The 112,011-nt window shown below is 73.9% G+C and carries 105 protein-coding genes and 1 pseudogene (1 of these 106 only partly in view); 62 read left to right on the forward strand and 44 right to left on the reverse strand.

Annotation, left to right across the window (positions count from 1 at the left end):
• A partial coding sequence (locus tag ACFYPD_RS30165) for a helix-turn-helix domain-containing protein (protein ID WP_387120840.1) occupies positions 1-275 on the reverse strand: 275 nt, incomplete at its 3' end.
• A complete protein-coding gene (locus tag ACFYPD_RS30170) occupies positions 272-850 on the reverse strand; it encodes an IS607 family transposase (RefSeq protein ID WP_387120843.1) in 579 nt (192 codons plus the stop codon). The genes ACFYPD_RS30165 and ACFYPD_RS30170, both read right to left, overlap by 4 nt.
• A gap of 22 nt (positions 851-872) precedes the next feature.
• Between ACFYPD_RS30170 and ACFYPD_RS30175 the strand changes: the two genes are divergently transcribed.
• The 5 genes from ACFYPD_RS30175 (at position 873) to ACFYPD_RS30195 (ending at position 4,789) form a co-directional block, all read left to right on the forward strand.
• The gene (locus tag ACFYPD_RS30175) at positions 873-2,183 is read left to right on the forward strand and encodes a PP2C family protein-serine/threonine phosphatase (protein ID WP_387120846.1); all 1,311 of its coding nucleotides are present in this window, start codon (positions 873-875) and stop codon (positions 2,181-2,183) included.
• The gene (locus tag ACFYPD_RS30180) at positions 2,180-3,229 is read left to right on the forward strand and encodes a B12-binding domain-containing protein (RefSeq protein ID WP_387120849.1); all 1,050 of its coding nucleotides are present in this window, start codon (positions 2,180-2,182) and stop codon (positions 3,227-3,229) included. Before ACFYPD_RS30175 ends, ACFYPD_RS30180 begins: the two co-directional genes overlap by 4 nt.
• 87 nt (positions 3,230-3,316) lie before the next feature.
• Positions 3,317-3,664: an STAS domain-containing protein gene (locus tag ACFYPD_RS30185; protein ID WP_387120851.1), complete on the forward strand. Its 348-nt coding sequence runs from the start codon at positions 3,317-3,319 to the stop codon at positions 3,662-3,664.
• 72 nt (positions 3,665-3,736) lie between these two features.
• On the forward strand, positions 3,737-4,183 hold the full coding sequence (locus ACFYPD_RS30190; protein ID WP_387120853.1) for a response regulator: 447 nt from the start codon (positions 3,737-3,739) through the stop codon (positions 4,181-4,183).
• Positions 4,184-4,300: 117 nt separating this feature from the next.
• Complete coding sequence (locus ACFYPD_RS30195) at positions 4,301-4,789, forward strand: ATPase (RefSeq protein WP_387120856.1); 489 nt, start codon at positions 4,301-4,303, stop codon at positions 4,787-4,789.
• Positions 4,790-4,796: 7 nt separating this feature from the next.
• On the opposite strand, the gene ACFYPD_RS30200 is transcribed toward ACFYPD_RS30195, so the two are convergent.
• Positions 4,797-5,636 carry a hypothetical protein gene (locus ACFYPD_RS30200; protein WP_387120859.1) on the reverse strand — a complete coding sequence of 280 codons (840 nt, stop codon included), beginning with the start codon at positions 5,634-5,636 and terminating at the stop codon, positions 4,797-4,799.
• A gap of 331 nt (positions 5,637-5,967) precedes the next feature.
• Between ACFYPD_RS30200 and ACFYPD_RS30205 the strand changes: the two genes are divergently transcribed.
• On the forward strand, positions 5,968-6,918 hold the full coding sequence (locus ACFYPD_RS30205; protein ID WP_387120862.1) for an endonuclease/exonuclease/phosphatase family protein: 951 nt from the start codon (positions 5,968-5,970) through the stop codon (positions 6,916-6,918).
• 4 nt (positions 6,919-6,922) lie between these two features.
• Here the strand turns inward: ACFYPD_RS30205 and ACFYPD_RS30210 are convergent, their stop codons facing one another.
• Both ACFYPD_RS30210 and ACFYPD_RS30215 read right to left on the reverse strand, forming a co-directional pair.
• A complete protein-coding gene (locus ACFYPD_RS30210) occupies positions 6,923-7,351 on the reverse strand; it encodes an OsmC family protein (protein ID WP_262285231.1) in 429 nt (142 codons plus the stop codon).
• A gap of 75 nt (positions 7,352-7,426) precedes the next feature.
• Positions 7,427-8,374, reverse strand: a complete 948-nt coding sequence (locus tag ACFYPD_RS30215) for a serine/threonine-protein kinase (protein ID WP_387120864.1) — start codon at positions 8,372-8,374, stop codon at positions 7,427-7,429.
• Between the two features lie 152 nt (positions 8,375-8,526).
• Here ACFYPD_RS30215 and ACFYPD_RS30220 point away from each other — a divergent pair, with 152 nt between their 5' ends.
• Positions 8,527-8,751: a hypothetical protein gene (locus tag ACFYPD_RS30220; protein ID WP_387120868.1), complete on the forward strand. Its 225-nt coding sequence runs from the start codon at positions 8,527-8,529 to the stop codon at positions 8,749-8,751.
• Between the two features lie 6 nt (positions 8,752-8,757).
• Here the strand turns inward: ACFYPD_RS30220 and ACFYPD_RS30225 are convergent, their stop codons facing one another.
• On the reverse strand, positions 8,758-9,552 hold the full coding sequence (locus tag ACFYPD_RS30225; RefSeq protein WP_387120871.1) for an alpha/beta fold hydrolase: 795 nt from the start codon (positions 9,550-9,552) through the stop codon (positions 8,758-8,760).
• The gene (locus ACFYPD_RS30230; RefSeq protein ID WP_387120874.1) at positions 9,549-10,442 is read right to left on the reverse strand and encodes an SDR family oxidoreductase; all 894 of its coding nucleotides are present in this window, start codon (positions 10,440-10,442) and stop codon (positions 9,549-9,551) included. Before ACFYPD_RS30230 ends, ACFYPD_RS30225 begins: the two co-directional genes overlap by 4 nt.
• Before the next feature lie 471 nt (positions 10,443-10,913).
• Here ACFYPD_RS30230 and ACFYPD_RS30235 point away from each other — a divergent pair, with 471 nt between their 5' ends.
• The 6 genes and pseudogenes from ACFYPD_RS30235 to ACFYPD_RS30260 all read left to right on the forward strand — a co-directional run bounded on the left by ACFYPD_RS30235 (position 10,914) and on the right by ACFYPD_RS30260 (position 17,702).
• Positions 10,914-11,654, forward strand: coding sequence for a response regulator transcription factor (locus ACFYPD_RS30235; protein WP_387121112.1), 741 nt, complete (start codon positions 10,914-10,916; stop codon positions 11,652-11,654).
• A complete protein-coding gene (locus ACFYPD_RS30240) occupies positions 11,632-13,137 on the forward strand; it encodes an ATP-binding protein (RefSeq protein ID WP_387120877.1) in 1,506 nt (501 codons plus the stop codon). The genes ACFYPD_RS30235 and ACFYPD_RS30240 overlap by 23 nt, the downstream gene beginning before the upstream one ends.
• 45 nt (positions 13,138-13,182) lie before the next feature.
• Positions 13,183-14,495 (forward strand): annotated as a pseudogene (locus ACFYPD_RS30245) (ArnT family glycosyltransferase); the annotation flags it as partial.
• 758 nt (positions 14,496-15,253) lie between these two features.
• On the forward strand, positions 15,254-15,625 hold the full coding sequence (locus ACFYPD_RS30250) for a hypothetical protein (protein WP_387120880.1): 372 nt from the start codon (positions 15,254-15,256) through the stop codon (positions 15,623-15,625).
• A 3-nt stretch (positions 15,626-15,628) separates the two neighbouring features.
• Positions 15,629-16,855 (forward strand): glycosyltransferase, encoded by a 1,227-nt coding sequence (locus ACFYPD_RS30255; protein WP_387120883.1) that lies wholly within the window; start codon positions 15,629-15,631, stop codon positions 16,853-16,855.
• A gap of 73 nt (positions 16,856-16,928) precedes the next feature.
• Entirely contained in the window at positions 16,929-17,702 is a 774-nt protein-coding gene (locus ACFYPD_RS30260) for a helix-turn-helix domain-containing protein (protein ID WP_387120886.1), read from the forward strand.
• A 114-nt stretch (positions 17,703-17,816) separates the two neighbouring features.
• Here the strand turns inward: ACFYPD_RS30260 and ACFYPD_RS30265 are convergent, their stop codons facing one another.
• A complete protein-coding gene (locus ACFYPD_RS30265; protein WP_387120888.1) occupies positions 17,817-18,215 on the reverse strand; it encodes a VOC family protein in 399 nt (132 codons plus the stop codon).
• A 179-nt stretch (positions 18,216-18,394) separates the two neighbouring features.
• Here ACFYPD_RS30265 and ACFYPD_RS30270 point away from each other — a divergent pair, with 179 nt between their 5' ends.
• From ACFYPD_RS30270 to ACFYPD_RS30285, 4 genes are all read left to right on the forward strand, one after another.
• Positions 18,395-18,544, forward strand: coding sequence for a hypothetical protein (locus ACFYPD_RS30270; RefSeq protein ID WP_167364301.1), 150 nt, complete (start codon positions 18,395-18,397; stop codon positions 18,542-18,544).
• A 5-nt stretch (positions 18,545-18,549) separates the two neighbouring features.
• Positions 18,550-19,965 carry a methyltransferase domain-containing protein gene (locus ACFYPD_RS30275; RefSeq protein WP_387120891.1) on the forward strand — a complete coding sequence of 472 codons (1,416 nt, stop codon included), beginning with the start codon at positions 18,550-18,552 and terminating at the stop codon, positions 19,963-19,965.
• On the forward strand, positions 19,958-22,003 hold the full coding sequence (locus ACFYPD_RS30280) for a sulfatase-like hydrolase/transferase (protein ID WP_387120894.1): 2,046 nt from the start codon (positions 19,958-19,960) through the stop codon (positions 22,001-22,003). The genes ACFYPD_RS30275 and ACFYPD_RS30280 overlap by 8 nt, the downstream gene beginning before the upstream one ends.
• A 194-nt stretch (positions 22,004-22,197) precedes the next feature.
• Positions 22,198-23,481 carry a citrate synthase gene (locus tag ACFYPD_RS30285; RefSeq protein WP_387120897.1) on the forward strand — a complete coding sequence of 428 codons (1,284 nt, stop codon included), beginning with the start codon at positions 22,198-22,200 and terminating at the stop codon, positions 23,479-23,481.
• A 72-nt stretch (positions 23,482-23,553) separates the two neighbouring features.
• Here ACFYPD_RS30285 and ACFYPD_RS30290 read toward each other — a convergent pair whose 3' ends face one another.
• The 5 genes from ACFYPD_RS30290 to ACFYPD_RS30310 all read right to left on the reverse strand — a co-directional run bounded on the left by ACFYPD_RS30290 (position 23,554) and on the right by ACFYPD_RS30310 (position 30,723).
• Entirely contained in the window at positions 23,554-26,364 is a 2,811-nt protein-coding gene (locus ACFYPD_RS30290; protein WP_387120900.1) for a M14 family zinc carboxypeptidase, read from the reverse strand.
• 78 nt (positions 26,365-26,442) lie between these two features.
• Positions 26,443-26,958 (reverse strand): fasciclin domain-containing protein, encoded by a 516-nt coding sequence (locus ACFYPD_RS30295; protein WP_387120903.1) that lies wholly within the window; start codon positions 26,956-26,958, stop codon positions 26,443-26,445.
• 262 nt (positions 26,959-27,220) lie between these two features.
• Positions 27,221-29,323, reverse strand: coding sequence for a M14 family zinc carboxypeptidase (locus tag ACFYPD_RS30300; protein ID WP_387120906.1), 2,103 nt, complete (start codon positions 29,321-29,323; stop codon positions 27,221-27,223).
• 108 nt (positions 29,324-29,431) lie between these two features.
• A complete protein-coding gene (locus tag ACFYPD_RS30305; RefSeq protein WP_387120909.1) occupies positions 29,432-30,088 on the reverse strand; it encodes a response regulator transcription factor in 657 nt (218 codons plus the stop codon).
• A gap of 215 nt (positions 30,089-30,303) precedes the next feature.
• On the reverse strand, positions 30,304-30,723 hold the full coding sequence (locus ACFYPD_RS30310) for an NUDIX domain-containing protein (RefSeq protein WP_387120912.1): 420 nt from the start codon (positions 30,721-30,723) through the stop codon (positions 30,304-30,306).
• A 97-nt stretch (positions 30,724-30,820) separates the two neighbouring features.
• Here ACFYPD_RS30310 and ACFYPD_RS30315 point away from each other — a divergent pair, with 97 nt between their 5' ends.
• Complete coding sequence (locus ACFYPD_RS30315) at positions 30,821-31,267, forward strand: alpha/beta hydrolase (RefSeq protein ID WP_387120915.1); 447 nt, start codon at positions 30,821-30,823, stop codon at positions 31,265-31,267.
• 37 nt (positions 31,268-31,304) lie between these two features.
• On the opposite strand, the gene ACFYPD_RS30320 is transcribed toward ACFYPD_RS30315, so the two are convergent.
• From ACFYPD_RS30320 to ACFYPD_RS30330, 3 genes are all read right to left on the reverse strand, one after another.
• The gene (locus ACFYPD_RS30320; RefSeq protein WP_387120918.1) at positions 31,305-31,808 is read right to left on the reverse strand and encodes a GNAT family N-acetyltransferase; all 504 of its coding nucleotides are present in this window, start codon (positions 31,806-31,808) and stop codon (positions 31,305-31,307) included.
• A 59-nt stretch (positions 31,809-31,867) separates the two neighbouring features.
• Positions 31,868-32,062, reverse strand: a complete 195-nt coding sequence (locus ACFYPD_RS30325) for a helix-turn-helix transcriptional regulator (protein WP_387120921.1) — start codon at positions 32,060-32,062, stop codon at positions 31,868-31,870.
• Between the two features lie 343 nt (positions 32,063-32,405).
• The gene (locus tag ACFYPD_RS30330; protein WP_387120923.1) at positions 32,406-33,803 is read right to left on the reverse strand and encodes a glycosyltransferase family 4 protein; all 1,398 of its coding nucleotides are present in this window, start codon (positions 33,801-33,803) and stop codon (positions 32,406-32,408) included.
• A 317-nt stretch (positions 33,804-34,120) separates the two neighbouring features.
• Between ACFYPD_RS30330 and glgX the strand changes: the two genes are divergently transcribed.
• The 3 genes from glgX to treZ are packed head-to-tail and all read left to right on the forward strand — an operon-like array spanning position 34,121 to position 40,310.
• Positions 34,121-36,241: a glycogen debranching protein GlgX gene (gene glgX, locus ACFYPD_RS30335; RefSeq protein WP_387120926.1), complete on the forward strand. Its 2,121-nt coding sequence runs from the start codon at positions 34,121-34,123 to the stop codon at positions 36,239-36,241.
• 2 nt (positions 36,242-36,243) lie between these two features.
• Positions 36,244-38,580, forward strand: coding sequence for a malto-oligosyltrehalose synthase (treY, locus tag ACFYPD_RS30340; RefSeq protein WP_387120929.1), 2,337 nt, complete (start codon positions 36,244-36,246; stop codon positions 38,578-38,580).
• Positions 38,577-40,310 carry a malto-oligosyltrehalose trehalohydrolase gene (treZ, locus tag ACFYPD_RS30345; RefSeq protein ID WP_387120932.1) on the forward strand — a complete coding sequence of 578 codons (1,734 nt, stop codon included), beginning with the start codon at positions 38,577-38,579 and terminating at the stop codon, positions 40,308-40,310. Before treY ends, treZ begins: the two co-directional genes overlap by 4 nt.
• Before the next feature lie 5 nt (positions 40,311-40,315).
• Here treZ and ACFYPD_RS30350 read toward each other — a convergent pair whose 3' ends face one another.
• Both ACFYPD_RS30350 and ACFYPD_RS30355 read right to left on the reverse strand, forming a co-directional pair.
• The gene (locus ACFYPD_RS30350) at positions 40,316-43,156 is read right to left on the reverse strand and encodes a BTAD domain-containing putative transcriptional regulator (protein ID WP_387120935.1); all 2,841 of its coding nucleotides are present in this window, start codon (positions 43,154-43,156) and stop codon (positions 40,316-40,318) included.
• A gap of 120 nt (positions 43,157-43,276) precedes the next feature.
• A complete protein-coding gene (locus ACFYPD_RS30355; RefSeq protein ID WP_387120938.1) occupies positions 43,277-43,912 on the reverse strand; it encodes a calcium-binding protein in 636 nt (211 codons plus the stop codon).
• Between the two features lie 221 nt (positions 43,913-44,133).
• Here ACFYPD_RS30355 and ACFYPD_RS30360 point away from each other — a divergent pair, with 221 nt between their 5' ends.
• From ACFYPD_RS30360 to ACFYPD_RS30375, 4 genes are all read left to right on the forward strand, one after another.
• Positions 44,134-45,318: a helix-turn-helix domain-containing protein gene (locus tag ACFYPD_RS30360; protein WP_387121115.1), complete on the forward strand. Its 1,185-nt coding sequence runs from the start codon at positions 44,134-44,136 to the stop codon at positions 45,316-45,318.
• A 130-nt stretch (positions 45,319-45,448) separates the two neighbouring features.
• Positions 45,449-45,616: a hypothetical protein gene (locus tag ACFYPD_RS30365; RefSeq protein ID WP_387120941.1), complete on the forward strand. Its 168-nt coding sequence runs from the start codon at positions 45,449-45,451 to the stop codon at positions 45,614-45,616.
• Positions 45,606-46,736, forward strand: coding sequence for a helix-turn-helix domain-containing protein (locus ACFYPD_RS30370; protein ID WP_387120944.1), 1,131 nt, complete (start codon positions 45,606-45,608; stop codon positions 46,734-46,736). The genes ACFYPD_RS30365 and ACFYPD_RS30370 overlap by 11 nt, the downstream gene beginning before the upstream one ends.
• A gap of 120 nt (positions 46,737-46,856) precedes the next feature.
• Complete coding sequence (locus tag ACFYPD_RS30375; RefSeq protein ID WP_387120947.1) at positions 46,857-47,432, forward strand: GNAT family N-acetyltransferase; 576 nt, start codon at positions 46,857-46,859, stop codon at positions 47,430-47,432.
• A 10-nt stretch (positions 47,433-47,442) separates the two neighbouring features.
• Here the strand turns inward: ACFYPD_RS30375 and ACFYPD_RS30380 are convergent, their stop codons facing one another.
• On the reverse strand, positions 47,443-48,921 hold the full coding sequence (locus ACFYPD_RS30380) for a glutamate--cysteine ligase (protein WP_387120950.1): 1,479 nt from the start codon (positions 48,919-48,921) through the stop codon (positions 47,443-47,445).
• A gap of 163 nt (positions 48,922-49,084) precedes the next feature.
• Between ACFYPD_RS30380 and ACFYPD_RS30385 the strand changes: the two genes are divergently transcribed.
• The gene (locus ACFYPD_RS30385) at positions 49,085-49,423 is read left to right on the forward strand and encodes a DUF3817 domain-containing protein (RefSeq protein WP_387120953.1); all 339 of its coding nucleotides are present in this window, start codon (positions 49,085-49,087) and stop codon (positions 49,421-49,423) included.
• A 10-nt stretch (positions 49,424-49,433) separates the two neighbouring features.
• On the opposite strand, the gene ACFYPD_RS30390 is transcribed toward ACFYPD_RS30385, so the two are convergent.
• Both ACFYPD_RS30390 and ACFYPD_RS30395 read right to left on the reverse strand, forming a co-directional pair.
• The gene (locus tag ACFYPD_RS30390) at positions 49,434-50,294 is read right to left on the reverse strand and encodes an alpha/beta fold hydrolase (RefSeq protein WP_387120957.1); all 861 of its coding nucleotides are present in this window, start codon (positions 50,292-50,294) and stop codon (positions 49,434-49,436) included.
• A gap of 37 nt (positions 50,295-50,331) precedes the next feature.
• Complete coding sequence (locus tag ACFYPD_RS30395) at positions 50,332-50,871, reverse strand: hypothetical protein (protein ID WP_387120960.1); 540 nt, start codon at positions 50,869-50,871, stop codon at positions 50,332-50,334.
• A gap of 150 nt (positions 50,872-51,021) precedes the next feature.
• Here ACFYPD_RS30395 and ACFYPD_RS30400 point away from each other — a divergent pair, with 150 nt between their 5' ends.
• The 4 genes from ACFYPD_RS30400 to ACFYPD_RS30415 all read left to right on the forward strand — a co-directional run bounded on the left by ACFYPD_RS30400 (position 51,022) and on the right by ACFYPD_RS30415 (position 56,953).
• Positions 51,022-52,149: a Vms1/Ankzf1 family peptidyl-tRNA hydrolase gene (locus tag ACFYPD_RS30400; RefSeq protein ID WP_387120963.1), complete on the forward strand. Its 1,128-nt coding sequence runs from the start codon at positions 51,022-51,024 to the stop codon at positions 52,147-52,149.
• Complete coding sequence (locus tag ACFYPD_RS30405; protein ID WP_387120966.1) at positions 52,142-53,902, forward strand: thiamine pyrophosphate-binding protein; 1,761 nt, start codon at positions 52,142-52,144, stop codon at positions 53,900-53,902. The genes ACFYPD_RS30400 and ACFYPD_RS30405 overlap by 8 nt, the downstream gene beginning before the upstream one ends.
• Positions 53,903-54,179: 277 nt before the next feature.
• The gene (locus ACFYPD_RS30410) at positions 54,180-55,577 is read left to right on the forward strand and encodes a hypothetical protein (protein ID WP_387121118.1); all 1,398 of its coding nucleotides are present in this window, start codon (positions 54,180-54,182) and stop codon (positions 55,575-55,577) included.
• 242 nt (positions 55,578-55,819) lie between these two features.
• Positions 55,820-56,953, forward strand: a complete 1,134-nt coding sequence (locus ACFYPD_RS30415; protein ID WP_387120968.1) for a SigB/SigF/SigG family RNA polymerase sigma factor — start codon at positions 55,820-55,822, stop codon at positions 56,951-56,953.
• 131 nt (positions 56,954-57,084) lie between these two features.
• Here ACFYPD_RS30415 and ctaD read toward each other — a convergent pair whose 3' ends face one another.
• From ctaD to ACFYPD_RS30440, 5 genes are all read right to left on the reverse strand, one after another.
• Positions 57,085-59,085: a cytochrome c oxidase subunit I gene (ctaD, locus tag ACFYPD_RS30420; protein ID WP_387120971.1), complete on the reverse strand. Its 2,001-nt coding sequence runs from the start codon at positions 59,083-59,085 to the stop codon at positions 57,085-57,087.
• A gap of 87 nt (positions 59,086-59,172) precedes the next feature.
• Positions 59,173-59,904, reverse strand: a complete 732-nt coding sequence (locus tag ACFYPD_RS30425; RefSeq protein WP_387120974.1) for an ATP-binding protein — start codon at positions 59,902-59,904, stop codon at positions 59,173-59,175.
• 90 nt (positions 59,905-59,994) lie between these two features.
• Positions 59,995-60,459 (reverse strand): DUF4383 domain-containing protein, encoded by a 465-nt coding sequence (locus ACFYPD_RS30430; RefSeq protein WP_387120977.1) that lies wholly within the window; start codon positions 60,457-60,459, stop codon positions 59,995-59,997.
• Positions 60,460-60,563: 104 nt separating this feature from the next.
• A complete protein-coding gene (locus ACFYPD_RS30435; protein ID WP_387120980.1) occupies positions 60,564-61,718 on the reverse strand; it encodes a glycosyltransferase in 1,155 nt (384 codons plus the stop codon).
• A 36-nt stretch (positions 61,719-61,754) separates the two neighbouring features.
• Positions 61,755-62,735, reverse strand: coding sequence for a glucosyl-3-phosphoglycerate synthase (locus ACFYPD_RS30440; protein ID WP_387121120.1), 981 nt, complete (start codon positions 62,733-62,735; stop codon positions 61,755-61,757).
• A 250-nt stretch (positions 62,736-62,985) separates the two neighbouring features.
• Here ACFYPD_RS30440 and ACFYPD_RS30445 point away from each other — a divergent pair, with 250 nt between their 5' ends.
• The 7 genes from ACFYPD_RS30445 to ACFYPD_RS30475 all read left to right on the forward strand — a co-directional run bounded on the left by ACFYPD_RS30445 (position 62,986) and on the right by ACFYPD_RS30475 (position 71,600).
• Complete coding sequence (locus tag ACFYPD_RS30445; protein ID WP_387120983.1) at positions 62,986-64,026, forward strand: Gfo/Idh/MocA family protein; 1,041 nt, start codon at positions 62,986-62,988, stop codon at positions 64,024-64,026.
• The gene (locus ACFYPD_RS30450; RefSeq protein ID WP_387120986.1) at positions 64,019-65,107 is read left to right on the forward strand and encodes a zinc-binding dehydrogenase; all 1,089 of its coding nucleotides are present in this window, start codon (positions 64,019-64,021) and stop codon (positions 65,105-65,107) included. Before ACFYPD_RS30445 ends, ACFYPD_RS30450 begins: the two co-directional genes overlap by 8 nt.
• A gap of 29 nt (positions 65,108-65,136) precedes the next feature.
• Positions 65,137-66,885 (forward strand): ABC transporter ATP-binding protein, encoded by a 1,749-nt coding sequence (locus tag ACFYPD_RS30455; RefSeq protein WP_387120989.1) that lies wholly within the window; start codon positions 65,137-65,139, stop codon positions 66,883-66,885.
• Between the two features lie 109 nt (positions 66,886-66,994).
• The gene (secA2, locus tag ACFYPD_RS30460) at positions 66,995-69,289 is read left to right on the forward strand and encodes an accessory Sec system translocase SecA2 (protein WP_387120992.1); all 2,295 of its coding nucleotides are present in this window, start codon (positions 66,995-66,997) and stop codon (positions 69,287-69,289) included.
• Positions 69,290-69,501: 212 nt separating this feature from the next.
• Positions 69,502-70,218, forward strand: a complete 717-nt coding sequence (locus tag ACFYPD_RS30465) for a GAF and ANTAR domain-containing protein (RefSeq protein ID WP_387120996.1) — start codon at positions 69,502-69,504, stop codon at positions 70,216-70,218.
• Positions 70,219-70,294: 76 nt separating this feature from the next.
• The gene (locus ACFYPD_RS30470; protein ID WP_387120999.1) at positions 70,295-70,798 is read left to right on the forward strand and encodes a DUF2231 domain-containing protein; all 504 of its coding nucleotides are present in this window, start codon (positions 70,295-70,297) and stop codon (positions 70,796-70,798) included.
• Between the two features lie 43 nt (positions 70,799-70,841).
• A complete protein-coding gene (locus ACFYPD_RS30475; protein ID WP_387121002.1) occupies positions 70,842-71,600 on the forward strand; it encodes a class I SAM-dependent methyltransferase in 759 nt (252 codons plus the stop codon).
• Between the two features lie 11 nt (positions 71,601-71,611).
• Here ACFYPD_RS30475 and ACFYPD_RS30480 read toward each other — a convergent pair whose 3' ends face one another.
• The gene (locus tag ACFYPD_RS30480) at positions 71,612-72,535 is read right to left on the reverse strand and encodes a DUF3500 domain-containing protein (RefSeq protein ID WP_387121123.1); all 924 of its coding nucleotides are present in this window, start codon (positions 72,533-72,535) and stop codon (positions 71,612-71,614) included.
• A 147-nt stretch (positions 72,536-72,682) separates the two neighbouring features.
• Here ACFYPD_RS30480 and ACFYPD_RS30485 point away from each other — a divergent pair, with 147 nt between their 5' ends.
• The 9 genes from ACFYPD_RS30485 to ACFYPD_RS30525 all read left to right on the forward strand — a co-directional run bounded on the left by ACFYPD_RS30485 (position 72,683) and on the right by ACFYPD_RS30525 (position 78,744).
• Positions 72,683-73,060, forward strand: a complete 378-nt coding sequence (locus ACFYPD_RS30485) for a signal peptidase I (RefSeq protein WP_387121005.1) — start codon at positions 72,683-72,685, stop codon at positions 73,058-73,060.
• 117 nt (positions 73,061-73,177) lie between these two features.
• Positions 73,178-73,630, forward strand: a complete 453-nt coding sequence (locus ACFYPD_RS30490) for a cysteine dioxygenase (protein ID WP_387121008.1) — start codon at positions 73,178-73,180, stop codon at positions 73,628-73,630.
• 50 nt (positions 73,631-73,680) lie between these two features.
• Positions 73,681-74,172 (forward strand): rhodanese-like domain-containing protein, encoded by a 492-nt coding sequence (locus tag ACFYPD_RS30495; protein ID WP_387121011.1) that lies wholly within the window; start codon positions 73,681-73,683, stop codon positions 74,170-74,172.
• 55 nt (positions 74,173-74,227) lie between these two features.
• A complete protein-coding gene (locus ACFYPD_RS30500; RefSeq protein ID WP_387121014.1) occupies positions 74,228-74,815 on the forward strand; it encodes a winged helix-turn-helix domain-containing protein in 588 nt (195 codons plus the stop codon).
• A gap of 302 nt (positions 74,816-75,117) precedes the next feature.
• On the forward strand, positions 75,118-75,726 hold the full coding sequence (locus ACFYPD_RS30505) for a winged helix-turn-helix domain-containing protein (RefSeq protein ID WP_387121016.1): 609 nt from the start codon (positions 75,118-75,120) through the stop codon (positions 75,724-75,726).
• Positions 75,727-75,826: 100 nt separating this feature from the next.
• Positions 75,827-76,456, forward strand: coding sequence for a uridine kinase (locus tag ACFYPD_RS30510; protein ID WP_387121019.1), 630 nt, complete (start codon positions 75,827-75,829; stop codon positions 76,454-76,456).
• A gap of 244 nt (positions 76,457-76,700) precedes the next feature.
• On the forward strand, positions 76,701-77,099 hold the full coding sequence (locus tag ACFYPD_RS30515) for a TraR/DksA family transcriptional regulator (protein ID WP_387121022.1): 399 nt from the start codon (positions 76,701-76,703) through the stop codon (positions 77,097-77,099).
• 47 nt (positions 77,100-77,146) lie between these two features.
• Entirely contained in the window at positions 77,147-78,019 is an 873-nt protein-coding gene (locus tag ACFYPD_RS30520; RefSeq protein WP_387121025.1) for a DUF72 domain-containing protein, read from the forward strand.
• Positions 78,020-78,315: 296 nt separating this feature from the next.
• Positions 78,316-78,744 (forward strand): DUF2267 domain-containing protein, encoded by a 429-nt coding sequence (locus ACFYPD_RS30525; RefSeq protein WP_357944909.1) that lies wholly within the window; start codon positions 78,316-78,318, stop codon positions 78,742-78,744.
• Here the strand turns inward: ACFYPD_RS30525 and ACFYPD_RS30530 are convergent.
• Together ACFYPD_RS30530 and ACFYPD_RS30535 are read right to left on the reverse strand one after the other, a co-directional pair.
• Positions 78,729-79,538, reverse strand: a complete 810-nt coding sequence (locus ACFYPD_RS30530) for a DUF72 domain-containing protein (protein WP_387121028.1) — start codon at positions 79,536-79,538, stop codon at positions 78,729-78,731. The genes ACFYPD_RS30525 and ACFYPD_RS30530 overlap by 16 nt on opposite strands.
• 9 nt (positions 79,539-79,547) lie before the next feature.
• A complete protein-coding gene (locus ACFYPD_RS30535; RefSeq protein ID WP_387121031.1) occupies positions 79,548-80,291 on the reverse strand; it encodes a PIG-L deacetylase family protein in 744 nt (247 codons plus the stop codon).
• Positions 80,292-80,493: 202 nt separating this feature from the next.
• Here ACFYPD_RS30535 and ACFYPD_RS30540 point away from each other — a divergent pair, with 202 nt between their 5' ends.
• Together ACFYPD_RS30540 and ACFYPD_RS30545 are read left to right on the forward strand one after the other, a co-directional pair.
• On the forward strand, positions 80,494-80,781 hold the full coding sequence (locus tag ACFYPD_RS30540) for a hypothetical protein (RefSeq protein ID WP_387121035.1): 288 nt from the start codon (positions 80,494-80,496) through the stop codon (positions 80,779-80,781).
• A gap of 3 nt (positions 80,782-80,784) precedes the next feature.
• Positions 80,785-82,062, forward strand: a complete 1,278-nt coding sequence (locus tag ACFYPD_RS30545; RefSeq protein WP_387121038.1) for a cupin domain-containing protein — start codon at positions 80,785-80,787, stop codon at positions 82,060-82,062.
• A 171-nt stretch (positions 82,063-82,233) separates the two neighbouring features.
• Here the strand turns inward: ACFYPD_RS30545 and ACFYPD_RS30550 are convergent, their stop codons facing one another.
• The 5 genes from ACFYPD_RS30550 to ACFYPD_RS30570 all read right to left on the reverse strand — a co-directional run bounded on the left by ACFYPD_RS30550 (position 82,234) and on the right by ACFYPD_RS30570 (position 87,297).
• Positions 82,234-82,905 carry a hypothetical protein gene (locus tag ACFYPD_RS30550; RefSeq protein WP_387121041.1) on the reverse strand — a complete coding sequence of 224 codons (672 nt, stop codon included), beginning with the start codon at positions 82,903-82,905 and terminating at the stop codon, positions 82,234-82,236.
• Positions 82,902-85,574, reverse strand: coding sequence for an FtsK/SpoIIIE domain-containing protein (locus ACFYPD_RS30555; protein WP_387121044.1), 2,673 nt, complete (start codon positions 85,572-85,574; stop codon positions 82,902-82,904). The genes ACFYPD_RS30550 and ACFYPD_RS30555 overlap by 4 nt, the downstream gene beginning before the upstream one ends.
• Positions 85,567-86,448 (reverse strand): hypothetical protein, encoded by an 882-nt coding sequence (locus ACFYPD_RS30560; protein ID WP_387121046.1) that lies wholly within the window; start codon positions 86,446-86,448, stop codon positions 85,567-85,569. Before ACFYPD_RS30560 ends, ACFYPD_RS30555 begins: the two co-directional genes overlap by 8 nt.
• 9 nt (positions 86,449-86,457) lie before the next feature.
• The gene (locus tag ACFYPD_RS30565) at positions 86,458-86,718 is read right to left on the reverse strand and encodes a hypothetical protein (RefSeq protein WP_030504016.1); all 261 of its coding nucleotides are present in this window, start codon (positions 86,716-86,718) and stop codon (positions 86,458-86,460) included.
• 201 nt (positions 86,719-86,919) lie between these two features.
• Complete coding sequence (locus ACFYPD_RS30570) at positions 86,920-87,297, reverse strand: hypothetical protein (protein WP_387121050.1); 378 nt, start codon at positions 87,295-87,297, stop codon at positions 86,920-86,922.
• 115 nt (positions 87,298-87,412) lie between these two features.
• Between ACFYPD_RS30570 and ACFYPD_RS30575 the strand changes: the two genes are divergently transcribed.
• The 3 genes from ACFYPD_RS30575 to ACFYPD_RS30585 are packed head-to-tail and all read left to right on the forward strand — an operon-like array spanning position 87,413 to position 90,524.
• Positions 87,413-89,962: an ATP-dependent Clp protease ATP-binding subunit gene (locus tag ACFYPD_RS30575; protein ID WP_387121053.1), complete on the forward strand. Its 2,550-nt coding sequence runs from the start codon at positions 87,413-87,415 to the stop codon at positions 89,960-89,962.
• A 38-nt stretch (positions 89,963-90,000) separates the two neighbouring features.
• Positions 90,001-90,174, forward strand: coding sequence for a hypothetical protein (locus tag ACFYPD_RS30580; protein ID WP_387121055.1), 174 nt, complete (start codon positions 90,001-90,003; stop codon positions 90,172-90,174).
• Positions 90,174-90,524, forward strand: coding sequence for a DUF3140 domain-containing protein (locus ACFYPD_RS30585; protein WP_387121058.1), 351 nt, complete (start codon positions 90,174-90,176; stop codon positions 90,522-90,524). Before ACFYPD_RS30580 ends, ACFYPD_RS30585 begins: the two co-directional genes overlap by 1 nt.
• A 52-nt stretch (positions 90,525-90,576) precedes the next feature.
• Here the strand turns inward: ACFYPD_RS30585 and ACFYPD_RS30590 are convergent, their stop codons facing one another.
• From ACFYPD_RS30590 to ACFYPD_RS30600, 3 genes are all read right to left on the reverse strand, one after another.
• A complete protein-coding gene (locus ACFYPD_RS30590; RefSeq protein WP_387121061.1) occupies positions 90,577-90,813 on the reverse strand; it encodes a hypothetical protein in 237 nt (78 codons plus the stop codon).
• 19 nt (positions 90,814-90,832) lie between these two features.
• A complete protein-coding gene (locus ACFYPD_RS30595) occupies positions 90,833-91,819 on the reverse strand; it encodes a LysR family transcriptional regulator (protein ID WP_387121064.1) in 987 nt (328 codons plus the stop codon).
• Positions 91,820-91,893: 74 nt separating this feature from the next.
• Positions 91,894-92,511, reverse strand: a complete 618-nt coding sequence (locus ACFYPD_RS30600) for a hemerythrin domain-containing protein (RefSeq protein ID WP_387121067.1) — start codon at positions 92,509-92,511, stop codon at positions 91,894-91,896.
• Between the two features lie 179 nt (positions 92,512-92,690).
• Here ACFYPD_RS30600 and ACFYPD_RS30605 point away from each other — a divergent pair, with 179 nt between their 5' ends.
• Both ACFYPD_RS30605 and ACFYPD_RS30610 read left to right on the forward strand, forming a co-directional pair.
• Positions 92,691-94,019, forward strand: coding sequence for a M20/M25/M40 family metallo-hydrolase (locus ACFYPD_RS30605; protein WP_387121070.1), 1,329 nt, complete (start codon positions 92,691-92,693; stop codon positions 94,017-94,019).
• Between the two features lie 60 nt (positions 94,020-94,079).
• Positions 94,080-94,733 carry a hypothetical protein gene (locus tag ACFYPD_RS30610; protein ID WP_387121073.1) on the forward strand — a complete coding sequence of 218 codons (654 nt, stop codon included), beginning with the start codon at positions 94,080-94,082 and terminating at the stop codon, positions 94,731-94,733.
• A 66-nt stretch (positions 94,734-94,799) separates the two neighbouring features.
• On the opposite strand, the gene ACFYPD_RS30615 is transcribed toward ACFYPD_RS30610, so the two are convergent.
• Complete coding sequence (locus tag ACFYPD_RS30615; protein WP_120682271.1) at positions 94,800-94,991, reverse strand: DUF5703 family protein; 192 nt, start codon at positions 94,989-94,991, stop codon at positions 94,800-94,802.
• 94 nt (positions 94,992-95,085) lie between these two features.
• A complete protein-coding gene (locus ACFYPD_RS30620; RefSeq protein ID WP_387121075.1) occupies positions 95,086-96,057 on the reverse strand; it encodes an aldo/keto reductase in 972 nt (323 codons plus the stop codon).
• A gap of 164 nt (positions 96,058-96,221) precedes the next feature.
• Here ACFYPD_RS30620 and ACFYPD_RS30625 point away from each other — a divergent pair, with 164 nt between their 5' ends.
• Both ACFYPD_RS30625 and ACFYPD_RS30630 read left to right on the forward strand, forming a co-directional pair.
• Positions 96,222-97,274 carry an LLM class F420-dependent oxidoreductase gene (locus tag ACFYPD_RS30625; RefSeq protein ID WP_151464363.1) on the forward strand — a complete coding sequence of 351 codons (1,053 nt, stop codon included), beginning with the start codon at positions 96,222-96,224 and terminating at the stop codon, positions 97,272-97,274.
• Positions 97,271-98,107 (forward strand): undecaprenyl-diphosphate phosphatase, encoded by an 837-nt coding sequence (locus ACFYPD_RS30630; RefSeq protein ID WP_387121078.1) that lies wholly within the window; start codon positions 97,271-97,273, stop codon positions 98,105-98,107. The genes ACFYPD_RS30625 and ACFYPD_RS30630 overlap by 4 nt, the downstream gene beginning before the upstream one ends.
• A 70-nt stretch (positions 98,108-98,177) precedes the next feature.
• On the opposite strand, the gene ACFYPD_RS30635 is transcribed toward ACFYPD_RS30630, so the two are convergent.
• Positions 98,178-98,717 carry a hypothetical protein gene (locus ACFYPD_RS30635; protein WP_387121081.1) on the reverse strand — a complete coding sequence of 180 codons (540 nt, stop codon included), beginning with the start codon at positions 98,715-98,717 and terminating at the stop codon, positions 98,178-98,180.
• Positions 98,718-99,505: 788 nt separating this feature from the next.
• On the opposite strand from ACFYPD_RS30635, the gene ACFYPD_RS30640 reads away from it, so the two are divergent.
• From ACFYPD_RS30640 to mshC, 4 genes are all read left to right on the forward strand, one after another.
• Entirely contained in the window at positions 99,506-100,219 is a 714-nt protein-coding gene (locus ACFYPD_RS30640) for a histidine phosphatase family protein (protein ID WP_387121126.1), read from the forward strand.
• A gap of 112 nt (positions 100,220-100,331) precedes the next feature.
• Positions 100,332-100,910 (forward strand): DUF3090 domain-containing protein, encoded by a 579-nt coding sequence (locus tag ACFYPD_RS30645; RefSeq protein ID WP_387121084.1) that lies wholly within the window; start codon positions 100,332-100,334, stop codon positions 100,908-100,910.
• The gene (locus ACFYPD_RS30650; protein ID WP_387121086.1) at positions 100,907-101,725 is read left to right on the forward strand and encodes an SCO1664 family protein; all 819 of its coding nucleotides are present in this window, start codon (positions 100,907-100,909) and stop codon (positions 101,723-101,725) included. Before ACFYPD_RS30645 ends, ACFYPD_RS30650 begins: the two co-directional genes overlap by 4 nt.
• A gap of 67 nt (positions 101,726-101,792) precedes the next feature.
• On the forward strand, positions 101,793-103,031 hold the full coding sequence (mshC, locus tag ACFYPD_RS30655; RefSeq protein WP_387121089.1) for a cysteine--1-D-myo-inosityl 2-amino-2-deoxy-alpha-D-glucopyranoside ligase: 1,239 nt from the start codon (positions 101,793-101,795) through the stop codon (positions 103,029-103,031).
• A gap of 104 nt (positions 103,032-103,135) precedes the next feature.
• Here the strand turns inward: mshC and ACFYPD_RS30660 are convergent, their stop codons facing one another.
• Together ACFYPD_RS30660 and ACFYPD_RS30665 are read right to left on the reverse strand one after the other, a co-directional pair.
• Positions 103,136-103,927, reverse strand: coding sequence for a GntR family transcriptional regulator (locus ACFYPD_RS30660; protein ID WP_387121091.1), 792 nt, complete (start codon positions 103,925-103,927; stop codon positions 103,136-103,138).
• A gap of 112 nt (positions 103,928-104,039) precedes the next feature.
• Positions 104,040-104,909, reverse strand: a complete 870-nt coding sequence (locus tag ACFYPD_RS30665; protein ID WP_030504102.1) for a PAC2 family protein — start codon at positions 104,907-104,909, stop codon at positions 104,040-104,042.
• Between the two features lie 312 nt (positions 104,910-105,221).
• Between ACFYPD_RS30665 and metH the strand changes: the two genes are divergently transcribed.
• Positions 105,222-108,737: a methionine synthase gene (metH, locus tag ACFYPD_RS30670; RefSeq protein ID WP_387121094.1), complete on the forward strand. Its 3,516-nt coding sequence runs from the start codon at positions 105,222-105,224 to the stop codon at positions 108,735-108,737.
• A 57-nt stretch (positions 108,738-108,794) separates the two neighbouring features.
• Here metH and ACFYPD_RS30675 read toward each other — a convergent pair whose 3' ends face one another.
• Both ACFYPD_RS30675 and ACFYPD_RS30680 read right to left on the reverse strand, forming a co-directional pair.
• A complete protein-coding gene (locus ACFYPD_RS30675; protein WP_387121097.1) occupies positions 108,795-110,018 on the reverse strand; it encodes a tyrosine-type recombinase/integrase in 1,224 nt (407 codons plus the stop codon).
• A gap of 1 nt (position 110,019) precedes the next feature.
• Entirely contained in the window at positions 110,020-110,214 is a 195-nt protein-coding gene (locus ACFYPD_RS30680) for a hypothetical protein (RefSeq protein WP_387121100.1), read from the reverse strand.
• Positions 110,215-110,233: 19 nt separating this feature from the next.
• Between ACFYPD_RS30680 and ACFYPD_RS30685 the strand changes: the two genes are divergently transcribed.
• Together ACFYPD_RS30685 and ACFYPD_RS30690 are read left to right on the forward strand one after the other, a co-directional pair.
• Positions 110,234-111,439: an IS256 family transposase gene (locus tag ACFYPD_RS30685; RefSeq protein WP_387121129.1), complete on the forward strand. Its 1,206-nt coding sequence runs from the start codon at positions 110,234-110,236 to the stop codon at positions 111,437-111,439.
• A gap of 353 nt (positions 111,440-111,792) precedes the next feature.
• Positions 111,793-112,011 carry the 5' portion of a VOC family protein gene (locus tag ACFYPD_RS30690; RefSeq protein ID WP_387121103.1) on the forward strand. 165 nt of this gene lie beyond the right edge of the window, so only the first 219 of its 384 coding nucleotides appear in the window; its start codon is at positions 111,793-111,795; its stop codon lies off the right edge, out of view.

Raw genomic sequence — 112,011 nt, forward strand, 5'->3', positions numbered from 1 at the left:
GCCTCCTTCGAGCACTCGGCCCACCACGGCGCAACGTCTTGCTTGGCGGCGTTCCACGCCTTGCGCAGCGCGGGTAGCGACCACGAGATAGCCGGGGTGAGCTCGCCATCCGGAATACCGTAAGTGCGTTCAGCGGCCCTCTGGTCCATGACGGCTTTGACCCAGGCCAGCGCCCAGTTGTGCGCGACCCGGGCGGCGCCGGCGTGCGCGAGTACGTCGCGTTTCTGCCCGGGGGTGAGGTCGAGGGCGAACCGGTACGCCTGGATCGTCTTCACGCCGGGTCCTCGGTGGCAGCTTCGATGGCGCGGCGGGCGCGGTTCGCGGCGGCGCGGCGGCCGTACAGGCGCGCGCACAGCGAGGTCAGGATCTCGGTCACGTCGCGCACGAGGTCGTCGTCTACCTCCGCGGGGTCGACCACGAGCAGGCGGCGGCCCTGCGCGGCAAGAGCGGCTTCGACGTACTCGGCTCCGAACCGAGCGAACCGGTCGCGGTGCTCGACCACGATCGTGGCCACCGCCGGGTCGCGCAGCAGCGCGAGGAACTCCTTGCGATGCCCGTCGAGCGCCGAGCCGACCTCGGTCACCACCCGATCAACGGCGAGGTGCCGCCCCGTCGCCCACATCGTGACCCGGGCGACCTGCCGGTCCAGGTCCGCCTTCTGGTCGCCCGACGAAACCCGGGCGTACACCACAACCTGCCCGCCGTCCGGGGCCGCACCCGTCACCGGTTCACCGACCATGATCAGCCGGCCGAGCCGATACGTCGGAACGGGCAGCATCCCGGCCGCGTACTGCCGCCGCGCGGTCACGTACGAGATACCAGTTGCCGCCGCCCACTCCTTCAAATTCACGGCAGCAACTATAGATCGCTAGATGTCGCTCACGACCACCGACACGCCAACAGTTGTTAACCCCCTGCATCCCGACCGTGCCGCCGCCGTGGTCCGGCTAGCCGTGCCGACCGTCGCCGACGTCGCCGTGCTGGTGCTGGCCCCGCGCTTCGGCCGGGCCCGCTGGTGGCGGGCCGTGCGTGCGGACGACGAGGCGCCCGCCGTGGACAGCGGCGTGATGCTCGCCGCCGCGGCGCTGCCGTCGGCCATCGAGGAGGGGCTCGTCGGCGCCGAGCCGCACGCCCTGGACTGGCTGGTCGAGCAGGCCGTCTCGGCGGGCTGGCTGCCCGGTTTCGACGCGGCCGGCGCCACCGCGCGTGTCATGCCGTTGCCCGGCAGGGAGAGCCCGGTCGGGGTGCTGCTGGTCGCCCGCCGGGACAGCCGCTGGTGCGACGACGCCGACCTCGACCTGGTCCGTGCCTTCGCGGCCCGGGCCGGCGCCGCGCTCACCACCGCGCTGCTCTACCGCGACCAGGCCGAGGTCGCCGACACCCTCCAGGCGAGCCTCCTGCCCGTCGAGCCGGCGGCGGCCCCCGGCGTGCAGTGGGGCACCGCCTACCGGCCGGCGCAGGCCGGGCTGCGCATCGGCGGCGACTTCTACGGCTCCCACCGGCTCGTCGACGGCGGCTCGGTCTTCTTCCTCGGCGACGTCTCCGGCAAGGGCGTCGAGGCGGCCGTGTTCACCGGCCAGCTCCGCCAGTGCCTGCACGCGCTGCACCGGGTCGAGTCGCAGCCGGGACGGCTGCTGAAGCTGCTCAACGACGCGTTGCTGGAGACCACCCAGGCGCACGGGCAGGGCCGGTTCGCCACCATGGTGCTGGGCGTGGTGCGCCCGCACCGCGAGGGCGGCCTCACCCTGACCATGGCCGGCGGCGGCCACCTCCCGCCACTGGTGCTGCGGGCCTCCGGCGAGGTCGAGGTGGTGCCGCTGAGCGGGATGCTGATCGGTGTGGTGCCGGATTCCCGGATCGGCGAGGTGACCGTGCACCTGGCGCCGGGCGAGACCTGCCTGCTCTACAGCGACGGGGTGACCGAGGCGCGCGGCGGCCGGCGGGGCGACGAGCAGTTCGGCGCCGAGCGGCTGTTGCACGTGGTGACCGGGTGCCACCGGATGCCCGCCCCGGCGCTGGCCGAGCGGGTCGAGCAGGTGACCTGCGACTGGCTCGGCCACGGCGACCACGACGACATCGCGGTGCTCGCGTTGCGGGCGACCGGCCCGGTCCGTCCCGGCCGGCACCTGCACGCGGTGCCCGGCCCGATCGGCGCCGACCGAGTGAGGGAGACCGACGCGTGACCGCGACGACCACGGAGGCCGACCCGGCCCATGCCTTCCCCGGCTACCTGGAGTGCCTGGCGGAGGCCGACGAGCATGCCGCCGTCGAGGTGGCCCTCGGGCTGCTGGAGTCCGGCGTGCCGGCCGAGCGGGTGCTGCTGGACCTGGTCGCCCCAGCGCAGGCCGAGGTGGGGGAGCGGTGGGCGCGCGACGAGTGGAGCGTGGCCCAGGAGCACGCCGCCACCCACATCAGCGAGCGGGTGGTGGCCGCGGTCGCCGCGTACGCCGATCCGCGCCCGACCCGGGGCCGGATCGTGGTCGCCTGCATGGACGGTGAGTGGCACGCCCTGCCGGCCCGGCTGGTGGCCGAGGTGCTGCGGCTGCGCGGCTGGCAGATCACCTTCCTCGGGGCCAGCGTGCCCGCCGCGCACCTGGTGTCCTACCTGCACCGCTACGACGCGCACGCGGTCGCCCTGGCCTGCGCGCTGCCGATGCGGCTGCCGCACGCGCACCGCATGATCGAGGCCTGCCGCCGCTCGGACGTGCCGGTGGTGGTGGGCGGGCGCGGGTTCGGTGGCGACGGCCGCTGGGCCCGGGTGCTCGGCGTGCCCTGGGCGCCGGACGCGCCGACCGCGGCGGACCTGGTCGCCGACGAGCGGGCGCTGCGCGCGGTGCCGCCGGCGCGGCTCGACCACCTCGCCGACGACGAGTACGCGAGCCTGGCCAAGCGGCGCGGTGAGCTGATCGACAGCGCCCTGGCCGACCTGCGGGAGCGGGTGCCCGGGGTGCGCGACTACACGCCGGCGCAGCTCGACTCGACCGTCAGCGACCTCGGCTACATCGTCGATTTCCTCGCCGCCGCCCTCTACGTCGACGACGAGACCCTCTTCACCGAGTTCGTCGAGTGGTTGGTGGCGATCCTGGTCAGCCGCCGGGTCCCGGCGGGCGCGGTCGGGCTGACCCTTGACCACTATGGACAGCGGCTGCGCGACTTCCCCCGGGCCGGTCGGTTCCTCGACCGGGCCCGCGCGCTGGTCAGCGGGCTGTCCGCCGCGCCGGGGCGCTGACCGTCACGGTGCGGGCGCACCGGCGAGACCTGCGTATACTTGCTGAACTGCAAGGGTCAGCCTGCGGTGGGAGCGAGGGGGGCCACGGTGACGTTCACCGTCACGTACGGCCAGCGGGAGGGCGGTGCGGCCTGCCTCCGGCTCGCGGGTGAGCTCGACCTGAGCACCGCGCCGGAACTCAACGCCGCCATCGACCGGCTGGCCGCCGAGGGGCACCGTGAGCTGCTGCTGGACCTCGCCGAGCTGACCTTCTGCGACTCCACCGGCATCGCCGCGTTCGTCCGCGGCGACAACCTCGCCGCCGCCGCCGGCGGCTGGTTGCGGATCACCGGGGCGACCGGGCGGGTGGCCCGGGTGCTCCAGGTGACCGGGCTGGCCGAGGTGCTGAACTACCAGTCGGATGCGGTCGACCCGGCCACGCCGGCCGCCTCCTGATCGGATAGATTTCCCCGCCAGCAGTCGACCTCGCCGTCGGCGTTCCGCCTCCGAGACGAAGCAGGTAGTCCCATGGGTCATGGCACCCCGAGCCCCGTTCGTATCCTGGTGGTGGACGATGACCCGGGTGACGTCCTGATGATCGAGGAGGCACTCGAGGACTCGGACGTCGAGAAGGTCATCGACGTGGTCAACGACGGCCAGGAGGCGATGGAGTTCCTCCGCCGCGAGGGTCGGCACACCGAGGCCCGGCGCCCCGACGTCATCCTGCTCGACCTGAACATGCCCCGGATGGACGGGCGTCAGGTGCTCGGTGAGGTCAAGCGGGACGAGGACCTGCGCACCATCCCGATCGTCGTGCTCACCACCTCCAACGCCGACACCGACATCCTTGGCAGCTACACCCTCCAGGCCAATGCGTACGTGACGAAGCCGATCGACCTGGATGACTTCAACGATGTGGTGCGCCGCATTGACGAGTTCTTCGGCCGCGTGGTCGTGCTCCCCAAGCACTCCTGACCACCTTCGTCCGGGCGTCCGGATGCTGAACAATTTGCGGGAACGGCCGCCGGGGCCGCCCGCCGCCCAGGATCGTCAGGTGGGGAAGTGACACCAGCTGCCTGGGGGGCGACACACATGAGGTTCTCCGTGGTTGAGACCGGTTACGACCAGCGGCAGGTGGACTCCTGCCTGGACGAGCTGGGAATCCGGTTGGTCCGGCTTGCGGCCCGCGCGGAGAGCGCAGCCGGCGCCGGCCGCGAGTGGGACCAGGTCCGCGAGGACGCCACCCACCTCTGCGACTTCCTGCGCCGCCGGACCGCCGCGGTGGACGGCGACGAGGCCGCCGGGACGGCCGCCGAGCGGGAGGCCGCCATGCTGCTGGCCGAGGCCCGAGGCGAGCTGGAGGCCGCCCGGGAGGAGGCCCGTCAGGTACGCGAGCAGGCCTACGCCGAGGCGGTCCGGGCGCGCCGGGACTTCGAGGCGGCGCTGCTGGCCCGCCGCCGGCGGGAGGCCCGCGTCGACGAGATCCTCTCCGGGGTACGCGGTGACACGGTGTCCCCGGACACGCCGACCGCCGCCGCGGGCGTGCCGACCGGCGACGCCGCCGAGCGCAGCGCCGCCTGAGCGCCCGCTAGACCAGCGCGGCCACCACCGTGGTGGCCCGCTGCTCGTGCTTCGCGTACGCGTCGGGGAAGGCGGAGACCTGCACCGCCTGGGCCGCGGCGGTGAGGCTCAGTTCCGTCCAGCCGGGCACCTCCTTCAGTGCGGTGAAGAAGGCGCGGGCCGCGTACGCCGGGCGCATGATCTCCTCGACCGTGCCCCACCCGCTGCTGGGCCGCTGCTGGAACAGGCCGATCGAGTCGTGGTCGGAGCCGCTGCCCTGGTGCGGGTAGTCGAACGACTCGGGGAGCACGTCGCTGGCCAGGTTGTAGAGGTTGCTCTCCTGCATGGCGGTGGCGACGGCCACCACGAGCGCCCGGCGGGGCATCTTCATGGCCCGGCCGGCGTCGACGATCGCCTTGGCATTGTCCATCTGCCGCTGGTCCAGCCCGGCGACGGGCCGGGGGTGCTTGGGCCGGACGGGCTTCTTCGGCGCCTTCCTGGTGGGCGTCGGGCTCGGGGTGGCGGCCGGGATCGGGGTGACCGGCACGGCGACCGGCGCTGCGCCGCGCTCGAAGTCCCGGGAGGCCCGCTGCTCGGCGGCCGCGGCCGCCCGGTCGGCGAGCGCCTCGCGGACGGGCTCGTGCCGCTGCCCGGTCTCCCGCGCGCCGACGACGCCGATCAGACCGAGGCAGCAGGTCACGCCGGTGGCGACGGCGACCCGGGCGGGGGTGGAGCGGACCGGTCCGCTGCGGGCGGGCTCCGGGGCCCGGTGCCGCCCGATTCTCCGTTCGGCTGATGCCGGGTCGATCGTACGGCGAAGGGGTCGCGTCTCGGTCGGCTGCTGCGTATCGGGGTGGTCGGGATGCACCCGCCGAGGCTAGAAAGGTTCCGGGCCCTTGCCATCGGGGTGGTTGGTGGCATGCGTCACAATTTGCCATGGTCCGCCCGCACATTACGCTCGGTACACCACGAATTCGATCATCCTCGCCTTTCGTATTTTCCGTTCATGTCCGGAACTCCGGGACAGACTCCGCGCATGATCCTCTTCTCGGTGGTTCCGGCCGCCCTCCTCCGTTCGGGCGAGGGCTGCGCCCGTCACCTGGGGGTACACGCCTCGGTCGGAGGGCCCACGCGGCCGGCGATCGGGCATGTCCGGATCGCCGCCACCGGAGGTCCCCCCGCTCGATACGATGCGGACGGTGACGGAGCAGATGGTCGATGAGCGGATCGCCGGCGAACCCGCCGGCCGCCAGGGCCGGCGGGGGCTGATCGTCGGCCTGTGCGCCGTCCTGCTCGCCCTGCTCCTCGTCGGCCACCGGGCGGTGCCCAACGTGCACGGCCTGGGCAGCCTGGTGGACAGTGCCACCCCGTTGCTCGGGCTCGGCGTACCCCTGCTCGCGCTCGCGGCGCTGCTGCGCCGGTCCCGCCGGGCCCTGCTCGCGGTCCTGCTTCCGGCGCTGGTCTGGGCGGCGCTCTACGGCGGCGCCTGGTTGCCGCCCGCCTCCGGCGCGGGCACCACCTCGCTGCGGGTGGCCAGCCAGAACCTGCGCGCCGGCAATCCCGATCCGGCCGCCACGCTCGGCGCCCTCACCGACGCCGCTCCGGACCTCATCGGGCTCCAGGAGGTCGACGACGGCGAGGGGGTCGCCGCCGCCCTGGGCGGGGACTACCCGCACCGGGCCGCGGTCTCCACCGTCGCGCTGTGGAGCCGCTGGCCGATCCGCGAGGCGCACGGCGTCGACACCGGCCTCGGTTGGGAGCGCGCGCTGCGGGCCGTGGTCACCACCCCGCAGGGCGACCTGGCGGTGTACGTGGTCCACCTCGGCTCGGCCCGGGCCGGCCACACCGCCACCCGGGACGAGACCCTCGCCGCGCTCGCCGCGACCGTCCGGGCCGACGACGCGCCGCGGCTGGTGGTGCTCGGCGATCTCAACACCGCCACCACCGACCGGGTCTTCGGGCCGCTCACCCGCCTGCTGGGCGACGCACAGGCCGACGCCGGGCAGGGCTTCGGCTTCACCTGGCCGGCGGAACTCCCGGTGACCCGCCCGGACCACGTCCTCTACCGGGGGCTCACCCCCACCGCGGCCGGGGTGCTGCACACCCCGGACAGCGACCACCGCGCGGTGACCGCCGGTTTCCGCTGGTGAGCGGTCAGTGCCGCCCGTTCTCCGCCGGGGTGACGGTCAGCCGGTGCCGGCTGTTGTCGCCGCTGGAGAACGGCCAGAGCCGGTCGGCGTGCGCCACCAGGTCGGCCAACTGCTCCCGGGTGAGACCGGCCGAGGAGATCTCGGCGTGCACGTCGGCCCGGTAGCGGCCGTCGTCGTCGCGGCCCAGCTTCGCCGCCGCGGTCACCTCGACGGTGTGCGCTTCGTCGGTGATCTCGCCGGCCGCCTCCACCGCCGCGTGGTGCAGGCAGGAGGCGAACGCGGCGGCCAGGAGCTGCTCGGGCGTCAGGCCGGTGCAGTGCGGCGCCAGCGGGGACGCCAGGGCGGAGGAGAGACCGCCGTCGTCGGTGCGTACGTGACCGCCCGCGGCGGTCGCCGTGGCCGTCTCGGCCAGCCAGGAACTCGGATCCGGCATCGCGTTCCTCCCGTCACTCACCCGCCCGGCTACCCGGCCCCCGCCCGGCGAAACCGTGCCTGAGCAGGCAGCGCGTCAGCGGGCCTGACCGGTCGGGTGCGCCTCGACGGCGATCGCCTCGGTCGCCTCGGCGGCCGCCCGGTCGGTCCACGCCGACACCGTGGCGCTCCGCTGACGGGGCGCCGACGCGACCATCGGCACGTAGACCCGGGCGTCCACCACCTCGGCGAGCAGCAGCGCGGCCATCAGGCTGGACGGGCGGGCGGTCGGGTCCTCGGCGAGGCAGCCCCGGCACAGGTCGGCCGCCTCGGTCGGCAACCCGTCGATGTCGGGCAGCGGCTCCGGTGGCCGGCGCCGACCCGAGCCGAGCAGTTGGGTGGTGCTGTCGGCCGCGTACGGGAGCCGGCCGGTCAGGCAGTAGTAGAGGAGCACGCCCAGGGCGTACATGTCGGCGGCCGGGGTGGCCGGCTGCCGGTCGAGCTGCTCCGGCGCCAGGTACGCCGGCGTCCCCACCACGATCCCGTCCGGGGTGTGGTCGGGTGCGCCGGCCGGGCTGGCGATCCCGAAGTCGAGCACCTTCACGCCCGCCGGGGTGAGGATCACGTTCGCCGGCTTCACGTCCCGGTGCACGATGCCGTGCGTGTGCGCGGCGGCCAGGGCGGCGCTCACCTCGGCGCAGACCCGCACCGCGATCCGCCAGTCCAGCCGGCCGCGGCGCAGGTGGGCGGCGAGCGTCTCGCCCTCGGCCAGCTCCATCACGATGTACGGCACCGCGCGCCCGTCCGGCAGGGCGGCGGTGCCGAAGTCGTGCACGCTGGCCACGTTCGGGTGCACCAGCCGGGCCGCCGAGCGGGCCTCGCGCCGGATCCGATCGACCGAGGTGGCCTCCCCGTCCAGCCCCGGCGAGATCAGCTTGACCGCGACGGTCCGGTCGAGCACGAGGTCGTGCGCCCGCCACACTTCGGACATTCCGCCGATGCCGACCCGCCGTTCGAGCTCGTACCGCCCGCCCAGCGTCCTCATCGACCACTCCTCGCCTCGTCCGATCCCCTCCGGTTTCGCTACCCGGGCCCGGAGCAGGGCAAACCGCCGGGCATTCCCGCCACCGGGCGGGCCCGGCGCGGGGTAGCTTCGCGAACAGGGGACTGTGTCGACGGCGATACGGAGGGTGACCGGTGGCTCTGGTGCGCGTGCGGTTCGTCGGGGGACCCGCCGACGACCTGGTCCGGGACCTGCCCGCCGACCCGGACGGGGCGCCACCGCCGCGGTGGATCCTGCGCCACCCCGACCGGCCGCCCGGCGGCGAGGCCGACCACCTCTACGAGCGCGACCACCACCACGACGCGGGCGGCTGGACGATGCGGTACGTGCGCACCGACCCGTTCGGCGCCACCGAGTGAGCCCGGTCAGGCCGGCTTCGCGCCGGTGGTGTGGAGGATGACCGAGGCGACCAGCTCCGGGTCGTCGTGCATCGGCACGTGCCCGCAGCCGGTCAGCTCCAGGTGTCGGGCCGCCGGCAGCCGGGTCCGCGCCAGCGCGGCCTGCCGGTAGGGCAGGATCCGGTCCCGGGTGCCCCAGGCAACCGTCACCGGCACGGTCGGCGCGCCGGCGAACGCGTAGCCCCGGCCGGCCCGGGCCACCGCGCGGAAGGCCCGCGCCTCGCGCAGCGCCCGCGCGTCGGCCAGCGCGTCGGCCAGCGCCATCCGGTTCGGACGGGCCAGGATCATGCCCAGCGCGAGGGTGCGCAGCGCCGGGTTGGCGAACAGCGACCGCAGCACCGGCTCGGGCAGCCGCGCGGCGTTGCGGTGCAGGGTGAGCACGGTGAGCGCCCAGCGCAGCTCGCGCGGGGTGCAGAAGCCGGCGGGGGAGAGGGCGGTGGCGGAGGAGACCGCCCCGGCGGCGGCGAGTTCCAGGGCGATGGCCCCGCCGAGGCTGTTGCCCGCCACGTGCGGGCGGTCCAGCCCGAGCGCGGCGAACAGCTCGACGATCCCGGTCACCAGGCCGGGCATGTCGGCCGGTAGGCCGGCGGCGGGCACCGGCGAGCGGCCGAACCCGGGCAGGTCGACGGCGATCACGTCGTGCGCCTCGGCGAGCCGGTCCAGCACCGGCGACCAGGCGGCCCAGTGGTGCCCGATGCCGTGCAGCAGCACCAGCGGCACGCCGGCCCCGCGCCGCTCGAAGACGACCTCCGCCGGGCTCATCGCCGCACCTCCGGCGTGCTCGCCCCGAAGCCCCGCCCCAGTGCCCGAGTCTGCTCCTCGATGAGCGGGACGGTCTCCTTCGCGGTCCGCCCGACCAGCCGGTCGGCGAGCGGGCTGACCAGCAGCGACCGGACCGCCTGCACGCCGCCGACGGCGCGCGGCACGTAGACCCGGCGCCGGCGGCGCTCGATCGCCCGGACGAACGCCGCCGCGCACTCCTGCACGGTGGTGGTCCGCCGCATCGGCCAGGGCAGCTTCGCCAGCGCCGTCTCGAACGCCGGCAGGTCGGCCCGCGCCTCGCGGACCAGGTCGGTGTCCACCCAGGACGGATGTGCCGTGCCCACGGCCACCCCACGGTGCGCCAGCTCCAGCCGGATGGCCGTGCCGAAATGCTCGACGCCGGCCTTGGAGGCGCAGTAGGCGGCCATCCCGGGCAGCGCCGCGAACGCGGCGGCGGAGGAGACGATCAGCAGGTAGCCCCGGCGGGCGAGGAGCGCCGGCACGGTCGCCGCCGCGGTGCGCATCACCCCGATCAGGTTCACCTCGACCGTGCGGACCAGCGCCTCGACGTCGCCGACGGCGATGGTGCCGCGGTTGGCGACGCCGGCGTTCGCCACCACCGCGTCGATGCCGCCCAGCGCCGCGACCGTGCCGTCGACCGCGGCGGCCAGCTCGGCCTGATCGGTGACGTCGGCGGGGAACCAGACGTGGCCGGGACCCAGCTCGGTGGCGAGCGCGGCGAGGCGGTCGGGTTCCAGCCCGACCAGGGCCAGCCGCGCGCCCCGCGCGGCGGCCAGCCGGGCGGTGTGCTCGCCGATGCCCCGGGCCGCCCCGGTCACCAGCACCACCTTGCCGGCGAGCCGGCCGGCCGGACCACCATCGATGGACATGCCGGCAAGTTACCACCGGGTAGCGGGCTGGGGAAGGGCCGTCCGGCGCGTCCGCGGCCAGGCCTGGACGCCCTGGCCAGCCAGCCATTGCGGGCCGTCGGCGCCGCGTGCCAGCGCGGCCACCGCCAGCATCGCGGCGCGCGCGGCGTCGGGCGCGGCCACCGTCACCGCGGCCCACGGCGAGTCCGGCGCGGTGCCCGTGCGCGGGTCGCGTACCCCCGTCGTCCGGCCGCAGCACGTCGGCGGTGACCAACGCGCCGCCGGTCAACGTGGCCGGACGATGCGCGACCCGCTCATGCGGTGAGCCTGCCCGCCGCGGCTGGAGGGGACGTGGGCCGCGCCTGTGGTCCGGCTGTGCGTCCGCCGCGACCGCCCGGCCCGCGCGGATCCCCGCGCCCGACCCGCACAGCTGGTACACAGGATCGGGACAGGCCCGGCACAGCGGGTGCGCCCACGATGGGGAGCATGGTCATGAACGGGCAGGCCGCGCAGGGCCGGATCGAGCTGCGCCGACCGGACGGCGAACCGGTGCGGGTGCTGGTGGTGGACGACGAGCCGACGCTCACCGACCTGCTCTCGATGGCGCTGCGCTACGAGGGCTGGCAGGTGACCACCGCCGGCAACGGGATGGCGGCGATCAGCGCGGCCCGGCAGTTCAACCCCGACGCCGTGGTCCTCGACGTCATGCTCCCGGACCTGGACGGCTTCCAGGTGCTGCGCCGGCTGCGCGAGCAGGCGCCCACCGTGCCGGTGCTCTTCCTGACCGCACGGGACGCGGTCGAGGAGCGGATCGCCGGGCTCACCGTCGGCGGCGACGACTACGTCACCAAGCCGTTCAGCCTCGAAGAGGTGATCGCCCGGCTGCGCGCCCTGCTGCGCCGCTCCGGGTTCGCGGTCGCCGCCCGCGAGGAGGCCGTACTCACCGTCGGCGACCTCAGCCTCGACGAGGACAGCCACGAGGTACGCCGCGGCGGTGACCTGATCAACCTCACCGCCACCGAGTTCGAGCTGCTGCGCTACCTCATGCGCAACCCGCGCCGGGTGCTGAGCAAGGCACAGATCCTCGACCGGGTCTGGAACTACGACTTCGGCGGCCAGGCCAACGTGGTCGAGCTGTACATCTCGTACCTGCGCAAGAAGATCGACGCGGGTCGGGAGCCCATGATTCACACCCTGCGCGGGGCGGGCTATGTCCTCAAGCCCGCCGAGTGACCGGGGCGGGCGGCTGCGGCGGCGGCTGGCGGGCTGGTCGCTGCGCCGGCGTCTGGTGCTCTCCGTGGTGGCGCTGCTGGCCCTGATCAGCATCGGCATCGGCGGCCTGACCACGATCGCCCTGCGGCACTTCCTGGTCGGCCAGGTGGACAACCAGCTCACCATCGCCGACGGGCGCGCCGGCGACGGGCCGCCGTGGCCGCGTCCGCCCGGCGACCCGCGTCGGACGGACCCGTGCGACCTGTCGACACTGGAGCCGCCGCGCGGCTTCCCGACCGGCTCGATCGCCCTGCGCACCGCCTGCGGAGCCACCACCGCCACGACCCGGGCCGAGTCCGGGGAGGCCGAGACGGTTCCGGCCGCCGACATCGCCGCGCTCGCCGCGCTACCGCTCGACGGGCAGCCCCGCACCATTGAGGTCGGCGACCGGGGTGACTATCGCGCGGTGGCCCATCGGTCGTCGAACGGCGAGATGGGGGCCGTCGCCATCCCGCTCGCCGGGGTCCAGGACACCGTCATGTGGGTGCTGGTCGCCCAGGCCGGGCTGGTCACCGCCGGGCTGATCATCGCGGGCGGCCTCGGTGCGCTGATCGTCCGGGCCGCGCTGCGCCCGCTGAACCGGGTCGCCGCCACCGCCACCCGGGTCACCGAGCTGCCGCTGGACCGGGGCGAGGTGGCCCTGTCGGTGCGGGTGCCGGCGGGCGACACCGACCCGCGTACCGAGGTCGGGCAGGTGGGCGGCGCGCTCAACCGGATGCTCGGCCACGTCGCCGCCGCGCTCGCCGCCCGGCAGGCCAGCGAGATGCGGGTACGCCAGTTCGTCGCCGACGCCAGCCACGAGCTGCGCACCCCCCTCGCCGCCATCCGCGGTTACGCCGAGGTGGCCCGGCGCGGCCGGGACGAGGTGCCGCCGGACGTGGCGCACGCCCTGCGCCGGGTGGAGTCGGAGAGCACCCGGATGACCAGCCTCGTCGACGACCTGCTGCTGCTCGCCCGGATCGACTCCGGCCGGCCGCTCGCGGCCGAGCCGGTCGACCTCACCGCCATGGTGGTCAACGCGGTCAGCGACGCGCACGTGGCCGGCCCCGAGCACCGCTGGCAGCTGGACCTGCCCGACGAGCCGGTCGGTGTCACCGGCGACGCCCACCGGCTGCACCAGGTGCTGGCCAACCTGCTCGCCAACGCCCGGGTGCACACCCCGCCCGGCACCACGGTCACCACCCGGCTCGCGCCGGCGGCCGGCGGCGTCGAGCTGAGCGTCACCGACGACGGCCCGGGCATCCCCGCCGAGCTGCAACCGGAGGTGTTCGAGCGGTTCGCCCGCGGCGACAGTTCCCGCTCCCGGGCGCACGGCAGCACCGGCCTCGGCCTGGCCATCGTGGCCGCCGTGGTGGAGGCCCACCACGGCGAGGTCGACGTGGCGAGCCGCCCCGGCCGGACCGTCTTCACGGTGCGGCTGCCGGAATCCACAGCCGACGCATAGGCCGCTCACGGGGCCGGGTCAGCGCTCGACCCGAGGCTTGCCGGCATGGACAGAACAGAGAGCCTGCTGACCGCGTCCACGGCCGGGTCGCCCGCGACCGAACCGGCCCCCGCGCCCGCCCCGGAACCGGTCCGGACCCCGGCGCAGCCGCCGGCCGAGCCGCCCCGTCGCGACCCGCGCTGGACGCGACCGGCCCTGCTCGGCCTGCTGCTGGCCACCGCGCTGCTCTATCTCTGGGGCCTGGGCGCCTCGGGCTGGGGCAACGCGTTCTACTCGGCGGCCGTGCAGGCCGGCTCGGAGAGCGGGAAGGCGTTCTTCTACGGCTCCTCGGACGCGGCCAACTCGATCACCGTCGACAAGACCCCCGCCTCGCTCTGGCTGATGGCCCTCTCGGTCCGCCTCTTCGGGCTGAGCAGCTGGTCGATCCTGGTGCCGCAGGCGCTGCTCGGCGTCGCCTCGGTCGGCGTCCTGCACGCCGCCGTGCGCCGCTGGTACGGGCCGGTCGCCGGCCTGCTGGCCGGCGCGGTGCTCGCGGTCACCCCGGTGGCCACCCTGATGTTCCGGTTCAACAACCCCGACGCCCTGCTGGTGTTCCTGCTGGTCGCCGCCGCGTACGCCACGGTGCGGGCGGTCGAGACGGCGAGCACCCGGTGGATCACGCTGACCGGCGCGATGGTCGGGCTCGGTTTCCTCACCAAGATGCTCCAGGCGTTTCTGGTGATCCCCGTCTTCGCCGGGGTCTACCTGCTGGCCGCGCCGACCGGCTTCTGGCGGCGGATCCGCCAGCTGCTGCTCTCCGGGCTGGCCATGCTGGTCGCCGCCGGCTGGTGGGTGGCCGTCGTGGAGCTGGTCCCCGCGAACGCCCGCCCGTACATCGGCGGCTCGCAGCACAACAGCATCCTGCAGCTGACTCTCGGCTACAACGGCCTCGGCCGGATCACCGGCGACGAGGAGGGCAGCGTCGGCGGCGCCGGCCGGACGGGCGGCGGCGGGGGCCCGTTCTCCGGACAGGCCGGCCTGCTGCGGATGTTCGACACCGAGATCGGCGGCCAGATCTCCTGGCTGCTGCCGGCCGCGCTGATCCTGCTGGTCGCCGGGCTGTGGCTGGCCGGACGGGCGTCGCGTACCGACCGGACCCGGGCCGGCTGCTGCTCTGGGGCGGCTGGCTGCTGGTCACCGGGCTGATCTTCAGCTTCATGTCCGGCATCTTCCACGCGTACTACACGGTGGCCCTGGCCCCGGCGGTCGGCGCGCTGGTGGGCATCGGAGCGACCCTGCTCTGGCGGGCCCGGACCACCCCGGCCATCCCCGTCGCGCCCGCACCCGGGTACGCGCCGTCGGTCGCCGCCGGCACCGTCCCGCCGGCCGCCGCCGTCCCGCCGGCCGCCGCCGTCCCGCCGGCCGCCACCCTTCCGTCGGCCGCAGGCGGCCAGCCCGCCACCCTCGCCCCGGTCGCACCGGCGGGTCGGCCGTTCGCCCCGGACCGGCGGCGCGGGTTCGCCGCGACCGTCATCCTGGCCGGCACCTTGGCCGCGACCGCCTGGTGGTCCTGGCACCTGCTCGGCCGCAGCGCCGACTGGTACCCCTGGCTGCGCCCCGCAGTGCTGGTGGTCGGCCTGGCCGCCGCCGTGCTGCTGGTGCTCGTCGACCGGCTGCCCCGCCGGGCGGCACCGGTGCTGCTGGCTCTGGGAGCGGCGGCCGCGCTCGCCGGCCCCGTGGCGTACTCCCTCCAGACGGCGGCCACCGCGCACACCGGCTCGATCCCGAGCGCCGGCCCGGCCGTGCAGGGCGGTTTCGGCCCCGGTGGCCGCGGCGGCTTCCCGGGCGGCGGCCGGATGCCGGGCGGCATGCAGGCCCCGGGCGGCCAGTTCCCCGGCTTCCCGGCGGCCAGAACGGCGGCAACGGCCAGAACGGCGGCAACGGCCAGAACGGCGGCACCGGCCAGAACGGCCAGTTCCCGGCCTTCCCGGGCGGCGGCAACGGCCAGTTCCCCGGCCTTCCCGGCGGCCAGACGGGCTCCGGCCAGACCGGCACCGGGCAGGACGGGGCGACCGGGCAGAGCGGCGCCACCGGGCAGGTCCCCGGCGGCGACGGCCGGTCGCAGCGCGGCGCTGGCATGGGCGGGCTGCTCGACGCCCGCGAGCCGAGCGCCGAGCTGAGGGCCCTGCTGGAGGCCGACGCGGACGACTACACCTGGGTCGCCGCGACGGTCGGCTCGAACAACGCCTCCGGCTACCAGCTCGCCACCCGCGAGCCGGTGATGCCGATCGGCGGCTTCAACGGCAGCGACCCGTCCCCGACCCTCGCCCAGTTCCAGCGGTACGTCGCCGACGGACAGATCCACTACTTCATCGGTGGCGGCGGGTTCCGGGCCAACGGCGGCAGCAACGCCTCCGCCGAGATCGCCGCCTGGGTGGCCGAGAACTTCACGGCGCAGACCGTCGACGGCGTGACCGTGTACGACCTGGGCAGCGGAGAGCAGGGCTGAGCGATGACCGACACCCGCGAACCCCGGGCCGCCGTGCAGGCCCGGCCCACGGAGCCCACGGCGGTGCTGGACGTGGTGGTGCCCGTCTACAACGAGGAGGCCGACCTCGGCCCCTGCGTCCGGCGGCTGCACGCGCACCTCACCGCGCACTTCCCGTACCCGTTCCGGATCACCGTGGCGGACAACGCCAGCGTGGACGGCACGCTCGCGGTGGCCGAGGCGCTCGCCGCCGAGCTGCCCGGGGTGAGTGTGCTGCACCTGGACGCCAAGGGGCGGGGCCGGGCGCTGCGGGCCGCCTGGTCCGCCTCGCCGGCGCCGGTGCTGGCGTACATGGACGTGGACCTCTCCACCGACCTGGCGGCGCTGCTGCCGCTGGTCGCCCCGCTCATCTCGGGTCACTCGGATCTGGCCATCGGCACCCGGCTGGCGCGGACCAGCCGGGTGGTCCGGGGCGCCAAGCGGGAGGTGATCTCGCGCGGCTACAACCTGCTGCTGCGCGGCACCCTCGCGGTGTGTTTCTCCGACGCGCAGTGCGGGTTCAAGGCGATCCGCGCCGATGTGGCGGCCGGGCTGCTGCCGCTGGTGCAGGACACCGGCTGGTTCTTCGACACCGAGCTGCTGGTGCTGGCCCAGCGGGCCGGCCTGCGGATCCACGAGGTGCCGGTGGACTGGGTGGACGACCCGGACAGCCGGGTGGACATCGTGGCCACCGCCCTGGCCGACCTGCGCGGCATCTGGCGGGTGAGCCGGGGCCTGGTCACCGGGGCGCTGCCCCTGGCGGACCTGCGCGCGCAGCTCGGCCGGGCGCCGCTGCACGCGCCGCCGGCCCAGGTGCCGGTCGGGTTGCCCCGGCAGCTCGCCCGGTTCGCGGTGGTCGGGGTGGCCAGCACGCTCGCGTACCTGGTGCTGTTCGTGCTGGCCCGCGGCCCGCTCGGGGCGCAACCGGCGAACCTGCTGGCGCTGCTGGTCACCGCGGTGGCCAACACGGCGGCCAACCGGCGGCTGACCTTCGGCGTCTCCGGGCGCCGGCACGCCGGCCGGCACCACCTCCAGGGCCTGCTCGCCTTCGCCCTCGGCCTGGCCTTGACCAGCGGTTCCCTGGCGGTCCTGCACGCCACCGCCGGCACTCCGCCCCGCGCCCTGGAGCTGACCGTCCTGATCGCCGCCAACCTCGCGGCGACCGCCCTCCGGTTCATCCTGCTCCGCCTCGCCATGCACCACCGCCCCTGACCGCCCGATCTTGGCGGGTGGGGTCGCCAAGATCCGGAGCGGGAATCGGGCCACGGCGTGGCAGGGTGGAGGGATGTACCGGGAGGGGCCGGCGCCGGGAATCGCTGGGGCCGTGCGGTGGGCCAGCGTCTCGCGCGGCGACGAGCCCGTGCGGGTGCTGCCGGACGGGTGCCTAGACCTGCTCTGGTCCAGCCGGTCGGGGCTGCTGGTCGCCGGGCCGGACCGCACCGCGCACCTGTCGGTGAGCGTGCCCGGCGAGCGGTGGGTCGGGCTGCGGCTGCCGCCGGGCACCGGACCCGCCGTGTTCGGGGTGCCCGCCGACGAGCTGCGGGACCAGCGGGTGCCCCTCGCCGACCTGTGGGGACGGGCCGCCGCCGACCTGGCCGACCGCGTCGCGGCGGAGGATGCGCGAGGCGCCGGGGCGGCCCTCGGCCGGCGGTCCGCCGGGGGCAGCCCCGCCGCGTCGGCGTCCGGCGGGTGGCCGGTCGCCGCCGTGCTGGAGGAGGTCGCGTGGGGCCGGTTGCGGGCCGCCGGTGGCCCTGACCCGCTCGGGGCGCGGGTCGCCGCCCGGCTGGCGGCCGGCGCGACCGTCGCCGCGACCGCCGCCGAGGTCGGCCTGGGCGCGCGGGCCCTGCACCGGCGCAGCCGGCTCCTCTTCGGGTACGGCCCGAAGACCCTCGCCCGCATCCTGCGGATGCGCCGCGCCCTCGACCTGGCCGGCACCGGCACCCCGCTCGCCGAGGTCGCCGCCCTGGCCGGGTACGCCGACCAGGCCCACCTCAGCCGCGAGGTGAAGGAACTGGCCGGCGTCCCTCCGACCCGCCTGCTACCGCCCGCCGGCGTCTGACGCCCGCACGCGCGACGCCTCAGGCCGAGCAGCCCCGCCGGCGGCACGTTCGAGATCTTGGAGATCTGCCGTTTCGCTCGAACGGTAACTGTCCAAGATCGGTGGATGGGTCGCTCAGTCGGACTTGAGCGGGGCGAACAGGTCGACGCCGTTGCCGTCCGGGTCGTGCAGGACCGCGTACCGCTGGCCCCAGAAGGCGTCCCACGGCGGCAGGTGGCCGTGGTGGCCGGCGCCGGTCAGCTCGGCGTACCAGCGGTCCACCTCGGCCGGGTCGGCGCAGCGGAACGCCAGGCTGGCGCGCGGGCCGCCGGTCGCCGGGGCGTGGTCGGGGTCGAAGCTGCGGATCGTCTCGACGGTGTCCCAGGCCAGCCGGACGCCGTTGTCGAGGGTGATCTCCACGTGCGGCTCGCGTTCCGCGCCGGGCGGGACCGGCAGCCCGAGCCGGCGGTAGAAGTCCAGGGTGCGTCCCATGTCGGTGACGACCATCCCGATGAGATCGAACTGCGGTGTCATGCGGCCACGGTAGAGGCCGGCGGGCCCGGCCGTCTTGAACGGATCGGACGGGGGACGAGTCACCGGTGTGGCCCGCACAATCAGGACCAGAAGCGTACGGTGGGGCAAGTCCGGCTCAGAGCAGTAAAGCTCTCATATCGGGCCGGACTCCGATGACTGGCGAGGGGAAGGAAGCAGCCGTGACGCACCTGGCCTACCTGGACGCAGGATCCGGCAGCCTCATCGTGCAGGCGGTGGTCGGCGGGGTGGCCGGCGTGGCGGTGGCCGCCAAGCTCTACTGGAGACGGCTGGTGGCCCGGTTCCGCCGGCAGCCCACCGACCAGGGCTGACCGGCGTGGCGCTCCCCGACACCGGCCTGCGCGCCGAGCCCGGCTCCTTCCGCGACCCCGGCAACCGGGTCTTCCACCGCGCCGGCGAGGTGCTGCGCGGGCTGGACGAGCGGTCCGCGCGCGACTGGCGCGCCCTGGCCGCCAGCGACTTCTTCCGCGACCTGCTCGCCAACCGCCAGGTCTGCGGCACGGAAGAGCTGTTCCCGACCCCGGTCGACGTGCCCTGGGCCGCGGTGCTGCGCCACGAGCGAATTCCGTTCGTCTCGCATCCCTACGAGTGGTCGTACGGGATGCTCCGGGACGCCGCCCTGCTGCACCTGGAGGTGCTGCGCGCCGCGCTGGCCGCCGGTTTCACCACGAAGGACGGCTCGGCCTACAACGTGCAGTGGCGGGGCGCCCGGCCGGTCTTCATCGACGTCGGCTCGTTCGAGGCGGCCCGCGACGGCGAGCCCTGGGCCGGCTACCGGCAGTTCTGTCAGACGCTGCTCTACCCGTTGCTGGTCCAGGCCCACCTCGGGCTGGACTTCCAGCCCTTCCTGCGAGCCCGGATCGACGGCATCGAGCCGGACCAGATGCGCCGGTTCTTCGGTGGGGCCCGGCGCTGGCGGGCCGGGGTGCCCACCCACGTGCACCTGCACGGCGCGATGCAGGACCGCAACGCCGAGGCCAGCACCAGCACCGTACGCGCCCAGCTCCGGTCCGCCGGCTACTCCCGCGAGCTGGCCCTGGCCACCGTGCGCGGGCTGACGAAGCTGGTCCGCCGGCTGGACCACCGGCCGGGGGAGACGCACTGGTCGGACTACCAGCGCACGTGCGCGTACTCGGTGCCGGACCGGCAGGCCAAGGAGCACTTCGTCGACCGGGCGGTGGCCGCGACCGGGCCGGGCCGGGTGCTCGACCTGGGCGCCAACGACGGCCGCTACGCCCGGATCGCCGCCCGGCACGCCGACCACGTGGTCGCCGTCGAGCAGGACCCGGCGGTGGTCGACGCCCTCTACCGCGCGCTGCGCGACGAGGGGGAGGGGCGGATCCTGCCACTCGTGATGGACCTGGCCGACCCGTCGCCCGGCGGTGGCTGGCGGGGGGTCGAGCGGGCCGCCTTCGCCGACCGGGCCCGGGCCGACGTGGTGCTCGCCCTGGCCCTGGTGCACCACCTGGCGATCGGCCGGAACGTGCCGCTGCCCGAGGTGCTGGACCAGCTCGCCGCGCTGACCCTGGCCGGCGGCAGCCTGGTGGTCGAGTTCGTGCACCCCGACGATCCGATGGCGCGGCGGCTGCTGGCGAACAAGCCGGACGGGCTCTTCCCGGACTACCGGCGGGAGGTGTTCGAGTCGCTGCTCGCGACGCGCGGGCGGGTCGTCTGCCGCACCGAGCTGCCGTCGGGCACCCGCACCCTCTACCAGGTGGTGGTAGGTGGCTGAGGGCACGCTCGCGCCGCCGCAGGCCCCGCCGGCGGCCCCGGATCCGCCCCCCGCCAGGGGCCGCTGGCGCGGCGAGGCCGGCCGGCTGCTGGAGGTGGTGGCGCTCGTCGGGCTGGTGGTCACCCAGCCGCTGCTGGACGTGCTCGGCCGCAGCCCCGACTTCTTCCTGTTCCACCGGGCCTCCCGGGCCGACGTGCTGCTCCTGGTGGCCCTCATCGCGATCGCGCCGACCGTGCCGTTCGCCCTGCTCGGGGCGGGCGGACTGCTCGCCGGGCGGCTCGCCCGGACGGCCCTGCACACGCTGGTCGTGGGGCTGCTGCTGGCCGCGCTCGCGGTCCAGGTCGGCCGGCACGTCACGCCGCTTCGGGGCGTACCCCTGCTGCTGGTGGCGGTCGCGGCCGGCGCCGCCGTGGCGGCCGCCCACCGGCGGTGGCGGGCCCTCGCCCGGGTGCTGCGGGTGGCCGCGGTCGGGCCGCTGGCCTTCGTCGGCCTGTTCGTCTTCGCCTCGCCGGCCTCGGCCGTGGTGCTGCCCCGGGGGCACGGCGGTGCCGCCGGGGTGGCCGGCGCGGGGGCCCACCCGCCGGTGGTCATGATCGTCCTGGACGAGCTGCCGCTGGTCTCCCTGCTGGGTCCGGACCGCACAATCGACGCCGTCCGGTATCCGCACTTCGCCGAGCTGGCCGCCGGTTCGACCTGGTACCGCAACGCCACCGGCGTCAGCGGCTGGACCCCCTACGCGCTGCCGGCCATGCTCCGCGGGCGCTACCCGGCCGAGCCGGTGGCCCCGCACTACTCGCGGTACCCGGACAACCTGTTCACCGCCCTCGGCGGCCTGTACGACATCAAGGCCGAGGAGAGCATCACCCGGCTCTGCCCGCCCAGCCGCTGCGAGCAGCCGGCCAGCCCGGAGCAGGGGCTAGGGGTGCTGGTCCGAGAGAGCGGGAAGCTGCTGCGCCAGGTCACCGCCCCGGTCGACAGCCGGATCGACCCGGAGGACTCCTACCGGGAGCAGACCCGCGCCGAGGCGGGGCTGGACGCGGCCGAGCCGGTGCCGGACGACCCGAAGTTCCGCTGGGACACCCTCGACGACAACCAGCCGGCCCGGTTCACCACCTTCCTCGCCGGGCTGCGCCCCGCGAACCGGCCGACGCTGCACTTCCTGCACCTGCTGATGCCGCACTCGCCCTGGGTCTACCTGCCGTCCGGGGCGCACTACGCGGCCCCCGAGGACCTGCCCAGCGACGGGACCGGGTGGGTGGACCTGGCCCGGGCCCGGCACCTCGCCCAGCTCGGCTACACCGACCGGTTGATCGGCGAGACGCTGCGCACCCTGCGCGCCACCGGCCTTTACGACAAGGCGCTCGTGCTGGTCACCGCCGACCACGGGGTGAGCTTCCGCAAGGACTGGCAGGGCCGGGGGCTGGACGCCATCAACCACGCGCCCGACCAGGTCGCCTGGGTGCCGATGTTCCTGAAGGAACCCGGCCAGCGGACCGGCCGGGTCGACGACCGGAACTGGCAGCACGTGGACCTGTTGCCGACGATCGCCGACGAGACCCACATGCGGATCCCCTGGCGGATGGACGGCCGCCCGGCGAGGCAGGCCCCGCGCGACACCTCCGACAAGCGCTTCTACGACACGCCCGGCCAGCCGTTGACGTTCCCGGGCGGGGTCCCGTCCCCGCCCGAGTCACCCGCCCCCGACCCGCTGGTGGGCACCCGGGTCGGGGAGAAACCACCCGGGGGTACGGCGACCGTGGGCAACCTCGCCGCGTTCCGCGACGTCGACCCGGCGCGCGGCGAGCTGCCCGCGCTGGTCTGGGGGTCCGTGCCCGCCTCGGTGCCGGACGGGACGCGGCTGGCCGTGGCGGTGAACGGCACGGTCGGCGCGGTCGTCCCGGTGGTCCCGCCGGACCACGCCGGCCGGCGGTTCGCCGCCCTTCTCCCCGACGACCGGCTCTTCGCCGCCGGGGCCAACCGCCTCGACCTGTACCGGGTGGGCGTCGACGGGGCGCTGAGCCGGCTCACCCTCTCGTGATCATCCGCAGGATCGCCGGGTAGCCTTCCCAGCTCGGGGTGGTCGCGCTTCCACGGGGTTTCCGAGTCGGCAAGTCGGGAATCGGGTGACGCATACCTCACCACCGAACCATGACGAGCGGTGTCCTCCCCACCGTGATTACGGTAAAAGCGAAGGCAACTCAACGAAGATCTTGCCGGCGAAGCGAGGAACAGATGACGGAAGTCAAGCTCGACCACCCTGGTGGGCAGCTGTCGATGCCGGTGCAGCCTGCGGTCGAGGGGCCCGCCGGAATCGGGGTGGGCAAGCTGCTGAAGGAAACCGGGATGACGACGTACGACCCCGGTTTCGTGAACACGGCGTCCTGCTCGTCCGCGATCACCTACATCGACGGGGACGCGGGGATCCTGCGGTACCGCGGCTACCCGATCGAGCAGCTGGCCGAGAAGTCCTCCTTCCTGGAGGTCTCCTACCTGCTGATCTACGGCGAGTTGCCGACCCAGACTCAGCTCACCGAGTTCAGCGAGCGGGTCCGCCGGCACTCGCTGCTGCACGAGGAGATGCGCCGCTTCTTCGACGGCTTCCCGCGCGACGCGCACCCGATGGCCGTGCTCTCCTCGGCCGTGAGCGCGATCTCGACCTTCTACCAGGACAGCCTGGACCCGTTCGACTCCGACCACGTGGAGATGTCCACGGTGCGGCTGATGGCGAAGGTCCCCACCATCGCCTCGTACGCGTACAAGAAGTCGATCGGCCAGCCGCTGCTCTACCCGGACAACTCGCTGGGCTACGTCGAGAACTTCCTGCGGATGACCTTCGGCGTGCCGGCCGAGCCGTACGAGGTCGACCCGGTGGTGGCCCGCGTGCTGGACATGCTCTTCATCCTGCACGCCGACCACGAGCAGAACTGCTCCACCTCGACCGTCCGGCTGGTCGGCTCCAGCAACGCCAACCTGTTCGCCTCGGTCTCGGCCGGCGTGAACGCGCTGTTCGGCCCGCTGCACGGCGGCGCCAACCAGGCCGTGCTGGAGATGCTCCAGAAGATCCACGCCGATGGCGGCGACGTCCGCACCTTCGTGCAGAAGGTGAAGGACAAGCAGGACGGCGTGAAGCTGATGGGCTTCGGCCACCGGGTCTACAAGAACTACGACCCGCGCGCCGCGATCGTGAAGAAGGCCGCCCAGGACGTGCTCGGCCGGATGGCCAAGCCGGACCCGCTGCTGGACCTCGCGATGCAGCTGGAGGAGATCGCCCTCGCCGACGACTTCTTCGTCTCGCGTCGGCTGTACCCGAACGTGGACTTCTACACCGGCCTGATCTACAAGGCCATGGGCTTCCCGACCAAGATGTTCACGGTGCTCTTCGCCCTGGGCCGGCTCCCCGGCTGGATCGCCCAGTGGCGCGAGATGATCAACGACCCGGAGACCAAGATCGGCCGCCCGCGGCAGATCTACACCGGCTACGCCGAGCGGGACTACGTCGCCGCCACGGAGCGCTGAGCCCGGTCCTGACGGCGAAGGCCGCCGACCCCGTGCGGGTCGGCGGCCTTCGTGTCGGTGCGGGACGGTGCGTCAGCCCACCAGGGAACGGAGCGGGATCCGCGCGTCCCGGAGGGCGCCCACCAGGTCACGCAGGAACGGGTGCTCGTCGGCCTGCAGGCCGGCCGGATTCGGGATCACCAGGTAGGCCGACCCGTCCACCACGGAGACCCGGGCCGTGTCGGTGTACCGGGCGACGACCGCTTCGGCGCGTCCGCGGTCGCCGGCCGCCACCTCGACGGTGATCGGGCGCCACTCGCCGCCCAGGTCGTCCGCCACCGGCTGGGCCGCCGCAGCCGCCCGGGCGGGGTCGACACCGGTCGTACGCCGCGCGCTGCCCGCCGCCGCACCCGACGGATAGAGCAGGGCGTTGGCCACCAGGTGCAGCCCGTTCTCGTTGTACGCCCGGAAGAGCGGGTTGAACGCGAACAGCACGGCCCGACCGGCGCCGGTGGGCTCGTCCACCAGCGCGACGGTGCCCTTCAACACGTCGCTGCGCATGGTGTAGCCGTTCGCCCAGAAGGTGTCGTCGGACGGGTAGGTGAGGACGTTGGTGCCGGTGCTGCTCGGGTTCAGAATCGAGTCGCTGTTGTTGAACTCGAAGTCCTCGGCCGGGCGGCCCAGCGCGACCGGGCTGCTGCCGTCGACATCGACCCGCAGGTGCGAACCGATCATCCGGTAGTCCGCCGGCTTCGTCTTCTCGGTGGTGGAGGTGAGGCCGGCGGCCCGGGCCATCCGGGTGCCCTCGTTGCGCAGGCCGAGGTAGGTGTGGCCCTGGGCGATCCAGTTCCGCAGGTTGGCCTGCCCGGCGGCGGTGAGCCCGCCGGTCGGGCTGCTGCCGTCCGGCACGAGCAGCACAGTGCGCCCGGTGAACGCCGCGGTGTTGTCGTTGATGTCGGCGGTGGTCACCGGCGTGAGGTCGAGCCCCCACCGCTTGCCGAGCACGTACCGGGCCTCGCCGTGCGAGCCGGAGGTGGTGGAGATGCCGGTGCCCTGGAACAGCCCGACATCCGGCAGGTCCACCGGGCTCCCGCCGGCCGCCGCGCCGCTCGGGCTCAGGGTCACCCCGAGCGACCGGGCCAGCCCGTCGATCTCCTTCGTCAGGCTCTTCGCGGGGAAGCCCACCGCGCTGGTGTCGAGGTCACGGACGAGCGGCACGCCCCGGCCGAGCAGCCGGAAGGTGAGTTCGGCCGCCGCCGCCGAGTCCAGCGGGTACGTGTACGAGCCCTTCGCCCCGGCCGCCGAGGCCTTGCCGCCGGTGATCTGCCGGACCGGTCGGGCGCGCGGCCGGACGTCGTCGCCGGTGTAGATGGTGTCCACGCCCATGAGCAGCGGATTGCTCCAGGAGGACACGTCGTAGAAGTAGGGGAACGGGACGTACGGGTCCTCGCCCATGACCGCCTGGATCCAGTGCTTCTGCGGCTGGTCCATCGGGATCCAGTACGCGCCGACCGGCACCGTGACGTCGGTCGCGGTGCGCCCGCCGAAGACCCGGGCGGTGGGCACCTTCGTCGGCCTGGTCACCTCGTAGACCTCGACGTCCATCCGGCGCAGCCGCTCGACCAGTTGGCGCACGTCGGCGAGCTGCCGGTCGGGGAGCAGGAAGTACGAGCGGATCTTGATGTCCGGCACCGGGAACTGGACGCTGTTGGTCGGCTGGACCACCTCGTTCGGCTCCAGCGCCCCGGCCCTGCCCTCGCCGAGCGCGTCGGTCCAGATCTTGTAGTAGCTGCTCAGCACCTCATGCTTGTTCGCGGCGGCCCACCCGAGGGTGGACCACTGGGTGTGGAACTGCTGCTGGACCCGGTCGGCCACCGCCGACGCGCTGCCCTTCTCGAAGGTCATGCCGGCGGCGCCGAAGCCGGCGGCCGGAACGGTGTCGCCGTAGCCCATGAAGAACAGGTCGTACGTCGCGTAGTTGAAGTAGCACTCCGTGGTGACGGCGCCGCCGCAGGCGCCGTTGAAGCCGAAGCCGGCCTTGTTGGCCTCGCCGATCCGGTTGATCCAGTCGACGTTCTCGCTGGCGATCTCGTGGTGGATCGGGTCGGCGTTGGGCGGGAAGAAGTACTGCCGGCCGCCCATTTCGTGCGCGTCGACGAAGACCTGCGGCGGGTACTGCCGGAGGAGTTCGATCTTGCCGTCGGTCTCCTGCTGGGTGCGGGCGAACCAGTCCCGGTTCAGGTCGAAGCCGTACTCGTTCTGCCGGCGGCTGGCGTCGCGACCGTCGGGGTTCTGGGTCGGCACGATGACGGTCACCAGGTTGTCGTTGCGCTCCGCGACCGCGCAGGACAGCCCGGATGCCAGCTCGTACAGGGTCTTGAGCGCGGCGTCCGTGCCGCTCTTCTCCCCGCCGTGCACGTTCGCGGCCACCCAGACGATCGCCGGGCGGTCGGCCGCGGTCTCGGCGGCCTTCTTCGCCCCGGTCCCGCGCGGGTCCCGCAGATCGCGGATGTCGTCGGCGATCTGTTTCAGCGCGCCCGGCCGGACGTGCCGCTCGTTGGAGACGATGGCGTACGGCAGCGGCTGGCCGAGCACGCTCGTGGACATGACGCCGGTGACCACGCGGTCGGAGGCGGCGTCGACGGCCGTCAGGTAGCTACGGACCTCGTCGTTGGTGACGACCCGCTCCTGGCCCGTGCCGAGCGGGAAGCCCAGCGCGGACTCGGGGCTGGGCACGGTAGACAGCCGGGCGGCAGGGTCGTTGCTGCAGCTGGGGGCCGTGGGGGCGGCGCCGGCCGGCGCGCCTCCGAGCAACGGCGTCAGACCGGCCAGCAGGAGCAGCGCGGCGACGCCGGCCGTTCTTCTCGTGTGGACCGCCCGGTGTGGACGCTTCGACAGGCGCATCGGGATGCCTCGTTTCACTCGGGGGTAGATCGAGCGAGCTGGATCGAACGTATGAGCTGCGGTTTCCTGGAGCAAGAGTCAGTGGGCGCGGTGCCCGCCCTCGCCGCCGGTGGTGGGCAGGCTGCCGAGCACGTGGTTGATGATGTGGATCCGCGCGCCGGCGACCTGGTAGTCGGCGCACACGGTGTCCGCCTGGTCGGCCAGGCGGGCGGAACCCCCGCCCCCGGTGACCGTCAGCGTGGTGCCGGCGAGCGTGGTGACCGTGCCGGCGGCCACCAGGTCGGACAGCGACAGCGACCCGGCGACGAGGTGTTCGCGGAGCAGGCGGCGGAGCCCGTCCCGGTCGGCCAGCAACAGGTGGTCCAGGTCGTCCTCGGAGAACTTGGCCGCGAACGCGTCGTCGGTCGGGGCCAGGATGGTCACCCCCGAGCCGCCGTGCAGGTCGGCGGACATGCCGGACGCCCGCACCGCCGCCTCGAACGTGGTGAGGACGGGCAGCCACTGCAGGGCCGCCTCGGCCGGCTGACCGACCAGCGCCGCCGGGTTGCCCGGGTCGCTGCCGGAGGGCAGCAGGTCGCACAGCGGGCCGCTCACGAGGGGCGCTGCCTTCGGTGCGGCGCCGCCGGCCGCGGCCGGCGAAGCGGTGCCGGTGCCGGAGCAACCCGTGCCGGTGAGCACCAGGGACAACGCGACGGCGGCGAGCGCAGGGGTCCGTCGCCGGCGGACCGGCCACCGGAGCCGGGGGAGAGGTCGGGATCGCGGGGGGATGACGGGCCGTTCCACGGCGTTCTCCGGTCGGGTCGGGTCGTACCGGCAGGCCCGGGAGGCCGGACCTGCCGGTACGACGGTCAGCGGGTCAGAGGCTCGCGCACTGGCCCGTCTTCGGGCCGGTCGCCGAGTTGCCCAGCTCCAGGTCAACCGGTGCCGCGCTGTTGCCGTCACAGTGCAGCGGGCCGGTGACCGTGTTGGCGGCCAGCAGCGGAGCGTCGCCCCGGTTGCCGGACACGTCCACCGGACCCTCGACCGTGGTGTCGACGACCACCACGGACCCGGTGCCCTGCGCGATCCGGACCGGGCCGGTGACCCTGGTGTCGGTCAGGAACACGCCGGCGGCGCCGGCGGCGTCCACCGGGCCGGTGATCGACGAGCCGGTGGCGACCAGCGTGCCGCCGGCCCGGACCCGGACCGGGCCGGTCACCGTGGCGTCCCGCAGGCAGGTGAAGCCGGAGACCACCAGCGGACCGCTACGCGGGCCGGTCACCGTCGGGTACACCCGCTCGGCGTCGACCAGCTTCTCCACCGCCTGCCCGTCCAGCAGCAGCGGGATCAGCCCCCGCTCGGGCTGGGCGAGCGGCACCACGTACCCGTCGGCGACCTTGACCACCTTCCAGCCGTGCGCGGCGAGCCGCTGCGCCACGGTGGTCCGCTGGCCGGCCGGGCCGTCGGTGCGCTCGCCGTGGTACTGCTCCTCGGTGAGCTGGTAGGCGCACGGCACGTCGGTGAGGATCTGGTCGGCGCGCGGGGCGTCCAGCGGCGGCGGGGCCTCGCCCGGGTGCGGCGACGGGTACGCGGCGATCGGCCGGGAGCCGCGGAAGACGATCCGGCCGGTGTTCGACACCTGGAAGGTGATCCCGTCGGCCCGCGCCGAGGTGATCTCCTTGAGGTTCGCCCGGTGGTAGTCGAGGAACTGCTGGAACGTCCAGAGCGCCGAGTACGCCTTGCGCCGCCGGTTGTTCGCCGTGTTGCCCTCGTCCGGCCGGGTCGCGCCGCCGGCGCTGCGCAGCTCCAGCAGGGAGTTCACCACGTTCTTGAGCCCCAGCGTGTTGCGCAGGATGGTCTCCTCGCTCAGCCCCACGTTGCCGCCGCCGTTGCACCCGTACGGGCAGGGCCACCAGCCGTCCTTCGCGCCCTGCGTGTACATGTGACCCTCGATCATGTGCTGCGACTCGTCGAAGATCGGCTGGGCGACGTTCTGGTGCCGCGGCGGCAGCATCGGCAGGTCGCCGGCGCTGGAGTTGCCGAACTCGTGCCCGTCGTAGCCGGCCACCGGGCGGTAGTCGCGCAGCATCCGCACCAGCGCGAAGGTCTCCGGCTGGCGGATCAGCGAGTAGTCCCGGTTGAGGTCTTGGCCGGTGGAGTTGCCCCGGGTGTTGGCCGCCCGGCCGTCGCCGTTGATGGTGGGCACGATCAGCACCGTGGTGTGTGACAGCAGGTCCAGCGTCCGCGGGTCGTTGCTGAAGGCCAGCTGCCGCGCCATGATCAGGCAGGCCTCCCGGTCACCGGGCTCGTTGCCGTGCACGTTGCAGTTGACCATCAGCGGCGAGGTCGCGGCCACCGCCGCCGGGGTGGCCGGCGGGGTGGGGTAGCCGATGACGAACATGTTGATCGGTCGGCCCAGCGCGGTCCGGCCGATCTCGGTCACCCGCACCCGGTCGCTCAGCTCGTCGACCGCCGCCGTGTAGGCGTACTCGTTGACGTCGCTGGTGTACTGCGCCGCGAGCGTGGTCTCCCACTGCGTGCGGAGGTTCTCACCCGGCACGGCAGGATCGCCCCAGGGGGCCCGGGTGGTGCCGGCCACCGGCGCGGAGTACGGCTCGGCGGTGGTGCCGAAGCGGGCACGGACCCGCCACTGGAACCGGGCGCCCGGGTTGAAGCCCGCGTCGGCGAAGGTGGGGGAGGAGTTGTTGATCTGGCGGTTCGGCCGCCAGACGCCGGTGATCACCGCGGGTCCGGCCGCCGTGTCGTCGGCGGCGACCGGGGTGCGCTCGATCTGGTAGTCGGTGGCGCCGTCGACCGGCGTCCAGGCGAGGGTGGCGTAGCCGTCGCCCTGCACGACCGTCAGGCCCTGGACCTGGTTCGGCTCGGCCGGGTCGGCCTGTGCGGGCACGGGCCCCGCGAACGCCGCCATGGTCGCGGCGAGCAGGGCGGAGAGGAGTGCCGTCGTCCGTCTGTCTCTCATGGAAGCTCCAGAACAGGTGGGATGACTCGGTCCGGACAGCACACGCGAGTCCGCGCGTCCATGGTCGACATCGAGCGATTTCTTGAGGTTGATCTGAGGATCGGCGGCTCAGGCCGGCCGGAGCCGGTAGCCCACCCCGCGGACGGTCTCCACCCGGCCGGCGTCGTCGAGCTTGCCCCGCAGGGCCGCGACGTGGACGTCGAGGGTGTGGCCGGCGCCCCAGGTGGTCTGCCAGACGTCCATGAGCAGCCGCTCCCGGGGCACCACGCTCCCGGCCTGTCGGGCCAGCGCCATCAGCAGCGCGAACTCCTTGCGGGTCAGGATCACCTCCCGGTTGCCCAGCCAGACCCGCCGGGCGTTGAGGTCCAGCCGCAGGTCGCCGACCTCCAGCGTCGCCTCGGCCCGGGAGGCGCGGGCCGTCCGGCGCATCACCGCCTCGATCCGGGCCTGCAACTCCGCCATCGAGAACGGCTTCACCACGTAGTCGTCGGCGCCGGCCCGCAGCCCCGCCACCCGGTCCCGCTCGTCGCCGCGGGCGGTTACCGCGATGATCGCGACGTCCTCGTTGTGCCGGCGGAGCTCCCGGCACAACGACAGGCCGTCCCGGTCCGGGAGGTTGAGGTCAAGCAGCATGAGGTCCACCGGCCCGGCCTCGACCGCCTCCGACGCGGTGGTGGCCGTGATGACCGAGTTGCCCCGGCGGCGCAGCGCGGCGGCGAGCGCGGACGCGACTCGCAGGTCGTCCTCCACCAGAAGCACCCGCACCGCGTCTCCTCGAACCTCGTCGCGCCCGGTGCCCGCGAGTCTGTCCGATCCGCCCGTGCGGCGACCAGCCCGAACAAGAGATCACGACCGGACGATCATGAAGGTCGAACCGTCGGACGGATTCCGCGAAGCGACGACCCGAGATCTTGGAGAGTTGCCGTTCGTTGCGAACGCCATCTTGCCAAGATTCGCGCGGATCCTCGTGCCGGGCCCGCTCAGGAGTCCCTCGATGCCTTGAGGTGTCGCGGTAGGACGAACGCGGTGGAGACCGCCAGGTCCCGGTCGAGCACCTCGTCGCGGGGGACGAAGACCATGGCTCGGCCCTCGCCGAGCACCACGTCCTCCTGGGTCGCGTCGGTGGTGCCGTGATAGACGTGGACCGTGACCGTGTGCGGGAAGCCCTCCTCGTAGGGGCGCGGGCCGGTCCAGAGGGGGCGCAGTTCGCCGGCGGTCAGGCCGGTCTCCTCCAGCAGTTCCCGGCGGGCGGCCTCCTCCGGCGTCTCGCCGGGCTCGATGTGGCCGCCGGGCAGTCCCCACTGGTTCGGCGAGACGGGCGCGTGCTCGTCGCGATGCTGCAGAAGAACGGCGCCGGAGGGGTCGACGAGCAGGACAAGCGCTATGTCATAGCTGGCCATCGCGGAATCATTCCACGGCGGCATCCTCGGCACAGGGCCGTCGGCGCGGATCTTCCGGTCAGCCGGAGCCGGCCGGCCGGCCTACTAGCATGAGTCCGTGCCGGAGGAGTTCATCGCTGACGACCACCTGGCCGCATTTCTGCGGACCGCGAGGGCCCAGCCGACCGCCGGCGAACCGGACGTGGCGACGTCGCGTCAGGCATCCCGCGCACGGGCCGCAGCGCGTACGCCGGGACCGGAAGTCCCGACCGTCGACACGACGATGGCGGGTGTCCCGGTACGGGTGTGCGAGCCGGGCGCCGGCCCGGTGGTCGTTCACCTCCATGGCGGCGGGTTCGTGCTGGGAGATCTCGACACGCATGACGCGCAGGCGCGGCGGCTCGCAGCGGCCACGGGGGCGTCGGTGGTCGCGGTCGACTATCGACGTGAGCCCGGACTGATCCACGATTTCCCGACCCTGCGGGACGTGTCACCAGCCGCTGCCGCGGCGGAGGACCGCTTCCTCCGCGACGCCGCGCAGTTGTTGGGCCGGCGATCCTGCTGATCCTCCGTGGCCGACGCGCGGCCGGGCGTACCACTGGTCACCGGACGCCCAGACGCCTGCCGAGGGAGAAACCGGCGTCGGTGTAGCCGTGCCGACGGTAGAAGCGCACCGCACCGACGTTGCGGTGGTGGATGCCGGCGGACAGGTACGTGATCCCTCGGTCGGTTGCCCACCGTTCGGCCGCCTTCAGCAACGCTGCTCCCACCCCGAGCCCCCTGGCATGGGGCAGCACCACCGTGTGCACCTGCGCCGAAGGTTCAGGACGCAGGATCTGATGCTCCGGCGGATCGGGCTGCCGCAGCATCTCAATCATCCCGACCACCCGGCCATCACGAGCCTCGGCGACGAGAACACCATCCCGTCCCGAGTCGTCGGCCAGCACGGCCGTGAAGTGACGCACCACCGCGTCACGCGGCGGAACGCGGTAGATGCCAGGGTCGAGAGCGAGGTGCGCCTCGGCGTTGGCCAGGCGCAACTCCACGAGTGAATGAACATCCGCCACGCTCGCTGGCCGAACCGTCAGCCCCACGTCCCGCATCATCCCGATCCTAGGGGCGACGCAGCAGCCCTGGGGACCTGGCCATGATCGGCAGGACGGGACTAGTCCATCTCGGGTCGCTTCTCGGCGATCCACTTCTCGACGTCCTCGGCGAGCCAGACGTTGCCCATCTGGAGCATGGCAACGGGCTCGGGGAAGTCCCGGCGGCTGGTGATCTGGTACGCCCGCTGTCGCGACACGCCCCCGAGGAGCACGCGGATCTCCGCCGAGCCGACCAGCCGCAGCTTCTTGGGCATGCCTCGGACGCTAGGTGCCCGACAACTAGTCACGTATCAGCTTGACGCACGCCTAGTAGTCGGAGGTACTAGTCGTCTATCATCAGTGCGTGACTAGCACCTGGGAACCTGAGCCGCCTTTCCCCGTGATGGCCGCCGGCTTCATGGTGGACTTCCACACGCGTAAGCGCTGCCCGCATTGCCGCGCCGACGGGACATGCCCCCGCGTACAGCACGCCAAGAGGCTGCTCCGGGCCTGGCGTCTGACGGTCGAGGCGCGACGGAGACAGCGCTACTTCCGCTGTCCCTGACCCATGACGACGGCCGCCTCCCCAAGCGGGGTCGGCGGCCGTCGTGGTTCGGCTCAGCGCAGGCCGGCGGCCGCGAGCAGGTTGCCCTCCGGCAGGGCGGGCAGGGCCCGGCCGGCGGTCATCCGCTGTTCGGTCCGGGCGGCGGTGAACGCCGGGTCGCCCGCGATCGCGGCGGCGTAGGCGGCCCCCGTGCGGGACGCGATGGCCGACCAGCCGTACTGCTCGTGGACCATGGCGCGGGCGCGTCGGGCGAGCAGCCGCGCCCGGTCCCGGTCGGAGAGCAGCGCGTGCACCGCCTCGGCGAGCCCGTCCGGGTCCTGCGGTGCGAAGGTCAGCCCGGTGACGCCCGGCTCGACGATTTCGGCCAGCCCGCCGGTGCGGGACACCGCGAGGGGCGCGCCGGCGGCGGCCCCTTCGAGGGCCACCATGCCGAACGGCTCGTAGATGCTCGGCACCGCGAAGCAGTCCGAGGCGGCCATCACGGCCGGCAGGTCGGTGCCGCCGAGGAAGCCCGGCATGCTGACCGTGCCGCCCAGCCCGAGCCGGTGCACCTCGTCCTCCAGGGTCGCCCGGTACGGCCCGTCGCCGACGATCACGGCGCGCAGCCCGGGGTGCCGCTCGCGCAGCCGGGGCAGCCCGGCGAGCAGGTGCTGCACGCCCTTCTCGTAGACCAGCCGGCCGGCGAAGGTGACCAGCGGACCGTCACCGGCGAACCGGGCCCGGGCCGCGGCGACCGCCGAGCGGGGCACCCGCCAGCGGTGGGGCTCGACCCCGTTGGGGACCACGTCGACCCGGGTCGGATCGACCCCGAACAGCGCGCCCACCTCGTCGCGCATGTAGCCGGAGCAGACGATGACCCGGCCCGACTCGGTGGCCAGCCAGTGCTCGACGCCGTGGATGGTGCGGTTCATCTCCTCGGGCAGCCAGCCCTGGTGCCGGCCCGCCTCGGTGGCGTGGATGGTGCTGACCAGCGGCACGTCCAGGTGCTCGCGCAGGGTCATGGCGGTGTGCGCGACGAGCCAGTCGTGGGCGTGGATGACGTCGTATCCGCCGGACTCGGCGGCCCGCAGGGCGGCCCGGGTCAGGGTGTGGTTGAACGCCATGGTCCAGGCCAGCAGCGAACCGGTGGCGAGCGGGAAGGTGACCGGGTCCTCGGCGGCGCGCACGATCCGCACGCCGTCGGCGTACTCCTCCAGCGGCGCGCCCTCGGCGTGCCGGGTGACGACGGTGACCTCGTGGCCGGCGGCGGCCAGGGCGACGGAGAGCGCGTGCACGTGGCGGCCGAGGCCGCCGACGAGCACTGGCGGGTACTCCCACGACAGCATGAGGATGCGCCGGGTCCGGGGCGGCACGCCGGGCTGCGGTGGGAGGGTCGGGCGGGAGGTGAGGGTGGGCCGGTGGGTCCGGTCCGTCGCGGTGGCGGGCTGCGCGCCGACCCGCAGGGTGGTCACATCGATCTCCGTCCATACATGCTGGTACGCGCCGGCGTCACTGGCGGCGTGGGGAGCGTGGGGGGCGGCCGAACGGCCGGGTGGACCCGCGCGGGCACGCGTGTCCGTTATCCAGGAAAAGCCATCCGGCGCGAACCCGCACCTCGAAAAGGGCGATCGTGACGGACAACACCCGACGGGCCGGCCGGACCCAGGTGGGTGGTTTTCGGTTACCGTCCGAACGGGTGGATTGGCGGAGCGTGTGGCGGGGCATAAGCGGCGTGCGCACCGGCGGTCCGCCCGTCCGGTGCGCTCATGATCATGGCCGAAGGAGCGACATGCAGGTCTGGCCGGGCGAGAGTTACCCCCTCGGCGCCACCTACGACGGGATGGGAACCAACTTCGCGATCTTCTCGGAGGTGGCGGAGAGGATCGAGCTCTGCCTGTTCGACGAGTGGGACACCGGCGCCGAGCGGCGGGTCGAGCTGCGCGAAGTCGACGCGTACGTCTGGCACGCCTACCTCCCGGGGATCGAGCCCGGCCAGCGCTACGGCTACCGGGTGCACGGGCCGTGGGACCCGGCCAACGGGCTGCGGTGCAACCCGCACAAGCTGCTCCTCGACCCGTACGCCAAGGCGGTCGACGGGGAGGTCACCTGGGACCCGGCCGTCTACGACTACGAGGTGGGCGGCGACCCGGACCGGCGCAACGACACCGACTCGGCGCCGTTCATGCCGAAGTCGGTCGTGGTGAACCCCTACTTCGACTGGGGCAACGACCGGCCGCCGCGCACGCCCTACCACCACTCGGTGATCTACGAGGCGCACGTGCGCGGGCTGACCATGCGCCACCCGGACATCCCCGAGGAGCTGCGCGGCACGTACGCGGCGATGGCTTCACCCGTGATGATCGACTACTTCCAGCGGCTCGGGGTGACCGCGGTCGAGCTGATGCCGGTGCACGAGTTCGTGCACGACCACCGCCTGGCCGACCTGGGACTGCGCAACTACTGGGGATACAACACCATCGGCTTCTTCGCCCCGCACCACGGCTACTCGGCGCTGGGCCGGCTCGGTCAGCAGGTGCAGGAGTTCCGGGGCATGGTCAAGGCGCTGCACGCGGCCGGCATCGAGGTCATCCTCGACGTGGTCTACAACCACACCGCCGAGGGCAACCACCTCGGGCCGTCGCTGAGCTTCAAGGGCATCGACACCCCGAGCTACTACCGGCTCTCCGAGGACGACCGGCGCTACTTCGTCGACTACACCGGCACCGGCAACAGCCTCAACGTGCGCAGCCCGCACTCGCTCCAGCTGATCATGGATTCGCTGCGCTACTGGGTCACCGAGATGCACGTCGACGGCTTCCGCTTCGACCTGGCGGCCACCCTGGCGCGGGAGTTCTACGAGGTGGACCGCCTCTCCACCTTCTTCGAGGTGGTGCAGCAGGACCCGGTGGTCGGCCGGGTCAAGCTGATCGCCGAGCCGTGGGACGTCGGCCCGGGCGGCTACCAGGTGGGCAACTTCCCGCCGCAGTGGACCGAGTGGAACGGCAAGTACCGCGACACCGTGCGGGACTTCTGGCGCGGCGAGCCGGCCACGCTGGCCGAGTTCGCCTCCCGGATCTCCGGCTCCGCCGACCTCTACCAGGACGACGGTCGCCGCCCGTTCCACAGCATCAACTTCGTCACCTGCCACGACGGGTTCACCCTGAACGACCTGGTCTCCTACAACGACAAGCACAACGAGGCCAACGGCGAGGGGAACCGCGACGGGGAGAGCCACAACCGCTCCTGGAACTGCGGCGTCGAGGGGGACACCGACGACCCCGGCGTGCTGGCCCTGCGCGCCCGGCAGCGGCGCAACTTCCTGGCCACGCTCATCCTGTCCCAGGGCGTGCCGATGCTCGGCCATGGCGACGAGCTGGGCCGCACCCAGCACGGCAACAACAACGCCTACTGTCAGGACAGCGAGCTGGCGTGGGTCGACTGGGAGCGGGCCGACGAGGAACTGGTCGCCTTCGTCCAGCGACTCACCGAGTTCCGGATGCGGCACCGGGTGTTCCAGCGGCGCCGCTTCTTCACCGGGCTGCCCGTCGGCGGCCGGGCCGCCGACAGCGCCCTGCCCGACCTGGCCTGGTACACCCCCGACGGCCGGGAGATGACCGGCGAGGACTGGGGCAACGACTTCGGCCGCTCGGTGGCCCTGTTCGTCAACGGCGACGGCATCCCGGAACGCGGCCAGTACGGCCAGCGCCACCGGGACGACTCGTTCCTGCTGCTGTTCAACGCGCACGACGCGCCGCTGGACTTCACCCTGCCCCCGGCCGAGTTCGGGCAGCGGTGGGAGCTGGTCATCAGCACCGCGGACCCGGATCCGGAGAAGACCCTGACGGTCGAGGCGGGCGGGAGTGTCTGCGTCCCCGACCGCTCGCTGCTGGTCCTGGAGAGGACGGCCTGACCATGCCCGACACCCCCCACCCCGATCAGACGACGGCACCGACGACGCGGGTGGGGTCGACCTACCGCGTCCAGGTCCGCCCCGGCTTCGACCTCGACGCCACCGCCGGCCTCGCCGGCTACCTGGCCGACCTCGGCGTCACCCACCTCTACAGCGCGCCCCTGCTCACCGCCACCCCCGGCTCCCAGCACGGTTACGACGTGGTCGACCACCGGGCGGTCAACCCGGAACTCGGCGGCGAGGGCGGCCGGCAGCGCCTCGTCCGGGCCCTGCGCGCGGCCGGGCTCGGCCTGGTCGTGGACATCGTGCCCAACCACGCCGGCGTGGCCCGGCCGGCCGCCAACCCGGCCTGGTGGGACGTGCTGCGCCGGGGCCGCGCGTCGGCGTACGCGGACTGGTTCGACATCGACTGGGACCGCGGCCGGCTGCTGCTGCCGGTGCTCGCCGACACCCCCGACGCCCTCGACGACCTCAAGGTGGTCGACGGGGAGCTGCGCTACCACGAGCACCGCTTCCCGATCGCCGACGGCACCGGGGACGGGACGCCGCGCGAGGTGCACGACCGGCAGCACTACGAGCTGGTCGACTGGCGGCGCGGCGACAGCGAGCTGACGTACCGCCGGTTCTTCGCCGTGTCCGACCTGGCCGGGCTGCGGGTGGAGGACCCGGAGGTCTTCCGCGCCACCCACGCGGAGATCCTGCGCTGGGCCGCCGCCGGCGACGTCGACGGCATCCGCGTCGACCACCCGGACGGGCTGCGCGACCCCGCCGCCTACCTGGCCCGGCTGCGCGCCGCCGCGCCCGGCGCGTGGCTGTTGGTGGAGAAGATCCTGGAGTACGGCGAGGAGCTGCCGGACTGGCCGGTCGACGGCACCACCGGCTACGACGCCCTGGCCGCGGCGGGCGGGCTCCTCGTCGACCCGGACGCCGAGGCGGACTTCACGGCGCTGGACGGCCGGCTCACCGGCCGGCACACCTCGTGGCAGGACCTCACCCACGACACCAAGCTCGCGGCCGCCACCCGGCTGCTCGCCGCCGAGCTGAGCCGACTCGCCGCGCTCGTCCCCGAGCTGCCCGGCGAGCAGGTCCGGGCGGCCCTCGCCGAGCTGGCCGCCGCCTTCCCGGTCTACCGCGGCTACCCGCCGGAGGGCGCCCGGCACCTCGCCGCCGCCCGCGCCGAGGCCGGCCGCCGCCGCCCCGACCTGACCGCCGTGCTGGACGCCGTCACCGCCCGGCTCCGCGACCCCGGCCACGAGCTGGCCGCCCGCTTCCCGCAGTTCTCCGGTGCGGTGATGGCCAAGGGGGTGGAGGACACCGCCTACTACCGGTGGAGCCGGTTCGTCGCGCTCAACGAGGTGGGCGGCAGCCCCGCCCACTTCGGCGTGCCGCCGGCCGAGTTCCACCGCTTCGCCGCCGCCCGGCAGGTGCGCTGGCCGGCGAGCATGACCGCCCTCTCCACGCACGACACCAAGCGCGGCGAGGACGTCCGGGCCCGGCTCGCGGTCCTGTCCGAGCTGCCCGGGCGCTGGGCCGAGCGGGTGGCCGACTGGATGTCCCGCGCACCGCTGGCCGATCCCGCCTTCGCCCACCTGCTGTGGCAGACCGCCGTCGGGGCCTGGCCCGTCGAGCGCGAGCGCCTGCACGGGTACGCGGAGAAGGCCGCCCGGGAGGCGTCCGTGTCGACCAGCTGGGCCGACCCCGACCCGGCGTTCGAGCACGAGATGCACGCCCTCGTCGACCGGATGTACGACGACCCGGAGCTGCACGCCCAGCTCACCGCGTTCGCCGACGAGATCACCCCGGCCGGCTGGTCCAACTCGCTCGGGCAGAAGCTGGTCCAGCTCGCCATGCCCGGAGTGCCGGACACCTACCAGGGCACCGAGCTGTGGGAGAACTCCCTGGTCGACCCGGACAACCGCCGGCCGGTCGACTTCGCCGTACGCCGGGAGCTGCTGGCCCGGCTCGACGGCGGCTGGCAGCCCGCGGTGGCCGCCGACGGTGCGGCCAAGCTGCTCGTGGTCTCGCGGACCCTGCGGCTGCGCCGGGATAACCCGGAGCTGTTCACCGGCTACCGGCCGGTGCCGGCGCGCGGGCCGGCCGGCGCGCACGCGGTGGCCTTCGACCGGGGCGGCGCGATCGCGGTGGCCACCCGGCTGCCGCTGCGGCTGGCCCGCGCCGGCGGCTGGCGCGACACGACGTTGACGATTTCCGGCAACAGTGTTACCGACGTGTTCACCGGTCGGGTCTACAGTGGGTCTGAGCTGCTGATGCACGATCTGCTGAGCACCTATCCCGTCGCCCTCCTCGCTCCCACCGACTCCGTGGAGGCTGCCGCATGACCGAGTTCACGGTGTGGGCGCCCGAAGCCGCCCGGGTGCGGCTGCGCCTGCCCGGCGTCGCCGACCACGACATGCGCCCCCGGCCGGACGGCTGGTGGCGGGTCGAGGTGCCCGGCGCCGGGCCGGGCACCGACTACGCCTTCCTGCTGGACGACGACGACCAGGCCCTGCCCGACCCCCGGTCGGCCTGGCAACCGCAGGGCGTGCACGGGCCGAGCCGCCGCTACGACCACGCCGCGTACCGCTGGACCGACCAGGGCTGGACCGGACGGCAACTGCCCGGCAGCGTCCTCTACGAGCTGCACATCGGCACCTTCACCCCGGAGGGCACCTTCGACGCGGCGATCGGCCGCCTCGACCACCTGGTCGACCTCGGCGTCGACCTGGTCGAGCTGCTCCCGGTCAACGCCTTCAACGGCGAGCACAACTGGGGCTACGACGGGGTCTGCTGGTACGCGCCGCACGAGCCGTACGGCGGGCCGGACGGGCTCAAGCGCTTCGTCGACGCGGCCCACGCCAAGGGGCTGGGGGTGATCCTCGACGTCGTCTACAACCATTTCGGGCCCTCCGGGGCCTACGCGCCGCGCTTCGCGCCGTACCTCACCGAGCAGAGCAACACCTGGGGCCGCACGGTCAACCTGGACGGGCCGCACTCCGACGGGGTGCGCCGCTACATCGTCGACAGCGTGCTCATGTGGCTGCGCGACTACCACGTCGACGGGCTGCGGCTCGACGCCGTGCACGCCATGCCCGACTCCCGGGCCACCCACTTCCTGGAGGAGGTGGCCGCCGAGGTGGAGGCCCTCTCCACCCACCTGGGCCGGCCGCTGTCGCTGATCGCCGAGAGCGACCTCAACGACCCGAAGCTGATCACCCCGCCGGAGGCCGGCGGGTACGGGCTGCACGCCCAGTGGAACGACGACGCCCACCACGCGCTGCACACCCTGCTCACCGGGGAACGGCAGGGCTACTACGGCGACTTCGGCTCCCTCGAATGCCTCACCGACGTGCTGACCGGCGGGTTCTTCCACGCCGGCACCTGGTCCAGCTTCCGCAACCGCAGCCACGGCCGGCCCGTCGACCGGCAGCGCACGCCGGGGCACCGGTTCGTGGCGTACCTGCAGAACCACGACCAGATCGGCAACCGGGCCACCGGGGACCGGATCTCGCAGACGCTCTCGGCCGGGCTGCTGCGCGTCCGCGCCACCCTGCTGATGACCGCGCCCTTCACCCCGATGCTGTTCATGGGGGAGGAGTGGGCGGCCAGCACCCCGTGGCAGTTCTTCACCAGCCACCCCGAGCCCGAGCTGGCCACCGCGGTCGCGACCGGGCGCCGGCGGGAGTTCGCCGCGCACGGCTGGCCGCCCGGGGACGTGCCCGACCCGCAGGACCCCCAGACCTTCGTCCGGTCCCGGCTCGACTGGGCCGAGTTGGACAAGCCCGAGCACCGGGAGATGTACGACTTCCACCGGCGGCTCATCGCGTTGCGCAAGAGCCGTCCCGACCTGTCCGACCCCCGGCTCGGCCAGGTCGACGTCCGCCACGGCGACCAGTTCCTGCTGATGCGGCGGGGCGGCTGCCTGGTGGTGGCGAACCTGGCCGGCAAGCCGCAGCGCATCAACCTGCCCGGCGTGGTGCGCCGGGTGCTGCTCGCCACCTCCGAGGGGGTCACCGTGATGCGCGACGGCATCGAGCTGCCTCCGGAGTCCGCCGCGATCGTGGACCTCTGACCGCCTCACCGGTCCGGGCACGCGGTCAGCTTCTGCCGTACCGCCTCGGCATCGGCGTGACCGAGCTCCTCGAACAGCGCGAGTGAACTTCGCCAGGCGTCCCGGGCGGCGTCCGGCCGGCCGGCCGCGGCCCACGTGTCGCCGAGATGGTCCAGCACGATGCCTTCGGCATGCCGGTCACCGATCTCGGCGAAGAGGGTGAGCGCCTGCTGGAAGCAGTCGACGGCCTGCTCGTACTCGCCCAGGTGGTGGTGGGCGAAGCCGATGCTGTCCCACGTGTTCGCCTGCCCGTACGCGCTGCCGACCTGCCGGGACAGGGCAAGGGCTCGGCGGCAGAAGGTGATCGCGTGGTGGTGCTCGCCGAGCTGGGAGTGGTACCAGCCGATCGCGTTGAGCGCGACGGCCTGCTTGAGCGGGCTCCCGACCCGCTCGTAGAGGGCGAGGCTCTGCCGTGCGTGCGGCAGCGCCTCGCGGGGCTGCCGCTGCCGGTCGTGGAGCATGCTGAGGTCGAAGTGGGTGTGCGCCCGCCCCTCGTCGTCCCCGAGCGCGGCGAACAGGTCCAGCGCCGCGAGCAGGTTGGACCGTGCCTCCTCGTACCAGCCGAGGTTGGAGCAGGCCCCGGCCAGGAGCCGGTGCGCCTGGGCCTGTGCCGGGTGGTCACCCAGCCGCCGGGTCGACTCGACCGCCCGGCGGGCCACCGTGGCCCAGTCGTGCCAGTGGCCCTGCCGGTCGAAGTAGGTGGCCAGGGTCCACGAGAGCTGCCCGGTCGGGGCGTCGAGACCGTTGCTGCCGGCGTGCTCGATGGTCGCGAGGAGCACCTGGTGTTCGCGGGTGAACCAGGCTAGCGCCGCCGCGAGGTCGTCGAGCCGCTCCGCGGTCACTCCGGGTGCGGCAGGGGTCAGGGTCAGCGGATCGCGCTGCGGGGACAGCAGCAGCGCGGCCGCGTGCGCGGTGTGCAGGTGGTGGTCGACCAGCCGGCACAGCGCAGACCGGGAACCCGCTGGGTCCCCGGCTGCCCGCTCGACCGCGAACACCCGGACCAGGTCGTGCATGCGGTACCGGCCCGCGACGTGCTCCTGGACGAGGTGTGCGTCGACGAGCTCGCGCAGCAACGGGCGCAGCGCGTCCGGCGTACGGGCGGTCAGGCTGGCCGCGGCGGCCCGGCTGATGTCCGGGCCGGGGGCCAGGCCGAGCAGCGTGAAGACCTCCGATGCCGGCGGCGTCAGCGCCCGCACCGAGCTGGACAGCACCACGCGCAGGTTCGTCGTCACCTCGTCGCCGTCGAGCACGTCCAGCGGGCTGGCCGCGGTGGTCAGCTCGGCCGCGATCGACGACAGGGCGAGGTCGGGGCGAAGCGCGGCGCGGGCCGCCACGATCCCGAGAGCCAGCGGCAGGCCGCCGCAGAACCGCAGGATGTCGGCGACGGCGCCCGGCTGTCCCACCACCCGCGCCGCACCCAACTGCCGAACGATCAGCTCGTGTGCCTCACCGTCGGGCAGCACGTCCAGTGGCAGCGGTCGCGCGCCGTGGGTGGTGACGAGGCTGGCCAGCTGCCGGCGGCTGGTCACCAGGACCGCACTCGTGGGAGTGCCGGGCAGCAGCGGGATCACGGTGGCGGCGTCGCGGGCGTCGTCGAGGACGACGAGCATCCGGCGGCCGGCGACCAGCGTGCGGTACAGCGACGCCTGGGCCTCCGGCTCAGCCGGGACGCGGGCCGGTTCGACACCGAGCGCTTCGAGGAAGCCACGCACGGCCGCCGGCCACCCCACCGGGTGCGCGGTCGGGTCGAAGCCGCGCAGGTTGACGTAGAGCTGCCCGTCGGGAAAGCGATCGGCGTTGGCGTGCGCCCACCGCAGGGCCAGCCAGGTCTTGCCGACCCCACCCCCGCCACCGATCGACGAGATCACGACCGGCGACGCGGCGCCGTCCGGATGCACCACGTCGCCGAGTTGTTCGTCGAGGCGCGCGAGCTGGGCTGTCCGGCCGGCGAAGACCCCGGGCGATGCCGGTAGCTGCCGGGGCACGGTGACGGCAGTACGTGCCGCGCCGGGCCGGCCCGCAGCCGCGGTCGGTTCGGCGCCGCCCGCCGGGGGGAGGTCCGGCGCCGCGAGCACCGGGTCGGCGGTGAGGATCTGCTGGTACAGCAGTGCCAGGGGCGGGCTGGGATCCGTGCCGACCTCGTCGGCAAGCCGGCAGCGCATCTGGTGGAACTGCTCGAGCGCGTCGGCCTGCCGCCCGCACCGGTACAACGCGAGCATCGCCTGCGCCGCGAGGCGCTCGTCCCACGGGTACCGGCCGCTCAGCGCCAGCACCTCGGCGAGCAGGCGCGCGTGCTGGCCGTGGCGCAGGGCGAGGTCGTTGCGGTCCAGCGCTGCCGCGAGCCGCTGCCGGTCGAGGGTCTGCCGGTAGGCCGCCAACCACGGTGTGGCCAGCCCGTCGAACGCGTCGCCGCGCCAGAGCCCCAGCGCCTGCTCCAGGCAGGCGATCGCAATCGCGTCGTCGTCGGTGCGCCGGGCCTGCTCGGTCAGCTCGTGGAAGCGGTGCAGGTCGACGCGGTCCGGGTCGACGGCGAGCAGGTAGCCGGGATGGCGCCGCACGATGCGGACCTCCTCCGCGCCGGCCAGCGCCTGGCGGAGCCGGGACAGGTAGCCGCGGATGGTGGTAGCGGCTCCGTCGGGCACCTCGTCGCCCCACACCCGGCTGATGAGCTGGTCGGTCGCGACCATGCGGTTGGGCTCGACCAGCAGCGCGGCGAGGACACACTGCTGACGGGCGTGACCGACGTCGGCCACCCGGCCGTCGATCCGGACGTCCACGTCGCCGAGTACCCGGAACTCCACCGCCACGGCCTACGACGCTATCCGCCGCAGGTGGTGGTGGGAGAGGGCCTGACGATGATCCGACAGGCAGCGGCGCGACGGCCCGCGGGTGCGGTTTCCGACCCGCGGACCGCCGTGGCGATCGAATCAGGGGCAGTTGATGGGGATGTCCACGGTGGGCCGGCAGTCGTCGAACACGACGTCCGGGCCGCCGTCACCGTCGTCGAAGAGGCCGGGACCGCCGACCAGGGTGTCCATGCCCTGGTCGCCGAAGAGGTGATCGTCGTTGCTCCCGCCGTCCACGCGGTCGTTGCCGTCCAGGGCGCTCGGCCCGACGAAACGGTCCCCGTGGATGGTGTCGGCGCCGCCGTCACCGTGGAGGTTGTCGTTTCCCAGGTCGCCCCAGATGCTGTCGCCGATCAACCCGCCGTAGACGGTGTCCGCGCCGCTGTTGGCCTGGATGCTGTCGTTGCCGTCGCGTCCGCAGATGATGTCGCCGTTGACGCTTCCGACGATGGTGTCGGAACTGGTCGTGCCGATGATGAACTCCGGGCCGTTGGTGTTGGGGCTGATGTAGAGCTGGTTCACCATCTCCACCGGGGCGTATCCGGCCGGCACCGGCGCCCCGGAGTACGGGCCGCAGTCGGCGGGGACCACCACGACGGCCGCGGACGCCGGCGCGGCGTCGGCGCCGGCCAGCCCCACGGTGGCCAGGACGAGTGCCCCGAGCGCCGAGGTGGCCCACCGACCGGTACGCGGTGCGGAGAGGAACTGGTGTGGCATGACGCTTCTCCTTCTGTTGCTGGTGTGTGCGAGAAGCGTCGCCACCGGGCGTTGAACGGACGTGCGGCAAACGTTGAACCCCGACCGGGTCTACGGTCCCGTCTACGGTGCGCAGTGTCTGGGGGCTGCTGGTGAACCAGCAGGCGTGTACCGTCCAATCGAGGGACTGCCAGTTGTTTCAGCCGTTCCCTTGGCCGTCGACTGGAGTGGTGCGGACCATGCTGAAGCCGGACACGATCGGGGCGCGGGTTCGATACTGGCGGATGCGACGCGGGGGGATGACCCAGGCGGTCCTGGCTGGGCTTGCTGGGGTCAGTCAGTCCTACATCTCGCAGGTTGAATCAGGTCGGAAGACCATCGACCGCCGGTCCACTCTGGTCACGATTGCTGCCGCTCTCCAGGTCACAGTCGCCGATCTGCTGGGACAGGGCACGGAACCGGGCGACCCAGCTCGCGACAGCGCTGCCGAGCATGTGCCGGCGATCTGGTCAGCCTTGATCGAGATTGAAGATGGCGAGCGGCGACAGCCGGGTCGCGCACGGGAGCAGCTCGCGACTGATATCGCACGCAGCGATCGTTTGCGCATGAGCTGCAACTACCCGGCGATGGCTCGCATGCTTCCGGCCCTCCTGCTCGATGCTGCCGCCGTGGGTGGCCCCGTGCTCGTTCAGGTCGCCTACCAGGCTTCGACGTGCCTGCGGCACCTCGGATACCGGCACTTGGCACTGAACGCCGCGCGGATCGCTGTGCTGGCTGCCGAGGACATCGAAGATCCCGCCTGGATCGGGGCGTCCCGGTTCGCGTACGCGCAGAGCCTGCCAATCGAGTCAGCCCCCATCGCTGCGCGCTCCGCAGACCGATCGCTGAGCGAGCTACAGGCGGATGCCGCAGATGACCGGGTGCGGCAGATGCTCGGGCAGCTTCACCTCTCGGCCGCGCTCACCTCGACGGTGAGCGGTCGTGCGGACGTCGCCGGTGACCACCTCGCCGAGGCTGCGCGCGAGGCAGCGAGCCTCGGGGATCCGTCCGATGGTGCCGGCTTCAACGGGTGCGGGTTCGGACCGACCAACGTGGGGCTCTGGGCGATGTCTATCGCGGCTGAGCAGGGCGAATCCGGGCGGGTGATTGAGCTGTCCCGGAAGGTGCGGCCGCACGTTCTCGTGGCGTCGATTCGCCAGCAGTCCTACTGGCTTGACCTTGGCCGAGCGCTGGCGGACGGCGGTCGGCGGGACGCCGAAGCTCTCGCCTCCTTCGTGCAGGCCGAACGGGCCGCACCGGTCCCGTTCGTGCTGAATCCACTCGCCCGGGATGCGGTGGTGGCCCTGGTGCAGCGTGCCAAGCGCCGAGCCGTCCCGGACGAACTGCGTGCTCTCGCCGGCCGGATGGGTATCAGGCTGGCCTCATAACCAGCAGTAATCGCGTCATGAACGCTCGGTTCTAGTGTCCGCTTCGGGAGGTGCGTGCCTCCCGACAGCTGATGTGGCGGTGATCAGTGTCTCCTGCGTCACTGCCGCAGCGAGCGTTGACGGAGGCGATATGAGCGGTCAGGACGACGCCGCGACGGGGAGCAGGGGTCAGCGCATCGAGGCCGTCGAACGTGAGGCCGCGAAGCGGCGGCTGTTGAAGCAGGCCGAGGCCGAACGCATACCCGTGGAGGAGACCACCAGGGCGGTCCCGGACCGGCGGTGGCGGCATGACAGATGAGCCGATCGGGCGGCGGGTGGCCCGCTGGCGGTTACGCCGCCGGATGACACAGCAGATGCTCGCCGACCGGCTCGGCAAGTCGAAGAGCTGGGTGGACAAGGTCGAACGGGGTGTCCGCGCCCTGGACCGCTACTCGGTGCTCCAGGAGATCGCCGAGGTACTGCGGATCCATCCGACGGTGTTGCTCGGCGAGGAGCGCCCGCAGCCGGAGGCCCGGCCCCCTGCCGGCGTCGACCGCATCCGCGCCGCCCTCGCCCGCTACGACGTGAGCCGGACACCGCCGGCGGGTGAGGTGCAGCGGCATGTCGAGCACGCCTGGCTCACCTACGGGTACGCGCACTACGCCCACCTGGTGCGGCTGCTGCCGGACCTGCTCGATGCCGCTCGGAGCCTGCGGGCGGAACTGCCGGAGATGCCGGTCCAGGTCTACCGGATCACCTCGTCGGTTCTGGTCAAACTGGGCGAGGCCGATCTCGGCTGGCTGGCCGCCGACCGGGCGATGACCGCTGCCGGCGACGAGCCGTTGCTCGCCGGGGCGGCGGCGTTGTCGGTCGGGCAGGCGCTGCGTGCGCTCGGCCGCGACCGGCTCGCGTTGGCCGTGACGCTCGCTGCCGCGCCGCGCGACGTGCCCGTCGGTGCGCTGCACGGCACGCTGCTGCTCCAGGCCGCGCTGGCCGCCGCCAGCTCCGGCGATGCCCGCCGCGCCGACGGCCTGATCGACCGGGCCGCCGAGATCGCCAGCCGTCCGCGGTGCGACGACGACCGGCACCGAACCTCCTTCGGGCCGGTCGCCGTGGAGTTGGCCCGCGTGGTGGCCGCGGTCGAGCTGGGCGATGCCGGGGCGGCGGTGTGCCGGCACGAGCGGGTGAACCGTCACGACGGGTGGCGAGCACTACCGGCCGAGTACCGGGGCGCGTACCTACTCGACGCCGCTCGGGCGTACCTCCAGGCGGGGGATCTGCGCGGGGCGGGACGGACGTTGGTGGAGGCGGACGGCGTCGCGCCGGCCGAGGTTCGGTGGCGGCCGGTGGCGCGTACCCTCGTCGCGGAGATCGCGCGGCGGCACCCGGCGCCGGCCGGCGTGGCCCGGCTGGCGGCGTCGGTCGGTTTGATGTGCTGACCCGGCAACGGCGCGACAGGCCTGGGCCGGTCCCGCCACTACCGCGACGCCGCCCGGGTCCGATCCCTCTCGGCAGGCGGCGGACGGTGCGTCGGGCGTCGCGCCGGTAACGTCGCGCTGATGGAGCACGCCGCGCCGCCGCCGACCCCGGCCGGCATTCTCAGCGAGTACGCCGGCACGACGGTACGGCTCAGGCCGGTCGACGAGCCGGACCTCACGATGTTCCGCCGGTTCGCCACCGAGCCGGGCCTGATCGGGCTGGACTGGGCCGGCTTCCGGGACCCGGGCGCGCCCGCCCGCCGGCACGCCGAGGACGGCTGGCTGGGCGAGCGGGACGGCCGGCTGATCGTCCAGGTCGAGCCCGAGGAGGCCGCCGCCGGCCTCGTGAGCTACCTGTCGGGGAGCTACGGCGGACGCGCGCCGTACTGGGAGATCGGCATCGCCCTGCTGCCCGAGTGGCGCGGCCGGGGCGTCGGCTGGCGGGCCCAGGCGCTGCTCTGCGACTACCTGTTCGCGCACACCCCGGCGCAGCGGATCCAGGCCGGCACCCACCCGGAGAACGTCGCCGAGCAGCGGTCGCTGGAGAAGGCCGGCTTCCAGCTGGAAGGGGTCCTCCGCGCCTGCGAGTTCCGTGCCGGCGCCTGGCGCGACGGCTGGCTCTACAGCCGGCTGCGCGACGACCCGTCCCCGCTCTGACCCGACACGGTCAGGGAATCGGCCACTCGTGGACCGGGCGGTTGCTGTGCATGAGGTCGACGTAGTGGCGGACCACCTCGCGCAGCGCCTCCGGCCGGTCCAGGTGGTCGGCGGACTCCAGCCGGTGCAGCGTCTCCACCTGCCAGGTGGCGCCGTTGCGGCCGGTCAGGCAGCGCTGCTCGACGATGCTGAGCAGCCGGTCCCGCTCGGCCGGGTCGAGACCCCACCGGTCCAGCCCGTGGTGGGCCAGCGGCAGCAGCCGGCGCAGCACCAGCTCGGTCACCGGCAGGTAGCCCAGCCCGGGCCAGAACACCTGGGCGTCGATGCCGTGCCGGGCGCAGTTGGTGAAGTTCTCCTCGGCCGCGCTGAACGACATCTGCGACCAGAGCGGCCGGTCGGACTCCGCGAGGGCGCGGACCAGGCCGAAGTAGAAGGCCCCGTTGGCGACGGTGTCCAGCACGGTCGGCCCGGCGGGCAGCACCCGATTCTCGACCCGCAGGTGCGGGCGCCCCTTCAGCACGTCGTAGACCGGGCGGTTCCACCGGTAGATCGTGCCGTTGTGCAGCCGCAGCTCGGCGAGCTTCGGCACGCCGCCGGCGGCCAGGGTCTCCGCCGGGTCCTCCGGGTCGCAGACCGGCAGCAGCGCCGGGAAATAGCGCACGTTCTCCTCGAAGAGGTCGAACACGCTGGTGATCCAGCGTTCCCCGAACCACACCCGGGGGCGTACCCCCTGGGCCTTGATCTCCTCGGCGCGGGTGTCGGTGGCCTGCTGGAACAGCGGCACCCGGGTCTCCCGCCACAGTTCCCGGCCGAACAGCAGCGGCGAGTTGGCGCCGAGCGCGACCTGGACGCCGGCGGTCGCCTGGGCGGCGTTCCAGTAGTCGGCGAACTGGGCCGGGCTGACCTGGAGGTGGAACTGGGTGCTGGTGCAGGCGGCCTCGGGGGTGATGGTGTCCGCGGTGGTGGCCAGCCGCTCCACCCCGCTGATCGAGATCCGCAGGTCCTCGCCGCGGGCCGCGAAGATCTGCTCGTTGAGCAGGGCGTACCTCGGGTTGGCCGAGAGGGTTTCGGCGGTCAGGTGCTCCGGGCGCAGGGTCGGCAGGATGCCGACCATCACCATGTGCGCGCCGACCGTGCGGGCCTTCTGCTCCGCGGCGTTGAGGCTGGCCCGGACGTGCTCCTCGAACTGGGCCGTGCCGGTGCCGGTCAGTCGGCGCGGCTCGACGTTGATCTCCACGTTGAACTGGCCCAGCTCGGTCTGGAAGCTGGGATCGGCGATCGCCTCCAGCACGTCGGCGTTGCGCATGGCCGGCTGGGATTCCTCGTCGACCAGGTTCAGCTCGATCTCCAGCCCGGTCATCGGCCGTTCCACGTCGAAGCGGGACTCGCGCAGCATCTCGGCGAACACGTCCAGGCAACGCCGCACCTTGTCGCGGTAGCGGGCCCGGTCCTCCCGGCTGAAGGTGCGCGCGCCGACGTCCTCGCCCATGGTCACCACCCTGTCACCGTTGGTCCCCCTAACCTCGCATGCCACGGCGGCGCGGGGAAAGAGCCGGGGGACCCCTTACTACCCACCTGTCCCGCCGGTGATCCCTGTCGCGTCGCACAGTGTCGCGGCCGGTCCGGCCGGCCGGGCTGGCTAGCATGGCCGGATGCGCGAGATGACCACCCGGCTGTTCGTGGCGGCGGCGATCGCCGAGGCCTGCTCGTGGGCCGCCCTGCTGGCCGGCATGGCCGTCAAGTACGGGCCGCCGCGCAACGAGATCGGCGTGCACGTGTTCGGCCCGGTCCACGGCGCGCTGTTCGTGGCCTACGGGCTGCTCGTGCTGGTGGTGGCCCGGCAGCGGCGCTGGTCGCTGTGGCACACCGCCGTCGCGCTGGCCTGCGCCGTGCCGCCGTTCGCCACGGTGCTCTTCGAGCGCTGGGCCCGCCGCCGTGGCCTCCTCGCCACCCCGGCCGCCACCGAGCGTCCGCTCACCCCGGTCGGCTGACCGCCGGCGCTCACCCCGCCAGGAAGTCGCCGAGCAGGGCGGCCAACTCCGCCGGAGCCTCCTCGGCCATGTGGTGGCCGGAGGGGATCGACGCCGCGCGCACGTCATCGGCCCAGTCCCGCCAGATCGCCGCCGGGTCGCCGTACAGGTCGACCATGTCGTCCCGCTCCGACCAGGCGAAGAGCACCGGGCAGCCGATCCGCCGGCCCGCGGCCCGGTCCGCGTCGTCCGCCGCCCGGTCCGGGCCGAGTCCCGCCCGGTAGTCCTCGCACATCGCGTGCACGGTCGCCGGGTCGTGGATGGCCCGGCGGTAGTCGGCGTACGCCGCCGCGCCCATCGCCTCCGGCGAGCCGCCGTACCAGGCGTCCGGATCCGTGTTGATCACCGGCTCGGCCGGCTTGGCGAGCTGGCCCAGGAAGAACCAGTGCCACCAGCGGGCCGCGAACCGGGCGTCGCAACGGGCGAGCGCCTCGCCGATCGGCACCCCGTCCAGCACGCCGAGTCGGGTCACCCGGTCGGGGTGGTCCAGCGCGGTCCGCATGGCCACGTAGCAGCCCCGGTCGTGGCCGACGACCGCCGCCCGGGAATGACCGAGCGCGTCGAGCAGCGCCACCACGTCGCCGGCCATCGCGCGCTTCGAGTAGACCGTGTGCGCCGGGTCGCTCGGCGGTTTCGACGAGCCGCCGTACCCGCGCAGGTCCGGGCAGATCACGGTGTGCCCGGCGGCGAGCAGCGGAGCGACCCGGTGCCAGGTGGCGTGGGTGCGCGGATGCCCGTGCAGGAGCACCACCGGCGGGCCCGAGCCGCCGTGCCGCACCCGCAGGCGGACCGGGCCGACGTCGATCTGCTCCAGGGTGAATCCGGGGAACATGAGTCAGCCGGTGCCCCGGCCGGCGGGAGCGGAAACCTCAGCCCAGCGCCGAGCAGGCGGCGACGCCCGCCACCAGCAGCACGCCGAGCACCGCCTGGAGCAGCAGCGCCGGCCCCAGGTGCGACCAGACCGTCGCGGTGCGCGGGGTGAGCAACTGGCCGGTGGTCAGGTTGACGATCCGTTCGATCCGCGGCGGGAGGTCGGCGTCGCGCTGCGGGCACAGGGTCAGCTGCACGTGGTCGCCGGGGTGCAGGGCGCTCTGCGGCAGGTGGCCGTGCAGCTCCACCTCGACCAGCCGGTCGGCGGCGTCGCGTACCCGGACCGGGGTGACCAGGAACTCGGGCCCCTGCTTCAGCTCCTTGAAGCTGCGCCGGGCGCCCCCGCCGCCGCTGCTGAGCAGGGCCCGCACCACCCGGAGCAGCAGCACCACCACGCCCGCCGCCGTCAGCACCCCGACCAGCACCGGCTGCCCCACCCGCACCTCGCGGGCGTAGCCCTCCATGAGGCGCACCAACCGGCCCGTGACGATCCGGTCCGTCGGGTGGACGGCGTGGCGGATCTGCAGCTCCGTGTCCATGTTCACCACCGAGAGTCCTGTTCCGTTCACTCATCGTATCGATTCCCCGGGTTGAACGACGTGAATGAACGCCGGTCACGGCCGGCCCCCGGAAGGTGACATCCGGAGTCGCGCGGGTATGCGTGCGGCCGAGCTGGAAAGGGGTCGAGCATGCAGCTGTCCTTCCTGCGCCCGCTCTACGACCGTCCCGGGCCGTGGTGCTCGGTGTACCTGGACGCCTCCCGGGACACCCACGACGCACGTCCGCAGGTCGACCTGCGCTGGCGCGCGCTCAAGGGGGACCTGATCGGGCAGGGCGCCGACCAGGCGACTGTCGAGGCGGTCGAGGAGGTGGTCCGCCGGCACACCCCGATGCCGGGCGACTACGGCATCGCGGTCTTCGCCAACCGGGGACGGGTGGTGCTCACCGAGTACCTCTCCGCGCCGCCGTTGCGCGACCTGGCCACCTGGTCCGCGCTGCCGCACACCATGCCGCTGGTGGCCCAGCGCGGCGAGCAGATCGCCTGGGTGCGGGTGCTGGCCGACCGGACCGGGGCCGACGCCGTCGCGGTCAGCGCCGGCGGGGTGCCGCGCCGGGCCACGGTGAAGGGGCGGGAAAGCAGGCAGTTGCGCCGGGTGCAGCCGGGCGGCTGGTCACAGTCCCGCTACCAGCGGGCCGCCATGGAGGCCTGGCACCACAACGCCGGTGACGCCGCCGCGGCCACCGCCGACCTGGCCGACCGGGTCGGCGCCGACGTGGTGGTCGTGGCCGGTGACGTCCGGGCCACCGGGATGATCGCCGCCCAGCTGCCGGAGCGCTGGCAGGACCTGCTGGTCCGCACGGACGCCGGCTCCCGCGAGAAGATCGGCGCCGACGACACCCTGATGGACGACATCACCGTGCAGACCATCGCCGAGGTCGCCGACCAGCGGGTCGCCACCGCGCTGGACCGCTTCGGCGTGCAGGAGGACGTCGGCGCCGGCCTGGACGCGGTGGTCTCCGCCCTGCAACGCAACCAGGTCGACACCATGCTGATCGTCGACGACCCGTCTGCCGACGGAGAGCTGTGGGTCGGGCCGGAACCGACCGAGATCGCCACCGACCCGGCACAGTTGCGGGCCATGTCCGTGGCCGACCCGCAGAAGGTACGCGCCGACGCCGCGCTGCTGCGCGCCCTGATCGGCACCGACGCCGAGCTCACCGTGCTCGCGCCGGAGGAGGCGCCGGACCTGACCGACGGGGTCGGTGCTGTCCTGCGCTACGTCGACGCCAGCACGCCCGGGCGGGGCAATGGCTGACCGCACGGTGGCGGACCTGGTCGTCGAACGGCTGCGGGCCTGGCGGGTGCCCCGGGCCTTCGGCTACCCGGGGGCGGCGATCGCCCCCCTGGTCAACGCGCTCGACGAGGCGGGCGGGGACCCGGAGTTCATCCCCGCCCGGCACGAGGAGACCGCCGCGTTCATGGCGACGGGGCACGCCAAGTTCACCGGCGAGATCGGGGTGTGCCTGGCCACCCAGGGGCCGGCCGCGGTGCACCTGCTCAACGGCCTCTACGACGCCAAGCTGGACAGCAAGCCGGTGGTGGCGATCGTCGGCGAGGACGTCACCGGGCCGCTCGGCGGGGCGCACGAGGAGATCGGACTGAGCCGGCTCTTCGGTGACGTCTGCAACCAGTTCGTCCGCTACGGGCGTAGTCCCGACCAGGTGCCGGTCCTGCTGGACCAGGCGTTCCGCACCGCGGCGGCAACCCGCAGCCCGACCTGTGTGGTGCTGCCGCACGCGTTGCAGCTCGCCACCGTCCCCGACCTGCTGCCGCAGACCGCCGGCGTGATGTCGGCGACCCCGGGCGAGCCGCTGGCCCGCGTGCTGCCGCACGACGCCGACCTGGACGCCGCCGCCTCGCTGCTCGGCATCGGCCAGCGGCTGGCGATCCTGGTCGGCCAGGGCGCGCACGGCGCGGCCGGGGAGGTGGTCGCCCTCGCCGACCGGCTCGGCGCGGGGGTGGCGACCTCGCTGCTGGGCAAGCCGGTGCTGGACGAGCGGCTGCCCTTCCACACCGGAGTGCTCGGCGAGGTCGGCACCACCGCCGCCGCGCAGCTCATGGGAGGCTGCGACACGCTCCTCATGGTCGGCACGAACGACCCGTGGACCGACTGGTTCCCGATGCCGGGCCAGGTCCGCACCATCCAGATCGACATCGACGGCCGGCGCATCGGCACCCGCTACCCGGTGGACGTGCCGCTGGTCGGCGACGCCGCCGAGACCCTGCGCGCGCTGCTGGCCCGGGTGCCGGACCGGCCCAACGCGCAGTGGCGGGGCGTCGTGGAGAGCTCGGTCGACCGGTGGCGGGACGCCGCGGCCGAGCGGGCCGCCGCCCCGGCGGAGCCGATCAACCCGCAGCTCGTGCTGCAGGAACTCTCCGCCCGGCTGCCGCGGGCCGGCTCCGTCGCCGTGGACGTCGGTTCGGTCATCTACTGGTACGCCCGGCACCTGCAACTGCCCCCGGGCATCCGGGCCCAGCTCTGCGGCACGCTCGGCTCGATGGGCTGCGCCCTGCCGTACGCGGTCGCCGCCAAGCTGGCCCGCCCCGACGAGCCGGTGATCGCGCTGCTCGGCGACGGCGCCATGCAGCTCAACGGGCTGGCGGAGCTGATCACCGTGGCGCACCACTGGCAGGAGTGGCGGGATCCCCGGCTGGTGGTGCTGGTGCTGAACAACCGCGACCAGTCCGGGATGGGCGGCGGCCGCCCGCCCGGCGCGTTCGCCGCCCGGCGGCCCGACGTGCCGTACGCCGGCTGGGCCCGGCTGCTCGGCCTGCACGGCGTGCGCGTGGACCGCCCCGACCTGGTCGGTCCCGCGTGGGACGAGGTGCTCGCCGCGGACCGGCCCAGCGTGCTGGAGGCCGTGGTCGACCCGACGGTGGCGCTGGACCCGCCCGAGCCGGCCCTGGCCGACCTGCGCGGCCTGTTCGCCGACGGGGACGCCGCCCGGCGGGTGCGGGAGCGGGTGCTGGAGACCGGGACGGCCGTGGAGGCGGAGGACCTGGTCTAGCGGGACCGCATCAGTCGTCAGTTCGGCACCGCCCTCACCGAGGGCGGTGCCGACCGCTGTCGTGGCGCCGCACGGCCGTGCTGCGTTCGCCCCCGTTCCGCCCGCGACGGCAGGGCATCGGCGGAACGGCGCCGGTGCGTGCCGCGCGCGGTGCCGCCGCCCGCCCGCTGATTGGTCCGACCCGTGGGGGGATGCCCCGTTTAGACCCCGGAGGGACGGGAAGCCGGGCCGCGTGGTGAGCGAACGAGGCAAGGTGGGGCCGGGGCGGAAGGTGCCGGTGGGGCCGGCGACGGCCGGCGCCGGGCTGACCGGGGACCGGGTGGTGGCGGCGGGCAGCGCTGCCCGGCTCCTGGTCGCCGTGACGGCCCGGGCGCTGCGCGGCGACGACTGCGGCGACCTGGGCCACCCGGGGCCGCTGTCGCGCTTCACCGGGGCCCCCGAGCCGGTGCGCCGGGCCGCCGCGGTGCGGGCCGCCGGCCGGGCCGCGCTCAATCCCGCCCAGGTCGCCGAGGTGGACGCCGAGCGGGTGGCCGGCTGGTTCGTCGACCAGTACCCGACCCGCCGCTGGCCCGGCGCGGTGCTCGGCTCGGCGCACGGCGCCGCGGCGCACCTCGCGGTGGCGCTCGGGGTGCCCTGGCTGCCGGCCGGCTTCGAGGTGGCCGCGCACTGGACCCGGGGCGCGGTGGACCGCCCGGACGCCGCGCTCGACCACGGGGCCGCACTGGCCGGCCGGCTCCTCGCCGGTAACGCCCGCGTGCACGTCCGGCAGGTGCACTGCCCCGCCAGCCGGGGCGCGGCGGCGGGTGCCACAGTGACCCTCGCGGTGCGCTGGCGGGCGCTGCCCGCCGCGTACGCCCGGTTCCTGGCCGAGGAGCTGGAGCCGGGGGCGCCGGTGCTGCTGCTGCACGACGCGCGCACCTGGCCGGTGCGGGACGAGGGGAGCGGGCACAGTTTCCAGATCGGCTGCCCGGCCAGCGGGCTCGACCCGGTCGACTTCCATCCGGACGCGCACGCGCTGCGTCAGGTGCTCCGCTCGGCCGGCGGCGACGGGGCGCGCTGGACCCCGCCGGACGTCACGTCCCCGGCGGCGTTCGCCGAGAACGGCGTGGAGTCCGGTTTCGAGCACGACGCCCGGGAGTGGGGCGGCCGGCACGGGCACCCGCTGCACCGGGTCGTCGTCCCCCAGCCGGACGCGCTGAGCGCGGCCACCGCCGACCTGTACCGGCGCTGGCTGCGCCGGGCCGGCAAGACCGGCGACCGCCTGGTGGTCGAGTGCGGCCGGCTGCTCGACCCGTGGCAGGTGCTCCGGGCGGGCCTGGTGCCCTACTGGTGCGAGAACGCGACCCGCCGCCGGGTGCAGGGGGTGGAGTGGTGGCTCGCCGGCAGCGAGCCGTTCAGCTCGGTGGACGTGCTGCCGGAGCCGCCCGGGGTCCGCTCGCCGGCCCTCGCCGGGTTGCCCCAGTGGCTCGCGGTGGCCGGGTTCGGGCGCCGCCGGCGCGCCCTGGACCGGGGCTCGGCGCGCGGCTACCCGGTCAGCGCGGTGCCCACCCGCCGTGCCACGGAGGTGTTGCGCAACCAGCCGTACGACCTGCCCGCGCCGCCGCCGCTGCGGATGGCCGAGGCCCTCGCCGCGTTGCGCGACGCGGGCGCCCACCAGGGGCTGCTGCTCTCCTGAGGCCGGCCGTCGGCGGGTCGTGGACCAACCTGGCGAAACATCCTCGCGATCCTGCGGACCGTGATTGAGTACCTACGGAGCGGGAACACCGCTCGCCGCGGAACGGCCCACGACGCCGTGCGGCGGGCGGCCGCCGCTTCCGGCGTTCCGTCACGTAACCCAACTTCCGGCCCGGTGCGTGGCCCGACCACGCGCACGACCGGTTCCGATCCGGGCGGGGGACCTTCCTGAGGGAGGCGCGGATGTTCGGACAGACCACCACACCCACACCACCACCGACCGAGCGGGGCCTGGAGGACCTCGATGCGGCGGCGCTGGCGTACGCGGCACGGATCGCCGGCCTGCCACCGGAGCGGCGGCAGGAGGCACGGGACGACCTGGTGCGCTTCGCGCTGCCCTTCGCGGGGCGGCTGGCCCGCCGCTACCGGGGTCGCGGGGAACCGCTGGAGGACCTGGAGCAGGTGGCCCGCCTCGGCCTGGTGAACGCCGTCGACCGGTACGACCCGGAGCGCGGCTCGTTCACCGCGTACGCGGCGATCACCATCGTCGGCGAGATCAAACGGCACTTCCGGGACCGCACCTGGGGTGTGCACGTGCCGCGCCGGCTGCGCGACCTGATCCTGGAGGTCGGGCAGGCCACGGCGGCGCTGACCAGCGAGATGTCCCGGGCGCCGACGGTCGCCGAGCTGGCCGAGCGGCTGGAGACGCCGGAGGAGGAGATCCTCGCCGCGCTGGAGTCGGCCGCCGGCTACAGCCCGGCCTCGCTCAACGCGCCGGTCGGCGGGGAGAGTTCCGCCGAGTTCGGCGACCTGGTCGGTGAGTCGGACAACGCCCTGGAGTCGGTCGACGACCGGGTCACGGTCAGCGGCCTGCTGCACCGGCTGCCCTGGCGCGAGCGGCGGATCCTCGCCATGCGCTTCTACGGCAACCAGACCCAGGCGGAGATCGCGGCCCGGTTCGGCATCTCGCAGATGCACGTGTCCCGGCTGCTCTCCCGGGCGCTGACCTGGCTGCGCCAGGCGATGCTCGCCGACGCCCCGCCACCGTGGCAGAACGGCGCCGCCGAGTCCGAGCCGGCCAAGGCGAGGATCTCGGTGAAGCAGAACGGCGACCGGGTGGTCGTCGAGGTCGGGGGAGAGGTCGACCGGGACGGCGCGGACCGGCTCCGCAAGGCCATGCTGGAGGCGGTCACCGGGCAGCCCCGCGAGGTGGTGGTCGACCTGGTGGGCGCGGGCGGCTTCGACGCGGGCGGGATCGCCGCGCTGATGGCCGGCCGGGACGCCGCCGCCCGCACCGGGGTGCCGCTGCGGCTGACCCGGGTGCAGCCCGCGGTGCGCCGCTCGCTCGCCGCGGCCGGCCTGCCCGCCGCCGACTGACCGATCCGGACCGCGCCGGCTCCCGTCCAGGGGCCGGCGCGGCGTCGTGTCCGAGGCGGGGTCGCCCGCGCACGCGTACCCGGGGCGGAAAAGGGCCGGCGCCCGACGGGCGCCGGCCCTTCCCTGTCCGGTCAGTTCTCCGGGGTGTCCCCGTGCCCACGGGGGTGTTCCCAGCGGGGGTTCGACGGCGTGCTGCGCTGCGGACCCAACTGGGTCTCCTCCGGCTCGTCGGTCTCCTCGAAGCTGGGCCGCCGCACGTCCTCCGGCTCCGGCACCTCGACCGGGCGGGCGCCGGACTGTGGTGCGGGCTGGTACTCGACGGCCTCGCGGGCACCGTGCGCGCCTTCGGCGGCCGGCGACTCCGGCGTGTACGGCACGTGGCGCAGCTCCTCGGTGAAGTGCTGCGGCGGCTTGGTGGTGCGCTGCGGCAGGTCGCGGCCGAGGTCGGCGACGAGCGGGCCGTACTTCAGGTCGAAGGCGGGCCGCTCCGAGCGGATCCGCGGCATGCGATCGAAGTTGCGCAGCGGTGGCGGGCAGGTGGTGGCCCACTCGAGGGAGTTGCCGAAGCCCCACGGATCGTCCACGGTCACCATGGCGCCGTAGCGCCAGGACTTCCAGATGTTCCAGATCACGAAGAGGGTGGACGCGCCGAGCAGGAAGGAGCCGAGGGTGGAGATCACGTTGAGCGTGGTGAAGCCGTCGCCGGGCAGGTAGTCGGCGTACCGGCGGGGCATGCCCTCGGCGCCGAGCCAGTGCTGGACGAGGAAGGTGGCGTGGAAGCCGATGAACATGGTCCAGAAGTGCATCTTGCCCAGGCGCTCGTTGAGCAGCCGCCCGGTCATCTTCGGGAACCAGAAGTAGAGGCCGCCGAACGCGGCGAAGACGATGGTGCCGAAGAGGACGTAGTGGAAATGGGCCACCACGAAGTAGGTGTCGTGCAGGTGGAAGTCGGCCGGCGGGCTGGCCAGCAGTACCCCGGTGAGGCCGCCGAACAGGAACGTGACCAGGAAGCCGATGGCGAACAGCATCGGCGTCTCGAAGGTGATCTGGCCCTTCCACATGGTGCCGATCCAGTTGAAGAACTTCACGCCCGTCGGCACCGCGATGAGATAACTGAGAATGCTGAAGAACGGCAGCAGCACCTGACCGGTGGCGAACATGTGGTGCGCCCAGACGGTCATCGACAGCACGGTGATCGCGATGGTGGCGAGCACCAGACCGGTGTAGCCGAAGATCGGCTTCCGCGAGAAGACCGGGATGATCTCGGTGATGATGCCGAAGAACGGCAGCGCGACGATGTAGACCTCGGGATGGCCGAAGAACCAGAACAGGTGCTGCCAGAGCATCGGCCCGCCGGTGGTCGGGTCGAAGACGTGCGAGTGCAGGATCCGGTCCGCGGCGAGCGCGAACAGCGCGGCGGCCAGCAGCGGGAAGACCAGGATCACCAGGACGCTGGTGAGCAGCAGGTTCCAGGTGAAGATCGGCATCCGGAACAGCGTCATGCCGGGCGCGCGCAGGGTGACGATGGTGGTGATCAGGTTGACCGCGCCGAGGATGGTGCCCAGGCCGGAGAGCGCCAGACCGACCACCCACATGTTCCCGCCGACGCCCGGGCTGTGCTGCGCGGTGCTGAGGGGGGTGTACGCGGTCCAGCCGAAGTCCGCCGCGCCCTGCGGGGTGATGAACCCGCCGAGGACGATCAGGCCCCCGAAGAAGTAGAGCCAGTACGCGAAGGCGTTGAGCCGGGGAAAGGCCACGTCCGGCGCGCCGATCTGCAACGGCACGATGTAGTTGCCGAACCCGAACACCATGGGCGTCGCGAACAGCAGCAGCATGATCGTGCCGTGCATGGTGAACAGCTGGTTGTACTGCTCGGGGGAGAGGAACTGCATCCCGGGCTGGCCCAGCTCCGCCCGCATGAGCATCGCCATGATCCCGCCGACGATGAACCACGCGAAGGCCGTAATCAGGTAGAGCAGGCCGATGAGCTTCGCGTCGGTGGTACCCAGCAGCCGCCACAGGGTGTTGCCCTTGATCGCCTCCCGGACCGGGCCGGGATAGCCGCCGAACCGGGCCGGCGCGAGGATGGCAGGTCCCCGGTCTCGTGGCTCCGTGACTACCTGCTTAGGCATGGCTTCTCACCCCGTGTGACGACAGACAGGACGGGCACGCGTACCCGACCCTCTGCCCATCAAACCAGGCGAGAGCGGAGGATTCGGTCAGTTCGCCGGTAGCATGGCCCAGACCACCTTGCCGGCGCCCGCCGGGGTGCTGCCCCAGCGCTGGGTCAGCTCGCGGACCAGCATCAGCCCGCGTCCCCCCTCGGCCCGCAGGTCGGGGTCGGTCGCCGCCCGCGGGTCGGCCGGGCTGCCGTCCATGACGGCCACACGCAGGTACGGCCGGCACAGGGTCAGCGTCACCTGCATCGGGGTGCCGGCGTGGCGGACGACATTGCCGACCAGTTCGCTGAGGACCAGCGAGGCCGGGCCGGCCAGTTCCGGGACGTTCCACCGCGCGCACGCGTCGGTGACCAGCTCGCGGGCCCGCCGGCAGGCTCCGGCCACCGGCTCCAGCCGGGCCCGCAGCCGCGGGGCCGCCGCCGCCCCGGCCAGCGCCGTCGCCTCCGCGCAGTCACGGCGGACCGGCACCACCCGGCAGGCCGTGGTCTCGGCGAGCCGGGCCGCCACCTCCGACGGCGGGGCGGCCAGCACCATCGGCACCGCCGGCCAGTCCGCGGCCCGGCGGGCCGCGGCCGCGAAGACGGAGAGGGCGAGCGGGTCCGTGACGTCAAGCTTCTCCAGGTCGACCACGAGAGCGTCCGGCTGCGCGGCCAGGCATCGCTCCAGGACCGTGTGCACCGAGCGCATCGTGCCCAGGTCGAGCGCGCCCGCCAGCCGTACGACGGTGACCGGCGCCTCGTCGCGGACCTCGCAGCTGATCCGGGTCGACATCCAGGCCCTCGTTTCCATCTCGTCGGGGACCTGGGAAATACCCGCGCCCGGGGCGGGTGAAACCGGACATCCGCCCCGGGAAGCGCCTGGTCAGCTGCGCTTTCCGCCCCGCGTGGTGAGCAGCCCCAGGGCGATCATGCCGACCCCGAGCAGGAAGTGCAGCCAATTGTCCGCGCCGTTGAGCGGGATGAAGTTCGCGCCGCTGTCGTGGTCGACCACCAGGCCGTAGAGCCAGAGCACGAGGTAGATCGCGCCGCCGCCGATCAGGAACGCCCGGGCACCGGAGACCGTCCGGGCCAGCAGGAGGCCGGCGACCCCGAACAACAGGTGCACGACGTTGTGCAGCACCGACACCTGGAACAGCCCGAGCAGTTTCGCGTCGGAGTCGTGCCCGGCGAACTTCAGGTCGCCGAAGTGGGTGGTGATGCCCGGGATGAAGCCCAGCACGCCGATCACCAGGAAGAGCACGCCGACGGTCGCCGCGGCCCGGCGTACCGGCGCCCGGCCGTCGGCCGGGTTGCGTCGCCCACGGGAGTGCGCCATCGAGTTCGTCATGCCGGCCTCCTCGCCAGACAAGGGACCGGGCGGCTTTCCCGGGCGCACCGGGGGCAAACGCCCCCGGCCCGAAGCCCTTCGGCTCAGGCCGGCTGCACGTCGGCTCAGGCCAGCTGCAACGACCGGGCGGCGAGCCGGCGGACCCGCTGGTAAAGCTCCACGTACCGCTGGGCCATCAGCTCGGGGGTGAACCGGGTGGCCGCCTCGCGCCGGCACTCGTCCTCCTCGAGCAGCCCGGCGGCCAGCACCAGGTCGCCCAACTCATCCTCGTCGGCGGTGAGCAGTCCGGTGCGGCCGTGCTCGATCAGCTCCGGCAGGCAGCCCCGGGCGGTGGCCACCACCGGCGTGCCGAGCGCGAGCGACTCGACCACCGCGGTGCCGCCGGGCTCCTCCCAGCGCAGCGGGAACAGTGAGGCCCGCGCCCCCGCCACCAGGTCGTCGCGCTCCTGCCCGGCGACCGTGCCGACCCAGCGCACCAGGTCGCCGTCGACGTGGGGGGCCACCTGGTCGTAGAAGAACCGGACGTCCGGGTTCTGCCGGGCCTCGTCGCCCGCCGCGGCCAGGTCCTCGGGCCGGTGGTACGGCCCGACCGGACCCGCCAGCACCAGCGGGAACCCAACCTGCCGGGCCAGCCGGGCGCCCAGGTCCTGCCCCTTGCCCGGGTTGATCCGGCCCAGGATCACCACGTGCTCACCCTTCTCCACCGCCGGCCGGCGATCCGCACCCACGGCCAGCGGGGTGGACAGGTGGACGTGGCCCACCGAGTGCTCCTGGAGGGCCCGCGGCGCCCGGGCGAGCTGCGCGGCGGAGACGCCGCTGACCCGCACCCGGCCGCCGCCGTCCAGGTTGCCGTACAGCTCCGGGTGCTTGGCCAGGTCCCAGTGCAGGGTGTGCAGCGCCGGCGGGGCGTCCGGGCCCATCGCGGCCATGGTGGCCAGCCCGACCGCCTCCACGTGGTCGTGCACCAGGTCGATGTCGTCGCGGGCGTGCAGCGCGCGGACCACCCCGTGCAGGTGCGCCTGGGCCACCCCGCAGACCTGGTTGTACGGACGTTGCAGAGCGTGGAACTGCCCGTCCGGGAAGACCGAGATCCGCTCGTCGGCCGGCAGCGTGCTGGTCCCCACCGAGGCGAGCACCACCCGGACGCCGAGCCGCCGCAGCTCCGGCACCAGCGTGGCGACGACATTCTCGATCCCGCCGTAGCCGGGCGGCGGCACGGACAGCCAGGGACCCGCGTTCATCAGAACCGTGAGAGTCATCGTGCGGGGTCCCTTCCTCGGGCGGGGCTCACGGGTTCACGCCGCGACCTGCCGCCGCGGCACTCGGTGTCGCAGCTGCGCCAGCGGCGGCCGCTCCTCGATCGAGACGTCGCTGACCACGATCTCGCGGTCCAGGTGGGGCAGTGCCTCCGAGCCGCCCCGCCGGAACTGGGTCAGCAGGGCGGTCGGCTCCAGGCCGGGCACCGCCCAGCCGCGCCGCTGCAGCCGGGACCAGGCGGTCAGCAGGATCTGCGCCGACATCCGGCCCAGCGCGGCGGTGTCCTGGTGCCGGTGCTTGCGCTCGCCCAGGTCCACCTGGGCCAGCGCGTCCAGCCCGACCAGCTCCAGCAGGTCGATGAGCATGGCCGTCTCGACGCCGTAGCCGGAGACGAAGGGCACCTGCGCCAGCACCTCGCGGCGGCCCGCGTACTCGCCGGCGAGCGGCTGCACGAAGCCGGCCAGCTCCGGCCAGAACAGGTTCAGCAGCGGCCGGGCCATCAGCTCGGTCACCCGGCCCCCGCCGTCGGCCTCCACCCCGGTGGTCCGGACCAGGGGCCGGTGGTAGAAGCCCTTCACGAAGTCGACCGACGGGTCGGTGAGCAGCGGCCCGACCAGCCCGGTGACGAAGTGCGGCCGGAACTCCCGCAGGTCGGCGTCGACGAACGCGACCACGTCGCCCTCCGCCGCGGCCAGCCCGGCCCAGAGCGCGTCCCCCTTGCCGCTGAGCCGGGGCAGCCCGCGCGTCATGGCGTCCTGGCTGACCACCTCGGCGCCGGCCGCCCGGGCCACCTGCGCGGTCCGGTCGGTGGACCGCGAGTCCACCACGATCAGCTCGTCCACCAGCGGCACCTGGTCCATCAGGTGCCGCCGGATGGTCGAGACGATCGCCCCGACGGTCGCCTCCTCGTTGCGGGCCGGCAGCACCACGCTGACCCGGCTCGCGCCCTTGGCCCGCAGCAGGCGGCGCGCCGGCCAGTCGCCGGCGGACGTGGTGCGGTACGTGGCCCAGGCCTCCACCACGGGTGAGACGGTCGACGCTGTATCCGGCACAGGCACGCTCCCAGGTCGTGGCGGATCCACGGGCTCCTGGATTGCCCAATCCGCCGCCCGTGCTAACCGGATCATGCCGAACACCTGATCACCAGGCTGGTTCCGGGCGGTTCCCGGCGGGTGAACGTCTGATTGCGCGTCCGGTCCACGTTTGGCCGCGCGGCCGCGCGGGGAGTGGTTTCGACGGTCCGTTTTCCGCGGTGGAGGGGTCGGGAGCATGCGTGTGTGCCGGGTGGGACTCGTCGGAGCCGGCGGTGTGGCGCAGCGCCACGCCCGGGTGCTGACCGGCTTCGAGGACGTGGAACTGCTCGGGGTGACCGACGTCGCCCCGGAGGCGGCGGCGGCGCTCGCCGGCGCGCACGGTGCGCGGACCTTCCGCGACGTGGACGATCTGCTCGCCGCCGGCCCGGACGCGGTGTACGTCTGCGTGCCGCCGTTCGCGCACGGCCCGGTCGAGGAGGCGGTGATCTCCGCCGGCGTGCCGATGTTCGTGGAGAAGCCGGTGGCGCTGGACCTGGAGACCGCGGAGCGGGTCGCCGCGCTGGTCGAGCGGCGCGGCCTGCTCACCGCGGTCGGCCACCACTGGCGCTACCTGCACGTGGTGGAGGAGGCCCGGCAACTGCTCGCCGACCGGCCGGTGCGGATGGTCAACGGGGCCTGGTTGGACAAGGTGCCGCCGGTGGCCTGGTGGGCCCGGCGGGACCGCTCCGGCGGGCCGGTCGTCGAACAGGCGGCGCACGTGCTGGACCTGGTCCGGCTGCTGGTCGGCGAGGCGACCGAGGTGACCGCGTACGGCGACGGCAGCCCACCGCCGGTCGAGGGCGCCGACATCGACTCGGTCACGGCGGCCACCCTGCGCTTCGCCTCCGGCGCGGTGGGCACCCTCGCGGCGGCCTGCGTGCTCGGCTGGAAGCACCGGGCCGGCCTGGAGATCCTCGCCGACGGGCTGGCCCTGTCCCTGGCCGAGGACGGCCTGACCGTCTGCGACGCCGACGGCGAGCGGCGCCTGCCCGCCGACCCGGACGGCGCCCGGGTGGCCGTCGACCGGGCCTTCGTCGACGCGGTCCGGGGGATCGGCGACGACGTCCGGGTCCCGTACGCCGAGGCGCTGCGCACCCAGCGGCTCGCCCTGGCGGTGGCCGAGTCGGCGCGTACCGGGCGGGCGGTGGCGCTGCCCACCGGGCCCGCCGCGCGGCTCACCGCCGCGGTCGCCGACGCGACGCCGGCCGGGCCGACGGGGGTGACCGTCGATGCGTGACCGGGTGGTGGTGGTCAGCGCACCGGGCCGGGTCGAGCTGGTCGAGCAGGACGCGGCCGAGCTGCGCGAGGGCACCTTCCGGGTGGAGACCCTCTACAGCGGGGTCTCCGCCGGCACCGAGCTGAGCTACGTCAAGGGCACGAACCCCTATCTCCATGTCACCTGGAACGCCGACCTCGGGCTGTTCCAGCCCGGCGGTGCCGGGACGCCGTACCCGGTCACCCGGCTCGGCTACATGCAGGTCGGCCGGGTGGTCGAGAGCCGCACCGCGGCCGTCGCCGTGGGCACGGTCGGCGCGATGACCTACGGCCACCGCAGCGGTTACGTCGCCGACCCGGTCGCCGAGCGGTTCGTGCCGCTGCCCGACGACCTCGACCCACTCCTCGGCGTCTACGTCGCGCACATGGGCCCGATCTGCGCCAACGGCCTGCTGCACGCCGCCGCCGACCTGTGCGGCACCGACGTCCGTTCGCTCGGCGACGGGGTGCGGGGGCGGCGGGTGGCGGTGGTCGGCAGCGGGGTGGTCGGGTTGCTCACCGCGCTGTTCGCCCGGCGGCACGGGGCCGCCTCCGTGGTGGTCCTCGACCCCACCCCGGGCCGCCGGGAGGTCGCCGAGGCGCTCGGGCTGGAGACCCTGGACCCGGCGGCGGACGACCCGGCCGTGGTGCTCAAGACCCGTTGGAACCACGCCGCCGGCGACCGGGGCGCGGACGTGGTCTTCCAGTGCCGGGGCCAGGACTGGGGGCTCCAGCTCGCGCTGCGCCTGCTGCGTCCCCAGGGCACCGTGATCGACCTGGCGTTCTACCAGGCCGGCGCCGACGCGGTCCGGCTCGGGGAGGAGTTCCACCACAACGGGCTGTCGCTGCGCTGCGCGCAGATCGGCCGGGTGCCGCGCGGGCTGGCCCCGACCTGGGACCGGGAGCGGCTCTCCGCGGAGACGATCGAGCTGGTGCGCCAGTACGGCGACCTGATCCGCAAGCACCTCGTCTCCGCGGTGGTGCCGCTGGAGGAGGCGCCGGCGCTGCTCACCGACCTGGCCGAGCGGCGCCGCTCCGAGCTCCAGGTGGTGCTCACCGGCTGACCCTGGGCGGGCCCGGTTACGGTGCTGCCATGACCACCGACGCCGGCCGCCCGCCGGGGCTCGCCGCCCTGCTGCCGTACCTGCGCGCCCACCGCGGCACCCTCGTCGCGGTGGGCGCGCTGTCGTTCACCGGCGCCGGGGCGGCGCTGGCCCAGCCCCTGCTCACCCGGGGCGTGCTGGACCGGATCACCGCCGGCCGCCCGGCCGCCGGGCTGGTCGTTGCCCTGGTGGTCCTGGTGGTGGTCGGCGCGCTGCTCGGCGGGCTCCGCGACTTCCTGCTCCAGCGCACCGCCGAGGGGCTCGTGCTGGGCACCCGGCGCCGGCTCGCCGGGCACGTGCTGCGGCTGCCGATCGCCGAGTACGACCGGCGCCGCACCGGCGACCTGCTCTCCCGGGTCGGCGCGGACACCACGCTGCTGCGGGCGGTGGTCACCTCCGGCCTGTTCGAAACCGTCACCGGGGCGGTCATGGTGCTCGGCGCCGGCACCGCCATGCTGCTGCTGGACCCGCTGCTGTTCGGGGTGACCCTGGCCGCCGTCGCGATCGGCGTCGGCTTCGCCCTCACGGTCGCCCGGCGGGTCCGCGGGCTGGCCCGTCAGGCCCAGGAACGGGTCGGCGAGATGACCTCGGCCGTCGAGCGGGCCATCTCCGCGGCCCGGACCATCCGGGCCAGCCGCGCCGAGCGGCGGGAGACGGCGACCGTGGTGTCGAGCGCGACCGAGGCGTACGCGGCCGGGCTGCGGGTGGCCCGGGCCCAGGCGGTGGTGGGTCCGGCCAGCACGGTCACCGTCCAGGGCGCCTTCCTGCTGGTGCTGGCCCTGGGCGGAGCCCGGGTGGCGGCCGGCGCGATCGGCGTGGGCGACCTGGTGGCCTTCGTGATGTTCCTGTTCTTCCTGGTGCTGCCGCTCGGGCAGGCGGTGCACGCGTACACCCAGTTGCAGACGGGGCTCGGCGCGCTGGCCCGGATCGAGGAGATCCTCGCCGTGCCCGGGGAGGGGGCGGACGAACGGCCGGCGCCGGTCAGCGCCCTGCCCGGCGCGACCGGACCGGCGGCGCTCGAGTTCGACCGGGTCGACTTCGGCTACCCGGGCGGCACGCCGGTGCTGCACGAGGTGAGCTTCACCGTGCCGGCCGGCACCCGCACCGCCCTGGTCGGCCCGTCGGGCGCCGGTAAGTCCACCCTGCTCGCCCTGGTCGAGCGCTTCTACGAGGTGACCGGGGGCACGCTGCGCCTGGACGGGGTCGACGTGCGCGACCTGCCCCGGGACGCGCTGCGGGCCCGGCTGGGCTACGTCGAGCAGGAGGCGCCGGTGCTCGCCGGCACGCTCCGGGACAACCTGCTGATCACCGCGCCGGACGCCACCGACGACCGGCTGCACGCCGTGCTCGACGAGGTGAATCTCGGGCACCTCGCCGAGCGGACGGCCGACGGGCTGGACGTGCAGGTCGGCGAGGGCGGCGTGCTGCTCTCCGGCGGGGAGCGGCAGCGGCTGGCGATCGCCCGGGCGCTGCTCGCCGGGCCGCCGGTGCTGCTGCTGGACGAGCCGACCAGCAACCTCGACGCCCGCAACGAGGCCGCGCTGCGCCGGGCGATCGACGCCGTGGCGGTGCGCCGTACCCTGCTGATCGTGGCGCACCGCCTCTCCACCGTGGTGGACGCCGACCAGATCGTGGTGCTGGACGCGGGCCGGGTGGTCGCCGTCGGCACCCACGACGAGTTGACCTCGACCAGCCCGCTCTACCGCGAGCTGGCCACCCACCAGCTCCTCGTCGGCTGACCGCCGAAAACGCGCTGACCTGCGGAAACAGCCGGAAATTCGGACACCGCCCGGCGACCGCGCCGCACGGGTGTCACAATCGGCTTCCGTTCGCGTACCGTTGCCGCTCATGGGTGTGTCGCAACGTCTGAAGACCAGGTTCCGGCGGTTCCTCCAGCGCCCGGGAACGACGGTCGACCTGGCCCCGCTGGAGAAGCTGCTGCCGGCGATCGAGGCCCGCGAGGCGGAGCTGGAGCAGCTCTCCGACGCGGAGCTGACCGAGGCGGCCGGGCAGGCCACGGGCTACGAGGAGATCTGCGCGATCGGCCGCGAGGCGGCCCGCCGTGGCCTCGACCAGCGGCCGTACGACGTCCAGCTGCTCGGCGCCATGGCGCTGCTCTCCGGCAAGGTCGCCGAGATGGCCACCGGTGAGGGCAAGACGCTGACCGCGGCCATCGCGGCCTACGGGCACGTCCGGCTGGGCAACGGCCCGGTGCACGTGCTCACCGTCAACGACTACCTGGCCCGCCGCGACGCCGAGTGGATGGGCCCGGTTTACGCGCTGCTCGGGCTCAGCGTCGGCTGGGTCAACGAGGCGTCCACCCCCGAGGAGCGGCACGCCGCCTACGCCTGCGACGTCACCTACATCGCGGTCAGCGAGGCCGGCTTCGACTTCCTCCGCGACCAGCTCGCCACCGACCTGACCGAGCGGGTCCAGCCGGCCCTGAAGACCGCGATCGTCGACGAGGCCGACTCCATCCTGATCGACGAGGCCCGGGTGCCGATGGTCCTGGCCGGCGCGGTCCCCGGCGAGCAGGACCCGGTGCACGCGGCCGCCGCGCTGGTGCGCGGGTTGCGCAAGGGTCGGCACTACACGATCGCCGAGGACGGCCGCAGCGTCGCCTTCACCTCGGTCGGCCTGGCCACCGTCGAGGCCAAGCTGGGCGGCATCGACCTCTACGACGAGGAGCATGTCGGGCAGCTCTCCGCGGTCAACGTGGCGCTGCACGCGCACGCCCTGCTGCACCGCGACGTGGACTACATCGTCCGGGACAAGTCGGTCGAGCTGATCGACGAGATGCGCGGCCGGGTGGCCCAGCGCCGCCGCTGGCCGGACGGGCTCCAGGCGGCGGTCGAGGCCAAGGAGGGACTGGACGCCACCGCCGAGGGCGAGGTGCTCGGCACGATCACCGTGCAGGCCTACATCGCGCTCTACCCGACGGTCTGCGGGATGACCGCGACCGCGGTCCTCGTCGGCGACCAGCTCCGCGAGTATTTCGGCCTCGAGGTGGCGGTGATCCCGCCCAACACCCCGTGCGTCCGCGAGGACGAGACGGACCGGATCTACGCCACCCGGGCCGAGAAGGACGAGGCGCTGATCGACGAGATCAGGCGCTGTCACGAGGCCGGCCGTCCGGTGCTCGTCGGCACCCTCGACGTGAAGGAGTCCGAGGGTCTCGCCGCCGGCCTGCACGCCGCCGGGGTGTCCTGCGTGGTGCTCAACGCCAAGAACGACGACGAGGAGGCGGGGATCATCGCCGAGGCCGGCGCGTACGGCGCGGTGACCGTCTCCACCCAGATGGCCGGCCGGGGCGTGGACATCCGGCTCGGCGGCAGCGACCAGACCGACCGGGAGCGGGTCGCCGAGCTGGGCGGCCTCTACGTGATCGGCAGCGGCCGGCACGACAGCCGCCGCGTCGACGACCAGCTCCGTGGCCGGGCCGGCCGGCAGGGTGACCCGGGTGGGTCGGTCTTCTTCGTCAGCCTGGAGGACGACCTGGTCGTGCGGCACGCCGGCGACACCGTCCCGGCGTCGCCCCGGATGAACGCCGACGGCCTGGTCACCGACCCGCAGGTCGACTACGCTGTGGAGCACGCCCAGCGGGTCGCCGAGGGCGTCAACCACGAGATCCACCGCAACACCTGGCGGTACAGCCAGGTGATCGAGCAGCAGCGCAAGGCGCTCGCCGAGCGCCGGGAGCGGCTGCTGGCCAGCGACATCGCCGCGCTGATGCTGCTGGAGCGGGTGCCGGAGAAGGCCGGCGAGATGGACGAGGACCTGCTCGCCGACGTGGCCCGCAAGATCGCCCTCTACCACCTGGACCGGCTCTGGGCCGAGCACCTGGCGGAGCTGTCCGAGGTCCGCGAGGGCGTGCACCTGCGGGCGCTGGGCCGGCTCGACCCGCTGGACGAGTTCCACCGCAGCGCGGTGCCGGCGTTCAACGCGCTGATCCCCGAGATCGAGACGCGCACCATCGCCACCTTCGAGGAGACCGAGTTCTCCGACGGGTGGGAGCCGGACGCCGCCAAGCTGGTGCGGCCGACCGCCACCTGGACGTACCTGGTGCACGACAACCCGTTCGGCTCGGAGCTGGACCGGCTGATCGCCTCGGTGGGGCGGCGGCTGATTTCCGGCTCCCGCTGACCGCCCGTGAGGGGTCCCGTCCGGCGCGTACGACGCCGGAAGGGACCCCTTTGCGCGGTTTCGATCCGGGTTTGGGAGGGTAGTAGGCCGGGGCTTCGACTCAGGGAGAGAGCGATCATGGGACAGGCAACGGCGCCGGACGGGTACACCGCGTGGACGAACGCGGGGGTGACGGAGGCCGTGGCCCGGTGAACCTCGACACGCGGGACCCCATGACCGACACGCTCGGAGTGCTGGAAACCGCCGCGCTGCTGCGGGAGCTGACCGCCGGCCTGATCGCGGTCACCCACTTCGACGAGGCGCTGGACCGGCTGGTCCGGATCACCCGGGACGCCGTACCCGGGGTGGACTGCTGCGGCTTCACCGCGCTGCGCGCCGGTGAGCCCGCCGGGGTGGCCGCCTCCGACCCGGGGCGGGCCGAGCTGGACGACCTGCGGCACGGCCCGGACACGCCGGCCATGACCGCCATCCACCGGCGCGAGATGATCACCGCGGCCGACCTGGCCGGGGAGTCGCGCTGGCCGGCCTGGGCGGAGCGGGCCCGGGGGCTGGGCGTGCACGGGGTCATCGCCGCGCCGGTGGACGTGGACGAGCAGGTGATCGGCGCGATCAACCTCTACGCCGAGTCGGCCGGCGCGCTCACCCCCCGGCACCAGCTCATCGCCATGCTCCTCGCCGAGCACGCCGGGCTGCTGCTGGCCGCCAGCCGGGACCGGGAGCGGCAGGCCGCCCGGGCCGTCCAGCTCGACACCGCGTCGCTGGCCGACGGGGTGGTCGGGCAGGCCGTCGGGGTGATCATGACGCAGCGCGGCTGCCCCGCCCCGGAGGCGCTGGACGTGCTCCGCAGCGCCGCCTCCTCGTTGGACATACCGCTGCGCGAGGTGGCCGAGCGGCTCGTGCTCACCGTCTCCCGGCCGCGGGACAACTGAGCGACATTCGTTTCGCCCCGGTGGGCCTCGGGTAGCACCCTGAACTGGTGAGCTGCACCGACCTGGGGAGGAACCGATGGAGAGCCGCCTGCGCGTGCAGGGACACCCGATCCAACCGATGCTGGTGACGTTCCCGTTCGGACTCTTCGTCAGCGCCGCGGTCTTCGACCTGGCCGATGTCGCCGGCGGCCCGGCCTTCCTCGGTGAGGTGGGTTACTGGACGGCGGTCGCCGCCCTGGTCGCCGCCGCGCTCACGACGGTCGCCGGAATGGTCGACCTGTGGGACGTGCGGGCCGACCGGACCCGGCGGACCGCGATCACGTTCAACCTGGTGAACGCCGCGATGGCGGCGCTGTTCCTGCTCACCTGCCTGATCCGGGCCCAGGCGCCCCAGCGCGGCGCGACCGGCGTCGAGGTGGTCACCGAACTGCTCGCGCTGGCCGTGGGCTCGGTGGGGGTGTGGCTGGGCGCCCGGCTGATGCGCCAGTTCGACCGGCGCCGGGCCGCCGAGCCGAGCGGCTTCGGGACGCTGCGGGACATCCCCGGCGCCACCGTGGAGATCATCCGCCCGAAGGCCTGAAAACGCCTTGCCGCCGGCCGGCCCCAACGGCCAGGCTCTGCCCGTGAACAGCGGACAGGACGCCGACGAGCTGATCGCCGAGGGCGAGGCGGTGCCGGTCGAGGGCTGGGGCTTCTCCTGGCTGGCCGGGCGCGCCACCGAGGAACGCCCGCCCTGGGGGTACGCCCGCCTGGTCGGCGCCCGGATGGCCACCGTGCGTGCCGCACTGGACATCGACACCGGCGGGGGAGAGGTGCTGGCCGAGGTCCCGGTCCCGCCGCCGCTGCTGGTCGCCACCGAGGCGTGGCCGCCGAACGTGCCGGTCGCCCGACGCACCCTGCGCCGGGTCGGGGCCGCCGTGGTCCAGGTGGCCGACCGGCCGCCGCTGCCGTTCCGCGACGCCGCGTTCGACCTCGTGGTCAGCCGGCACCCGGTGGACACCTGGTGGGACGAGATCGCCCGGGTGCTGCGCCCCGGCGGCAGCTACCTGTCCCAGCAGATCGGCGCCGGCACGGTCCGTGAGCTGAGCGAGGCCGTCCTCGGGCCGCTGCCGCCGCCGGCCAGCCGCCACCCCGAGCAGGCGGTCGCCGCGGCCGAGGCCGCCGGACTGACCGTGGTGGACCTGCGCACGGCCACCCTGCGGACCGTCTTCCACGACATCGGCGCGGTGGTCTGGTTCCTGCGCAAGGTCGTCTGGACCGTGCCCGGCTTCACCGTCGACCGCTACCGCACCGAGCTGCGCCGCCTGCACGAGCGCATCCGCGCCGAGGGCCCGTTCGTGACGCACGCCCAGCGCTTCCTCATCGAGGCCCGCCGCCCCTGACCCGGCCGGCGTCAGTGCGCCGCGGCGTGGTGGGCGGCGAGCACGTCGCCGCCGAAGTCGCTGGCCGGGCGGCGCAGCACGGTGTGCGCGTGGTTGCCGTCCTCCGTGGTGTTGTCGTACTCGATCAGCAGGTCGTCGCCCTGGATCCGGTAGTAGTGCCGCTGCCCCGGCCCGACCGGGCCGGCCCAGGCGAAGTGCAGCTCACCGCCGGCCAGCCGGCGCGCCTCCCGGGTCGCCAGCTCGGGCGGGAGCCGGTCGAGGTAGAGCGCGACGAGCCGGTCGAGCAGCGCCCGGCCGGACGGGGCCAGCCGGCCCCGGGGAACGCCGAGCGGGTCGAGCCGGCCCGGTGCCGTGGGCCGGGTGGCGCTGATGATGTCGGCCGGCGCCTCGTCGGCGACGACCGCCGCGGCCCGGCCGCCCAGCCCGAGCGCGTCGAGCAGCTCCCGGGCCAGGTCCTCCTCCGGCCCGAGCGGCCGGGATACCGGCCGGCCGGCGTGCCGGACGGTGGCCGGGTTGGCGCCGAGGAAGATCGGGGCGGGGGAGACCTGGTCGTCGACCACGGTCATGCTGACCGACAGGTGGTGCCCCTCGAACCGCCACGCCCAGCGGTCGTCGCGCACCGGGTCGCCGAAGACGGCCACCCAGTAGTCGCCGCTGTGGCGGCCACGCTGCCAGCCCTCCGCCCGGTCGAGCACCTCCTCTAGTGCCACGACCGCCATGGCCTGGGCGTACGCCGCCGGGCTGAGCGCGGTGGCGAGCAGCCGGTGGGCCGCCTTGCGGGCGGTGCCGGTCAGGTCGGCGAGGCTGACGCCGGGGCGGGGTCGGGGCCGGTACTCCAGCCACCGGCGCGCCGGCTCGTCGTCGAAGTCGTGCCGGGCCCGTTGCCGGGCCGGCTCGTCGAGCGCCGCCAGGAGCGCGCCGGCCGCCGTGCGCATCTGCTCGGGTACGGGATCCTCCACCGCCCCTGTATACCGCCCCGACGCCGGTCCCGTCGGGCACGCCGGCACCTCGTGACCGGTCGGCCCTGCCTGAGGAGGACGAGCACCGCCTGATAGCTTGCCGAGCCGGCACGGGAGGCGCGGATGGACGATCGGGTGTACGTCGGCAACGCGGCGGTGGACGGGGCGACCGACGCGGGCTGGCTGCTGGGTCACTTCAAGCCGCCCGGCGACGTCCGGCACAGCACCGAGGTCGAGGTGAAGTGGGGCTTGCACCCGGCGGGGGAGACCCGCTCGCGGTGGGCCACCGGCGAGCGGCGTACCGCCCTGCTGGTGCTGGTCAGCGGGGCCTTCCGGATCGAGCTGCCGGACCGCACCGTGGTGCTGCGCGCGCCCGGCGACTACGTGGTCTGGGGCCGGGGCGTGGACCACTCCTGGTACGCCGAGCGCGAGTCGGTGGTGCTCACCGTGCGCTGGCCGTCGGTCCCCGGCTACCGGGTGGGCCCGCCCGTTTTTCGCTGACCTCCCGCCACGCGGATCGGACCGTCCCAGCATGCGGTATTACCTACTAAACCCATAGGGTTTGAAGACTATCCTGAGGAGGCACGCCGCCCGCCGTACCGTGAGGACGCCCCGCCGATGACCCCCTCCGACCCGTCCGACCTGCTCGCCGTCGCCGCCCGCTGGGCCGACCCGACCGGCTGGCCCGTGCCGCTGCGCTTCGACCGCGCCGAGCGGTGGTACGCGCGGCTCGCCGCCGACGCCGAGCACGAGGTCTGGGCGCTGAGCTGGCTGCCCGGGCAGGGCACCGACCTGCACGACCACGGCGGCTCCGCCGGCGCCTTCCTGGTCGCCGCCGGCACCCTCACCGAGCAGACGGTCAGCGGCGGCCGGCTGCGCCCGCACCAGCTCGCCGCCGGCGCCGGCCGTCGCTTCGGCCCTCGCCACGTCCACGTGGTCATCAACCGGGGCGACCAGCCGGCGGTCAGCGTGCACGTCTACCGGCCCGCACTGCGCCGGATGACCCGCTACCGCCTCGACGCCGGGCGGCTCCGGGTCGCCGAGGTAGCCGAGGCCGGGGTCGCCTGGTGAACCGGCCCGCCCTCCCACCTTCGACCACCGCCGCTGGAAAGGACGCCACGATGGCACAGACCCCCATCCGCACCGAGAGCTGTCCGGTCCCACCGCCCGGCTCGCGGGGCATCGACGAGATCCTCGCGGCCGCCCGCGCCCGGCTGCGCCGGCTCGACCCCGAGCAGGCCCACCTGGCGGTCCGGGGCGGGGCGCTGCTGGTGGACATCCGGCCGGCCGGCCAGCGCGCCGCGCACGGCACCGTGCCGGACGCCCTCGCCGTCGAGCGCAACGTCCTCGAGTGGCGCTTCGACCCGCGCTGCGCGGCCCGACTGCCGCAGGCTGTCGACTACGACGTGCCGGTGATCGTCCTCTGCCAGGAGGGCTACACCTCCTCACTGGCCGCCGCCGCCCTCCAGGACCTCGGCCTGCATCGGGCCACCGACGTGGCGGGCGGCTTCGCCGCCTGGCGCATCGCCGGCCTGCCCACCCTCGGACCCACCCCGCCGCTCCGACCCTCGCCCGCCGCGCCCCCGGTCACCGCCGGCCGGGCCCCCCGCTGACCGCCCCGCCGCACCCCCCGGTGGGGCGGGGCGACCGCCCGCACAGGAGGCTCCCATGTCCGTCGTCGCCATCTCCTCCCGTCCGGCCCGTCCGGGCCGCCCCGACCGCGCGCCGCACCGGCCGCGTACCGCTCCGACCCTGACCATCACCCTCGACCTGGGTGCCGGCGCGCTGACGCCCGGCCTGGCGCGGCTGGTCGACCTGCTGGACGAGCTCGCCGCCTCCGGCGAGGGCCTGCTCCGACCCGAGGAGCACCAGGCCGCCCGCGCGGTGCTCGACCTGCGCCGCGCGACCGCGCCGCCGGAGCCGCCCGCGCCGCCCGCCGGGGCCGAGGAGCCCGGCACGGTACGCATCCTGACCGGCACCCGCCGGATCCGCCACGACGGCGTCGAGGTGACCCTCACCCGGATCGAGTACGACCTGCTGCTCTTCCTCGCCGAACATCCCCGGCGGGTGTTCACGCGGCGGCAACTTCTCGCCAATGTCTGGGGCTACGAGCACGCGGTGGCCCGCACCGTCGACGTCCACGTGCGCCGGCTGCGGGCCAAGCTCGGCGTCGACACTCCGCTGGTGACCACCGTGTACGGCATCGGCTACCGGCTCGCCGACGAGGCCCGGATCGTGGTGGACCGCGAGCGCTGAGGCGTCGCCGGCCGGTGCGCGGCGTACCCGGAATCCGGGTGCGCCGCGTTCACGTTTCGGCGCCGCCCGGCCCGGCACCGGCCATTGTGAACCGGGCGGGGACCCCCCGTACCGGGTCAACTCGTCGCTCTGCTGTAATCAACGGGCCTCGTACGCAGAGCGAGCATCCGGCTCCGATGTGTTCGTCAATTGTCACATTCATGCAACGCAGCCGCCCCTTGACCCTCGCACAGGCGCCGGGAAGCATCGATGAAGCGGCGTCCCGGGCCGTGGGGAGATACCCGGACCAGCCAAGGAGGACCATGTCGGTCAGCCCCGCCTCGTCGCGCGCCGGATGGCATACGTCCCAACCTGCGGTTCCGGGTCGTCCCCCCGGCGGCCAGCGCCGCCCCGCCAACACCTCGGCGCCCATGCTCACGGTGACGTTGAACATCCCGCTGGCCTGCGAGGAGTCCCTCACCCCGGCCGCCCGCCGGCTGCTCGACGCGGCCCGTGAGCTGCTCGAACGCGGCGACGCCGTGATCAGCACCAGCGCCGCCCCGGCGGAGCGCCGCCCCGACCCGGTGCCGGCCGGCCGCTCCCCGGGCCGCCCGCTCGCGCCGACCATCCCGACCCTGCACATCCTGGCCGCGTCCCGGTCCGTGCTGCGCGACGGCGAGCCGCTGCCGCTGACCCGGCTGGAGTTCGACCTGCTGCTGCACCTCGTCGCCCACCCCCGCCGGGTGTTCACACGGTTGCAACTTCTCAATGCCGTCTGGGGCTACGAGCACGCCGGCGTCCGCACCGTCGACGTGCACGTGCGCCGCCTGCGCGGCAAGGTCGGCGTGGACGTCCCGCTGGTCACCACCGTCTACGGCGTCGGCTACCGGCTCGCCGACGACGCCCGGGTCACCATCGACCGCACCGGCTGACACCGACCGGGTCCGGCCACCACGTGCATCGCCCTCCGGACGGAGCCCCGACCGCCCGGCCGATCGCACGGTGACCCGTCCCGCCGGGCAGGATGGTCGGATGCGCGTCCGTCCCATCACGCCCGAGTTGCTCGTCGCCGAGCTGGCCGACCGGCTCGCCGCCGCCGCCGTGCCCGGCCGGCTGCGGGTGGCCGTGGACGGGCCGCCGGCCGCCGAGCCGGACGCCCTCGCCGCCGCCCTGGTCGACCCGCTGCGTGCCGCCGGCCGCCCGGTGCTGCACGTCCGGGCCGCCGACTTCCTCCGGCCCGCCTCGATCCGCCTGGAGCACGGCCGGACCAACCCGGACGCGTACTACGAGGGCTGGGTCGACGAGGCCGGCCTGCGCCGGGAGGTGCTCGACCCGGCCGGACCGGCCGGGTCGGGCCGGCTGCTCCCGTCGCTCTGGGACGCCGCCGCCGACCGGGCCAGCCGCGCCCCGTACGTCGACCTGCCGCCCGGCGGGGTGGTCCTGGTCAGCGGCGCGCTGCTGCTCGGCGGCGGCCTGCCGTTCGACGTCGCCGTCCACCTGGTGCTCTCCCCGGCGGCGCTGGACCGGCGGACCGATCCCGCGCTGCGCTGGACCCTGCCGGCCTTCGCCCGCTACGCCGACGAGGTCGACCCGGCCTCCTTCGCCGACGTGGTGGTCCGCGCCGACGACCCGCGGCACCCCGCCCTGGTCGAGGCCGGCTGACCTGGACGTACGGCCCGTTTCCGGACAAGCGCCGCCGGAGGGGCAGGCACGGGGACGGTCCGGCGGCGCAGTCGGGCACGAACGGCGACGAAGAACGCGGAGATCCGCGGTTTGACGGGCGGAGCGGACGGGTAATCGCCCGGCTCACAGAGCACGGGTGATCTCGCCCGTGCATCCATCGGACCACGTTCCGGGGCGCTCGCCGCCCCGGAACGGTATGAGGCCCCAGGAAAGGCAGGCAGCGATGCTCGTCCACGACACGACAGCCACGGGCCGCTCCCAGGCGGAGGCCGACCAGATCCGGCAGTCCCTGACGTCGCGGTACGACGAGCTGACCGCGGAGTACGAGCAGGCCGTGCTGCAGAGCCAGGTGCTCCGGCTCGTCGAGGTCGGCGACACCGCCGGCGACGACCAGGCCGACAGCGGCACCAAGACCGCCGAGCGGGACACCGCCCAGTCCCTGCTGCGCACCATCCTGGACCGGCGCGCCCAGTTCGAGCACGCGCTCACCCGGCTCGACGAGGGCACCTACGGCTTCTGCGAGGGCTGCTCCGCGCCCATCCCTGTGGAGCGGCTGGAGATCTTCCCGTCCGCCACCTCCTGCGTGTCCTGCAAGCAGACCCGGGAGCGGCGGGCGGCCTGAGCGTCGCCCGGGTTGCCGGTCGGTCCCGACAGCGGTGGACTCGCCAGATGGGTGACATCAAGGTGGGCACCGCCTCCTGGACCGACCGGACCCTGCTCGACTCCGGCTGGTACCCGGCGAGCGCCGACACCCCGGAGAAGCGGCTGTCCTGGTACGCCCGGCACTTCCCGCTGGTCGAGGTGGACGCCACCTACTACTCGCCGCCGGCCGAGCGGACCGCGCGGCTCTGGGCGGAACGCACCCCGCCCGGCTTCACCTTCAACGTCAAGGCGTTCAGCCTGCTGACCGGACACCCGACCCGGGTCTCCGCGCTCTACAAGGACCTGCGCCCGGAGACGGAGAAGAAGAACCTCTACCCGGACGACCTGCCGCCGCAGGCGTACGAGGAGGTCTGGACCCGTTTCCTGTCCGCCCTGGACCCGCTGGTCGAGGCCGGCAAGCTGGGCGCGATCCTGTTCCAGTTCCCGCCCTGGTTCACCATCCGGCGGGACAACAAGCAGTACCTGCTCGAGGTGGCGCGGCGCTGTGATCCGCTGCGCCCGGTCTTCGAGTTCCGGCACGCCTCCTGGTTCGACGGCGACAACGCCGAGGAGACGCTGGGCTTCCTGCGGCAACACGAGTTGCCGTTCGTCTGCGTGGACATGCCCCAGGGGCACCGGTCGTCCGTACCCCCGGTGCTGGCGGCCACCGCGGAGCTCGCGGTGGTGCGCTTCCACGGGCACAGCGACAAGTGGACCAGCAAGGACATCCACGAGAAGTTCGGCTACAACTACTCCGACCGGGAGCTGCGCGACTGGGCGCCGAAGCTGCGCGAGCTGGCCGGTGAGGCGGAGCGGACCCACGTGCTGATGAACAACTGCTACCGCGACTACGCCCAGCGCAACGGCACCACCCTGGCCGGTCTGCTCGACGCCGGCTGAGGGTTCACCCGGCCCGGGTGAGGGCGCCTCACCCGCTGCGTCAGCAGCATGGACGGTGTGCGCGGTCCGTCGACGGGCGCGACCGCGCGGCCGAGGAGGAGGTGGGGTCATGACGGTGCGGGTCGTAGCGGATCGACGCCGTGGTGGGGTGCTGCACGTGATCGGGAGTCCCGACTCGCCCCGGCGAGGCGGGCGGCCCGGTCGGTTCAGCCCGACCCGGCTCTGGCGGGGGCCCAGCGGGCCGCCGCGACGCACCGACGACCGACGCTGGGAAAGCGACACACGGGGGTGGGCAGATGGCTGAGCAGCTGATTTCCGCGTTCGAGTCCTCGCTGGACAAGACGAACGTGATCCTCAAGGAGATCGAGTCGGCGTACGGCTGGCCGAAGGCGCAACGCAACCAGTCCTACGCGGCGTTGCGCACGGTGCTGCACCTGCTGCGGGACCGGATGCCGGTGCAGGAGAGCGCCGAGTTCGCCCAGCAGTTGCCGGTGCTGGTACGCGGCATCTACTTCGACGGCTGGCAGCCGGAGAACGTGCCGATCAAGCTGAACCGCGACGACTTCCTCTACGAGGTCCGCCAGGGCTTCCCGTACGACGTGGAGGGCGGCCCGCAGCGGGTGGTGCAGGTGGTGCTGGACACCCTGCGCCGGCACGTGACGCAGGGCGAGTGGGAGGACGTGAAGTCCACCATGCCGAAGGACCTCGGTCAGATGATTCCCTGACCGGCGCCGTCCCCGGCCCGCTCCGCCGCACCGGCGGGGCGGGCCGGCGGCGTCCGGGTGACCGGCAGCCCGGCCCGCCGGGCCAGCCCGGCGAAGGCCACCGCGTCGACGATGGCCGCGCCGCCCGGGTCGTTGTTGAAGTAGACGTACCCCGGCTCGCCGGCCGGGAAGGCGGTGGCCAGCCGGCGCACCCAGGTGGCCAACGCGGCGCGACCGTAGCGGGGCCACGGCCGCGCTCGGCCCTCGTGCAGTCGCAGGTAGCCGAAGTCGGTGGTGCGCCACAGCGGGGTGACCGGGCGGCTCAGCCGGTCCGCCCAGACCAGCGCCGCCCGGTGGCGCTCCAGGACCCGCCGGGTGTCGTCGGTCCACCAGGACGGGTGGCGAGGCTCCACGGCCACCCGCACCTCGGCGGGGAACAGCCGCAGCGTCGCGTCCAGGGCCGCCGGGTCGGCCCGCATGGTCGGCGGGAGCTGCACCAGCACGGGGCCCAGCCGGTCGCCCAGGCCGGTCGCCCGGTCCAGGAAGCGGGCGACCGGCTCCGCCGGCTCCCGCAGCCGCTTGATGTGGGTGAGGTAGCGGCTCATCTTCACGGCCACGCAGAAGTCGTCCGGCGTACGGTCCCGCCACGCCACGAAAGTGTCCCGCTCGGGCAGCCGGTAGAAGGCGTTGTTGACCTCGACCGTGGCGAACCGCGCGGCGAAATGCTCCAGCCAGAGCCGCTGCGGCAGCTTCGCCGGGTAGAAGCGCTCCCGCCAGTCGCGGTACTGCCAGCCCGACGTGCCGACGAGGATCATCGCGGCCGCCTAGGCGAGGTCGATCCGGAACACCTCGAAGGCAGCCCCGTACCGGACGCCCAGCCGGGTGCCGGCCGGCCGGGCCAGCCCCTCGAGGAACTCCTCGGCATCGAAACCGCCGTCGCCGAGCCCGCTCAGGTACGCCCCGTGCGCCCGCAGCGACGCCACCCCCCGGTCGAAGCTGGCCGTCACGTCCACCCCGTGCCGGGCCTGCGGCGAGCCGGCCGCCCACACCTCGCGGACCCGGGACCACGGCTGCACCCCGTCCGTGAGCTGCTCCGGAAAGATCCAGCGATTGCCGGCGTCGCGGACGGCGTCCAGCGTGGCCCGACCGCAGGCGATGTGGTCGGCCTGGTTGAGCGCGTACGCCCCGTCCCAGGTGTCCCGGAAGTTGTTGGTGAGCACGATGTCCGGGCGGTGCCGGCGCACCACCGCGGCGATCGCGCGGCGCAGCGCCACGCCGTACTCCAGCAGCCCGTCGGGGAGGCCGAGGAACTCCACGGTGTCCACCCCGACCACGGCGGCGGAGGCCCGCTGCTCCTCCTCCCGCAGCACCCGGCTGCGCTCCGGCGGCATCCCGTCGATGCCCGCCTCGCCGCTGGTGAGCAGGCAGTAGACGACCTGCTTGCCCTGCCCGGTCCAGCGGGCCACCGCGGCGGCGGCGCCGAACTCCAGGTCGTCCGGGTGGGCCACCACGGCGAGCGCCCGCTGCCAGTCCTCGGCCAGCGGCGTCAACGGCTCCGGCTGCCCCACGGCCACCCCCTTCCCGCGTGCTCCCTTTCCGCCATCCTGGCACCGGACGCGCCCCGCCGCCCGGCGAGCTGTACCGGGGCGCGGCGAACCGTCCGTGCGGCGGCGTCCCGGCGTCTACGGTGTGGTTAGAGAAGATCGGGCGAGGGGTACCACCCGCTGCACACGGACCCCGACGACGGGGCGGCACACCGAGGGAGCACCCATGGCACTCAACGACGACGACATGCAGACCACCGGCGGCGGCGGTGCCGAGGGCCCGGCCGACGGTGGCGCGACCCCGGGCCAGCAGGACGGTGGCGCCGACGGCGGCGCGGACCGTGGCGCGGAGCGCGGCTTGGACGAGGGTGCCGACACCGGCGCGGAGGGTCCCGCCGACGGTGGCGCGACGCCGGGCCAGCACGACGGTGGCGCGGACGGCAGCGCCGAAGGCCCGGCCGACGGCGGCGCGACCTCCGGTCAGCGCGACGGCGGCGCCGACGGCAGCGCCTGACGGATGGCCGCGACGCACTTCGACCCGCCGGGCGGCCACGGCCGCCCGGCGGTTTCGTCTTCCGCGGCCGACGCCCTCGCGCGCTGCGTGGCGGTCGAGCCGGCGAAGTTCGCCGCCGACCACTGGGGACACAGCCCGCTGCTGTCCCGGGCGGCCGAGCTGCCCAATTCGGCGGGCTTCACCGACCTGCTCAGCCCCGCCGACGCCGACGAGCTGCTCAGCCGGCGCGGCCTGCGTACCCCGTTCCTGCGAGTCGCCAAGGACGGGCAGCTGGTGCCGGCGGCGCGCTGGACCGGCGGCGGCGGCGCGGGCGCCGAGATCGGCGACCAGGTCCTCGACGAGAAGATCCTGGCCCTGTACGCCGACGGCGCCACCCTGGTCCTCCAGGGCCTGCACCGCACCTGGCCGGCGGTGGTCGACTTCGCCCGCGACCTGGGCGCCGCACTGGCCCAGCCGTTGCAGGTCAACGCCTACCTGACCCCGGCCGGCAACCAAGGCTTCGCCACCCACTACGACACCCACGACGTGTTCGTGCTCCAGGTGGACGGGCGCAAGCACTGGCGGATCCACCCGCCGGTGCTGCCCGACCCGCTGGAGAAGCAGCCCTGGGGCGGCCGGGCCGACGAGGTCTGCGCGGTCGCCGAGGGGCGGCCCGCGCTGGACGTGGTGCTCGAACCCGGCGACGCGCTCTACCTGCCGCGCGGCTGGCTGCACAGCGCCCAGGCGCAGGAGTGCAGCTCGCTGCACCTGACCGTCGGCATCCGGGCGCTGACCCGGTACGCCCTGGTCGAGGAGCTGCTGGCCCTCGCCGCCGAGGACGCCCGGCTGCGCGCCGGGCTGCCGTTCGGCGTCGACGTGGCCGACCCGGACGCCATCGAGCCGGAGCTGACCGAGACGGTCGAGGCGCTGCGCGACTGGCTGCTGCGGGCCGAGCCGGCTGCGGTGGCCGCGCGGCTGCGCGCCCGGGCCTGGCCGGCCTCCCGCCCGGCGCCGATCCGGCCCCTCGCCCAGGCCGCCGCCCTGGCCGCGCTCGACGCGGACAGCCAGGTCGCGCCCCGGGCCGGGCTGCGCTGGCAGCTCACCCCGACCGGCGACGGGAAGGTGGCGCTGCGCCTGGTCGACCGGACCGTCACCCTGCCCGGCACCTGCGAGCCGGCCCTGCGCGCGCTCCTCGCCGGCGAGGTGACCCGGGTCGGCGACCTGCCCGGCCTGGACGACGACGCCGACCGCCTGGTCCTGGCCCGCCGTCTCCTCAAGGAAGCCGTCCTCACCCCGGCCTGACCCCCGCCTGACCGCCCCGCCCACCCTCGGTGATCATGAAGTTATTGCCGCGACACGCCGTGGCCGCGGGCAATAACTTCATGATCAGGGCCGCGCCGGGCCGCGCCGGGCCGGGCCGGGCCGGACCGGGTCGGGCCGAGGTCGGGCCGGGCGCGCCGGGTCGGGGTTGGGTCAGCGGGTGAAGGTCAGGGTCAGCAGGAGGGCGGTCGTGGCCAGGCCGGTGGCGGCGACCAGCATGATCGGGCGGGGGGTCAGCACGGCGTGACGGCGGTCGGCGAGCAGCCGGGCCGGTGCCAGCCCGACCAGCGGGCCGAGCAGCGTCACGACGAGGGCCAGCACCGGCATGCCGACCGCCAGGTCCCCGCCGGAGCCGGCGCCCAGCGCCCGTGCCCCCGCGCCCAGGGCGTACGCCACCAGCGCGCCGCCGATGCCGCAGCCGACCAGCAGCGGGTTGGCCGAGCCGGGCAGCTCGCCCGGTTGCCGGGTGCGGTCCAGCAGCTCGCGCACCCCGCGCAGCAGCGGCACCGGATCGCCGGTGGCGTCGGGGGCCGGCCCGGGCGGGTCACCGAGCCGCCGGCCGCCGGCGCCGATCCGCTCCCGGAGCTGCCCCCACAGGTGGGCCGCCTCGGTGTCCACCCGCTCCACCATCCGCTGCGCCTCGACCACCTCCGCCTCGGCCTGCCGCACCTGCTCGGCGGCGTCGGCCACCGCGCGGTCGGCGGCGGCGACCTGCTGCGCGTACCAGCCGTGCGCCTCGGCGCGCTGGGCGGCCACCCGGGCGGTCAGCTCGGCGAGCCGGCGGACGTGGGCGGCGTACGTGTCACTGGCAACCGGTTCGTTCATCGGGTCGGACCATAAGGGATGATCACCTGTCCGGTGCGGTGCACCGCCCGGTCGAAGTAGAGGCCCCGCCACGGGCGGGGGTACCAGTCCGGCCCGCCGGTGCCCGGGTAGAGCGAGGAGCCCAGCTCGGCGCCTTGCACGTCGAGCGCCACCCAGGCGCCGATCTGGTCGGTGCGCGCCGCCGGCCCGCCCAGGTCGACCCGCATCCGGGCCACGCCGCGCCACCAGGCCAGCACGTGGGTACGCCGCTCCGGCCCGTCGTGCAGGATCCGGCGCAGCTGCTCCAGCCCGGTCCGCAGGCCGGCCTTCCCGGCGAGCTGCCCGGCCGCCGCGTCCACCGCGTACAGCAGCAGGAAGTGCGGGGTCTGCGGGGTGCCCGGGGCGCCGAGCGCGTCGCCCACCTCGGCCATCAGTTCGGGCACCGTCTCCTCGTCGTACCAGGCGGCGTCGTCGGCCAGGTCCTCGTAGAGGGCGCGGGCGGCCGGGTCGGCGTCCGGGTCCAGGCAGGCGATGGAGAACCGGGCGGTGCCGGGCCGGTACTGCCGCGCGAGGGAGCGGGCGGCGGCGTCGAGCACCGCGCACGCCTCGTCGACCCGGGTGCCGAGCACGGCCAGGTTCCGCCCGGGGGCCCGGGGCAGCCGCAGCGCCGCCGAGCGGGCCTGCACGTCGATGATCTCGCCGAGCAGCGCCACCGGGCTGCGCGGCACCCCCTGCTCGGGGGCGGTCAGGGCCCGGAAGTCGGGCGCCTCGGTCAGCCTCGGGACCGCGTCGCCGTCGAAGAGCCGGGCCGGGGCGGCGTCCTGCGGGCGCATCCGCCACAGCCGGTGCTGGAGCTGGCTCCACGTCTCCCAGTCTCCGGCCGACGGGATGCGCGCCACCTCGTTCCCCTCGGCCAGGCCGGACTCGGCGTTGACCACCGCGTGGTGCCGGGGCAGCGACTGCGCCGCGTCGTTGCGTTCGGCCAGGATCCGCAGCGCCTTGGGCAGTGCGATGCGCAGGGTGAACTGGGCGACCAGGGCGGGCCGTCCCCACAGCGCCTCGATGCCGCGCACGTCCTGGGAGGCGAGCACCAGGTGGATGCCCTGCGACCGGCCCCGCCGGGCCAGGTCCTCCAGCAGGTCGGCGGCCTCCCGGGCGACCACGTCTCGGCCGGCGAGCAGCGCCTGGAACTCGTCGACCACCGCCACGATCCGCGGCCAGTGCCCGGTCGGGTCCACCGCGCGCAGCTCGGCCAGCTTGGTGACCTCGTGCTTCTTCGCCGCGTCGGCCCGGCGGCGCAGCTCCTCGGCGAGGAACCGCAGCAGCCCCAGCCCGAACTCCCGGTCGGTGTTCACGTTGATCCCGACGAGCCGCATGTGCGGCAGCCAGCTCGGGTCCCGCCGGCCCTGGGCGAACCGGGCGAAGGACACCCCCTCTTTGAAGTCGAGCAGGTAGAACTCCAGCTCGGCGGGGGAGTAGCGGGCGGCGAGCGCGCCGATCCACGCGAAGATCAGGTTGGTCTTGCCGGTGCCGGACGGGCCGCCGATCAGCGCGTGCGGCGGGTAGTCGCCGAGGGTGAGCAGCACCGGCCGCCCGTGCGGGCCCTCGCCGATCGGCGCGGTCAGCCCGTGCGCCGAGTCCTCCCGCCAGTACTCCCCGGCCGGGGGGAGCAGGTCGGTGAAGGGCGCCGGCGGCGGGCCGGCGTTGACCCGGGAGGCCACCTCGCGGCAGGTCTCGGTGACCAGCCCGGCCGGCGGCGGGGCGTCGAGCGTCACCGGCAGGCCGCCGATCCGGGCGTCGTCCGGGTCGACCACCACCCGAGTGACGGTCGGCCCGTCGGGCAGGTCGATCCCGCGGACCACCAGGTGCACGCCGCAGGCCGCGCCGGTGCGCACCACCCGGTCCAGCTGGCCGCGCTCGTGCCGGGACAGCTCGTCGCCGCCGAGCAGCACCGCCACCCGCCACGGCTCCGGGCGCCGGCCGGTCGCGGCGGCCAGCTCGCGCAGCGACGCGTACTCGCCGGCCAGTACGGTCTCGTTGATCCGGCGGATCTGCTCCACCAGGTCGTCGAGCAGCCGGCCCAGGCCGCCGGGGCCGACGAAGGTGAGCAGCCCGGCGGTGCCGAGCGGGGCGAACCCGGCCAGCCCGCCGCCCAGGTGTTCGGGGTCGTACCCGAAGAGCCGGACCGCGCCGGGGTCGGCCCGGCCGACCGAGCGCAGCAGCAGCGCGGGCACGACCGCGGCGACGCCCTCCCGGTCGCTGCCGGCGAGGTGCACGTGCCCGGCGTCGAGCAGCGGGACCAGCGCCGGCACCGGCTCGGCGCCGGGGATGCGTACCGTGCCGACCCGGACCGCGCCGGGTGGCTCGGCCCGGCCGGCGGGGCTGACTCGCCAGCGGTCCCACGGCGCGGACGCGGCGCCCGGGGCCTCCCGCGAGGCCGCGGCGGCGGCCCGGCGGGCGAGCTCGACGATCCGGGCGGCGTGCCGGGCGTCGATCTCGGCGAGCCGGCGGTCCCGCGCCGCGCCCACCCGCTCCGGCACGGCCGCGGCGGCCCGCCGCACCCGGGCCAGCCGGTCCCGGCCGGCGGCCAGGTCGGCGTCGGCGTCGGCGAGCCGGTTGCGGGTGGTGCCCAGGGCCTCGGAGAGCATCCCCCGGACCCGCGTCACCAGTTGTGCGCGGACGTCAGCCACGGGACGGCTCCCGGTCGTCGGTGTCCTTCGGCAGGTCGCGGCCGAGCCGGTCGAGCAGCACCCCGGTGACCACCCCGGCGGTGACCGCCGGGTCGGCGGCGTGCGGCTGCTCCTGACCGTCGGCGCGGCGCGGCGGGGGCATCCGGCAGACCCGGGTGAGCAGGGTGTCCAGCACCGGCGGGGGCAGGCCGGGCAGCAGGTCGCGGACCCGTCCGTCCAGCTCCCGGCGCAGCCGGCTCAGGTCGTCGGCGCGCGGCGGGTGGCCGAGCAGCTCGCCGGCCAGGCCGCGCAGCATCGGCGGGGCGATGGCGGCCAGTCCCAGCCCCACGTCGGCGTGGGCCCGGCGCAGCTCCCGGTGCAGCCGGTCCCGGTCGCCGGCGCGGATCCCGGTCACCACCCGGCGTAGCAGCTCGCGGGAGTCCTCGACCCGCTCGCCCGGGTCGTCCGGGGCGCCCTCCCGGCCGCCGGTCAGCTCCGCCACCCGCACCGCCCACCAACGCCGCACCGCCGGCTGCTCGTCGCGTTCCGGGGCGGCGTGCGGGGCCGGGAGCGGGACCTCGCCACGGGCCGCGTCGTGCCTCGGCCGGCGGTCCGCGGCCGTCGGCGCGGGCGCCCCGTCGGCGGCCAGCCCGATCGCGGCCAGGTACGCCGACAGCTGCTCCTGCGCCACCCGCAGCGCGTAGCCGGCGGTCTCGGCGTGCTCGGTCGCGGCGGAGAGCTCCGGCACCCCCATCGGGTTGGCCGACTCCTGGCGCACCCAGCGCAGCCGCTCGGTGGCCTGGCCGAACTTCTTCAGCGCGGCGGCGAGCTGGGCTAGGGGCAGTTCCTCGGCGGCGGCGCGGACCTGCGCGCCGATGTCCTCGACGATGGACACGACCGGTCCTCAGAGGGTGGCGACGTAGAGCTGCGCCTGCTCGACCGCCACCAGTGTGGCGGCGAGACACTCCTCCAGCTCCTGGCTGGCCTGGGTCAGCGAGGCCTGGGCCGCCTCGACGGTCTCGTGGCCGCTGCCCTCCAGCGCGCCGGCGAGGGTCTGCTGCGCCTCGGCGAGTTTCTCGCCGGCCGCCTGCACCGCCGTCTGCCCGTCTCCTATCTGCTGGAGAGCGACATCGATGGCTGCCTTCAGCTCGGCGACGCTCGCCACGGGGGACCTCCTGGGGGCGGGGGAGATCTCCATTACAACCCATCCCGATGGGCGGGAGAACATCCACCCTCGCGGCGTTCCTTCCCGGCTGTCCGATTGTCGCCCTGACGTGCGTAAAGGCGCTCCACGGCCGCGCCGCCGCGTCCCACCGGCGGACCCCCGGGTCCCGTCCACGGGACGGGCCGGCGTCCCGGAGACCGGTCAGCGGGGCAGCCGGCGTGGGCCGTACACCTCGGCCCCGAGCGCGCCCACCCGGGCCCGCAGCTCCCGGTCGGCGGTGACCACCGCCCGGCGGCGCTCCGGGGCGGCCGCGACCAGCGCGACGATGGTGTCGTCGCCGGAGCCGGGTGCGGAGACCACGGCGACCCCGGGCACCGCCGGGACGTCCCGCGCCGCGCCCTCCACCACCAGCACCACTTCCACCGGCGGTGGCAGCTCCGGTGGCACACCCGCCTCGGCGACGGGCACGAGCGCGTCGCGCAGCCGGGCGGCCGCCCCGGCCCGGTCCCGCCACCAGCCGTCCGGCCGCGAGCCCACCACGTTCGCGCCGTCGACGATCAGCAGCGGCCTGGTCTCCATCCCCCCAGCGTGCCACCCGCCCGCGTTTGTCGCGCCGGCCGCCGGGTAGCCACCGCCGACCGTGCCGCGCCATGTCGCGCCCCGGCGGCCGTGCCGTCCGACTGCGGAGGACAGAATGATGGGACCTGGTGACTTCGGCAACGACCCGTGGGACGAGTTCCTGGCCCGGTATTTCGGGCGGGGCGAGGGGGGACGCCGGCCGGCGCACCGGGTCGACATCACCCGGCTCATGACGGCCGACGCGCGGGAGATGCTGGCCGACGCCGCCCGCCGCGCGGCCCAGAAGCACAGCAACGACCTGGACACCGACCACCTGTTGTGGGCGGCGTTGCAGCGCGAGCCGCTGCGCGACCTGGTCCGCCGTGCGGGCGCGGACCCGGACGCGCTGGTCAACGCGCTCGGCGGGCGCGGTGACGGGGCGCCCCGGGGCGAGGTCCCGCCCAACCTGTCGCTCACCCCGGCCGCCAAGCGGGCGCTGCTCGACGCCCACCAGCTTTCCCGGGCCATGGGCGCCAACTACATCGGCCCCGAGCACATCCTGATGGCCCTGCCGCTCAACCCGGAGTCGCCGGCCGGCCGGATGCTCGCCGCCGGGCGGATCCAGCCCGAGTCGCTCCAGGCGGCCAGCGCCGAGCGCGGCCCGGGTACCGGCCCGAAGCCCGACCGCGGCACCCCCACCCTCGACCAGTACGGCCAGGACCTCACCGACCTGGCCCGGATGGACCAGATCGACCCGGTGATCGGCCGGGCCGACGAGATCGAGCAGGCCGTGGAGATCCTGTCCCGGCGCACCAAGAACAACCCCGTGCTGATCGGCGAGGCCGGGGTCGGCAAGACCGCCATCGTGGAGGGGCTCGCCGAGCGGATCTGCGACGGCGACGTCCCGCAGACGCTGATCGGCAAGCGGGTCATCCAGCTCGACCTGGCCGGTCTGGTCGCCGGCACCCGCTACCGGGGCGACTTCGAGGAACGGCTCAAGAAGGTGATCGACGAGATCCGCGCCCACCGCGAGGAGCTGATCATCTTCCTGGACGAGATCCACACCCTGGTCGGCGCGGGCGGCGCCGGCAGCGAGGGCGGCATGGACGCCTCCAACATGCTCAAGCCCGCCCTGGCCCGCGGCGAGTTGCGGGTGATCGGCGCGACCACGCTGGACGAGTATCGCAAGAGCATCGAGAAGGACGCCGCGCTGGCCCGCCGGTTCCAGCCCGTCCTGGTCCCCGAGCCCAGCGTCGAGGACACCGTCGCCATCCTGCGCGGACTCCGCGACCGGTACGAGGCGCACCACCAGGTCCGCTTCACCGACGAGGCGCTGGTCGCCGCCGCCGAACTCTCCGACCGGTACGTCACCGACCGCTACCTGCCGGACAAGGCGATCGACCTCATCGACCAGGCCGGCGCCCGCGTCCGGCTGCGCACCCGCACCCCCGCCGCCGACGTGCGCGACCTGGAGCAGCAGCTCGACGACGTGCGCCGGGACAAGGAGCAGGCGGTCTCCGACGAGCAGTACGAGCGGGCGTCCACGCTGCGCGACCGGATCGCCGAGCTGGAGGACCAGGTCCGCCGCGCCCGCGGCGACGAGGGCCCCAACCACGTGCCCGAGGTCGGGCCGAAGGAGATCGCCGAGGTGGTCTCCCGGGCCACCGGCATCCCGGTCAACCAGCTCACCGAGGAGGAACGGGACCGGCTGCTGCGCCTGGAGGGGCACCTGCACGAGAAGGTGGTCGGCCAGGACGAGGCGGTCAGCGCGGTGGCCGAGGCGGTGCGCCGCTCGCGTACCGGGCTGGCCGACCCGAACCGGCCGATGGGCAGCTTCCTCTTCCTCGGCCCGACCGGCGTCGGCAAGACCGAGCTGGGCCGGGCGCTCGCCGAGGCGCTGTTCGGCGAGGCCGACCGGATGGTCCGGGTGGACATGAGCGAGTTCCAGGAGCGGCACACGGTCAGCCGGCTGGTCGGTGCGCCCCCCGGGTACGTCGGCTACGAGGAGGCCGGCCAGCTCACCGAGGCGGTGCGCCGCCGCCCGTACGCGGTGGTGCTGCTCGACGAGATCGAGAAGGCCCACCCGGACGTGTTCAACATCCTGCTCCAGGTGCTCGACGACGGGCGGCTCACCGACAGCCAGGGGCGCACGGTCAACTTCAAGAACACCGTGCTGATCATGACGAGCAACCTCGGTTCGGAGCTGATCACCGGCACGCAGCGGACCGTCGGCTTCGGCGCCGGCGAGCCCGGCGAGCAGGAGGCCAACGACCTGCGTGAGCGGCTGATGCGCCGGCTTCAGGAGAACTTCCGGCCCGAGTTCATCAACCGGATCGACGAGGTGATCATCTTCCAGCGGTTGGAGGCCGAGCAGCTGCGCCAGATCACCGGGCTGCTGCTGGAGGACACCCGCCGCCGGCTGCACGCCCAGGACATCGGGGTCGAGTTCACCACCGCCGGGGTGGACTGGCTGGCCGAGCACGGCTACCAGCCCGAGTTCGGCGCCCGCCCGCTGCGCCGGGTCATCCAGCGCGAGGTCGACAACCGGCTCTCCCGGATGCTGCTGGAGAACGAGATCTCGCCCGGCCAGCAGGTCACCGTCGACGCGCGGGACGGCCAGCTCGCCATCGAGGTGGGCGCCGGCGACCGCGGGTACACCGCCGCGGCGACGTCCCATCCGCGATGAGGGAAGACGCCCCAACCCCGACGGATCGGAGGGCGGACATGACCGAACCCGAGGAGACCGGGGAGGACCCCGAACGGAGCGAACCCATCGTCGCGCCCCCGACGGCCAACCCGGCCCGGGTGAAGGTGCCGCCGGAGGGCCTGAAGCAGCACACCGACAAGGGCGAGGGCGACCCGACGCCGTCCGGGTCGTCGCCGGAAGAGGAGGCGTGATGGTACGCGAGGCGCGACTCGATCCGGAGGTCGAGGTGATCTGGGACGACTTCCACGCCGAGGTGAACGTCCCCTCCGAGCAGCTGCGGCAGTGGCTGCTCACCCGGGGCTCGGGGGAGGAGGCGTTCGGCCCGAACCCGGACCTCGACCTGCCCGAACCGGGGCGGCGGATCCTCCAGGTGCTCACGAAGCGCAAGGTCGACCTGACCCCGGAGGACATCGAGGTGATGCGGGACGCCATCGAGCGGATCCGGGCGCTCAGCGCGGAGAAGCCGAGCCGGGGCAACGCCGACGACGAGTGGCGGCACTCCCTGCTCGACCTCGGCCACGACGTGCTCGTCGAACGCTGACCGCGCGGATTACGGCACCCGGGACCCCGTCCCGGGTGCCGTCGCCGTCGCTCTACTCGGATTCCATGCTGGGTAGTTGCAGCCCGGCCGCGTCGGCCGCGTCCTGCCGTTCGCCCCGGGCCCGCTCCTCCCGGCTGAGCAGGTTGGCGAACTCGGTGATGTCGCCTGGTTCGGGCACCTCCGGCAACCGGCGCAGGAACGCCTCCAGGTCGGCGGAGGCGGCGGTGTGCGCGGCGGCCGCCTGGCGCAGCAGCTCCCGCTGGTCGGCGGCGGGGTACAGATCAGTCATGCCGCCCAGATACCCGCGCTCAGGCGGTTCGCACCCCGCTCGGGGTGGTCGACTGCACGCCGAAGTCCGGGTGGGACAGCAGCCAGGCCAGATAGTCCGGGTGGTTCGCCAGCGCGTCGGTGTACGCCGCCGCCGCCGTCTCCAGCATTGGCTCGGCGACCCGGGCCGCCGGGGCGTCCGGGTGCCAGCCGAGCAGCAGCCGCCAGCGCAGCGGCGTCCCGGCGAGCCGGCGGGTCACCAGGCCGGCCACCGGGCGGAAGGTGGCCTGGCACAGCGCCACCGCCTCGCCCGCGTCGACCAGGTCGAGGCAGGCCCGCACGTCCGCCTCGTAGACCTTGCGGGGGGTGAAGCCGGCGCGGGCGCAGGCCGCCGCGAAGCAGTCGCCGAAGCAGCCGTCCCCGGGTGCGGCCACCCACTGCTCGCGGCGCAGGTCGACGAGGCGCACCTCGTCCCGGCCGGCCATCGGGTGGGTCTGCGGCAGCAGCACGAAGACCGGGTCGACGGCCACCTCCCGCCAGCTCAGCCCGGACTCCACCGACGGGGTGGCGTCGCCACACACCCCGGTGAGCGCGAAGTCGAGCCGCCCGCCGGCCACGAGCTGGGCCAGCTCGTCCACCGACCACGACGCGTACGTGGTGATCTGCACGTCGGGGCGCTCGGCGGCGAGCCGGTGCACCAGCCGGCCGAGGATGGGGCTGTTCACCCCGCCGAACCGGTACCGGCTCAGCGGGTCGCCCGCCCCGGCCAGCCGGGCCGCCTCGTCCTGCAGGCCCTTCATGGCCGGCAGCAGCACCCGGGCCCGGTCCAGCACCAGCTCGCCCAGCGCGGTGGGCCGGGCGCCCCGGCGGTCCCGCTCGAACAGCGGCCCGCCCAGAGTCCGCTCGATGCGCTGGAGCTGGGCGGTCAGCGCCGGCTGGGCCAGACCGAGCGTGGAGGCCGCCTTGGTGACGCTCCCCGTCTCCGCGATCGCGCAGACCACCCGCAGGTGTCGCAGCTCCAGATTCATACGGTGACGGTAGGACCACCCAGCGGCTGGGCGGAAGGGTTCTCCGCCATCGGTATACCTGTATGGGGCAAGGGTCAGGCGTCGCGGGGACGCTCCAGGTCCGCCAGGCGGGTCCGCCGCCCGGTGACCACGTCGCGCACCTTGTCCAGCACACCCACCGCCGGCTCGACGATCTTGTTCCACGGCGGGGTCGCCGGGGTGCCCGGGTGCGGCCTGGTCGGCGCGGCCTCCTCGGCGATCTCCCAGCGGTTGCCCAGCCGGATCAACTCGGCGTCGCTGGCCACCTCGCCCAGCGGCGTCACCAGCGCGGCGACCCGGCTCACGTGCCGGCGCACCCGGTCGGCGACGTCGGCCACCGCCGGGTCGTCCGGCCCGGACAGTCCCTTCAGCGCGGTCAACAGGGCGGCGTCCGCCTCGATCTCCCGGTCCACCAGTTCGACGCTCGCCGGGACGGCGGCACGGGCGGCCGGGAAGAGGTACTGCTCCTCGGCGGAGAGGTGCCGGGATACCGCCGCCGTCAGCACGTCCAGCACCTCACGGCGCCGCGCCGGGTCCAGGCCCGCGTCGGTGATCTGCCCGGCCAGCCCGAGCAGCGCCCGGTGCTCCCGGTCCACGAGGTCGGCCAGGCTTCGGCCACCCGGCCGGTACGCGTCGTCGGCGGTGGGCGGCAACGGCGGCAGGGGGACGGTCATGGTGCCCTCCTTGAGCTGGCGGCCACGGCCATTCGGGCTCGGCGTGTCTGACGCCGCGCCGCGACCCCGGACAGCCGATCGACGGATGTGGTGGTCCGGCGGTACCCGCCCGCGCGATCCGCGAAACCGCGCCCGACCGGGGGCGACCGGCCGGTCGGGCCGGCTGGTATGAAGAAGCGATGACGAGCGACCCCGCCTCCGCCCGACCGGATCCCACCGACGAGGTCGTGGACCTCTGCCGCGACCTGCTGCGCATCGACACCACCAACACCGGGGAGAACGACACCAGCGTCGGGGAGCGCCTGGCCGCGGAGTACGTCGCCGAGAAGCTCGCCGAGGTCGGCGTCGACGCGGAGCTCCTCGAGTCCGCGCCGGGCCGGGCCAACCTGGTCGCCCGGATCCCCGGCACCGACCCGGGCCGGGACGCGCTGCTCGTGCACGGCCACCTCGACGTGGTGCCCGCCGACCCGGACGAGTGGTCGGTGCACCCGTTCTCCGGCGAGATCCGCGACGGCTACCTGTGGGGCCGCGGCGCCATCGACATGAAGGACTTCGACGCGATGGTGCTGGCCGTGGTCCGCGGCTGGCAGCGCGCCGGGATCCGCCCGTCCCGCGACATCGTGCTCGCCTTCACCGCCGACGAGGAGGCCGGCAGCGACTACGGCGCGCACTTCCTGGCCCAGCGGCACCGCCACCTCTTCGACGGCTGCACCGAGGCGATCGGCGAGGTCGGCGGCTTCTCCTACTCGGTGGACGAGTCTCGGCGGCTCTACCTGATCGAGACCGCCGAGAAGGGCATCGACTGGCTGCGACTGCACGCCAAGGGCCGCCCCGGCCACGGCTCGATGGTGCACGACGACAACGCCGTCACCGCCCTCGCCGAGGCGGTCGCCCGGATCGGCGGCCACCGCTTCCCGGTGGTGATGACCGACACCGTACGGGCCTTCCTGGCCGAGGTCTCCGACGTCCTCGGCATCGACATCGACCCGGACGACCCGGAGACCGCGATCGCCAAGCTCGGCCCGATCGCGAACATCATCGGCGCGACCATCCGCAACACCGCCAACCCGACGCGGCTGGCCGCGGGCTACAAGGACAACGTCATCCCGGGCCGGGCCACCGCCACCATCGACTGCCGCAGCCTGCCCGGGCAGAGCGAGCTGCTGGAGCGGCAGCTGCGCGAGCTGGTCGGACCGGACATCGCCATCGAGTACATCCAGCGCCAGCCCGCCCTGGAGACCACCTTCGACGGCGACCTGGTCGAGGCGATGTCCGCCGCTCTGCGCGCCGAGGACCCGGGCGCCCGGCCGGTGCCGTACATGCTCTCCGGCGGGACGGACGCCAAGGCGTTCTCCCAGCTCGGCATCCGGTGCTTCGGCTTCGCGCCGCTGCGGCTGCCCGCCGACCTCAATTTCTCCGGCCTGTTCCATGGCATCGACGAGCGGGTTCCGCTGGACGGACTACAGTTCGGCGTGCGGGTTCTCGACCGCTTTCTCCGCAGCTGCTGACCGTGCCCGTCGCGCCCCCGCCGGCGCGGAACCTCCCCCATCGCGAAGGGACTGCCTCACATGACCGACCAGCACGGTGAGCTGGACGCCGCCCTCGAGCGGGTGATCGACGCGGCCCGCGCCCACCTGGCCGCCGTCCGCGCCGCCCAGGGCCGGATCGACGACGACGCCGTCTGGCAGGCGTACGTCAATTTGAACAACGCCTCCTTCGCCTACGACGAGCAGCTGCTCGACGCGTTCGGCGAGGTGACACCGTGGGACGTCGAGGCCATCGACCCGGACGAGGCCGACGAGCGCTTCGGCGGGGCCGAGGGCGTCGAGGCGACCGACCCGCACCCGCGGGTGATCTCGGTGCGGCAGCGGCGGGACTACCGCGTCCCCAGCATCTCCGCGCTGGTCCGGGCGGCCGAGGCGGCCCGCCGCGAGGGCACCCCGGAGGAGGACGAGCCGGCCCCGGTCGAGGGGGTCGGCGAGGCGGTGCTGGAGCTGCTGCAGAGCGGCGACGGCTCGCTCTCCGCCCTCGACGTGCCCGAGCTGGAGCCCCTCGACGGCGTGGTCATGGTCAGCGAGGTCGGCACCCCGGTCGATCTCGAGTCGTTCGACGACGACGACCCGGTCGGCCCGTTCCAGCCGGCCGCCGACGACCGGCTGGTCGGCCGGCTCGACGAGCACCCGTTCCTGGAACTCGACGAGGAGCACGACCACGCCCACTAGGCCGTGACGTCCCCGGGGCCCACCGCGCGGTGCCGGCCCCGGGGACGTTCCGCGTCCGGCCTGCCGTCAGTAGGAGAGGCCCGGCTGCGGCTGGTTGACCCGGCGCCGGCGCAGCATGACCTGCCGCGTGCCGTCGCGGAACAGCCGCACCCGGGCCAGCTCCCAGCCGGAGAACTCCGCCTGGATCGCCAGCTGCGCCGCGGCGGTCAACCGATCAACGTTCGAAGGCAACCGTAGCGGCGCGTATTCGTAGTCCATGCCCTCTATGCTGCCCAGCCCGGCAGCCCGCCGCCAGCCCCTGACGGTGACCCGCGTCGCCTCTTTCGCGCACCGGCGCCCGGCCGGCCAGGGCTCAGCCGTCGCGTTCCGGGTAGCCCACCGGCACCGCCGCGACGTCGTCCAGCGCGGTGACGATCTCCTCCGGCAGGGTCATCCGCTCCACCTGCAGCGCGCCGAGGAGCTGCCCCACGGTCCGGGCCCCGAGGATCGGCGCGGTCACCCCGGGCCGGTCCCGGACCCAGGCCAGCGCCACCTCCAGCGGCGACACGCCCAGGCCGCCGGCCGCGATGGCGACCGCCTCCACGATGCTGGAGCAGCGCGGCTCCAGGTAGGTGGCGACAAAGCGCTCGAAATGCGGCGACACGGCGCGCGAGTCCGCCGGGCGGCCGTTGCGGTACTTGCCGGTGAGCACCCCGCGACCCAGCGGCGACCAGGGCAGCACGCCCAGCCCCATGGCCTCGCAGGCGGGCAGCACCTCGCGCTCCACGCCCCGCTCCAGCAGCGAGTACTCCACCTGGGCGGCGACCACCGGGGCCCGCCCCGGCCAGGCGGCCTGCCAGGCGGCGGCGCGGGCGGTCTGCCAGCCGGAGAAGTTCGACACCCCGACGTACCGGGCCTTGCCGCTGGACACCGCGTGGTCGAGCGCGGAGAGCGTCTCCTCCAGCGGGGTGTCCGGGTCGTACCCGTGCACCTGCCAGAGGTCGACGTGGTCGGTGCCGAGCCGGCGCAGCGAGGCCTCCAGGGTGCGCAGCAGGTGCCCCCGGGAGCCGTCCCGGCGCCGACCGCTGCCCGGCCGCAGCCCCGCCTTCGTGGCGATGAGCAGGTCGTCGCGGGGCACCAGGCCGCCCAGCAGGGAGCCGATCACCGATTCCGCGTCGCCGTCGGCGTACACGTCGGCGGTGTCCACGAGGTTGCCGCCCGCGTCGAGGTAACTCTTCAGCTGGGCGGCCGCGTCGTCGGCATCGGTGTCCCGTCCCCAGGTCATGGTGCCGAGCGCGAGCCGCGAAACCGCCAGCCCGCTTCGGCCGAGCGGTCGCTGTTGCATGGGTGAACCTTATTTCGAAGCCGGCTTCACGGATATCCTCGCCGCAGTCAACTTCCGGCGCGACCTCCCGCAGGTGTGACGTGTTCGAGGTGAGCCGGTGGTCCGCACGGCCACCCCCATTGCGTAACCTGATGCGACCTGTGGTGCGGATGGTGGGAGGACCAGTGCGACTCGGGCTCAGCCTCGGATACCAGACGGCGTGGAGCACGCCGGCCGACCACCTGGCGCTGGCCCAGGAGGCGGATCGGCTCGGCTACTCGGTGGTGTGGGCCGCGGAGGCCTACGGCTCCGACTCGCCGAGCATGCTGGCCTGGATGGCCGGCCAGACCGAGCGGATCGACGTGGGCGCCGCGGTGATGCAGATCCCCGCGCGCACCCCGGCGATGACCGCGATGACCGCGGCGACCATCGACGCCCTCTCCGGCGGCCGGTTCCGGCTCGGCCTGGGCGTCTCCGGCCCGCAGGTCTCCGAGGGCTGGCACGGCGTCCGCTTCGCCAAGCCCCTGGCCCGCACCAGGGAGTACGTCGACATCGTGAAGCTGGCCGTGGCCCGCAAGGAGGTCGCGTACGACGGCGAGCACTACACGCTGCCGCTGCCGGACGGCCCGGGCAAGGCGCTGCGGCTGGGCTTCCACCCGCCGCGCGAGCACATCCCGATCTACCTGGCCGCCGTCGGCCCGAAGAACCTGGAGCTGGCCGGCGAGATCGCCGACGGCTGGCTCGCCGTCTTCTACGCCCCCGAGTTCGCCGAGGAGCAGCTCGCCTCGGTGCGGGCCGGCCGGGCCCGGGCCGGCAAGGAGCTGGCCGGCTTCGACGTCGTCCCGTCGGTGCCGGTGGTGGTCGGCGACGACATCGCCACCTGCGCCGAGCTGGTCCGCTGGTACGCGGCCCTCTACGTCGGTGGCATGGGCAGCCGGCAGCAGAACTTCTACAACCAGCTCGCCACCCGGATGGGCTACGGCGACGCGGCCCGTGAGGTGCAGGATCTCTACCTGGCCAAGCGGCAGCGTGACGCGGCCGCCGCCGTGCCCATGGAGTTCATCGACCGCACCTCGCTGCTCGGCCCGAAGGAGCGCATCGCCGAGCGGATGCGGGAGTACGCCGCCGCCGGCGTGACCACGCTGTCGGTCACCCTCTTCGTGGCGGACCGGGACAGCGGCGTGCAGACCCTGCGGACCGTCGCCGAGGCGCTGGACCTCTCCGGAGTCGGCGAGTGACCTGGGTCGAGGCCATCGTCCTGGGCATCGTCCAGGGGCTCACGGAATTCCTGCCGGTCTCCTCCTCCGGGCACCTGCGGATCACCTCGGCGATCTTCTTCGACCGGGACGCCGGGGCGTCGTTCACCGCGGTGACCCAGCTGGGCACCGAGGCGGCGGTGCTCATCTACTTCTTCAAGGACATCTGGCGGATCGTCCGGACCTGGGTGCTCGGCCTGTTCGACAGTTCGGTGCGTTCCAGCCTCGACTACCGCATGGGCTGGTACGTCATCGTCGGCACCATCCCGATCGGCATCTTCGGGCTGCTGTTCAAGGACCAGATCCGCACCGCCGGCCGCGACCTGCGGCTGGTCTCCACCACGCTGATCCTCGGCGCGATCGTGCTCGCCTTCGCCGAGTACTGGGGGCGGCAGACCCGCACGCTGGAGAACTTCCGGATGCGCGACGGCGTCATCATGGGCTTCGCCCAGGCCGCGGCGCTGATCCCCGGTGTCTCCCGCTCCGGCGGCACGCTCACCGCCGGCCTGCTGCTCAACCTCACCCGGGAGACGGCGGCCCGCTACTCGTTCCTGCTGGCCATCCCCGCCGTGGTGATCTCCGGCGTGTTCAGCATCCCGGACGTCTTCGAGCCGTCCGCGCCCGGCACCGCCGCGCCGAGCGTGGCGCAGATGGTCGTCGCCACGGTGATCGCCTTCGGCATCGGGTACGCGGCCATCGCCTGGCTGCTGCGCTACGTCGCGCACCACACCCTGTACCTGTTCGTCCTCTACCGGGTGGCGCTCGGCACCTTGGTCATCTGCCTGCTCCTCACCGGCACGATCAACGCCACCTGAGCTGATCCTGATACGCCGCTGGCCGGCACCCCCGGTGTTCGGGGGTGCCGGCCAGCGGTTGGTGTTCGGGTCAGCTGTTCCAGTGCTGGTGGGCGATGTCGGTGGCCTGCTGCTCCCACTGGGCGTAGGCGTCCGGGTAGGCCGAGACCTGCACGGTCTGCGCGGCCTCGGTCAGCGGCATGTCCTGCCAGCCGTCGACCTGCTTGAGACCCTTCAGGAACGCCAGGGTGGAGTACTCGGGGTTGGTGATCTGCTCCGGCGTGCCCCAACCCGAGGTCGGGCGCTGCTGGAACAGGCCCAGCGAATCGTGATCGTTGGCGTCGCCGAGGTGGCCCAGGTTCTCCAGCTTCGACTCCTGCAGGCTCGTGGCGATCGAGATGACCGCGGCCCGCTCGGGCAGGCCGGCCTTCTTCGTCGCCGCGATGATCGCCTTGGCGTTGGCGGTCTGCTCGTCGTTCAGGTCAATCTTCGACTGGGCGCCCTGCACACTCACGGCGACCGGCTTGGTGTCCACCGGCTCAGCGTGGGCGGCGACCGGGCCGGCGAAGATTCCACCGGTGAAGGCCAGACCAGCAATACCCAGCACGCTCTTACGCAGCATCGTGTTCATGGGGGTAGCTCCATTCGGGGGTTGGCGCACACGGCCGATGGGGGTCGGCGGCGCGCAAGCACCACGTCAGGCGCTCAAAGGAAAGTCTTGGGGGATCATCCGGCGCGCGGGGCGAAGCCACGTCGCGGCGCCGGGACCATGTGTAACGACCGGGGGCCCACCATCATTCCCGGCCCGGCGGACCCGCCTCGACGGCGCCGGCTCCCGGGGGTCGGCCACCGCGCTGGGCGGGGCGTGGTCCTCGGTCGTTCACCCGTGTACAACGACCCCCGCCCGCCGGCCATTCCGCCGCCGGGATGCCGGCCGTCACTCCGCCAAACGGACAACGCACCCAAGCACGCACCGTTGGTGGAACAGCATGGGTGTTTCCCGCCACCGGAGACAACCATGCCGTTCCACTCGATCACCTGAGTTAGGCGGGAACCGGACATTCACCCCAGACGCACAATCGAGGATGGCGGGGGCCGCGCTCCGGGAAGCGCGGAGGGGCCAGGGCGGAAACAACAGCGCCGCCCGGCCCCGGAGGGACGGGCGGCGCTGTGGTGTCGGTGTGCAGGTCGCCTCTCGGCGAGTGGCACGACGCGGCTCCAGCCGAACGGTATTCCGCGAGGGCAATGAGGTGAGGCCCGGGGACACTGGACACACCGACGCTCTGCACAACGGCCCGACGGGGTCGGGTGTTCCGGGCGCCAACGTGTCCGCCGTCACACCTCACCCGGTGCCGCGCGCAGCCGGCGATACCGCCACATCCCGTGGTGCAGTCGATCAAGGGGGTGGTAGCGCCTAGGGTGGTCTGCGTGGCGACCCTTCTGCTTCTGCGACACGGCCGGACCACCGCGAACGCCGACGGTGGCCTGGCCGGCCGGCAACCGGTCGAGCTGGACGAGACCGGGCGTGGCCAGGCCGCGGCGGTCGGCGAGCGGCTCAAGGGGCTGCCCCTCGCGGCGGTGGTGACCAGCCCGCTGATCCGCTGCCGGCAGACGCTGGAGCTGGCCCTGCCCGGCGCCGAGCCGGTGGTCGAGGAGGGGCTGATCGAGTGCGGCTACGGCGCCTGGGAGGGGCAGCCGCTGAAGAAGCTGGCGAAGGAGCCGCTCTGGCCGGTGGTGCAGCAGCACCCGAGCGCCGCCGTCTTCCCGGAGGGGGAGTCGATGGCGGCGATGTCGGCGCGGGCGGTCGCCGCGGTGCGCGCCTGGGATGCCCGGATCAGCGCCGAGCACGGGCCCGAGGCGGTCTGGCTGGCGTGCAGCCACGGCGACGTGATCAAGGCGATCGTGGCCGACGCGCTCGGCGTACACCTGGATCTGTTCCAGCGGATCGTGGCCGACCCGGCGTCGGTGAGCGCGATCCGCTACACGCCGCTGCGGCCCTTCCTGGTCCGGCTCAACGACACCGGCGGCGATCTCGCCGGGCTGGTCCCGCCGCCGCGCAAGCGGCGCCGGCGGGCGACCGGGGCGACCGACTCGGACGCGGCGGTGGGCGGCGGCGCGGGGGCGACGCGGTGAGCGGCCGCGCCACGCCCGGGAACGGCGAGGGTCGGCCCAGGCGTTTCGCCCTGGGCGGATTCGGCGTCGGTGGGCTGCGCGACGGTTCCGCCCGCCGGATAGGGTCGTGGGTATGACCCACCAGGTGCACGCCTTCGAGCCGCCGGAGCGGTTCGTCGCCGGAACCGTCGGCCCGCCGGGGGAGCGCACGTTCTTCCTCCAGGCGCGCGGCGGAGGCCGGCTGGTCAGTGTCGCGCTGGAGAAGGTCCAGGTGTCTCTGCTCGCCGAGAAGCTGGAGGAGTTGCTCTCCGAGGCGCAGCGCCGGTTCGGCGTCGACCTTCCGGAGGCGATCCCGGTGACCGGCGACAACGACCCGCTCGACACCCCGGTGGACGAGGAGTTCCGGGTTGGCACCCTGGGCCTGGCCTTCGACGTGGACTCCGCCACCGTGGTGATCGAGGCGATCGCCGCCGGTGAGACGGAGGTCGAGGTCGAGCTGGGCGACGCGGAAGACGAGAGCGACGAGGACCCGGACGAGCCGGACGACGACCTCGACCGGCTCCGGGTCCGGTTGACTCCCGAGGCGACCCGCGAGTTCATCGAGCGGGCCCGGCGGGTGGTCAACGCCGGCCGTCCGCCCTGCCCGCTCTGCGGCCAGCCGCTCGACCCGGCCGGTCACCTCTGCCCCCGGCACAACGGCTATCACCGGTGACGTCGTCCGAACTTCAGCCCCGACAGGAGGGTGCCGCCTCGCTGCGACTGCTCAGCGACGGTGAGCTCTCCCTGGAGGGGCGGCTGGTCGACGCCTCCAACGCCACCCTGCGCGCCGTCATCACCCTGGACGGGGTGACCGCGCGCTGCGTCTACAAGCCGGTCCGCGGCGAGCGCCCCCTCTGGGACTTCCCGGACGGGACGCTCGCCGGCCGGGAGGTCTCGGCCTACCTGGTCTCGCAGGCCACCGGCTGGGATCTGGTGCCGCCGACCGTGCTGCGGGACGGTCCGTTCGGTCCCGGCTCGTGTCAGCTTTGGATCGACGAGCCGGAGGACGCCGAGCCGCTGGTCGGCTTCGTGCCGGCCGAGACGGTGCCGCCGCGCTGGTTCCCGGTCGCCGCGGCGCGCGACGACGACGGGGCCGCGTACGCGCTGGCGCACGCCGACGACCCGCGGCTGGCCCGGCTGGCGGTCCTCGACGCCGTGATCAACAACGCCGACCGCAAGGGCGGCCACGTGCTCGTCGGCCCCGACGACCGGGTCTACGGGGTGGACCACGGGGTCTGCTTCCACGTCGAGGAGAAGCTGCGCACCGTGCTCTGGGGCTGGGCCGGTCGGCAGCTCCCGCCGGACGCGATGGAGATGCTCGACGGGCTGGCCGGCCAGCTCACCGGGGCGCTCGGCGACGAGCTGGCCGAACACCTCACCATCAGCGAGGTCGCCGAGGTGGCGGCCCGGGTGGACCGGCTGCGGGAGGCCGGGCGGTTCCCGCTGCCGCCCGAGGAGTGGCCGGCCATGCCGTGGCCGCCCATGTGAGCCGCTGTCGCGTTGATCACCCGAGGCGCGCCACCCGAGGCCCTGACGGCTCGTTAGGCTGGCGGTCATGGAGTCTTGGGCGGGACACGAGGTGCCACGGCTGCCGGGCAAGGGCACGCCACTGAGGTTGTACGACTCGGCGCGGCAAGGTCTCCACCCCAGTCAGCCCGACGGCGCGGCCAGCATGTACGTCTGCGGCATCACCCCGTACGACGCGACCCACCTCGGCCACGCCGCCACGATGATCACGTTCGACCTGGTGCAGCGGATGTGGCGGGACGCCGGCCTGACCGTGCGGTACGTGCAGAACGTCACCGACATCGACGACCCGCTGCTGGAGCGGGCCGAGCGCGACGGCGAGGACTGGAAGGTCCTGGCCATGCGGGAGACCGCCCTGTTCCGCGAGGACATGGAGGCGCTGCGGATCATCCCGCCGGCGCACTACGTGGGCGCGGTCGAGTCGATCCCGGACATCGCCGAGAAGGTCCTCGTGCTGGTCAAGGACGGCGCGGCCTACCGGCTCGACGATGGCACGGGCGACGTCTACTTCGACGTCGCGGCCGCTCCCGCGTTCGGCTACGAGTCCAACCTGTCCCGGGAGCAGATGCTGGAGATCTTCCCGGAGCGCGGCGGCGACCCGGACCGGGCCGGCAAGCGGGACCCGCTCGACCCGCTGCTGTGGCGCGGCGCCCGCGAGGGCGAGCCGTCCTGGCCGGGCGGGGAGCTGGGCGCCGGGCGCCCCGGCTGGCACATCGAGTGTGCGGTGATCGCGCTGAACCTGCTCGGCGACCGGATCGCCGTCCAGGGTGGCGGCAACGACCTGCTCTTCCCGCACCACGAGTGCTCGGCGGCGCACGCCGAGCGGCTGACCGGTCAGGCCCCGTTCGCCGACCACTACGTGCACGCCGGCATGATCGGCCTGGACGGCGAGAAGATGTCGAAGTCCCGGGGCAACCTGGTGTTCGTCTCCCGGCTGCGGGCCGACCGGGTCGACCCGATGGCGGTCCGCCTGGCCCTGCTCCGCGGGCACTACCGCAGCGACCGCTCCTGGACGGACGAGCTGCTCACCGAGGCGCAGGAGCGGCTGGCCCGCTGGCGCCGGGCCGCCGCCGCGCCGGCCGGCCCGTCCGGCGACGAGCTCCTGGCCGGGGTACGCGCCCGCCTCGCCGACGACCTCGACACCCCCGGCGCCCTGGCCGTGGCCGACGAGTGGGCCGACCGGACCCTCGCCGGGGTCGCGGACGACGCGGCCGCGCCGAAGCTGTTCGCCGACACCGTGGACGCCCTCCTCGGCATCCGCCTCTGAGCGCCTCGCCCGGGTGTGAACCCGGGCCCGACACGGCGAGCCGGGGCACGGGAACGGTGCGTCGCCCCCGCACGCTGCCGGCGAACGGCCCTCCGGGGGAGGGGCTAGCCGAGGACGAGACCCGGGTCGGGGTCCTGCTCGGGCGCGGGCGCGGGGATCCGGTACTCCTCGGTGAGCGTGGTCATCGGGCCGGGCCAGGTGGCGTGGGCGACCTCGATCGGCTTGCGCTGGGCGTCGTAGGCGACGTGCAGCAGGTGCAGCACCGGGGTGTCCGGGCGGATCTGGAGGATCTCCGCCTCCTCCCGGCTGGGCTGGCGGGCGCTGATCGTGTCGGTCGCGGTGACGTACCGGCGGCCGGTGGCCTCCTCGGCCTCCTGGTAGAGCGGGCGGCCGAACGCCTCGGCCCGTTCCAGGGAGGTGCCGGCGGTGTCGGCGGGCAGGAACCAGGAGGCGCCCACCTCGACGGGTGAGTCGTCGGTGCGGACCAGGTGCCGCCGGCAGAGCAGTTCGGTGCCGTCGGCCACCCCGAACGCGTCGGCCACCTCGGGCGGGGCGGCGGCGCGGCCCACCGAGACGAGCTGCTGCCGGTACCGGGCGGCGAGGTCGGTGTGGTAGCCGCGGAAGCCGCCGTACCGGCCCCGGGAGAGCCGGTTGAGCCGGCGCCGGGTGCCCCGGACGTACGTACCCGAGCCCGGCTTGGTGATCAGGATGCCCTCGACCCGCAGTTGGTCGACGGCGCGCTGCACGGTCTGCTTCGCGACGCCGAACATCTCGGCGATGGCCGGGATGGACGGCAGCCGCTCGCCCGGCCCCCAGTCGCCGCGGCGGACCTGGGCCTTGAGCTGCGCGGCGATCTGCCGGTGCGGGAACTCGGCCGCGCCGGGATTGATCTGCATGCCCGCCTCCTCACGACAGCTAGGTTCCTAGGATGCCGCAGAGGGCGTGACCTCGCCACCCCGGACACGCGAAAACCGGGCCCCGCAGGACCCGGCCTTCGTCGAAGGGGAGCTACCAGGAGCCGGCCGTGGGACCGGCGGAGCCGCCCCGGCGGCGCAGGTACTTCTCGAACTCCTGGGCGATCTCGTCCCCGGTCAGCGGGGTGATGCCGGCGTCGCCGACCCGCTCCTCCAGCTCACGGACGTACTCGCCCAGCTCGGCGTCCTGCTCGGCGGCGCTGCGCACCCGCTGCTCCCACTCGGCGGCCTCCTCGGCCAGGTCGGCCATTGGCACCGGCAGGTCGAGCACCTCCTCGACCCGGTGCAGCAGCGCCAGGGTGGCCTTGGGGCAGGGCGGGTTGTTGGCGTAGTGCGGCACGTGCACCCAGAACGACACGGCGTCCACCTCGGCGCGGGTACAGGCGTCGTGCAGCACCCCGACAATGCCGGTCGGCCCGTCGTAGCGGGTGGGGGTGAGCTGGTAGCGCTTGGCGGCGTCGGCGTCCGAGGCGCTGCCGCTGATCGGCAGCGGTCGGGTGTAGGGCACGTCGGCCAGCAGCGCGCCGAGCAGCACCACCCGCTCGACCTCCAGGCTGTGGCAGATCTCCAGCACCTGCTCACAGAAGGTGCGCCAGCGCATGCTCGGCTCGATGCCCCGGATGAGCACCACGTCCCGCTCGGTGCCCTCGGGGCTGGCCACCATGAATCGGGTGGTCGGCCACTCGACCCGGCGGGTCTCCCCGTCGGCCATCGTGATGGTCGGCCGGCTCACCTGGAAGTCGTAGAAGTCCTCCGGGTCCAGCTCGGTCACCTGGCGGGCCTGCCAGACCTGCTCCAGGTGCTCCACGGCCGCGGTCGAGGCGTCGGCGGCGTCGTTCCACCCCTCGAAGGCCGCGATGGCGACCGGGGACCGCAGCACCGGCAGTCCGTCGAACTCGGTCACGCCGTCACCTCACCCTGCTCGTCGCGACCGGCACCCGGGCGTCGCCCGGCCGTCCGCCCGCCTGCGACAGCTCCAGCTCGGCGCGTCTGACGCCGCGCCGCGACCTGAAGCCGTCGCACGGTCGCGTCGCTGATGTCCTTCACGTCCGCCAGCCTACGTGCCGCCGCCGGGCGCGGCCCGTCGGCCGCGCCGGTCGGGCGGCCCGACCACTCGGGCGAACCGGATGAAAGGTACGCGGTGATCCCGCTGACAGTATGTGGGAAGCCCAGGTTGCGGTGACCGGTCCACGCCGCGCCGCACTAACCTGGCCCTGTGCGGACTTCGTTGCTCGATGTGCTGGCGGACCGGATCCTGATCGCCGACGGGGCGATGGGGACGATGCTGCAGGCGGCCGACCTGACCCTGGACGACTTCGACGGCCTTGAGGGCTGCAACGAGATCCTCAACGTCACCCGGCCGGACGTGGTCCGCAGCGTGCACGAGGCCTACCTGGCCGCCGGCGCCGACTGCGTGGAGACCAACACCTTCGGCGCCAACCTGCCCAACCTCGCCGAGTACGGCATCGCGGGGCGGATCCGCGAGCTGTCCGAGGCGGGCGCGCGGCTCGCCCGGGAGGCCGCCGACGCGTACGCGACGCCGGAGCAGCCGAGGTTCGTGCTCGGCTCGATGGGGCCCGGCACGAAGCTGCCCACCCTCGGGCACGCCACGTACGCGACCCTGCGGGACGCGTACCAGGAGAACGCCGCCGGCCTGATCGCCGGTGGGGCGGACGCGCTGATCATCGAGACCTGCCAGGACCTGCTCCAGGTCAAGGCCGCGGTGGTCGGCTCGAAGCGGGCCCGGGCGGAGCTCGGGCGGGACGTCCCGATCATCTGCCAGGTGGCCGTGGAGACCACCGGCACCATGCTGCTGGGCAGCGAGATCGGCGCGGCACTGACCGCGATCGAGCCGCTCGGCGTCGACCTGATCGGCCTCAACTGCTCGACCGGCCCGGCGGAGATGGGCGAGCACCTGCGCTACCTGTCCCAGCACTCCCGCATCCCGGTCTCGGTGATGCCCAACGCCGGCCTGCCGGTGCTGACCGCCGACGGGGCCTACTTCCCGCTGAGCCCGGTCGAGCTGGCCGACGCGCTGGAGCAGTTCGTCACCGACTACGGCGTGGCCCTGATCGGCGGCTGCTGCGGCACCACTCCCGAGCACATTCGGGTGCTGGTCGAGCGGCTGCGCGGGCGGCGGCCGGCGGCCCGGGAGCCGCGCCCCGAGGCGGGCATCTCGTCGATCTACCACCACGTGCCGTTCGCCCAGGACGCCAGCATCCTGATGGTGGGGGAGCGGAGCAACGCCAACGGCTCCAAGGCGTTCCGCGAGGCGATGCTCGCCGCCGACTGGCAGGCCTGCGTGGAGATCGCCCGCAGCCAGGCCCGGGACGGCTCGCACCTGCTGGACCTCTGCGTCGACTACGTCGGCCGGGACGGCACGCAGGACATGCGCGAGCTGGCCGGCCGCTTCGCCACCGCCTCCACGCTGCCGATCATGCTCGACTCCACGGAGCCGGCGGTGGTCGAGGCGGGGCTGGAGATGCTCGGCGGCCGCTGCGTGGTCAACTCGGTCAACTTCGAGGACGGCGACGGCCCGGAGTCCCGCTACGCCCGGGTGATGCCGGTGGTCCGGGAGCATGGCGCCGCCGTGGTGGCGCTGCTCATCGACGAGGAGGGCCAGGCCCGCACCCGGGACTGGAAGGTACGCGTCGCGCGCCGGCTCATCGACGACCTGACCGGCCGGTGGGGGCTGCGGCGCGGGGACATCCTCATCGACGCGCTGACCTTCCCGATCGCCACCGGGCAGGAGGAGACCCGCCGCGACGGGATCGAGACCATCGAGGCCATCCGGGAGATCGCCGCCCGCTACCCGGGGGTCAACTTCACCCTGGGCATCTCGAACGTCTCCTTCGGCCTGAACCCGGCGGCCCGGCAGGTGCTCAACTCGGTGTTCCTGCACGAGTGCGCGCAGGCCGGCCTGACGTCGGCCATCGTGCACGCCAGCAAGATCCTGCCGATGTCGAAGATCCCCGAGGAGCAGCGCGAGATCGCGCTCGACCTGATTTACGACCGGCGCCGGGAGGGCTACGACCCGGTGCAGCGGTTCATCGAGGTCTTCGAGGGCGTCGACGCCGCCTCGGCGCGCGCCACCCGGGCCGAGGAACTGGCCGCGCTGCCGCTGGACGAGCGGCTCAAGCGGCGGATCATCGACGGTGAGCGCAACGGCCTGGAGGCCGACCTGGACACGGCGATGGCCGAGGGGCGTACGCCGCTGTCCATCATCAACGACCTGCTGCTGGACGGCATGAAGGTGGTCGGTGAGCTGTTCGGCTCCGGCCAGATGCAGCTGCCGTTCGTGCTCCAGTCCGCCGAGGTGATGAAGACCGCGGTGGCCTCCCTGGAGCCGCACATGGAGAAGACCGACGACGACGGCAAGGGGCGGATCGTTCTCGCCACCGTCAAGGGCGACGTGCACGACATCGGCAAGAACCTGGTCGACATCATCCTGTCCAACAACGGCTACGACGTCGTCAACATCGGCATCAAGCAGCCGATCAACGCGATCCTCGACGCGGCCGAGGAGCACCGGGCCGACGCCATCGGCATGTCCGGCCTGCTGGTCAAGAGCACGGTCATCATGAAGGAGAACCTGGCCGAGATGGCCGCGCGCGGCGTCGCCGAACGCTGGCCGGTGCTGCTCGGCGGTGCGGCGCTCACCCGGGCCTACGTGGAGGACGACCTGCGCTCGGTGTTCCCCGGGCAGGTCCACTACGCCCGGGACGCGTTCGAGGGGCTGTCCCTGATGGACCGGGTGATGACGGCGAAGCGGGGCGGCGCGCCGGTGGTCGACCCGGAGCGGGAGGCCGCCCTGGCGGCCCGCCGGGAGCGGCGGGAGCGGCAGCGGGCCCTGGTCCGCGAGGTGCTGCCGGAGCTGGACGACGCATCCGTCCGCTCCGACGTGGCCGCCGACGTGGAGGTGCCCACCCCGCCGTTCTTCGGCACCCGGGTGGTCAAGGGCGTGCCGCTGGCCGACTACGCGGCGCTGCTCGACGAGCGGGCCACCTTCCTGGGCCAGTGGGGGCTGCGCGGGGCCCGGGGCGGCAAGGGCCCGTCCTACGAGGAGCTGGTGGAGACCGAGGGCCGGCCCCGGCTGCGCTACTGGCTGGACCGGCTCATCGCCGACCAGGTCCTCGAGGCGGCCGTGGTGTACGGCTACTTCCCGGCCTATTCCGAGGGCAACGACCTGGTGGTGCTGGACGAGAACGGGCACTCCGAGCGGGCGCGGTTCTCGTTCCCCCGGCAGCGGCAGGAGCGCCGGCTCTGCCTGGCCGACTTCTTCCGTCCCCAGGGCGAGCAGCTGGATGTGGTGGCGTTGCAGCTGGTCACCGTCGGGCAGCCGATCAGCGAGTACACGGCGAAGATGTTCGCCGGCAACGAGTACCGCGACTATCTGGAGGTGCACGGCCTGTCGGTGCAGCTCACCGAGGCGCTGGCCGAGTACTGGCACCGGCGGATCCGCTCCGAGCTGATCCTGCCGGGCGGGCGTACGGTCGCCGACGAGGACCCGGCGGACCTGGCCGGCCTGCTGCGCACCGACTACCGGGGCTGCCGGTACGCGTTCGGCTACCCGGCCTGCCCGGACCTGGAGGACCGGGCGAAGATCGTGGAGCTGCTCGGCGCCGAGCGGATCAACGTCCAGCTCTCGGAGGAGTTCCAACTCGTTCCGGAGCAGGCCACCGACGCGATCGTCGTCCACCACCCCGAGGCCAACTACTTCAACGCCAAGTGATCGCCGCAGGCGCTCTGACCTGCGGCGGAACAGCCGGAACGGCCCTGATTTCCATGATCATGCCGTCTCCAGGCCGTCTAGGCTTGGCGGGTCGTCGGCGAAGGCGTGGTCGATCGCGCGGCGGGTACGGTCCTCGCTGGCTGGCAACAGGTGCGTGTAGATCCGGAGCGTGAAGCCCGGGTCGGCGTGCCCGAGGTAGGCCGAGAGCGCCTTGACGCTCTCGCCGGCATCCAGCAGGACCGAGGCGTAGGTGTGCCGGAGCACGTGCATGCCGTTGTGTCGGTTGTCGGGCACGCCGGTCGCGCGGATGGCCCGCTTCCAGACGCCCCGGTTGAAGGCCGTCCGGTCCAGCGCTGTTCCCGCCGGGGTCGTCAGGTAGAGCGTCACGGTCCGCGGCTCGCCGGTCGAGGTTCCCCAGGGAAGGGTGACGTCGACCGGCGGGTATTGCTTGGCGTGCTCGGTGAGTCGGCGGGACACCGACTCCGGCAGCGGGACGTCGCGGACCTTGCCGCCCTTGGGAGGGGCGAAGATCAGGCGCCCCCGGACGAGCTTGACCTGACGAGTCACGTGCAGGACGGGGCGAGCCGGGTCGATGTCGTCCGGGCTGACGCCGAAGATTTCACCCTGCCTCAGGCCGCAGCCGGCGCCCAGGTCGACGGTGACCCGGTACCGGTCGGTCAGGGCGGCCCGGAAGCGAGCGCGGAGGTCGTTGGGCCAGGGCACGACCTTGGGCGCCTGGTACTTCGGTGGCCGGATCGACTTGACCGCGAACGGGTTACTGACCACCTTCCGGTCATCGACGGCAGCGTTAAAGATCATGGAGACGTCGTTGAACAGGACTCGGCGGTAGCTGGCTGCCAGGCCCTTCGACTGGAGCTGATGTGCCCAGGCGCGGATGGTGGCCGGTTGAATGGCCGTGAGCGCCTGGTCCCCGAAGGCGGGATAGACGTGGAGCCGGAACTCGTACTCGAGCCGGTCCCGGGTCAGCTCGTCGGTCGTCGTGGCGGCGAGCCAGTCGTCGGCGTACCGCTTGAAGGTGATGCGCCCGGCGTCCGGGTCGACGTAGGTGCCCTTCAGGATGTCGGCCTGGACGCGGGCGAGGAACGCCTGCGCTTCCCGCTTCTTCTTGTCCGGGAACGACTGTGACTTCTCCTTGCCGTCCGGCGCGGTGTACCGGACGCGGTAGCGCAATCCCTGGCCGCATTCCGGCTTCGGTTCCTGCCGGGCCTTGCCGTCCGGGCCAGTGACGGTGCGGTACCAGCGGTCGACGATGTGGGCCATGTCAGGCCGCCTTGGACTGATCGGCGAACCAGGTGCGGACCGCGTCGGGGTCGTAGCGGAGGTGGCGGCCGACACGGGCGGCGGTGGCGGGACTGTACAAATAACGGCTGATCGACCGATCAAGGGAGAGACGCCAGATGACGACCGAGACCACCTCGGGGCAGGAGCCGGCCGCAGGGCCGGTGGGCGCGGTCACCGATGAGCAGTTGATCGCGATGCTGGTCGATCGGGCTCGTGGTGACGGGCTGAAGCTGACCGGTGAGGGTGGGCTGTTGCAGCAGCTGACCAAGCGGGTTCTCGAGTCGGCCCTGGACGGTGAGATCACCGACCACGTCGGCTACGACAAACACGATCCTGCCGGTCGCGGTAGCGGGAACACGCGTAACGGCAGCCGGACCAAGACCGTGCTCACCGACGTCGGGCCGGTCGAGGTTCGGGTTCCGCGGGACGCGGCGGGGACGTTCGAGCCGCAGATCGTGCGCAAGCGGCAGCGGCGGCTGACCGGGGTCGACGACATGGTTCTGTCGTTGTCGGCCAAGGGGCTGACCCACGGTGAGATCAGCGCCCATTTGGCCGAGGTGTACGGCGCCGACGTGTCCAAGCAGACCATCTCCACCATCACCGACAAGGTGATGGACGGGATGGCCGAGTGGCAGAACCGGCCCCTCGATCCCGTGTATCCAGTCGTGTTCATCGATGCCATCAACGTCAAGATCAGGGATGGTCAGGTCGCGAACCGGCCGATCTACCTCGCGATGGCGGTCACCGTCGACGGCCACCGCGACATCCTCGGGATCTGGGCCGGCGACGGCGGTGAAGGCGCCAAGCACTGGCTGCACGTGCTGACCGAGCTGAAGAACCGCGGTGTGGCCGACGTGCTGATGCTGGTCTGCGACGGGCTCAAGGGCCTGCCCGAGGCGGTGGAGACGGTGTGGCCGCGCACCATCGTGCAAACGTGCGTGGTGCATCTGCTGCGCAACTCGTTCCGTTATGCCGCCCGCCAGGACTGGGACAAGATCGCGAAGGCGCTGCGGCCGGTCTACACCGCGGCCACGGAGGACGCCGCGACCGAGCGGTTCCTCGAGTTCGCCGAAACCTGGGGCCGCAAGTATCCGGCGATCGTGAAGCTGTGGGAGAACGCCTGGGCCGAGTTCGTGTCCTTCCTGGCCTTCGACGTCGAGATCCGCAAGGTCATCTGCTCCACCAACGCCATCGAGTCGGTCAACGCCCGCATCCGCAAGGCCGTCCGCGTCCGCGGCCACTTCCCGAACGAGCAAGCCGCCTTGAAGTGTGTCTACATGGCGTTGATGAGCCTGGACCCCACCGGCGCCGGCCGCCGCCGCTGGACCATGCGCTGGAAGGCACCCCTGAACGCCTTCCAGATCGCCTTCGAAGGCCGGCTCACCCCGGCCAACCACTGACCACCTCAACAACCAAGATCAGCCGTTAACTTGACACTCCCACGGTCGGGGCCAAGGCGGCGGTGGGGACGCGCAGACGATGTATGACGCTGCGTACGGCCCAGGACACCTCACGAAAGTCCCGAGACCGGACATGTTCGGGTTCCGGCTGGTGATGAGCAGGTGATGAGCTGTCGGGTCTCAGGACCTGCGTGACAGATCAGTCTCGGGACGTGGGGGACACGTCCGGCTAGATGACATCTTCATGAGGTCGGGGCGCGGCATGGAGTGAGGGCTGCGCACCGGTGAATGCGCGTAGCCGGGCCGAACTCGCCCGGCCCTCGGTCTGACCTTCGGCCGTCTAGGGTGTGGCGATGTCCGAGCAGTGGTCCTTGACCGTCGACTGCGCGCACCCGCGCGAACTGGCCGAATTCTGGTGCCTCGCGCTGGGGTACGTCCCAGCAGCCCCACCAGATGGGTTCGCCAGCTGGGAGGCATGGCACACCCATTTCAAGGTTCCCGAGGACGAGTGGGACGACGGCGTCTTCATCGAGGACCCCGACGGCATCCGGCCCGGTATTTCGTTCCTGAAG

This window comes from Micromonospora sp. NPDC005299 (assembly GCF_042872345.1).
GTDB lineage: Bacteria > Actinomycetota > Actinomycetes > Mycobacteriales > Micromonosporaceae > Micromonospora.

Coding starts and splice junctions, on each gene's coding strand:
- treZ (WP_387120932.1), top strand. CDS start 38,577: ATGACCGAGTTCACGGTGTGGGCGCCCGAAGCCGCCCGGGTGCGGCTG.
- ACFYPD_RS30450 (WP_387120986.1), top strand. CDS start 64,019: ATGCGTGACCGGGTGGTGGTGGTCAGCGCACCGGGCCGGGTCGAGCTG.
- ACFYPD_RS30435 (WP_387120980.1), bottom strand. CDS start 61,718: ATGACTCTCACGGTTCTGATGAACGCGGGTCCCTGGCTGTCCGTGCCG.
- treY (WP_387120929.1), top strand. CDS start 36,244: ATGCCCGACACCCCCCACCCCGATCAGACGACGGCACCGACGACGCGG.
- ACFYPD_RS30635 (WP_387121081.1), bottom strand. CDS start 98,717: ATGAACACGATGCTGCGTAAGAGCGTGCTGGGTATTGCTGGTCTGGCC.
- ACFYPD_RS30465 (WP_387120996.1), top strand. CDS start 69,502: ATGACCGACACGCTCGGAGTGCTGGAAACCGCCGCGCTGCTGCGGGAG.
- ACFYPD_RS30230 (WP_387120874.1), bottom strand. CDS start 10,442: ATGTCCATCGATGGTGGTCCGGCCGGCCGGCTCGCCGGCAAGGTGGTG.
- ACFYPD_RS30260 (WP_387120886.1), top strand. CDS start 16,929: ATGTACCGGGAGGGGCCGGCGCCGGGAATCGCTGGGGCCGTGCGGTGG.
- ACFYPD_RS30605 (WP_387121070.1), top strand. CDS start 92,691: ATGACGAGCGACCCCGCCTCCGCCCGACCGGATCCCACCGACGAGGTC.
- ACFYPD_RS30470 (WP_387120999.1), top strand. CDS start 70,295: ATGGAGAGCCGCCTGCGCGTGCAGGGACACCCGATCCAACCGATGCTG.
- ACFYPD_RS30495 (WP_387121011.1), top strand. CDS start 73,681: ATGGCACAGACCCCCATCCGCACCGAGAGCTGTCCGGTCCCACCGCCC.
- ACFYPD_RS30175 (WP_387120846.1), top strand. CDS start 873: ATGTCGCTCACGACCACCGACACGCCAACAGTTGTTAACCCCCTGCAT.
- ACFYPD_RS30195 (WP_387120856.1), top strand. CDS start 4,301: ATGAGGTTCTCCGTGGTTGAGACCGGTTACGACCAGCGGCAGGTGGAC.
- ACFYPD_RS30285 (WP_387120897.1), top strand. CDS start 22,198: ATGACGGAAGTCAAGCTCGACCACCCTGGTGGGCAGCTGTCGATGCCG.
- ACFYPD_RS30515 (WP_387121022.1), top strand. CDS start 76,701: ATGCTCGTCCACGACACGACAGCCACGGGCCGCTCCCAGGCGGAGGCC.
- ACFYPD_RS30525 (WP_357944909.1), top strand. CDS start 78,316: ATGGCTGAGCAGCTGATTTCCGCGTTCGAGTCCTCGCTGGACAAGACG.
- ACFYPD_RS30415 (WP_387120968.1), top strand. CDS start 55,820: ATGTTCGGACAGACCACCACACCCACACCACCACCGACCGAGCGGGGC.
- ACFYPD_RS30215 (WP_387120864.1), bottom strand. CDS start 8,374: ATGAGGACGCTGGGCGGGCGGTACGAGCTCGAACGGCGGGTCGGCATC.
- ACFYPD_RS30370 (WP_387120944.1), top strand. CDS start 45,606: ATGACAGATGAGCCGATCGGGCGGCGGGTGGCCCGCTGGCGGTTACGC.
- ACFYPD_RS30250 (WP_387120880.1), top strand. CDS start 15,254: ATGGGCGGGCTGCTCGACGCCCGCGAGCCGAGCGCCGAGCTGAGGGCC.
- ACFYPD_RS30455 (WP_387120989.1), top strand. CDS start 65,137: ATGACCACCGACGCCGGCCGCCCGCCGGGGCTCGCCGCCCTGCTGCCG.
- ACFYPD_RS30385 (WP_387120953.1), top strand. CDS start 49,085: ATGCGCGAGATGACCACCCGGCTGTTCGTGGCGGCGGCGATCGCCGAG.
- ACFYPD_RS30550 (WP_387121041.1), bottom strand. CDS start 82,905: ATGAACGAACCGGTTGCCAGTGACACGTACGCCGCCCACGTCCGCCGG.
- ACFYPD_RS30595 (WP_387121064.1), bottom strand. CDS start 91,819: ATGAATCTGGAGCTGCGACACCTGCGGGTGGTCTGCGCGATCGCGGAG.
- ACFYPD_RS30575 (WP_387121053.1), top strand. CDS start 87,413: ATGATGGGACCTGGTGACTTCGGCAACGACCCGTGGGACGAGTTCCTG.
- ACFYPD_RS30490 (WP_387121008.1), top strand. CDS start 73,178: ATGACCCCCTCCGACCCGTCCGACCTGCTCGCCGTCGCCGCCCGCTGG.
- ACFYPD_RS30390 (WP_387120957.1), bottom strand. CDS start 50,294: ATGTTCCCCGGATTCACCCTGGAGCAGATCGACGTCGGCCCGGTCCGC.
- ACFYPD_RS30425 (WP_387120974.1), bottom strand. CDS start 59,904: ATGTCGACCCGGATCAGCTGCGAGGTCCGCGACGAGGCGCCGGTCACC.
- ACFYPD_RS30530 (WP_387121028.1), bottom strand. CDS start 79,538: ATGATCCTCGTCGGCACGTCGGGCTGGCAGTACCGCGACTGGCGGGAG.
- ACFYPD_RS30590 (WP_387121061.1), bottom strand. CDS start 90,813: ATGACTGATCTGTACCCCGCCGCCGACCAGCGGGAGCTGCTGCGCCAG.
- ACFYPD_RS30485 (WP_387121005.1), top strand. CDS start 72,683: ATGGACGATCGGGTGTACGTCGGCAACGCGGCGGTGGACGGGGCGACC.
- ACFYPD_RS30685 (WP_387121129.1), top strand. CDS start 110,234: ATGCTGGTCGATCGGGCTCGTGGTGACGGGCTGAAGCTGACCGGTGAG.
- ACFYPD_RS30240 (WP_387120877.1), top strand. CDS start 11,632: ATGTCCTCAAGCCCGCCGAGTGACCGGGGCGGGCGGCTGCGGCGGCGG.
- ACFYPD_RS30430 (WP_387120977.1), bottom strand. CDS start 60,459: ATGACGAACTCGATGGCGCACTCCCGTGGGCGACGCAACCCGGCCGAC.
- ACFYPD_RS30600 (WP_387121067.1), bottom strand. CDS start 92,511: ATGACCGTCCCCCTGCCGCCGTTGCCGCCCACCGCCGACGACGCGTAC.
- ACFYPD_RS30520 (WP_387121025.1), top strand. CDS start 77,147: ATGGGTGACATCAAGGTGGGCACCGCCTCCTGGACCGACCGGACCCTG.
- ACFYPD_RS30255 (WP_387120883.1), top strand. CDS start 15,629: ATGACCGACACCCGCGAACCCCGGGCCGCCGTGCAGGCCCGGCCCACG.
- ACFYPD_RS30405 (WP_387120966.1), top strand. CDS start 52,142: ATGGCTGACCGCACGGTGGCGGACCTGGTCGTCGAACGGCTGCGGGCC.
- ACFYPD_RS30325 (WP_387120921.1), bottom strand. CDS start 32,062: ATGCCCAAGAAGCTGCGGCTGGTCGGCTCGGCGGAGATCCGCGTGCTC.
- ACFYPD_RS30355 (WP_387120938.1), bottom strand. CDS start 43,912: ATGCCACACCAGTTCCTCTCCGCACCGCGTACCGGTCGGTGGGCCACC.
- ACFYPD_RS30395 (WP_387120960.1), bottom strand. CDS start 50,871: ATGGACACGGAGCTGCAGATCCGCCACGCCGTCCACCCGACGGACCGG.
- ACFYPD_RS30365 (WP_387120941.1), top strand. CDS start 45,449: ATGAGCGGTCAGGACGACGCCGCGACGGGGAGCAGGGGTCAGCGCATC.
- ACFYPD_RS30225 (WP_387120871.1), bottom strand. CDS start 9,552: ATGAGCCCGGCGGAGGTCGTCTTCGAGCGGCGCGGGGCCGGCGTGCCG.
- ACFYPD_RS30570 (WP_387121050.1), bottom strand. CDS start 87,297: ATGGAGACCAGGCCGCTGCTGATCGTCGACGGCGCGAACGTGGTGGGC.
- ACFYPD_RS30585 (WP_387121058.1), top strand. CDS start 90,174: ATGGTACGCGAGGCGCGACTCGATCCGGAGGTCGAGGTGATCTGGGAC.
- ACFYPD_RS30480 (WP_387121123.1), bottom strand. CDS start 72,535: ATGCGCACGGCGGCCGGCGCGCTCCTGGCGGCGCTCGACGAGCCGGCC.
- glgX (WP_387120926.1), top strand. CDS start 34,121: ATGCAGGTCTGGCCGGGCGAGAGTTACCCCCTCGGCGCCACCTACGAC.
- ACFYPD_RS30235 (WP_387121112.1), top strand. CDS start 10,914: ATGAACGGGCAGGCCGCGCAGGGCCGGATCGAGCTGCGCCGACCGGAC.
- ACFYPD_RS30580 (WP_387121055.1), top strand. CDS start 90,001: ATGACCGAACCCGAGGAGACCGGGGAGGACCCCGAACGGAGCGAACCC.
- ACFYPD_RS30265 (WP_387120888.1), bottom strand. CDS start 18,215: ATGACACCGCAGTTCGATCTCATCGGGATGGTCGTCACCGACATGGGA.
- ACFYPD_RS30620 (WP_387121075.1), bottom strand. CDS start 96,057: ATGCAACAGCGACCGCTCGGCCGAAGCGGGCTGGCGGTTTCGCGGCTC.
- ACFYPD_RS30610 (WP_387121073.1), top strand. CDS start 94,080: ATGACCGACCAGCACGGTGAGCTGGACGCCGCCCTCGAGCGGGTGATC.
- ACFYPD_RS30540 (WP_387121035.1), top strand. CDS start 80,494: ATGGCACTCAACGACGACGACATGCAGACCACCGGCGGCGGCGGTGCC.
- ACFYPD_RS30445 (WP_387120983.1), top strand. CDS start 62,986: ATGCGTGTGTGCCGGGTGGGACTCGTCGGAGCCGGCGGTGTGGCGCAG.
- ACFYPD_RS30500 (WP_387121014.1), top strand. CDS start 74,228: ATGTCCGTCGTCGCCATCTCCTCCCGTCCGGCCCGTCCGGGCCGCCCC.
- ACFYPD_RS30310 (WP_387120912.1), bottom strand. CDS start 30,723: ATGGCCAGCTATGACATAGCGCTTGTCCTGCTCGTCGACCCCTCCGGC.
- ACFYPD_RS30375 (WP_387120947.1), top strand. CDS start 46,857: ATGGAGCACGCCGCGCCGCCGCCGACCCCGGCCGGCATTCTCAGCGAG.
- ACFYPD_RS30545 (WP_387121038.1), top strand. CDS start 80,785: ATGGCCGCGACGCACTTCGACCCGCCGGGCGGCCACGGCCGCCCGGCG.
- mshC (WP_387121089.1), top strand. CDS start 101,793: ATGGAGTCTTGGGCGGGACACGAGGTGCCACGGCTGCCGGGCAAGGGC.
- ACFYPD_RS30380 (WP_387120950.1), bottom strand. CDS start 48,921: ATGGGCGAGGACGTCGGCGCGCGCACCTTCAGCCGGGAGGACCGGGCC.
- secA2 (WP_387120992.1), top strand. CDS start 66,995: ATGGGTGTGTCGCAACGTCTGAAGACCAGGTTCCGGCGGTTCCTCCAG.
- ACFYPD_RS30615 (WP_120682271.1), bottom strand. CDS start 94,991: ATGGACTACGAATACGCGCCGCTACGGTTGCCTTCGAACGTTGATCGG.
- ACFYPD_RS30645 (WP_387121084.1), top strand. CDS start 100,332: ATGACCCACCAGGTGCACGCCTTCGAGCCGCCGGAGCGGTTCGTCGCC.
- ctaD (WP_387120971.1), bottom strand. CDS start 59,085: ATGCCTAAGCAGGTAGTCACGGAGCCACGAGACCGGGGACCTGCCATC.
- ACFYPD_RS30510 (WP_387121019.1), top strand. CDS start 75,827: ATGCGCGTCCGTCCCATCACGCCCGAGTTGCTCGTCGCCGAGCTGGCC.
- ACFYPD_RS30505 (WP_387121016.1), top strand. CDS start 75,118: ATGTCGGTCAGCCCCGCCTCGTCGCGCGCCGGATGGCATACGTCCCAA.
- ACFYPD_RS30675 (WP_387121097.1), bottom strand. CDS start 110,018: ATGGCCCACATCGTCGACCGCTGGTACCGCACCGTCACTGGCCCGGAC.
- ACFYPD_RS30190 (WP_387120853.1), top strand. CDS start 3,737: ATGGGTCATGGCACCCCGAGCCCCGTTCGTATCCTGGTGGTGGACGAT.
- ACFYPD_RS30210 (WP_262285231.1), bottom strand. CDS start 7,351: ATGCCGGATCCGAGTTCCTGGCTGGCCGAGACGGCCACGGCGACCGCC.
- ACFYPD_RS30290 (WP_387120900.1), bottom strand. CDS start 26,364: ATGCGCCTGTCGAAGCGTCCACACCGGGCGGTCCACACGAGAAGAACG.
- ACFYPD_RS30320 (WP_387120918.1), bottom strand. CDS start 31,808: ATGATGCGGGACGTGGGGCTGACGGTTCGGCCAGCGAGCGTGGCGGAT.
- ACFYPD_RS30400 (WP_387120963.1), top strand. CDS start 51,022: ATGCAGCTGTCCTTCCTGCGCCCGCTCTACGACCGTCCCGGGCCGTGG.
- ACFYPD_RS30660 (WP_387121091.1), bottom strand. CDS start 103,927: ATGCAGATCAATCCCGGCGCGGCCGAGTTCCCGCACCGGCAGATCGCC.
- ACFYPD_RS30300 (WP_387120906.1), bottom strand. CDS start 29,323: ATGAGAGACAGACGGACGACGGCACTCCTCTCCGCCCTGCTCGCCGCG.